This window comes from Massilia sp. DJPM01 (assembly GCF_030348125.1).
Classification (GTDB): Bacteria; Pseudomonadota; Gammaproteobacteria; order Burkholderiales; family Burkholderiaceae_D; genus Telluria_A; species Telluria_A frigida.
In genome coordinates, this window is the sequence record NZ_JAQOZV010000030.1 from 1 (window position 1) to 90669 (window position 90669).

Genomic DNA, 90669 nt, shown 5'->3' on the forward strand with positions numbered 1-90669 from the left:
ACGGGGGCATGGCACGTCAGATCAGTTCGTTGCCGGGTGTAAATTAATGTGTCCCAATTTAGTGGCGCTTTGTAAAAGTCTGTTATATTCAGAGTAACTATTCATCTGCACTGGTAGGACTCCACCTACAACACGTTTTTACGTTCGACACGCCACCATGAGAATTGCCGTCCTAGACAATGACCGCAGCCAGGCAGACCTGATATGTCAGGTCCTTACCTCCGCTGGACACGTCTGCCAGTCGTTTGACAGTGGGAAGGATTTGCTGGGACAGCTACGTAAAGACAGCGTCGACATGCTCATTCTCGACTGGCAGGTGGCCGACATGAGCGGCACCGAAGTGCTGCGCCGGGCCAAGGAAAAGCTGCCAGCCAGCACGCCGATGATGTTCCTCACCAGCAGCTCGGCCGAGGATGACATCGTGGCCGGCATCAGCGCCGGGGCCGACGATTACATGGTCAAGCCGCTGCGCCGCGGCGAACTGGTGGCGCGCGTGCAGGCGCTGCTGCGGCGCGCCTATCCGGCCCAGAACGGGGCCGAACAACTGCAGTTCGGACCGTATATTTTCGAGACCCGGCCGGGGCGCCTGCTCATGGACGGCACCGTGATCGAGGTCACGCACAAGGAATTTTACCTGGCACTGTTGTTTTTTCGGAATATCGGCCGGCCGCTGTCGCGCGCGTATATTCATGAAGCGGTGTGGATCCGGGAAACAGCGGTGCCCTCGCGCACCATGGATACCCATGTGTCGCGCGTAAGAAACAAATTGCAGTTGCGGCCGGAGAATGGCTTCCGGCTGGTGCCGGTGTACAGCTATGGGTACCGGCTGGAAAAACTGGGGGCGTGAAAAAATAGCCCTCAAGCGCGCGCCGGTGTATGTTGACAGCTGCTTGATTTTTGGGCACATGGTGCGATGATTTGATGGCTAGGAATGTCCTCTCCCAGCCACCCTTACTGGTGATGACACTAGGATTTAGGCCCCAGTTCCCTGGGGCCACCCCAATTCCCGACAAACCCGCCCTCCGGCGGGTTTGTTATTTTTAGACCAATATCGTCGCGAATAGTTCAGTTAGCGCCCTCATGAACACCCGGCAACAAGCCCCCGGGGTCCCGCTTCGGCGCCCGCCATCGTTGCCGCCCTGCACCAAAAAACCCTCCTTTCGGTAGGCCATTGACACATCACGGTATAATGACGGCATAAACCGTACCCTATAAAGCCATGCAACTGCTCGCCGTCGGCCTCAATCACACCACCGCACCGGTCTCGCTTCGCGAGCAGCTGGCGCTTGCGCCTGACCAGCTCGGCCAGGCGGTGCAGGCGGCGCGTGGCTGGTTTGCCCGCATCGATGCGCGTGGCGGCGACGAAGCGGCGATCCTCTCGACCTGCAACCGCACCGAGATGTACGCCGCCAGCGACATCGCCAATCCGCTCGACGCCAGCGCCCACTTCCTGGCCGATTACCACAAGCTCAACTTCGCCGAACTGCGCCCGCACCTGTACATGCTGCCGCACGATGCCGCCGTGCGCCATGCATTCCGGGTCGCGTCAGGGCTCGACTCCATGGTGCTGGGCGAACCGCAGATTCTCGGCCAGATGAAAGACGCGATGCGCCTGGCCGACGAAGCCGGCGGCCTGGGCACCTATCTGCACCAGCTGTTCCAGCGCAGCTTTTCGGTGGCCAAGGAAGTGCGCAGCACCACCGAAATCGGCGCCCACAGCGTATCGATGGCGGCCGCCGCGGTGCGCCTGTCGCAGCGCATCTTCGACAAGATCTCCGACCAGAACGTGCTGTTCATCGGCGCCGGCGAAATGATCGAGTTGTGCGCCACCCACTTCGCGGCCCAGAACCCGAAAAACATCACCATCGCCAACCGCACCATGGAGCGCGGCGAAACGCTGGCGCACCGCTTCAACGGCAAGGCGATCCGCCTGGCCGCGCTGCCCGAGCAGCTGGCGCAGTTCGATATCGTCATCTCGTGCACCGCCTCCTCGCTGCCGCTGATCGGCCTGGGCCTGGTCGAGCGCGCGATCAAGGCACGCCGCCACAAGCCCATGTTCATGGTCGACCTGGCCGTGCCGCGCGATATCGAGCCCGAAGTCGGCCGCCTCGACGACGTGTTCCTGTACACCGTCGACGACCTTGGCCAGGTGGTCCAGACCGGGTTGGAGAGCCGCCAGGCCGCCGTGGCCCAGGCCGAGGCCATCATCGAAACGCGCGTGCAGTCGTTCATGCACTGGATCGATGACCGCGCCATGGTGCCGGTGATCCAGGACCTGCAGGAAAACAGCGAAGCGATGCGCCTGTTCGAACTCGAACGCGCCAGGAAAATGCTGGCGCGCGGCGACGATGTCGAGGCCGTGCTCGACGCCCTGTCCAAGGGCCTGACCGCCAAGTTCCTGCACGGCCCGCAGCAGGCGCTGCACCGCGCCCAGGGCGACGAGCGCGCCCGCCTCGCGACCTTGCTGCCGCAATTGTTCCGCGGCCGCCGTTAGCGCCCCAGCCATCGCCGTGTGTGCCGCGCCGCAGCCGCGCGGCCGTTCTTTTTACCCTACCCGAGCACCCTATGAAACCATCGATGCTGGCCAAGCTGGATCAACTGGCCAACCGTCTTGTCGAACTTGACGAATTGCTCATGAGCGAAGGCGCGACCTCGAACATGGACGCCTACCGCAAGATGACGCGCGAGCACGCCGAAATCGGTCCGCTGGTGGCGCTGTTCAAGCAGTACCAGCAGGCCCAGAACGATATCGCCGAAGCGCAGGACATGCTGGCCGACCCGGACATGAAGGACTTCGCGCAGGAAGAAATCGAAGGCGCCAAGGGGCGCGTGGCGCAGCTCGAGCAGGACCTGCAAAAGATGCTGCTGCCGAAAGACGTCAACGACGAGCGCAACATCTTCCTCGAAATCCGCGCCGGCACCGGCGGCGACGAGTCGGCCCTGTTCGCGGGCGACCTGCTGCGCATGTACGTGCGCTTCGCCGAGCGCAATCGCTGGCAGGTCGAGACGGTATCGGAATCGGTCTCCGACCTGGGCGGCTACCGCGAAGTGATCGTGCGCCTGATCGGCAACGGCGCCTACTCCAAGCTCAAGTTCGAGTCGGGCGGCCACCGCGTGCAGCGCGTGCCGGCCACCGAAACCCAGGGCCGCATCCACACTTCCGCCTGCACCGTGGCGGTGATGCCGGAAGCGGACGAAGTCGAAGACGTCAACATCAACCCGGCCGACCTGCGCATCGATACCTACCGCGCCTCGGGCGCCGGCGGGCAGCACATCAACAAGACCGATTCGGCGGTGCGCATCACCCACCTGCCGACCGGGATCGTGGTCGAATGCCAGGACGACCGCAGCCAGCACAAGAACAAGGCGTCGGCGCTGAAGGTGCTGGCCGCGCGCATCAAGGACGTGCAGCTGCGCGAGCAGCAATCGAAGGAAGCGGCCACCCGCAAAAGCCTGATCGGCTCGGGCGACCGCAGCGAGCGGATTCGCACCTATAATTTCCCGCAGGGCCGCATGACCGACCACCGCATCAACCTGACCTTGTATAAACTCGACTTCATCATGGATGGAGAATTGACCGAACTGACCAACGCGCTGGCCGCCGAACACCAGGCCGAATTGCTGGCGGCGCTGGGCGATTAAGCAGTTGGTAAGCTGTCCGTTGTAGACTGCGCATGCGGCGTACCCACGCCGCATGTCAAGAGACGCCAATAAAAACACTTCTAGGACTTATCCGATGCCAAATAACCGCACGATCCTGATGTCACTCTCCGCCATCTGCTTCGCCCTGCTTGGCGCGGCGCTGTACCTGCAACACTACAAGAACATGCTGCCATGCCCGCTGTGCGTGATCCAGCGCTACGCCTTCTTCTTCTGTGGACTGATCTGCCTGGCGGCGGCATCGGCCAGGCAGTTCAAGCTGTGGAGCTTCTTCGGGCTGGCCGGTTCGCTGACCGGCCTGTTCTACGCCGGCAAGCAGCTGTGGGTGCTGGCCCATCCGGGCAGCTCGTGCGGCATCGATCCGCTGCAGACCATGCTCAATAAAGTCCCGACCGCGATTTACCTGCCATGGATCTTCGAGGCCGACGGCTTGTGCGAAGATGCGGTCGACACCCTGCTTGGCCTGACCATCCCGCAATGGTCGGCGCTGTGGCTGGCCATCATCAGCGCCTCGCTGCTGTTCGTACTGGCACGCCGCAGCAACCGCTGATGGCGCTGACGATCAGCGCCGGCACCCGGGTCGGCGCGCTGCAGGCACTGCTGCCGCTCGACCCGCTGGAAAACCGCATCCTGGCCTGCCATGCGCTGGGCATCACGCGCATCGGCCTGATCACCCAGTCCGAACGCGTGCTCACCGCACCCGAGGCGGCCACCTTGGGCGCGCTGGTCGAACGGCGCCTGCAAGGCGAGCCGATTGCCTACATCGTCGGCCGGCGCGAATTCTACGGCCTTGATTTTGCGGTCAGCGAGGCGGTGCTGATTCCCCGTCCCGACACGGAACTGCTGGTCGAACTGGCGCTCGAACGCCTGCCCGTGCGCGGCCGCATGCTCGACATGGGCACCGGCAGCGGCGCCATCGCGGTGGCCGTGGCCCACACCCGGCCCGATGCCGGCGTCACCGCGCTCGACGTCAGCGCCGCCGCGCTCGAGGTGGCGCGCGCCAATGCTGGCGCCAACCGCGCCGCCGTGCGCTTCGTGCACAGCGACTGGTTCGCCGCCATCGAGGGCGAATCGTTCGACCTGATCGTCTCCAATCCTCCCTACATCGCCGACGGCGACGTCCACCTGGGCCAGGGCGATTTGCGCTTCGAGCCGGTGGGCGCGCTGACCGACCATGCCGATGGCCTGTCGGCCCTGCGCACCATCGTGGCCGGCGCGCCGCGCCATCTGGCGCCGCAAGGCTGGCTGCTGATGGAGCACGGCTACGACCAGGCGGCCCAGGTGCGCGCCCTGCTGGCCGGCGGCGGCTACACCGGGGTCCAGAGCTGGCGCGACCTGAGCGGCATCGAAAGAGTCAGCGGTGGCAAGGCGGCAGGACAAGGGCACGCCGCCTGAATTCTGCCGTGCCGCGTGCGTACCAGCGCCTTTGCTAAAATGACCCGATGCGCAAACTGATCGCCATCTGTGTCCTGATGCTTGCCCCGCTGGCCGCCGCTGCCGGCCCCGCCGTCACGCCCGAGCGCCTCACGCCGGACCAGCAGGCGCGCGCCCTGTTCGACAGCGACTGGCAGTGGCGCCTGCAAAACCAGCCCGAATACGCCACCACCGTGGGCGACTACCGCTACGACGCCACCCTGAGCGACACCACCCTGGCCGCCAGCCGGGCCGCCAATGCGCACCAGCGCAAGATGCTCGAACAGGCCAGGCAGATCGAACGCGACAAACTCACCGCCCAGCAGCAGCTGTCCTACGACCTGTTCGTGTGGGAGAAGGAGCAGGCGGTCAAGGCGGCCGCGCTGTACCCGTTCCAGGCGCAGCCAATCAGTTCCTGGGCCGGCATCCACCTCACGCTGGCGCAACTGGCCGCGCAGATGCCGTTCGCCACCGAGACCGACTACCGCAACTACCTGGCGCGCCTGGACGCGGTGCCGGCTCACGTGTCCGGCCTGATCGAACAATTGCGCGAAGGGATGCGCACCGGCTGGGTCGCGCCGAAGGTGGCGGTGCGCGGCGTGCCGTCCATCCTCAGGCAACTGCGCGAGAACGCGGCCGAGGGCGCGCTGGGCCTGCCGTTCCGCCAGATCCCGGCCAGCATTGACAAGCCGGTGCGCGACGCCCTGGCGCTGGCCGGTCCGGCGGCGCTGCGCAACCGCGTGGCGCCGGCGCTGCAGGAGCTGGAAGAATTCCTCCGCAACGAGTATCTGCCGGCCGCGCGCGAGTCGATCGCGGCCAGCGCGCTGCCGTCCGGGCGCGATTACTACCTGCTGGCGGTGATGCGCCAGACCACCATCGAGATGGCCCCGGCCGACATCCACGCGCTCGGCCTGAAGGAAGTGGCGCGCCTGCGCACCGAGATGGCGGCGGCCATCGCGCGCACCGGTTTTGCCGGCAGCTTCGCCCAGTTCATCGTGTTCGCCAATACCGACCCGCGCCTGTTCTACACCAGTGCCGACCCGCTGCTGGCGCGCTACCGGCGCATCATCGCGCGCGCCGGCGCGGCCATGCCGAGGCTGTTCGCGGCCGTGCCCACGCAGGAAGTGCTGGTCAAGGCGGCCTCCGGAGCGGGTGCCGACAAACAGGGCGCGGCCTGGTACGAGGCCGGCAACGCCGAACGCCCGGCGGCCTTCGTGGTCAACACCGCGCTGCTGGAAACGCGCCCGATGTGGGAGATGGAAACGCTGGCCCTGCACGAAGCGCTGCCCGGCCACCACCTGCAGGTGGCGCGCGCCACCGACCTGGCCGACCTGCCGGCCTTTCGCCGCCATGGCTGGCACGCCGCCTACGGCGAAGGCTGGGCCCTGTATGCGGAGTCGCTCGGGCCGGAGCTGGGTTTTTTCAAGGAGGCGTTTTCGGCCTTCGGCCACCTCAACGCCGACATGTTCCGCGCGGTGCGGCTGGTGGTCGATACCGGCATCCACACCCAGGGCTGGACGCGCCAGCAGGCGATCGACTACATGAACGCCAACACCGCCAACGCGCCGTCCGACAACGAGCTGGAAGTGGACCGCTATATCGCCTGGCCGGGACAGGCGCTCGGCTACAAGATCGGACAGCTGAAAATCCGCGCCCTGCGCGACAAGGCGCAGGCGGCGCTGGGCGACAAATTCGATATCCGGCGCTTTCACAGCGTGGTGCTCGATAACGGACCACTCACCCTGGCGCTGCTCGAACAGCAGGTCGACGCATGGATCGCGGCGGCCAGAAAACCGGCGTCGTAGGCGCCTGATGCGCCCCCGCGCGTCGCCCCTGCATTGCATATAAAATAAGCCTTGTCGGAAAAATCACGTCCCATCCCAGCAGAATTGGCGCCGCAAACCGGCGCCTCAGGCGCGCTCGCCGGATTTCGGTTAATCTCGCAGCACTTACCTATTTGGCAGTACAAGAAAGGATTCACCGTGTCGAACCAACTGACCCGCCGCCTGGCCCTGCTCGACGATGATGAACACCGCGCCCTGCTGGGCCAGGGCCTGCGCGGCATCGAGCGCGAAACGCTGCGCGTGGACCGCGCCGGACGCCTGGCGCGCACCCCGCACCCGCAAGCGCTGGGCGCCGCACTGACCCACCCGCAGATCACCACCGACTACGCCGAAGCCCTGCTCGAATTCATCACGCCGGCGGAAAACGACATCGGCACCACCCTGCACAAGCTCGACGCCATCCACCGCTACGCCTACACCAAGCTGGGTGACGAAATGCTGTGGAGCGAATCGATGCCATGCGAGCTGCCCGACGAAGCCGACATCGACATTGCCTGGTACGGCACCTCGAACATCGGCATGCTGAAACACGTGTACCGGCGCGGCCTGGCGCTGCGCTACGGGAAAGCCATGCAGTGCATCGCCGGCATCCACTACAACTACTCGCTGCCCGAGCAGATGTTCCAGCTGTTTTCAAACGGCGAAGGCGTGCCCGCGGAACGGCGCTGCGCCGTGCGCGACTTCCAGTCCGAAAGCTACATCGCCCTGATCCGCAACTTCCGCCGCTACAGCTGGCTGCTGATGTACCTGTTCGGAGCCTCGCCGGCGCTGTCCACGGGCTTTTTGCGCGGCCGCGAACACCAGCTCGAAACCCTGTCTGGCGACACCCTGTACCTGCCGTATGCGACCAGCCTGCGCATGAGCGACCTCGGTTACCAGAACGATGCGCAATCGGGCCTGACGCCGCACGAGAACTCGCTGGAAAGCTACGTCACCACGCTGATGGACGCGGTGAACCGTCCGTACAAACCGTACGAGGCGCTCGGCACCAAGCGCGATGGCGAGTGGATCCAGCTGTCGACCAACGTGCTGCAGATCGAGAACGAATACTATTCGACGATCCGGCCGAAACGCGTGATCCGCACCGGCGAGCGCCCGGTGCAGGCGCTATGCCAGCGCGGCGTGCAGTACATCGAAGTGCGCTGCCTGGACGTCGATCCGTTCGAGGCGATCGGCATCAGCGTCGAAACGGGGCGCTTCATGGATGCCTTCCTGCTGTTCTGCGCCCTCGACGACAGCCCCTTGATCAACCAGATGGAAAGCCAGGTCCACGCCCGCAATTTCGCGCGCACCGTCAAGGAAGGACGCCGCCCCGGCCTGACCCTGACGCGCCATGGCGACGAGATTGCGCTGAAGGACTGGGCCAATGAACTGATCGAGCGCATCGCCCCGGTCGCGGCGCTGCTCGACAGCCAGCACAACGAAGATGGCGTGCATGCGGCCTCGCTGGCCGCGCAGCGCGCCAAGATCGCCAATCCGGCGCTCACGCCATCGGCGCGCGTGCTCGATGAAGTGCGCGCCCTCGGGTCCTCGGCCGCCTTCGGCCTGCGCCAGAGCGAGCTGCATGCGGCGGCATTCCGCGACAGCCCGCTGATGCCGGCCGAAGCGGCGCTGTTCGACGAGATGGCGGCCGCCTCGCTGGCCGAGCAGCTCATCATCGAGCAGACCCGGAGCGGCAGCTTCGACGCCTTTGTCGCCGCCTACAACAGCAGCACATTGTGTGGCGACTGAGACGGTGACCGAACGTGCTGACCTTCTATAACGAGCACCATGCCCAGCACCGCGGGCGCTACGAAATGTTCCGTGGCGCGCTGGTGCCGTGCTTCGAAAAACCGGAGCGGGTCGACATGGTGCTGGCCGAATTCGAGCGGCGCGGCCTGGGCAAGGTGGTCACGCCGCACGGCGTGTCGCTGGTCTCGCTGGAACGCATCCACACGCCGCGCTACCTGCATTTCTTGCGCAACGCCTGGAGCGAGTGGGTCGCGCTCGACGAAGCCAACGCCGACAAGGATGCGTTTCCGTCGGTGTGGCCGATTCGCGGCATGCGCACCGATATCGAGCCCGATAACTTTGCCGCGCGCATGGGCCTGTATTCGATGGACAGCGGCACCCCGCTCACCGCCGGCACCTGGATCGCGGCCAAGACCGGGGCCGACTGCGCGGTCAACGCCGCCCATGCGCTGCGCCTGGGCGAACGCGGCACCTTCGCGCTGACCCGCCCTCCAGGCCACCACGCGGGCGCCGATTTTTTCGGCGGCTACTGCTTCCTGAACAATGCCGCGCTGGCGGCCCAGCACCTGCTCGACGACGGCGCCAGGAAAGTCGCGATCCTCGATATCGACTACCACCACGGCAACGGTACCCAGAGCATTTTTTATGGCCGCAACGATGTGCTGTTCATCTCGATCCACGCCGATCCGCGCGCCGAGTACCCGTTCTACCTGGGGCACGCCAGCGAGACCGGCGACGCCGAGGGCAAGGGCTACAACATGAACCTGCCGCTGGCGGCCGGATCGACGCCGGCGCAGTGGTTCCTGGCGCTGGAATCGGCCTGCGTCAAGCTGGCCAGCTTCGCGCCGGATGCGCTGGTGGTGTCGCTCGGCGTCGATACCTTCGCGGGCGATCCGCTGTCGTCCTTCGCGCTGCACAGCGGCGATTTTTTGCGCATCGGCGAACGCATCGCGCGTACCGGCCTGCCGACCGCATTCGTGTTCGAGGGCGGCTATGCGGTGAACGAGATCGGCATCAATGTGGTGAATGTGCTCGAAGGTTTTGAAACCGCTAACTAGAACGATGAAAGAGACTCCATGACCCAACACCCGCAGGCCGCACCGGATGCAGCCTTGATGAAAGCGCCCGTCGTTTGGGAATGGCGCCACTTCGACGCGCTGTCCGGCGCCGATCTGTACGCGGTGATGGCCAGCCGCCAGGATGTGTTCATCCTCGAACAAACCTGCCTGTATCCGGACCTCGATGGCTACGACCAGCACGCGTACCACCTGCTCGGCTGGCACACGGTCGACGGCGCGCGCGTGCTGGCGGCGTATCTGCGCTGCCTCGCCCCCGGCGTGAAGTACGATGAGATGTCGCTCGGGCGCGTGCTCACCACCAAGGGCGCGCGCGGCGGCGGCAGCGGACGCGCACTGCTGGCCGAAGGCATCGCCTGCGCCGAGCGCCAGCATCCGGGCCAGCGTATCCGCATCGGCGCCCAGCAGCACCTGGAAGCGTTCTACGCCAGCTTCGGCTTTGCGACAGTGGGCGCGCCCTACGATGAAGACGGCATCATGCACATCGACATGCTGCGCTGAGGCGCGCGCGGCGCCAGCCGGCCATGCCCCAGGCCGGCCATCGGCATGGCTCAGGCGCCCGGTTCGGGCACCGGCGCCGGTTGCAGCAGCAAGCCACCGCAACCCTCGCTGTCGTGGCAGCCGTAGGCGGCGATCTGGCCCAGGTCGTTGATGCCGACGGCGCTGTACACGGTCCAGCCGAGCGCCGGGTCGATCAGGGTGTTCAGGTCGCTCATGCGGCCGTTGGCGTAGATAAACGCAAAGAAAGGCACTTGCAGCGCCCCGCCCAGGTTGCCCACCACCTCGCCCCGGTTGTTGAGCCCGGTGCCCCAGGCCGCCAGGCCATACATGCTTCCCAGCACTTGCGTCATGCCATGGGTGTACAGGTAGGCGGCCTCGGGTCCATGCCAGTCGGTCCCGGTGATCTGGCCACGCTGGTTGACAGCGTTGGCGCTGCTGATGCCCGAGGATGAATAGTTAAGGGCGCGCATGACACCCTTTTCGTAGATGAACGCCGTCTGCGGCGGATGGACGTCGCCCTGCCCCAGCGCGCTGCCGACCACGCGCCCGGCGTTGTTGATGCCCGTAGCCCAGATGCTGGCGCCACCGAGATTGCCGATGTCGCGCAGTTGTCCGCCTTCCCGTACAAAAGCGCCCCAGCCAGTGCCGGGCGCATGAAAATCGCCCGCCACCTGGCCCAGGTCGTTGATCGCCGTGCCGCGCGACACCTTGCCGCCGCCGACGGTGCCGAGGTCGGTCATCACGCCCTTGCTGTAGATAAATGCGTGTTCTTCGCCATTGGCCGTGAGCGCGCCGCCGGTCACCTCGCCGAAGCGGTTGAGCGCGGTGCCGGTACTGCTGGCGCCACCCAGGGTGCCGAGGTCGGTGCCGCCGCCGGGCGACCACAGGTAGGCGTGGTCGTGGCGGGTGCCGACGATCTGGCCGGCATTGTTGATGCCGGCCGGACTCATGGCGTCAGGCAAGACGGTCAGGGTGTAGACCGGTATGGCGGCGCTGGCGGAGGCCGATAGCAGCAGCGCGAGTGCAAAGGCAGGAAGGGAAGTCGGCATGGCGGATTCCTCGACAGTGGACAAGCTGCCATCGTGCGCGCCACGGCGCCGCGCACCCTGTGTTATGTCATGCGCCCGGTGCGCAAGCGGCACCAGCCGAGCACGCCCAATCCGGCCAGCAACATGGCCCAGGTGGCCGCTTCGGGTGCCGGCCCCGGTTGCAGCAGCAGGCCGCCGCACTCGCTACCGCCGTTGCGGCAACCGTAGGCGGCGATCTGGCCGCGGTCGTTGATGCCGGTGGCGTTGAGCACGGTGTAGCCGAGCGCCGGATCGATCAGGGTATTGATGTCGATCAGCCCGGCGCCCTCGTACAAAAAGGCGAGCGAGCCGGCGTCGCCAGGACTGTCGGAGCGGCCCACCACCTGGCCGCCCAGGTTGACCGCATTGGCGTAGCTGCGCCGCCCGCCCAGGGTGCCCAGGTCGGTCATCTTGCCCTTGGCGTACACGAAGGCATGCTCGCTACCCTGCACCCAGGCATTGCCGACCACGGTACCGGCATCGTTGATGCCGGCGGCGGCGCTGTAGCTGCCGCCCAGGGTGCCGAGGTCGCTCATCTTGCCGTTCGCGTACAGAAAGGCATGCGCCAGGTATGGCGAGCTCTGGTCCAGCGCCGCCACACCGACCACCTGGCCGCCGTTGTTGATGCCGGCCGCGTAGGCGAAGCCGCCGCCCAGGGTGCCGAGGTCGGTGCTGGCCGCGCCGCTGTACAGGAAAGCCCGGTAGGCCGGCGTGCCGGTCTGGTACTGCCCGGCCACCAGTCCGGCATCGTTGATGGCGGCGCCGAGGCTGTCGGTGCTGGCGGGAATGGCCAGTGCGGCCAGCTTGCCGCCGGCGTAGCGAAAGGCGCGCGCTTCCCCGCCCGGCAGGCTGGCGTGGCCGGTGGCCTGGCCGTGCTGGTTGATGGCCGCCGCCGAGCTGTCGGGGCCGCCGAAGGTGCCGATCGCGGCCAGGGTGCCGCCCGACCAGACGAAGCCGCGCCGGCCGCCCTCGCTGGCATGGTCGCCGACGATCTGGCCGGCATTATTGATGCCGAGGGGATTGGTATTGGGAGGCAGCGGCGTGAGCGCATAGCGCGACGCGGCAACGCTGGCAAGCGGCGCCAGCGCGAAGGCAAACAGGAAGGCAGGGGCAAACATGGCGTGATCCTTTCAGGCTCTGAAAGGATCAAGCATCGGCCGACTTTGCGCGCTTTATTTGAGGCGCATCAGTCGCGCGCCGATGCGCTCAGCACCGGCGCGGCGCACGCCACACTGCACACTTACTTGACGCCGACCAGTTCGATGTCGAACACCAGGCCGGCGTTGCCTGGAATGGTGCCCTTGCCGTTCGGACCGTACGCCAGGGACGATGGAATCGACAGGGTGCGCTTACCGCCCACTTTCATGCCCGGGATGCCCTGGACCCAGCCTTCGATCAAGCTGCCCGTGGCCAGGGCAAACTCCACCGGCGCCTTGGAAGTCTCGAAGTTCGCGCCTTTATTGTCGGGCTTGCTCGAATCGTAGAGGTAGCCACTGTAGTTCACGGTGACTTTCTTGCCGACCGCGGCTTCGGCGCCGGTGCCGACCACCGTATCCTTGCTGACCAGGGTGGCTGGATTGGTGACGACCGTGATCGGCGGCACCTGGACCGGGCTGTCATCGGAACTGCCGCAAGCGGTCAGGGCAAGGGTGGCAACGAAGGCGGCGGTCAGGGTAAGCTTGAGTTTCATGGAATCCTTGTAGCGGTGACGGAAAAAGTTGCCAAAGTTTAGCAGTAGTTGCCCGTCACCGCAGCATTCGTCTCGCATCAAAAGTGTGGCGTTTATGTATTGAGTTGTCTCAGATTTCGACCTGGGTACCCAGTTCGATCACCCGGTTGGGAGGAATCTGATAGTAGTCGGCGGCGCCGCGGGCATTGCGCGACATGGTCACGAACAGGTGCTCGCGCCATGGCGTCATGCCGCCGCCCGGCGCCGAAATGACGGTCTGGCGCGCGATGAAGAAGGAGGTTTCCATCATCTCGAACGGCAAGCCGAGCTCGGCGCACTGGAGCAGCACCTTGGGGATGTCCGGTTCATCCTTGAAGCCGTAGTACACATTGATCTGGAAGCAATTGTGTCCCAGGTCGGTGACCTTGGCCTGCTCGGCCGCCGGCACCCACGGTTCTTCCATCATGTGCACGGTGAGGAATACCACGCGCTCGTGCAGCACCTTGTTGTGCGACAGGTTGTGCAGCAGCGCGTGCGGCACGCCGTCGCTTTCGCCGCGCAGGAAAATCGCGGTGCCGTACACGCGGGTGGGCGGCGCCACGAACAGCGACTGCAGGAACTCGTCGAGCGGAATGGCGTGCGATTGCAGGTTCTCGAACACCAGCTGGCGGCCGCGCTTCCAGGTCATCATGCCGGTAAACAGGATCGCGCCCAGCAGCAGCGGGAACCAGCCGCCATGGAACAGTTTCAAGGTGCTCGACGAGAACAGCATGATGTCCATGATGATGAAAAAGCCGGTCGCGCCGAAGCACAGCGCCAGCGGCAAGTGCCAGCGGTAGCGCGTGACGAAGAAGGTCAGCACGGTGGTGCACAGCATGGTGGCGGTGACCGCGATGCCGTAGGCGCCGGCCATGTCGTCGGAGGACTGGAAAATCAGCACGCCGATCAGCACCACCACCAGTTGCAGCCAGTTCACGGCCGGGATGTAGATCTGGCCGATTTCGCTTTCCGAGGTGTGCAGCACGCGCATGCGCGGCATCAGGCCGAGCGCGATGGCTTGCTTGGTCATCGAGAAGGTGCCGGAAATGGTCGCTTGCGAGGCGATCACGGCGGCCATGGTCGAGAGCAGCACCAGCGGGTAAATGCTCCAGCTGCCGAGCTGGTTGTAGAAGGGGTTGCTCACGTGCTCGGGATGCATGATCAGCAGCGCGCCCTGGCCCATGTAGTTCAGCGCCAGCGCCGGAAAGGCGATCAGGAACCAGGCCGCGCGGATCGGCTTCTTGCCGAAGTGGCCCATGTCGGCGTACAGCGCCTCGGCGCCTGTCAGCGACAGCACCACCGCGCCCAGCGCGATGAAGGCGGTGTACTTGTTTTCCAGCATGAAGCGGAAAGCGTGCAGCGGATTGAGGGCGGCCAGGATCTGGGGCGCCTCGATGATATTGACCACGCCCATGGCCGCCAGGGCGGCGAACCAGAGCACCATGACCGGCCCGAACCAGCGCCCGATGCCGGCCGTGCCGCGCCGCTGCACCGAATACAGGCACACCAGCACGATGGTGGTAATGAGCAGCACCACCCAGTTGGGAATCCCGGGAATGGCGACCTCAAGGCCTTCGATCGCGCCGAGCACCGAAATGGCGGGGGTAATCACGCTGTCGCCATAGAACATGGTAGCGCCGAACACGCCCAGCACCATCAGCGGGAAATACCATTTGGACGCCTTGGTCACCGAGTTCAGCGCCAGCGCCATCAGCGCCATGATGCCGCCCTCGCCGCGGTTGTCGGCACGCAGGATCAGCGCGACATACTTGAGCGAGACGATCAGGGTCAGCCCCCAGAAGATCAGGGAAATGATGCCAAGGATATTCGGGGTGTTCAGGACCAGGCCATGGTCCTCGTGGAACACGGCTTTGAGGGTATACAAGGGACTGGTACCGATATCGCCGTAGACGATACCAATGGCGGCCAGGGTCAGGGCCGCCAGGCTGCTCTTCTTGTGTTGCGCTGTCAAGATTGCACCGTATTCTTGTTTTGGTGCATTGCACAATAGAAGATGATCAGGCAAAAAGCAAGGACAATTCGTTGCATCATTCATACCCCCGGTTACCGCAAGAATTTCTCTTGCTTTGGAGATGAGATGATAAACGAGCCCGGCGCCGGCGCGCGTTCGCGATGGCAAAAAGGTATCGGCGGCGAATCGGCGCTGGCCGGCAAGCTTCCTTTATCTGCGAGATAATGTTGATCCAATGAATCTCTGATTGTCACTCATGCGTACCGGCATCCTGTCCGCCGCCCTGGCCTTCCTGTGCTGGGGCCTGTTTCCCTTGTATTTCCATGCCCTCAAGGAAGTGCCGCCGGCCCAGATCATGGGCCACCGCGTGCTGTGGTCGCTGATGTTCCTGCTGATCGTACTGAGCTTCCGCCAGCAGTGGAAATGGGTGGGGGCGCTGCGCCAGCAACCGCGCGTGGTGGCCAGCTTCGCCCTGAGCGCGCTGCTGCTCAGTTTTAACTGGCTGCTGTACATCTGGGCCGTCAACAGCGGCCATGTGATCGAAGCGAGCCTGGGCTACTTCATCAATCCCCTGTTCAATGTGATGCTGGGCTACCTGGTGCTCAAGGAAAGGCTGCGCATCGGCCAGTGGACGGCGATCGCGCTGGCCGCCTGCGGCGTGCTGTGGCTGACCTGGCAGGCCGGGCGCATGCCCTGGATCGCGCTGCTGCTGGCGGCCTCCTTCGGCGCTTACGGCTTGCTGCGCAAGACCGCCTCGCTGGGCGCGCTGGAAGGCTTGTCGTTCGAAACCATGCTGCTGTTCCCGTTCGCGCTGGGCTTCGTGATCTGGCTGACCATGAGCGGCGACAACGCGTTCTTGAACAGCCCCTCGAACAGCACCCGCTGGCTGCTGGTCGCCTCCGGGCCGATCACCGCCATTCCGCTGCTGCTGTTTGCCAGCGGCGCGCGCAAGATTCCCCTGTCGGTGCTGGGATTGCTGCAATACATCGGGCCGACCATCCAGCTCAGTCTGGGCATCTATCTGTTCCACGAAGCCTTCACCCAGGAGCGCATGATCGGCTTTGCGATCATCTGGGGCGCGCTGGCCTTGTATGCGGCCGAGGGATTGCTCAAGCGCAAATAAGCAGGCGCCGAGCGGACAAAAAAATAGCGGCCCAGGGCCGCTATTTTTCATTCCAGCATCGTGCTTACGCTGCTTTTTTGCGCTTGGCGACAGCCAGGCCGGCCAGGCCCAGGCCCAGCAGCGCCAGGCTGCCTGGTTCAGGCACGCCGACCGGATCGGCGGCGAAGGTGCCGCCCTGGATGAAGACGCCCGAATCGAGGTTGGCATCACCGCGGTCCTGGATCAGGAATTCGAAGGTGTTCACGCCAACCAGGCCGAACGCCTTGGCGGTCAGGACCGTGGTCAAGCCATCGTAGCCGGTGTCGACGGTCTGGTTGGCATTGTCGCGGTAGTAAGCGGAATTGAATTTGTTGTTCACGTTATTGATCGACACGACGCCGTTCGCGCCCGGGACCAGGGCAATGTTCACGCCGTTGAGCTTGAGTTCGAACAGATCGTTGAACTCGGTGCCGACGAATTCGTTGTATTCCTCGGAAGCGAAGACATAGTTGAAGAACACATTGCCGGTGGTGCTGGTGAAATTGAATTTCAGCGAGGTGGTGGTGCCGTCGCCCGAGCAGCTCTCGCCGTTATTGCCGCCGACCGCGCAAGCGGTGCGGCCGGTGGTCAGCAGCACGCCCTGGCCGAAACCGATGTTGCCGCCGTCGGTGAAGGTGCCGCTGGCGGCCGAGGTGGCGCTGGCCAGGCTGGCGTTGGTGATGCTCACGCCGGTGCCGCCCAGGGCATTGGCCAGGGTCGTTGCGTTGGTGGTGTTCGTTACAACCAGTGCATGTGCCGAGCTGGTGGCCAAAATGAGAGCTGCGGCCGACATCACGCTGCGGATCAAAGGAAATGTCATCGTTGGGGTCTTTTCAGGTGAGAGTTGGAAATTTGTTGTTATCAGAGCGTACTGCCCGATAATTAAGCAATTTCCATACCTGAAATAAAAGATGCACAAAATCAATGACTTGAAGAAACATTGCATCGAAGCCTATGTGCAAGTGTAAAAGAATCCGACACCTGCAAGCAAGAATACTTGCAGCATGCATAAATTGGACGGCGATCCCGCGCACGCCTTGCGGGCCGGCGCAGGAAAGGACCAATCCGGGTGCGACTTATTGTATCCTGTTGACCTTCCGTCCCCATTTCAAGAAACTCAATGGCCAATTACGTCTATACCATGAATCGCGTGGGCAAAATCGTCCCGCCCAAACGCCAGATCCTCAAGGATATTTCCCTGTCGTTCTTCCCCGGCGCCAAGATCGGCGTGCTGGGCCTGAACGGCTCCGGCAAGTCGACCTTGCTGAAAATCATGGCGGGCATCGATACCGACATCCAGGGCGAAGCCGTGCCGATGCCGGGCCTGAACATCGGCTACCTGCCGCAGGAACCGGTGCTCGATCCCGAGCAGACGGTGCGCCAGGTGGTCGAATCGGGCCTGGGCGAAGTGTTCGAGGCGCAAGGCAAGCTGGAAGCGGTGTACGCGGCGTATGCCGACGAAGATGCCGACTTCGACGCGCTGGCGACCGAACAGGCGCGCCTGGAAGCGATCATCTCGACCTCCGACGGCGGCAACCTGAACCTGCAGCTGGAAATGGCCGCCGATGCGCTGCGCCTGCCGCCGTGGGACGCCAAGATCGGCATCCTGTCGGGTGGTGAAAAGCGCCGCGTGGCGCTGTGCCGCCTGCTGCTGTCGAAACCCGACATGCTGCTGCTCGACGAACCAACCAATCACCTCGATGCCGAATCGGTCGACTGGCTCGAACAATTCCTGCTGCGCTTCCCGGGCACCGTGGTCGGCATCACCCACGATCGCTACTTCCTCGACAACGCCGCCGAGTGGATTCTCGAACTCGACCGCGGCCACGGGATTCCGTGGAAAGGCAACTACAGCTCGTGGCTGGAGCAAAAGAGCAACCGCCTCAAGCAGGAAGAAGCGACCGAGTCCTCGCGCCAGAAAACCATCGCCAAGGAACTCGAATGGGTGCGCCAGAATCCGAAAGGCCGCCAGGCCAAGAGCAAGGCCCGCCTGGCGCGCTTTAACGAGCTGTCCGAGCACGAATACCAGAAGCGCAACGAGACGTCCGAGATCTTCATTCCCGTGGCCGAGCGCCTGGGCAATGACGTGATCGAATTCAAGAACGTCTCGAAGTCCTTCGGCGACCGCATGCTGATCGAGAACCTCTCGTTCATCGTGCCGCCGGGCGCCATCGTCGGCATCATCGGCCCCAACGGCGCCGGCAAGTCGACCCTGTTCAAGATGATCACCGGCAAAGAGCAGCCCGACAGCGGCGAAGTGGCCATCGGCCAGACCGCGCGCGTGTCCATCGTCGACCAGAACCGTGACGACCTGGCCAATACCAAGACCGTGTTCGACGACGTGGCCGGCGGCGCCGACACGCTCACCGTGGGCCGTTTCGACATGCCGTCGCGCGCCTACCTGGGCCGCTTCAACTTCAAGGGCTCGGATCAGCAAAAGATCGTCGGCAACCTGTCGGGCGGGGAACGCGGCCGTCTGCACCTGGCCAAGACCCTGCTGCAAGGCGGCAACGTCCTGCTGCTCGATGAACCGTCCAACGATCTGGATGTGGAAACCCTGCGCGCGCTGGAAGATGCCTTGCTGGAATTTGCCGGCAGCGTCATGGTCATTTCCCACGATCGCTGGTTCCTGGACCGCATCGCGACCCACATCCTGGCGTTCGAAGGCAACTCGCAAGTCACTTTCTTCGACGGTAACTATCAGGAATATGAAGCCGACAAGAAGAAGCGCCTGGGCGAAGAAGGCGCCAAGCCGAAGCGGATCCGCTACAAGCCGCTGACGGTGTAACACCTGTCCCATCGCGCGCCAGCACGGCGCGCGATGGCGCAAGGCCTTTTTGCAGCACAGAGCGTTTCAGAAGTCCCTCACGTTTGCGCTAATCGACCATCAAGCACGCCGAGCCCGGCACACTGGACAGATGAATGACTATCGCGCCAACCGGGTCGCCGGGCACAGTTACTTCTTCACGGTCCGCCTGTCCGAGCGCGGCAGCACTTTACTGACCGACCATATCGCCGCCTTCGGCGAGGCCATTCGCCAGGCGCGCAGCCGCAAGCCGTTTCATGTCGATGCCTGGGTTGCCCTGCCCGACCATGCGCACGCCATCTGGACCTTGCCGCCCGGCGACGAGGATTGCGCCGCGCGCTGGCGCGCCGTCAAGATTGCGTTTTCCAAATCCCTGAGCAAATCGCGCGCGACGCGCGGCACCGAGATCATCTGGGAACCGCACTACCAGCAGCATCCGGTCGCGGCCGGCGAGTATGCCGGCCTGGTCGACTATATCCACCACAATCCCTTGCGCCACGGCCTGTGCGGCGCGCCGCAAGAGTGGCAATGGTCATCGCTGCACCGCTTCATCGCGGCCGGGATGGTGACGTAGTGAGGGGTGACATCCGGCCCGCGCTCCGGTCTGTAAACAGACAAAGCGCCTCCCGATGGATACAGCAAGCGGAGGGGGCGCTTGCTGCACACACTGGAAGGCGCCGTGCCTGTTCCGGTCTGCCCTTCTGTCAGGAGCGGCCCAGGCTGTGCGTCAGGCGCACCAGCCGGGCGCTGGATCAGAAGCTGTAACGAGCACCGACGGTGATGGCGTCTGCCTTGGCACCGAAGTCCTTGCTCTTGCCGTAGCGCTCGTATTCCAGCGTCAGGGCGACCTGCTTGCTCAGGTTGTACTGGCCACCAATGCCGGCATACACGCCTGTCTTGCTTTCCTTGTAGCTCATGTCAGGCGAACTGCCGTCCACCTTGGTGTAACCGGCGCCGAGCTTGCCGTAGACCGAAAACATCTCGTTGACGGGCATGGTGGCCTTGCCGGCGATGTAGGCGCGCTTGCCGTCGACACTGCCGCTGCGGGTGGCATTGCCGATCTTATAGTTGTAATCGGCCGTGGTCAGGTCGGTGTAACCGGCTTCCACGCCCCACATCGGGGTGATATCGAGGCCGCCGAAGACTTTCAGCGATGGCTTGTAGCCGTCGCCATCGTCGCTGCCGCCAAGTTTGAAGCTGTGATCGGACGATGCGACGCCCACACCAACGTAAGGGACCGGGCGTTGCGCCTGGGCAGCGGTCATCGCGGTGACGCCAGCGATCAATGCAAAAATGAGCTTTTTCATGCGGAATCCTTTGTGTAAAACAGTCTGTTCCGCAATTCCCAATGAATTGCGAGGTAACCAAGATAGCATTACCGAATCGGCGCATGAAGTGGCATTCCGTAAGACTTGTAAGGAGATGTAACGCATGAAAACGCGTCGCACTGAAATAACTGACTATTCGTTCATCTATATGTATTTTGTAATTATGCGCATTTAAGCGTAAATTAAAAGATGAAGCGGAAAGTTAGGTTCACGCGCGGGCCGATGGGGCGCGTCGACTTGTTAATTCCGTGCAGCCAGTGCTTTTGTGTATTGCCCGACATCACTAGTAAAGTACCGTCTTTTAAGACTAGCTTAAGTCTCTGTTTCGTCTGTTTGTGGCGCAGGATGAAGGTTCTTTCGGCTCCGAAACTGAGCGAGGCGATGACTGGCTGTGGGCCGAGCTCGGCTTCGTCATCGCTGTGCATGCCCATGCTGTCGCGTTCGTTGCGATAGAAATTGAGCAGCACGCTGTTGAAGCGCTGGCCGCAGGCGGCCTCGACAGCGTGTTTCAGGGCCAGCTGCAGCGGCGTGAAGGGCAGCGGTTCCAGGCGCAGGCCGGAATAGGCATAGGCCGCCTCGCCATGCCAGGCGGTCAGGCGCGGCTGGAGATGCTGCTTGCCCCACAGGGTGAGCGATTCGGCGCGCCAGTCGGTCTCGGCGATCAGGCGGGCCAGCACCTCGGCGTTACTTAAGTGAAAAGGCAGCTGCGGCAGCACCGCGAGCGTGCCATCGTCGAGCGGAAAAGGGCTTAACTGGTTTTGCTGAAACAGGTCCATGAGGGGCGGGATGGCGATATGATGGCAGGATGACACGCCAGACGAGGTATTCTCGCATGAACAAACGCCATTTCCTGGCGCCGCCGTGAGCGTGGCCACCCTTCCCGCCCTCGCTTCGGCGGCGCCGGCCAGGCTGACGCCGGGACCGGCCCTGCTGACCCTCACCGGCGAGCTGGCGCACAGCAACCGCGGCCCGTTCGACCCGGTGCGCGACCAGATGATGCGCAAGCAAAAGATCAGCTTCGACAAGGCCTTCAGCCTCGACTTCGGCGCGCTGCTGGCGCTGCCGGCGGTTGGCATCCGCCCCACCCTGGAATACGACGGCAAGCCGCATGCGCTGCGCGGCCCGCTGCTGCTCGATGTGGTGGCGGCAAGCGGCACCCGCCTGCGCGACGATGGCAAGCTGCTGCTGCGCGCCGTGGACGGCTATGCGGTCGCGCTGCCGGTGGCGCAGGCGCGCGCGCAGCGCTTCATCGTCGCCACCCATCTCGACGGCAAGCCGATGGCGCTGGGCGGACTGGGACCCTTGTGGGCCGTGTACGATGCGGATGCATTCCCGGAGATGGCCGCCAGGCCGGTGGCGGAACGCTTCGGCGCCTGCCCGTGGGCCCTGTATCACATCGAGGTCACGGGATAAGGCGACGGCGGCGATGGCTCAGGAATAGGCTTCGGCCAGCGACATCACGCGCGGCGCGACGGTGATGCCGACGTTGCCGAACAGGCTATCGATGGCTTTCAGATTGGCCTCGCACTCTTCGGTTTTCCAGCCCTTGAAGATGTCGGTGCCATCTTTTTGAAAGTGCAGGTCGAGTACCTTGCCGCGATCCTTGTGGGTGTAGGCCTCGCTATGGGTATTCTGGAAGCCCAGCTCGGCGAGGCCGGCGAGGATCGAATTCGGTGGATTGTCGGGGTCGGTTGCGAGAAAGACGCCGAAGGTCTTGCCGGGGGGCTTGGCGGCGATATCGACTTCATAAATGCCGGGCGCCTTTGTCACAGACGTACTTTTCAAAAATAGCATGCTGGTCTCCCTGGTCGACGTAAGCAGCGGCATGAAGAACCCTGCCGTTTTGGCAAGTCTCCCGCAAGATCACCGTAACGGTCTAGCTTATTGCGATTTTTTGCGTTTGTCGATGCATGGTTGCATCTTTTCGCATTAATGCATCAGCCGCGTTGCATAAGCCGCGGCCCTGGTTTCTTAACCGGGGTCTGACCCCGGTTAAGAAACTTTGCGCGTTTTGCGCCGCGCCAGGACCTGCGTGGGCGCCACCAGCGCCGCGTACAAGGCCCCGGTCGGCCCGTCCCACGCGCCCAGCGCCGCCTGCTGGCGTGCCACTGTCTCCATGTCGCCGCGCGCAATCGGCCCGCTCAGCGCCGCCGCCGCGCCCAGGCGGAACACATTGGCCATGCTTTCCGACGCCAGCGGCTGCGCCATGGCGCGCGCCACCGGCTCGGGCACGCCCGCCGCCTGGTAGGCGCGCAGCGCGGCGTCGAGCACCGTCACCAGGTAATTCGAGGCGAACACCGAAGCGGCGTGATACACCGTCTTGGCTGCGGCGTCGATGGCCACCGGCTGCGCGCCAATCGCCGCCAGCGCCGGCGTGAGCACGGCCAGCGCGCCGGCGTTGCCCTCGGTCCCGCAAAAGGTGCCGTCGAAGCCGCGCGCCACCAGCGCCGGATCGGCAAAGCTGCGGATCGGATGCACGGATGCCGCCAGCGCCCCGGCGGCGGTGGCCGCCGCCAGCTCCGCCGACGACTTGGCGCCGCTGCAGTGAAACACGATGGCGCCGGTGAGCGCCTGCGCACCCGCCAGTTGCGCGCACACGGCGCCGATCTGGTCGTCGCCGACGGCCAGCATCCACACATCGGCCGGCCGCATGGATGCCAGGTCGGCCACGGCGCGCCCGGCGCCGATAAAACCGACGGCGTCAAGCGCACTGGCGTGCGAGCGCGTCAGCACGTCCTGCACGGCGAAGCTGCCGCGCGCGCCGAACAGGCGCCCCAGCACCCGTCCCACATGGCCGGCGCCGATGATGTTGAGCGTGCGCGCCACCTAGAAGCCCGACCCCGGCTGCTTGAGATAATCGATTTCGTCAAGCGTCGAGGCACGTCCCAGGATCGCATTCCGGTGCGGGAAGCGGCCGAAACGCGCGATCACGCCGCGATGGCGGTGCGCGTAATCGAGCGCACCCTCGAACGCCCCGCCGTACTGCGCCAGGCCGGCCAACAGCTCGACCGCGCGCTCCTGCATGCGCGCGTCCTCGGCGTGCTCGAACGGCATGTAGACGAACCAGCGCTGCAAGGGGGTCAGCGTTTGATCGACGCCGCTGTCGACCAGGCGCAGCGCCGCCGCCAGCGCCAGCGCGTCGCCGGAAAACGAGGCCGGCTGGCCGCGCCAGGCGTTGCGCGTGAGCTGGTCGAGCAGCACGATGCGCGCCAGCGCGCCTTGCGCTCCTTCGTCGTCCCAATCGCGCAGGCCGCCGGCGACCGCGTGTTCGAGCAGGGGACCGAAACGCTCGGCCACCTCGGCGTCGAAGGCGTCGCTCTTGCGGAACCAGACGTCGCGCGCCTTGCCGTGGTCCGGATGGTGCGCCGGGAGGAACCAGAAATCGAGTATGTCTTGTGCCGTCATGAGCACTCCTTAATTACGGGCGTGGGAGATTTGAAAACTGTCGATCCCGTCGAACTGCGCCAGTTCGGCCGCCAGTTCGGACAGCGGCGCGCCGCTTTTCTTGGACAGCGCCAGCGCCACGAAGCGCCATTCCTGCATGCTGTTCTCGCTGCCGATGGTGAGCGAGCCGCCGGCGATCGCATAGCCGCGTTCGAGCGCGATGCGGCGCAGCGCATCTTCGCGCGGCACGAAGTCGTGCTTGAAGCGCATCATCACCGCCACCGCATGGCGCGAGGGCAGCCAGGCTTCGACCTTGGACAGGTAGATCATGATCATCGCCGAAAAAAAGGCCAGCCCCATCGCCGCCAGGTAAAACCCGACGCCGACCAGGATGCCGATCACCGACGAGGTCCAGATCGAGGCGGCGGTGGTCAGGCCGCTGATGTTGAAGCCTTCGCGCATGATGACGCCCGCGCCCAAAAAGCCGATGCCGGTGACGATGCCCTGGATCACGCGCGTGGGGTCGACCGCGGCCAGCAGCGAGGAGCCATGGCCGCCGAACCAGAAACCGGGATAGCCGCCGACGATGGTCAGCGCGGCCGAGGCCATGCACACCAGGCCATAGGTGCGCATGCCGGCGGCGCGCCCGTGGTACGAGCGCTCGTAGCCGACCAGCAGCCCGAGTATCAGGGCCCCCAGCAGATTAAGCAGAATCAGGCCGTTGGTGGCGATTTCGGGTTGCGACCAGTAGGCCGAGAGCAGATCCTTGGTGGGCATGCGGTTTCCTTGGTCGGATCTAGGATGCTGGCTTTTTCTTCACCAGCTGCTTTTCAAAGGCGACATCGAGCTTGCTGACACGCCGCGCCACTTGCGGTCCGAGCTTGTTGACAAAGGCGACGAAGTCGTCGAGGTCGAGCGGGGCGCACAGGGGCGGCTCGCCCGGCGCTTCCGACAGGAAGAACAGGCCTTCGCCGGTGCGGGCCATCGAGTAGCCGGGATTTCCGCTGCGGGCCTTGAGGCGGTCGACGGCGGCGCTGGCCCGGGTTGAACGTGCGGTCGACATCAGATCTCCTGTGTGCGTTGGTCAAGCCAGGCGGCGGCCGCGCCGCTCACATGCGGCGCCAGGCGCGCGCGCACGGTGGCATGGTAGTCGTTGATCCAGGCGATTTCGTCGGCGCGCAGCAGCGGCAGGTGCAGGCAGCGCGTGTCGATCGGGCACAGGGTCAAGGTCTCGAAGCGCAGCCAGTCGCCAAATTCGGTGGCATCAAGCGCCACGTTCAGCACCAGGTTCTCGATCCGGATGCCCCAGCGGCCGGGCCGGTAGATGCCCGGTTCGACGGATGTGATCATGCCCTCTTCCATGGCGGTGTGCGGCTCCGGCATGCTGCTTGCGGAAATCGACTGCGGTCCCTCGTGCACGTTCAGGAAGAAGCCGACGCCGTGGCCGGTGCCGTGGCCGTAATCGATGCCGGCCGCCCAGATCGGAGCGCGCGCCAGCGCATCGAGCATCGGCGAGCGGGTGCCGCGCGGGAAGCGCGCCGACGACAGTGCGATCACGCCCTTGAGCACCAGCGTGAAGTCGCTGCGCTGCGCTTCGCTGGTGGCGCCCACCGGCACCACGCGCGTGATGTCGGTGGTGCCGCCCAGGTACTGGCCGCCTGAGTCGATCAGCAGCAGGCCGTCGCCTTCGATGACGGCGTGCGCGGCGTCGCTGGCGCGGTAGTGGATGACGGCGCCGTTGGCGTTGAAGCCGGCGATGGTGCCGAAACTGGGGCTGACAAAGCCGGGCCGGCGCGCGCGCGCAGCCGTGATGTGGCGGTCGATGGCCACTTCGGTGAGCGGGGCGCGCGCCGGGTTGGCCAGTTCGGCCTCCAGCCAGGCGAAGAATTCGCACAGGGCCGCGCCGTCCTGCTCCATGGTGGCGCGCACGTGGGCGGCCTCGAAGGCGGACTTTCTCGACTTGGCGAACGTGCTCGGGTTGATCGCTTCGATCACCTTCACAGCGGGCGCGATGGCCTCGCGCATGCCGGCCGTGATGCGGCGCGGATCGATCAGCAGCGCGGCATCGACGGGCAGCGCGGCCAGCGCGCCGGCGGCGTCGGCATAGGGAGCAAGGGTCACGCCGTCAAGCAGCAGGCGTGCGCGCAGTTCGGCCGCGACCTTGGCTTCGGCCACGAACAGGGTCGCGCCATCGGGCGCCACCAGCGCATGCGCCAGGAACACCGGGTTGTAGCTCATGTCGGCGCCGCGCAGGTTGAACAGCCAGGCGATATCGTCGAGGGTGGAAATGAAGTGGTGCCCGGCGCCCAGTTTGGCCATGGCGGCGCGGGTGGCGGCCAGCTTGCCGGCGCGGCTGGTCGACGCGAACGGCGCGGCGTGCTCGAATACCGGGGCCGGTGGCAGCGCCGGGCGCTCGCTCCAGACCGCGTCGAGCAGGTCGATATCGGTGCGCAGATTGACGCCGCGCGCTTTCAAGGCATCCGCCAGCAGGCGCGCCGTGGACAGGCCGAGCACGCGCGCATCCACCGCCACCGTCTGGCCCGGGGCCAGGTTGGCTGCCAGCCAGTCGATGTGCAGCAGGCTGGCGCCGGACGGGATTTTCATCAGCTGCACGCTGCTGCCGGCCAGTTCGGTCGCGGCCTGGGTCCAGTAGCGGGCATCGGTCCAGCAGCCGGCAAAGTCACTGGTGGCGATGAAGGTGCCGACCGAGCCGGTGAAACCGGTCAGCCATTCGCGCCCCTGCCAGCGGCCAGGCAGGTATTCGGACAGGTGCGGATCGGATGACGGGATGATGCAGGCGTCGACCTGCGCGCGCAGCATGGCGGCGCGCAGCTGCGCGAGGCGCTGGTCGCGCGCGGTGGTGGTGGTGGGCATGGGCAGCGTTGAATCGGGTGATGTCATTGTGTCTTATGATACCTCTATCGCGCCCGGCCAGGGCGCCGGGCGTGTGCATGCGTGCGTCCGCGCATCATGCCTGGAAGTGGCGCAGCCCTTCCAGGTCGAGCACCCGGATGCCGCCGTAATCGAGGCGCAGCAAGCCTTCCTTCTCCAGCAGTTGCAAGGCCTGGTTGGCGCGCTGGCGCGAGGCGCCCGACAGGTAGCCGATTTCTTCCTGCGAAATCTGCACCAGCTTTTCCAGTCCCGGATACAAATGCGAGTTGAACATGGCGGCCAGGCAGCGCGCCACGCGCGTATCGATATCGAGCATGCGGTCATTTTCGACCAGGCCGATGAACTGGCCGAGGCGTTCATTCAGCTGCATCAGCAAAAAGCGCGTGAACGGCAGGCTCACTTCCAGCAGCCACTCGAAGGTGTCGCGCGGCATGCGCGCCACGCGCGTGTCGCGCAGCGCCATCACATCGTATTTGCGGGTCTGGTCCTTGAGCAGCGAGCCTTCGCCGAACCAGCCGCCGGTGGGCACGCCGGCAAACGTCACGTTTTTACCGGACGGCGAAAAATTGTTGATCTTGACCAGGCCGTCGATGATCCCCACCCAATTGTCCAGCGACTCACCCTTGCGGCATACGAAGCCGCCCTTGGGCACGAATTGCTCGAAGCAGTCGGCTTCGACCCGGATCATCTCGGCGCTGGTGAGGGTGCGAGCCCATATGGTCGAGCGCAGGTGATCTATTAGTGTCTGTGTCTGGTTTGTCATTGTGCGCCGCAACATCGAAAATCGCGAATTAGAGGGCGAATTGTCATCCAAAAGACAACCTGCCCGGCCAACGCGAGCTAATATCATCACACAAAAAGCGCGCCACCCCCGCATTTGCGGTCGCGGGAGGGGCCGGACAAACAAAAGGGGACGCAGGTGGACACATCCGATGGCTCGCAATTGCAGACTTTCCCGCGGCGCTTGCTGGCGCACGCCCAGACTCGCCCGCAGCGCCCCGCCTTCCGCGAAAAGCACCTGGGCATCTGGCAGACCTGGAGCTGGCTGGAGGTAAACGCCGAGGTGCGCGCCCTGGCCTGCGGCCTGGCATCGCTCGGATTCACGCGCGGGATGAACCTGGCCATCATCGGCGACAACCGCCCGCGCCTGTACTGGGCCATGCTGGCCGCGCAATGCCTGGGCGGGGTGCCGGTGCCGCTGTACCAGGATGCCCCGGCGGCCGACATGGCCTACGTCCTGAACGACGCCGGGATCGGCTTTGCCATCGTCGAAGACCAGGAGCAGGTCGACAAGCTGCTCGAACTGCAAGTCCTGTGCCCGCAGGTGCGTCACATCGCTTTCGACGATGAACGCGGCATGCGCCACTACAAGCAGGCCGGCCTGAGTTCCTTCGCGGCGCTACAGGCGCTGGGCCGCGCATGGGACCAGGCCCATCCCGGCGCGTTCGACGCGGCGGTTGCCGCCGGCAGCGGCAGCGACATTGCGATCATCCTGTACACCTCCGGCACCACCGGCAAACCGAAGGGCGTATGCCAGTCGCATGCCGCGCTGATGGCGGCCGGCGTGGGCGGGGTCGGCTTCGACAAGCTGACCGACCGCGAAGACATCCTGTCCTACCTGCCGATGGCGTGGGTGGGCGACTGCCTGTTCTCGCTGGCGCAGGCGATGGTGGCCGGTTTCACGGTCAACTGCCCGGAGTCGGGCGACACGGTGCTGACCGACCTGCGCGAGATCGGCCCGACCTACTACTTCGCGCCGCCGCGCGTGTTCGAGAACATGCTCACCACCGTCATGATCCGGATGGAAGACGCGGGCTCGGTCAAGCGCAGCATGTTCCACCACTTCATGGCGGTGGCCAAACGCTGCGGCGCCGATATCCTGGACGGCAAACCGGTGCCGGCGCTTGATCGCGCCGCGTATGCGCTCGGCCACCTGCTGGTATACGGGCCGCTCAAGAACGTGCTTGGACTGTCGCGCGTGCGCGTGGCCTACACCGCCGGCGCGGCGATCGGGCCGGACCTGTTCCGCTTCTACCGCTCGATCGGCGTCAATCTCAAGCAGCTGTACGGCTCCACCGAAACCTGCGCCTATGTGTGCCTGCAGCCGGACGGGAACATCAAGTTCGACAGCGTGGGCTTGCCCGCACCCGGCGTCGAGGTGCGTATCGCCGCCAGCGGCGAGGTGCTGGTCAAGTCGGCAGCGACCATGGCGGGCTACTTCAAGCGCGACGACGCGACCGCCGAAGTGATCGACGCCGACGGCTACTTTCACACGGGCGACGCCGGGATTTTCGACAGCGAAGGCCACCTGAAAATCATCGACCGCGCGGCCGACGTGGGCAAGATGAACTGCGGCGCGATCTTCGCGCCCAACTACATCGAGAACAAGCTCAAGTTTTTCCCGTTTATCAAGGAGGCGGTCGCTTTCGGCAATGCGCGCAGCCAGGTGTGCGCCTTCATCAATATCGACATGGAAGCGGTCGGCAACTGGGCCGAACGGCGCAATATCGCCTACGCCGGCTACACCGACCTGGCCGCGCACGGTACCACTTACGACCTGATACGCGACTGCGTGGAGAAGGTCAACGCCGACCTGGCCGGCGAAGCGCTGATGGGCGCGACCCAGATTCACCGCTTCCTGATCTTGCACAAGGAGCTGGACCCCGACGACGACGAACTGACACGCACGCGCAAGGTGCGGCGCAAGTTCATCGCCGACAAATACGCGGTGCTGATCGACGCACTGTACACCGACAAGGCCAGTCAGTTCATCAGCACCCAGGTCAAGTTTGAAGATGGCCGCGTGGGATTGGCCAGCGCCGATTTGCGCATCTGCGGGGCCACCACCTATCCCGCCATGGAAAAGGCTGCGTGAGGAGCGCGTTGCGATGAACATGAATGAACTCAATGAACCAGCGGACAATGAACCAGGGACGAAGGGATCGACGCGCAAGATCGGACCGGTGATCCTTGACCTGAACAACATCTCGCTGTCGTTCGGCGGGGTCAAGGCGCTGACCGACATCTCCTTCAACGTCAGGCGGCACGAAATTCGCGCGATTATCGGGCCGAATGGCGCGGGAAAAAGCTCGATGCTGAACGTGATCAATGGCGTGTACCGCCCGCAGCAGGGCGAGATCGTGCTGCGCGGGGAGCACCGCAAGAACATGGATTGCTACAGCGCGGCCAAGGCGGGCATTGCGCGCACCTTCCAGAACATCGCGCTGTTCAAGGGGATGACGGTACTGGACAACATCATGACGGGCCGGAACCTGAAGATGAAGTCGAATTTCCTGATGCAGGCCCTGTACTGGGGTCCGGCGCGGCGCGAGGAAATGGCGCACCGCGAAAAGGCGGAGGAGATCATCGATTTCCTGGAGATCCAGGCGATCCGCAAGACGCCGGTCGGACGGCTGCCATACGGGCTGCAAAAGCGCGTGGAGCTGGGCCGGGCGCTGGCGGCGGAACCGGATATCTTGCTGCTCGACGAACCGATGGCGGGAATGAACGTGGAGGAGAAGCAGGACATGTGCCGCTTCATCCTGGATGTGAACGACCAGTTCGGGACCACCATCGTGCTGATCGAGCATGACATGGGCGTGGTGATGGATATTTCGGACCGCGTGGTGGTGCTCGATTACGGCAAGAAGATCGGGGATGGGACGCCGGATGAGGTGCGCAGCAATCAGGATGTGATTAATGCGTATTTGGGGGTGGCGCATTGAGGCCGCCTTACACCGCAAGCCTTCCCGTCGTTCCCGCGCCTTGGCGCGGGAACGACGGTTTTAAGGTAAGTGGCGAAAAGAGCTTCCGCGAGTTAGACCGGTTTACGGACAGATTGAAGGTCGCACCATGAATTTTTTCTTTGAAGTCCTGATCGGCGGCCTGCTCTCCGGCGTCATGTACGCGCTGGTGGCGATCGGTTTCGTCCTGATCTACAAAGCCTCCGGCGTATTCAATTTCGCCCAGGGCGCGATGGTGTTCTTCGCCGCCCTTACCTGCGTCGGCATCATCGACAAATTCGGCGTCTCGATCTGGCTCGCCATCCCGCTCACCATCGTGGTGATGATCGCGCTTGGCCTGGCGATCGAACGGATCGTCCTGCGCCCTTTGGTCAACCAGCCCGAAATCACCCTCTTCATGGCCACCATCGGCCTGGCGTTCTTCATCGAAGGCCTGGCCCAGCTGCTGTGGGGCTCGCAGGTGCACAAGCTGGACCTGCCGATCGAGGACGTGCCGATCCCCTTCCTGCTCGATAACTACAACATCATCGTCTCGCAGTTCGACGTGACCGCCGCCGGCATCTGCGCGGTGCTGGTCACCGCGCTTGCGCTGCTGTTCTCGAAAACCAAAGTCGGCCGCGCCCTGCGCGCCGTCGCCGACGACCATCAGGCCGCACTTGCCGTCGGCATTCCGCTGCAGCAGATCTGGGCCGTGGTGTGGGCCGTGGCCGGACTGGTGGCGCTGGTGGCGGGCCTGTTGTGGGGCGCGCGCAACGGCGTGCAGTTCGCGCTGACCTTCATCGCCTTGAAGGCGCTGCCGGTGCTGATCCTGGGCGGATTTACCTCGGTGCCGGGCGCCATCGTCGGTGGCCTGATCATCGGCGCCTCCGAAAAACTGGCCGAGGTTTACATCGGTCCGATGGTCGGCGGCGGCATCGAGGGCTGGTTCCCGTACGTGCTGGCCCTGCTGTTCCTGCTGGTGCGGCCGGAAGGCTTGTTCGGCGAAAAAATCATCCGGAGAATCTGATATGTTTTACCGTGAAGCCGGACAATTCAAGACCACCTACGAGTCGGACGGACAGATCTTCCCGATCCGCCAGGACCGCATCGCGCTGGCCGGCCTGCTGTTGCTGGCACTCGCCATCGTGCCGGTGTTCGCCTCGCCCTACATGCTGTCGGCGATCCTGATTCCGTTCCTGATCTTTTCGCTGGCCGCGCTGGGCCTGAACATCCTCACCGGCTATTGCGGCCAGCTCTCGCTCGGCACCGCCGCCTTCATGGCGGTGGGCGCGTTCGCCTCGTTTAACTTCATCGCGCGCCTGCCCGGCATTCCGATGCTGCTCGCCTTCGTGCTGGGCGGCCTGTGCGCGGCCATGGTGGGCATCGCCTTCGGCCTGCCATCGCTGCGCATCCGCGGCTTCTACCTGGCCGCGTCGACCCTGGCCACCCAGTTCTTCGTGGTCTGGTGCCTGACCAAGATCCCCTACCTGACCAATTACAGCAGCTCGGGCGTGATCACGGCGCAAAAGATCGTCATCTTCGGCTACCAGTTCGATACGCCGGCCAGCAAATACGTGCTGGTGCTGGGAATCGTGGCGCTCATGGCGCTGCTGGCCAAGAACATGATCCGCTCGAACGTGGGCCGCTCGTGGATGGCGGTGCGCGACATGGACGTGGCGGCCGAAGTCATCGGCTTTCGCCCGATGCGCACCAAGCTGCTGGCGTTCGCGGTCAGTTCGTTCTACTGCGGCGTGGCCGGCGCGCTGTACGCCTACGCCTATCTGGGCACGGTCGAACCGGAGGCGTACAACCTCGATCTGTCGTTCCGCATCCTGTTCATGATCATCATCGGCGGGGTCGGCTCGGTGCTCGGCTCCTTCCTCGGCGCGGCCTTCATCGTGCTGCTGCCGGTATTTTTGAACATCCTGGCGCACAGCCTGTCGCTGCCAACCTCGGTGGCGTCGAACCTGGAGTTGATGGTATTCGGCGCGCTGATTATCTTTTTTCTGATCGTGGAGCCGCATGGCCTTGCGCGCCTGTGGCAAGTAGGTAAAGAAAAACTGCGGCTTTGGCCGTTCCCGCACTAACGCATTCTTCCGGAGACCACAATGAATCACGTAAAACATAAGATGAAGAGCCCTGTATTCAAGAACCTGCTGCTGTGCGCCACCCTGATCGGCGCATTCAACCAGGTACAGGCGGCCGACCAGTTCATCGCGCTGCCGTCCTACCGCGTCGGCCCGTACGCGGCCGGCGGTTCGGGCTTTTACGGCGGCGCCATCGATTACTTCAACCTGGTCAACGCCAACGGCGGCGTCAACGGCGTGAAAATCCAGTGGGAAGAATGCGAGACCGAGTACAACCCGTCGCGCGGCATCGAGTGCTACGAACGGCTGAAAACCAAGAACGGCGGCGCCAGCATGGTCGAACCGCTGTCGACCGGCATTGCCTACGGCGTGCTCGATCGCCTGGTGCAGGACAAGATCCCGATGACGACCCTCGGCTACGGCCGCTCGGACGCGGCCAACGGCAAGGTGTTCCCGTACGTGTTCCCGCTCATTACCAGCTACTGGAACCAGGCGGCGGCGATGATCAAGTACCTGGCCGACAAGAACGGCGGCTACGACAAGCTGAAAGGCAAAAAAATCGTCCACCTGTACCACGACTCGGCCTTCGGCAAGGAACCGCTGCCGGTGCTGGAAGCGCAGGCCAAGCAGTACGGCTTCGAATTGATCAAGATCGCGGTGGCGCCGCCGGGCAGCGAGCAGCAGTCGCAGTGGCTGCAGATCCGCCAGGCCAAGCCGGACCACGTGATCCTGTGGGGCTGGGGCGTGATGAATTCAGTCGCCATCAAGACCGCGCAGCGCAACGGTTTCCCGCGCGAGAAGATGCTGGGCGTGTGGTGGGCAGGTTCCGAAGAAGACACGATTCCGTCGGGCGATGCGGCCAAGGGCTACACCTCGATGACCTTCAACACGCCGGGTAACTATCCGCTGATCGACGAGATCCGCAAGAAGGTCTACGCATCCGGCAAGGGCAACCTGGCCGACCAGGCGCGTATCGGTTCGGTGTACCACATGCGCGGCCTGACCGCCGGCATCTTGTGGGTCGAAGCGATCCGCGTGGCGCAGGACAAATTCGGCAAGGGCAAGACCATGACCGGCGAGCAGATTCGCTGGGGCCTGGAAAACCTGAACGTCGATGAAGCGCGCCAGAAAGCGCTGGGTGCCTTCGGCATGTTCCCGACCGTGAAAACCAGCTGCGACGACCACGAAGGTTCGGGCGCGGTCAAGGTCCAGCAGTGGGACGGCAAGAAGTGGATCGCCATCACGCCGAACTGGGTGGTGGGCGACAAGGCCCTCACGCGCAAGCTGGTCGAGGAATCGTCGAACGCCTACGCGGCCGAGAAAAAGATCACGCCCACCTGCCTGAAGTAAGGGCAGGAAGTAACCGTTCCCTTGCCCTCGCACCAGAGCAGCGGCGCGAGGGATTTTTATACCGCGCGAAGAACCTATGACCACCATCACTGCCAGCCAGCCCTACCTGTCGGTCAATAACATCGAGGTCATTTACGACCATGTGATCCTGGTGTTGAAAGGCGTATCGCTGCAAGTCCCGAAGGGCAAGATCGTGGCCCTGCTGGGCGCCAACGGGGCCGGCAAATCGACCACCCTGAAAACCATCTCGACCCTGCTGCGCGGCGAACGTGGCGACGTGACCAAGGGCGAGGTGCAGTTCAAGGGCGAACGGGTCGACCATCTGACCCCGAATGAGCTGGTCAAGCGCGGCCTGTCGCAGGTGATGGAGGGGCGCCACTGTTTCGGCCACCTGACCATCGAAGAAAACCTGCTGACCGGCGCCTACACGCGCAATATCTCGCGCGCCGAACTGAAAGCGGCGCTGGAAGCGGTGTACCAGTATTTTCCGCGCCTGAAAGAGCGGCGCGGCAGCCAGGCCGGCTACACCTCCGGCGGCGAACAGCAGATGTGCGCGATCGGACGCGCGCTGATGGCCAAGCCGTCGATGATTTTGCTCGACGAACCGTCGATGGGCATCGCGCCGCAGATCGTCGAAGAGATCTTCGACATCGTCAAGGACCTGAACCAGAAGGAAGGCGTGTCGTTCCTGCTGGCCGAGCAGAACACCACGGTGGCGCTGCGCTACGCCGACTTTGGCTACATCCTCGAAAACGGGCGTGTGGTGATGGAAGGCGAGGCCAAGGAACTGGCCAGCAATGAAGACGTCAAGGAGTTCTACCTTGGCGTGGCTGGCGCGGAGCGCAAGAGTTTTCGGGACATGAAATTTTACCGCCGCCGCAAACGCTGGCTGGCTTGAAGGATCATCATGGATTTTGAAGCCGCAAAAGCCCTGTGCCGCACCTTCCCCGGCGCGACCGAAGACCGCAAATGGGAAACGCGGGCGGTGTATTCGGTGGGCGAGAAGATGTTTGCGATGTCCGATTACGCGGTGCCGGCCACGGGTATCTGCTTCAAGGTGGAGGACGACCGCTTCCTGGAGCTGACCGACCGTCCCGGCATCATTCCCGCACCTTACCTGGCGCGGGCGAAGTGGGTGTACGTGGAGAACGCAAAGGCGCTCAGCGACGCGCAAGCCGCGGCGCTGCTGCGGCGCGCCTACGAACTGATTTTCGCCAAACTGACCCGCAAGCTGCAACGCCAGATCGGAGAACAAGCATGAAGGTGGACACGCTCGACACGCTCGATGCGTTGGAGACGCGCGACCCGCAGGAGCGCGAGCGCGACCTGATGGCGCGCTTGCCGCAACTGATCGAGCGCGCCCGCAGCGCGCCGGGCTGGGCGCGCATCCTGGCGGGCGTGGACGGCGCTACTATCAACAGCCGCGCCGCGCTGGCATCGCTGCCGATCACGCGCAAGGCCGACCTGAAAGCGCTGCAGAAGGCCTCGATGCCGTTCGGCGGGCTGACGGTGACGCCGGTGGGCGCACTGTCGCGGGTGTACGTGTCGCCGGGGCCGATCTTCGATCCGGAAGGGCGCGGCGAGGACTGGTGGCGCTTTGCGCGGCCGATGTACGCGGCCGGCGTGCGGCCGGGCGGGCTGCTGCAGAACTGTTTTTCGTATCATTTCACGCCGGCCGCCTTCATGGTGGAAGGCGGCGCGGCGCGCATCGGCTGCGCGGTGATTCCGGCTGGTGCCGGCCAGACCGAGATGCAGGTGCAGGCGATTGCCGACCTGCGTCCGGATACGTACGTGGGCACGCCGTCCTTCCTGCGCATCATCATCGAGAAAGCACGCGAGATGGGGGCCGATATCAGCAGCATGCAGCGCGCGCTGATGGGCGCGGAGGCGCTGCCGGAGTCCTTGCGCACCTGGTTTCGCGAGAATGGCGTGCCGCATGTGTTCCAGACCTATGCGTCGGCCGATATCGGCAGCATGGCGTACGAAACGGCGACCGGCGGGGTGCTCAATCCGGGCATGGTGCTCGATGAGGATGTGGTGCTCGAAATCGTGCGGCCCGGCAGTGGCGAGCCGGTGGCGCCGGGCGATATCGGCGAGATCGTGGTGACCTTGTTTAATGCGGACTATCCGCTGATCCGGTTTGCGACGGGGGATATGTCGGCGCTGCTGGTGGACACGGAGCCGTCGCGCTGCGGACGCACCAACAGCCGGATTCGCGGCTGGCTGGGACGGGCCGACCAGACTACCAAGGTGCGCGCGATGTTCGTGCATCCGTCGCAGGTGAATAATATCGTGCGGCGCCATCCGGGGATCTTGAAGGCGCGCTTGGTGGTGACCGGCAGGATGGCCAATGACGTGATGACCTTGCACTGCGAGGTCGCGAACGCGCCGGACGCGCAGCAGGCGGCGGCGATTGTGGAGTCGATTCGCGAGGTGACCAAGCTGCGCGGGGAGGTCAGGTTCGAGTCGCCGGGGACCCTGGCTGATGATGGGAAGGTGATTGAGGATTTAAGGGATTACAGCTGAATGGTCCTCTGCCGTTCCTGGCAGTGCCAGGAACGACGGAGGTGGTGGCGCAAAGGGCGGCAGCCTTGGCCAAGCATCCCTTGTCGCACAAATCCAACGATCCCCATTGTGCAGTGCACTTTGCAGGATAATTGCCTGGTGTCCTTTATGAGCTAATCACCATGCAAGAATTCCACGCTGAACGTGCACGCGCCCTTCTCGACAATGCGGAGGAAATTTTCGACGCCGCCGCCGTCCAGGCCGCCGTGCGCCAGGTTGCCGACAAGCTCAACTCGCGCTTCGACCAGCCCGACAATGACGCCTTCCCCCTCGTGCTCGGCGTGATGGGCGGCGCGGTGGTGTTCACCGGCTGCCTGCTCCCGCAACTGCGTTTCCCCCTCGAATTCGACTATATCCACGTCAGCCGCTACGGCGACGACGACCAGGGCGGCAACGTCGTGTGGAAAGTCATCCCGCGCCCGAGCGTGGCCGGCCGTATCATCATCGTGCTCGACGATATCCTCGACGAGGGCGAAACCCTGGCCCACGTCAAGCAGCGCTTGCTCGACATGGGCGCGGCCGAAGTCGTCATTGCGGTGTTCGCCGACAAGGCCATCAAACGCAGCAAACCCATCAAAGCCGATATCATCGGCCTGTCCATTCCCGACAAGTTCGTGGTCGGTTTTGGCATGGATGTGTATGGCTACTGGCGCAACTTGCCTGGGCTGTGGGCAATACGCGCGAAAGACCTCAAGCCACGCTGATACGCCAGCAATTCGTGCCCAGCACGAAAAAAGCGCCGCGACCGCTCGCGGCGCCGCTAATACCAATCTAAACGGGTATTAAAGCGGTATTGTACATATTGTGTACAATTTGATATCTCTCTGTCATCCCGCCTTTCTCAGCTTCCACATTTGACTATTCACTTCCCGTATATGCATCCTCGATAAGTGGATACCTTGCCTGAGCGAGAGTTTCTTTCGTCCATCAAACTGGTATTTCATTTTAGTCAACCCGCCAAAACCACTTGACTACCAATTCTCCGGGACTCACTCTGGCTCACCGTTTTTCCGATTGATCGGCGCAGTTCCGATTGCAGAAGATCGTAAAACGGACACCAATCGACCAAGGAGAGAACATGGAATACCCAACTAAAAGCGGCCTGCTGATCGCTCTCATCGGCAGCATGCTCGCCGCATGCGGCGGCAGCGGCGGCGAGAAATCCGACATTCAAGGCAGCATGACCAAAACGTCAGCGGCCGTCGTGACCTGCGCCACCTGGAATGCGGCCACGGTCTATACCGTCGGTAATTGCGTGGTCTACCAAGGCAAGGTGTACAAAGCCAAGTGGTGGACCCAGAACAATGTTCCGGGCACTGAAGAATGGGGCCCATGGGCGCTGACGACCGATACCCCGACGCCGACACCGACCCCGACGCCACCCACCCCAACGCCGACCCCGCCGACGCCAACGCCGCCGACGCCAACGCCACCAACACCGACCCCCACCCCGGTCGGCGGACGTGAAATCGGTTCCTACTTCGCCCAGTGGGGCGTGTACGGCCGCAGCTATGAAGTGGCCGACATCCATACCACCAAGACACCAGTCAACGGCGTGCCGACCAGCGTGGCCGACCAGCTGACCTTCATCAACTACGCCTTCGGCAATGTGTACGCCAAAAACGGCGGCTACGAGTGCGACATGGTGACCAAGGCCGAAACCGGCAACACCACGCCCCCACCAGCCGACGCCGGCACCGGTGGCGACGCCTACGCCGATTACCAGCGTTCTCCTGCGCGCACGGTCGACGGCAAGGTCATCCCATGGGATGCCAAGCTGACCGGCAACTTCGCCCAGCTCAAACTGCTGAAACAGGCCCACCCGAACCTGAAAGTGTTCATTTCGCTGGGCGGCTGGAGCTGGTCGCGCTACTTCTCGGCGGCTGCCAAGACCGACGCCTTGCGCAAGCAGCTGGCCAGGTCGTGCATCAAGCAATTCATCGCCGGTGACTTGCCGGTGCAGGATGGACGTGGCGGTCCGGGCGCGGCCAAGGGCGTGTTCGACGGCATCGATATCGACTGGGAATACCCGGGCGGTGGCGGTCAGCCGTACAACACGGTCGACACGGTCAACGACAAGCGCAACTTCACCTTGCTGATGGCCGAGTTCCGGGCCCAGCTCGACGCCCAGGGCAAGCTCGACGGCAAACGTTATCCACTGACGGCCGCCATCGGCGCCGGCGGCGAGAAGATTGCCCAGACTGAACCTGCGCTGTATAGTCAGTACATGGACTGGGTCAACGTGATGACGTACGACTTCCACGGCGGATGGGAAAACACTACCAACTTCCACGCGCCGCTGTACCGAGATCCCGCCGACCCGGCGACCGGCAACCTGGTCAAGTACAACACCGACGACGCGATCAAGACCCTGGTCGCAGCCGGCATGCCGAAAAACAAAATCCTGCTGGGCGTGCCGTTCTACGGCCGTGGCTGGAAAGGCGTGAGCCCCGGCCCGCGCGGCGACGGTTTGTACCAGGCAGCGAGCGGTGCGGCAGCCGGCCAGTACGAAGCCGGCATCGACGACTACAAGGTTCTCATGAACAAGGCCGGCACCCGCTGGACCCATCCTGTGACCAAGCAGTTGTACCTGCTGACGACCAACAGCGAATGGTGGAGCTACGACGATCCGGCCACCATCGGTGTGAAGATGCAGTACATGCGTGACCAGGGCCTGCGCGGCGCGTTCTCATGGGAACTCGACGGCGACGCCAACGGTGCCCTGACCAGCGCAGTATGGAAGGGCCGCTAAGCGGCTAAGCGGAGGTGCCGGCGGCCCGTCACCAGGGCGGCCGGCATCTCCATGCCCGCAACCTCCTGGAGAAACCTCTTGAAAATTCAATCGAACGTGCAACCGACCCTGCAGGTCAACGACGACTGGCGCCGCTGGATCGGCGAAAACCTGATGCTCGGTACCTCCCCCGAGGCGATTGCCGCCATCCTGGTCAAATCGAACGTGTCCCCGGCGCATGCCCGGACCGAAATCGACGCGGCACTGCGCAGCCCGTATCTGCAGGCTGCGCGCAGGCTGGCCAACCGGGTCAACAAGCGCGACTGGGTGCTGAATATCCAGTCGCAGTTGAACCGGCTGTACGAGGAGGGGATTGAACGACGCGAGCGGCTCTCCGGCGAGGACTTCCTGCAAGAGTATTACCGCACCAACCGGCCGGTGATCATCACCGGCATGCTGGAGCATTTCCCGGCACGCCAGAAATGGCATCTCGACTATTTTGCGCAGCGCTTCGGCGAGCGCGTGGTCGAGGTGCAGTTCGGACGCGAAGCCGATCCGCAATATGAGCTCAACAGCATTGCCCACAAGCGCAAGATGCCTTTCGGCGAGTATGTGGAGATGGTCCGCACCAGCGGGCGCACCAATGACTTCTACATGACCGCCAACAACGATTCGCTCAACAGTGTAGCGTTGAAGGAATTGTTCGACGATGTAGGCACCCTGCCCGAGTACCTGACCGACGATCCGGCGCGGCGCGGCTTTTTCTGGTTCGGCCCGGCTGGCACGGTCACCCCGTTCCACCATGACCTGACCAATAACTTCATGGCCCAGATCATCGGGCGCAAGAAGATCAAGCTGATGGCGCCGTGCGATACGCCAAGGGTCTACAACCACCGGCACTGCTTCACCGAGGTGGACGCCCGCAACATCGACCTGGCGCGCTTTCCCTCCATGGCCGAGGTGCAGGTCCTCGAATGCGTGCTGGAACCGGGCGAAATCCTGTTCCTGCCGGTCGGCTGGTGGCACTACGTGGAAGGGCTCGATATTTCGGTGACGCTGTCGGCGACCAATTTCCGATGGCCGAACGACTTCTACAGTAACTATCCCCCCAATCACGATTTCTGAGGGGGAACACAATGAATAACGGAGATAATAAGAATGATGATCAATCGTTTGATGGGCGCCCTTCTCGGCAGCGCCCTGGTAGCCTGCGGAGGCGGCAGCGCGCCTGACGCCACGTCCGGCAAAGGCGGCGAATCGAAGCGCCAGCTGGCGCAAGTGGTGGTGTGCAGCGCATGGTCCGCCACCCAGGTGTACACGGTTGGCGCCTGCGTCAGCCACCTGGGCAAAACCTACACGGCGAAGTGGTGGACACAGAACAACGTGCCCGGCACCGAGGAATGGGGACCATGGGCGCTGTCGACGACACCGACGCCTACCCCGACACCAACACCGACGCCGACGCCGACGCCAACGCCGACGCCGACACCAACACCAACGCCGACACCAACGCCGACACCAACACCAACACCAACGCCGACACCGACGCCGACGCCAACACCGACGCCAACGGTCGCCTGCCGTCCTGACGGCCTGACCTCCAAGGTCACCAACGTGCCGTACTGCGGCGTGTACGATGCCAATGGCCGCGAAGTGCTCGCGCACGGGCTGAATCGCCGCATCGTCGGCTACTTCACCAGCTGGCGCACGGGCAAGGATGGCACGCCTTCCTACCTCGTCAACAACATCCCGTGGGACAAGATCACCCACGTGAACTACGCCTTCGCCGCGGTCGACCCCGCCACGTCCAGGCTGCTGCTCGGCAGCGGCGCGGCCAACCCGGACACCGGCCTGACCTGGCCCGACAATCCGGCCGCCGCGATGGACCCGTCCCTGCCGTACAAAGGCCACTTCAACCTGCTGGCGCAATACAAGCGCAAGCACCCCGACGTGAAGATCATGCTGTCGGTCGGCGGCTGGGCGGGCAGCGGCGGCTTCTACACGGCCACCACCAATGCCGACGGCTCGCTCAACAGCGCCGGCATCGACACCCTGGCCGACTCGATGGTGGCGTTCCTGCGCCAGTACCGCTTCTTCGACGGCATCGACATCGACTACGAGCACCCGACCACCAACAACGAGGCCGGCAACCCGCTCGATTTCGGCAAGTCGAAACCACGCCTGGCCGGGCTGATGAAGAGCTACAACGTGCTGCTGGAACGGGTACGCACCAAGCTCGACACGGCAGCGGTAGCCGACAAGAAATACTACATGCTGACCATCGCCGGTTCCGCATCGGCCTGGATTTTGCGCGGCGAAGAAAACCTCTCCAGCCTGAAGTATCTCGACTACGCCAGCCTGATGAGCTACGACCTGCACGGCGGCTGGAACCAGTACGTCGGTCCCAACGCGGCCCTGTTCGATGACGGCAACGATGCCGAACTGCGTGCCGGCAACGCCTACCAGTTCGCCAACATCGGCTACCTGAACGTCGACTGGTCCTACCGCTACTACCGCGGCGCGCTGCAAGCCGGGCGCATCAACCTGGGCGTGCCGTACTACACGCGCGGCTGGAAGAACGTGAACGGCGGCACCAACGGCCTGTGGGGCACCACCGCGCTGGTCAGCTCGACCGTGACCTGCGCCGGCGTCAAGACGTGCGGCGAAGGCGCGGTCGGCATCGACAACCTGTGGCACGACCTCGACGTCAACGGCCAGCCGATCCCCGGCGGCGGCAATCCGCTGTGGCACGCGCTGAACCTGGAAAAAGCGATCCTGCCGGACTATCTCGACGCCTACAAGGTGACCGACAAGACCCTGCGCGGCACCTACCAGCCGAACTACAGCGCGACCATGGCCGCGCCGTGGCTGTGGAACCCGACCACGAAAGTGTTCCTCTCGACCGAGACCGCGCAATCGATGGCTGCCAAGGCGCGCTACATCGTCGACAACAACGTCGGCGGCATCATGATCTGGGAAATGGCGGGCGATTACGCGTGGGATGCCAGCAAGAACGGCGGCAAGGGCCAGTACGTCATGGGCAACACCCTGACCACCAACACCTTCAACACCTTCAAGACGGCGGGGCCGTACGGCAACAAGCGTGCTGAAACGGCCGTGCCTGCCAGCAGCGCGAAGGTCAGCATTGAAGTGGGTGGCTGGAAACTGGGCGACAGCAACTATCCGATCAACCCGGTGATGACGGTGACCAACAAATCGGCCACCACCATTCCGGGCGGCAGCGTGGTCGAGTTCTCGTATCCGGTGGCGGCGCCGGCCAACATGAGCGACCAGTCGGGGTATGGGCTGAAAGTGATTGCGGCCGGGTACAACGGGCCGAACAACATCGGCGGCTTCAAGGCGACCTTCAACCGCGCGCAGTTCACGATTCCAGCGTGGCAAGCGCTGGCACCGGGCGCATCGGTGTCGCTGACGCTGAACTACCAGTTGCCGATCTCGGGGCCGTCGGCCTACGTGATCACGGTCGGCGGCAAGCGCTACGCGCTGGCGGACGAGTATCCGGAACTGCCGGTCGCACTGCCGTAACTAGTTGATCTTTCAAGGTAAAGGACCCGGGAACGCCAGTGCGCGTTGCCGGGTTTTTTCTGCCCGGTATCCATTTTCCTGGAGTATGAATATGAAACAACAATTATCGATGCTGGCAGCAGGACTGCTGGCGGGCATGCTGGCCGGCTGCGGCGGCAGCAGCGGCGGTGGCGGCGAATCCACAGGGTCGGAGAGCGCGACGCGTTCGATGGTCAAGGCGAGTGCCACGTGCCCGGTGTGGAGCCCGAGCGCGGTGTTTACAGTCGGAATGTGCGCGAGTTATCAGGGCAAGGTGTACAAGGCCAAGTGGTGGACGCAAGGTAATGTGCCGGGCGCGGAACAGTGGGGACCGTGGGAATTGAGTGCGGTGACGCCGACTCCAACGCCAACACCGACACCGACGCCTACTCCTACGCCGACACCGACTCCTACGCCGACACCTACTCCGACGCCTACCCCGGGTGGCGTTCCGACCAAGGCGCAGGCCGAGGCACGCGAAGCGCAGCTGACCGACAATGCCTTCTTCCGCAGCGTCAAGGCGTCGATCCGCACGCTGGACAATGGGGCAGTCGAGCAGGTCGTGCCGGGGCGCAGCGACAATCCAATCAATGTGAAGCGTGTCGAGCGGCTGCTGCCGGCGACCAAATGGGACCATTTCTTCGCGGTGCGCGAGCCGAGCTATACCTACCAACGTTTCCTGCAGGCGGTAGCCAAGTTTCCAGCCATCTGCGACAACTACAGCGACGGGCGCGATGCCGACGGCATCTGCCGGCATTCGCTGGCGACCATGTTCGCGCACTTCGCGCAAGAAACCGGCGAGCATCATGCGAGCAGCACGATTCCCGAATGGCGCCAGGGCTTGAAATACCTGCGCGAGCTGGGCTGCGACGACACCGGCGCCGGCTGCGGCTACAACGCCGAGTGCGCCGATCCCGTGTTCAACGGGGTCTGGACGTGCGGGAAAAATGCGGACGGCAGCTTCAAGAAGTATTTCGGACGCGGCGCCAAGCAACTGTCGTACAACTACAACTACGGGCCGTTCTCGCAGATCATGTTCAAGGGCGACCAATCGGTGCTGCTGCGCGAGCCGGACCGGGTGGCGTCGACGTGGCTGAATCTGGCATCGGCGACGTTTTTCTTTGCGTATCCGCAGCCGCCCAAGCCATCGATGCTGCATGTGATCGACGGCACCTGGGTACCGAACGCGGCCGACCGCGCGGCGGGGGCTGGCAACAACTTCGCCACCACGATCATGATCATCAATGCCGAGTGTGGCCAGGGGACGGAAAAGGCGGCGGCGCAGAACCGCATCAATTACTACAAGCAGTTTGCGGGCGAGTTGGGCTGGAATGTGGGGGCGGAACAGTTATCGTGCGCCACGATGCAACGCTTCGGGCCGTCGAGTTCGGCGTCGTACAGCATCTACTGGGAAAAGAACTGGAATGAAGGCGGGCAGAACCAGTGCCAGCTGGTCAGCTACCAGACGCCGTACAGCGCGCTGATTGCGGATAACTACGTCAAGTGCGTGCAGGATAACTGGAAGGTCAAACTTCAATAATACGCAACCGGCGACCGCTATCCTAAAAACCGTCGTTCCCGCGCAGTGCCGGGAAGTCGTTTCCGGCAGTGCCGGAAACGACGGAATTTAAGCTATCGTTATTTGCGGGCGCCGGCTCTGCGATTTAAAGCGCCAGCCGCGCGCGCGCGGCGTCGTATTCCTGCTTCAAGCGCGCCACCATCTCGGCCACCGTCGGCACGTCATTCATCATCCCCACGCCCTGCCCCGCGCCCCAGATATCGCGCCAGGCCTTGGCGCTGCCCGAACCGAAACTCATCTTCGATTTGTCCGATTCCGGCAAGGCATCCGGATCGAGACCGGCATTGAGAATCGATTTTTTCAGGTAGTTACCGTGCACGCCGGTGAACAGGTTGGTGTAAATAATATCCGCCGCCGCCGATTCCACGATCGCGTCGCGGTACTCATCCGTCACGTTCGATTCCTTGGTCGCCAGCCAGCGCGAGCCGATATACGCAAAATCGGCCCCCATCGCTTGCGCCGCCAGGATCGCGTCGCCCGTGGCGATCGAGCCCGACAGGGCCAGCGGGCCATGGAAGAATTTACGCACTTCGCCCACCAGCGCGAACGGCGACAATGGCCCGGCATGCCCGCCAGCGCCAGCAGCCACCAGGATCAAGCCATCCACCCCGGCTTCCAGCGCCTTTTCGGCATGCCGGATCGATACCACATCGTGCAGTACGATGCCGCCGTAGCTGTGGATGGCGTCCAGCATTTCTTTCGGCGGCGCGCGCAGCGAGGAGATGATGATCGGCACCTGGTGCTTGACGCACATCGCCACGTCGTGTTCCAGACGGTCATTGGACTGGTGCACGATCTGGTTGACGGCAATCGGCCCGACCTTGGCGCCCGGGTTGGCGGCTTGATAGTCGGACAACTCTTTCTTGAGATCGGTCAGCCAGGTGTCGAGCAGCTCGGCCGGACGGGCGTTGAGCGCCGGGAAGGAACCGACGATCCCCGCCTTGCACTGCGCCGCCACCAGCGCGGGCCCGCTGGCGATGAACATCGGCGATCCAATGACGGGAAGGGTGAGGTTTTGCAGCGCGGCGGGCAATGCCATGTCGGTCTCGCAATCGAAAAAAGTGGATGGAAGCAATTATCACCCATTATAGTGCGGAAAAAGAACGATCGTGCTTGAAAATCCGCCGCGCCGTGTTTACAGGTCGCTGTTGACCAGATCCTCGCCGTCGCGCTTGGCCGCCCCAGCCCGCACCAGCGATTGCACGGCCCAGTCGGCCATCTGGGCGGACGTGTCGAAACGCTGCAGCGCACGCCGGCGCACGCCTTCGAGCACGGGAATGGTGGCGAACATGCCCGCCACGTCAGCCAGGCCGATGCGCTGGCGTTCGAGCAGCAGGAACTTGAGGATGACCTTGACCGCGTTTTCGGCATTGCGCAGCGGATCGGCTTCGAGGAAGTTCAAGCGCGTAAACGCCCGCTTCAGCGCCTGCTGGACGTCGGTAAACATGGCGCCGTGGCCGGGAATGACCAGGCGGGCCTCGAGGCTGTCGATCAGGTCGAGCGTGGCGCGCGCTTCGAGGAAGCCCGATTCGCCGTCGAGCTCGGGAAAAATCACGCCGAAGCCGTTGCGCCACAGGGCGTCGGCCGACATCACGATGCCTTCGCTGGGGCAAAAGAAGATCAGCGAATGCGGATGGTGCCCAGGCGCGCCCAGCGCTTGCCACAGCTTGCCGCCCAGTTCCAGCTCGTCGCCGGGGGACACCGTGAAGTCGGCGCCAAACGGGTCGCACTGCTGGCCGGTGGCCTTGAAGCTGAGCGCGTCCTCGTCCCAGGCGGCAACGCTGGCCGCTTCCGCCACCGGAATGCCGATGCGGCAGCCGTAGCGCGCCTTCAGCGCCGCGTTGCCGCCGCAGTGGTCCGAATGCAGGTGGGTATTGATGACGCGCGCCAGCGGCCGCTCGCCGAGCGCGTGGCCGACCAGCGCCAGCGTCTGCGGCACGTGGGTCTTGTAGCCGCTGTCGATCAGGGTGGTGTCGCCGGGTCCGGTAAACAGCACATTATTGGACGACAACCAGCCGCGCTCGAACACCTGCATCGACGCCGGCAGCCGCGCCGGGTCGGGATTGAATATTGCATTCATGGGAAACTCATTTTTTCATCTGGAACGCGAGCGAGATCTTGGCGAACTCGATCAGGACGGCTTGCGAGCCGCCATTGAAGGTCATAAAGGCATTGCCAGTACGCACAACCATGCGCGGCGGGAACAGCCAGGAAGCGTAGGGAATGCCGATCATCTTGGCGCCGCGCACGTCGCGCCATTCAATTTGCTTGTCGTACAGCCAGGTCTGGCGGATGCCGCTGGCGTCGATGGTGATGGTGGCGCGCAGGAACCAGTAATAGCTCACGCCCAGCATCACGCCGGCGCCCAGCAGCAGCGCCTTGACGCCGAGGCCGAACGACATCAGCGGAAAGCGCCACGCCACGCTGGCGCCGTACAGCACCAGCACCAGGGTGACGACGGTGGCGAAGACCTTGAAGCCGGTCCCGTAGGCCGGGCCGGTGACCGCTTGCTGCGGCTGGTAAAAGTTCATTTAGTCAAAGTCCAGTTCGGCTTCGCGGCGGCGGATCTCGGCCCAGACCGCGCGTTTGTACGCATCCGGGGCATTGCCCCAGGCGACGATTTCATCGAGGGTGCGCAGGCAGCCCCGGCACAGGCCCTTGGCGGACGCGGTATCGGGCGCCATCTCGCACAGGCTGATGCAGGGGGACGGCACCGGCGTCTGCAGTTCGGGATTCATGCGCCCCCCGCGCCGGCGGCGGCCTTGGCGGCCACCTTGGCATTGAAGCGGACCGGATCGATCACGTGACGCTCATGGGTGCCTTCGCAGATGCGCTCGACGCCATCCCAGGCCTCGACCCGGAAGCGCACGCGCCGGCCCTCGACTTCGAGCACTTCGCCTTTGACTGCCAGCGTCAGGCCGGGCGGAGTCGGTGCAAAATGCGAAAAATGCACCATGGTGCCCACGCTTTGTTCGCGCGGCCAGTCCATGAACGGCATCATGCCGTGCAGGCAGGCCAGTTCCATCATGCCGACCATGTAGCCGGTGGCGAGCACGTCGGGCATGTCGCGGCAGAAACCGGTGTCGTGGTACAGCTGCGGCACGGTGGCGCGCGCCGGGACGGTATAGCTCCACTCGAAACGGAAGCCGGGTTGCAGGTCGGGACTCATGCTCGGATTATGCCTTCTTTTAACGTTGCTCGATGAGCTCGACCTTGTTCCCAAAGGGATCGTCGACGCTGGCGCGCTGCAGGCCCGCCACCATGTCTTCCACCTGCACCGGGACGCCAGCGTCAGCCAACGCACCGACAAAGGCGGCGAAACCGTCAACGATGAGGGCTGGATGGGCTTTGCGGGCGCACTGGAAGGCGCTGTCGGCCCCCAGGTGCAGCTGGGCGGCGCCGCACTGGAACCAGGCTCCGCCGCGCACGGCCAGATGGGCCGGCTTGGGCACTTCGGGCAGGCCCAGCACGCCGCTGTAAAAAGCGCGCGCCTGCGCTTCGCCGCCGACCGGCATGGCTACCTGCACATGGTCGATTCCTGTGATGCTTGCCATCGTTCCTCCGCTGTGACGGGATTGATACATAAAAACGCCATTATCGCATTCGGACGAATCGCGCTTGACGGAGGACCCAAGAAGGGTAGACTACCATCCATACAGATGGCGTACGGATGCCACGAAGATGTTATTGGAGACGTATGCATGCCCGGGACCTGAAAACCAAACCCGCCGAATCGGAAAAAATCACCATCAACCTGGGTCTGATCGACCTGGGCCAGATCGACCTGCTGGTCAGCGAAGGTTTTTACTCGAACCGCACCGACCTGATACGCACGGCGATCCGGAACCAGTTGAACACCCATGCCGACGTGGTGCGGCAAACGGTGGCGCGCAAGAGCCTGGTGCTGGGAATGCATCACTATTCCCGCGCCGACCTCGAAGCGGCGCTGGAAGCGGGCGAACGCTTGCAGATCCAGGTACTGGGCATGGCCAGCATTGCCAGCGACGTCTCGGTGGAGCTGGCGCTGGCAACCATCGAATCCATCTTTGTGCTTGGCGCCCTGCATGCGAGCAGCGTGATCAAGACAGCACTGGCGGGCCGCATCCTGTGATGCGCTTACATAAGGAAAGCCAATGAAACTCAATGAGAAACTGTTCGCGAACATGCGAGCGGCAACCAAGACCCTGATGAGCCAGGGACCGAAGGCTGCCACCAACGTCATTCATGAAGCCCTCAAGGTCTTGACGCCCCACAAGGTGGCGGCGAAGCAGGCGGCGGCGCCATCGGCAGCGCGCGACGCCGCCCCGGCGATGCGCGACCTGAATGCGGCGCCGGAACACGCCAGGCCGGCTGCGCGCGAGAGCGTGCTGCCACCTGGCGCGCCGCCGCCAGCGGGGGCGGGGGCGCAAGCGGAGTCGGCGCCAGAGGCGGCGCAGCAAGCAGCGCCGCAAGCGGGGGCGCAGCCACAGGCCGCAGCCGCGTCGGCGCAAGAGCAATACGTCAAGAATGCGGTGCAGGAAGCAACTGCGGCATTCAACAAGCTGATGCCCGACCTGCTGGCCAAGCTCGACCGTGCGGGAACGAGCGGGCATGCCGCGTTCAAGATGCCGCATTTCGACCTGCCCGGCATGCACGGCGGCGCCTCGGCTACCCCGGCCCAGGCCCTGCCCGGCAAATTTACCGACGGCAGCTTCACGAATGCGGCCGGCACCCGGACCTACAAGTTGTACGAGCCGAGCAGCTATAACGGACAGCCGATGCCGCTGGTGGTCATGTTGCACGGTTGCACCCAAGACCCGGACGACTTCGCCACGGGCACGCAGATGAACGCGCTGGCCGAGGAAATGCAGTGCATGGTCGTGTATCCGGCGCAATCGGTGCAAGCCAATTCCTCGCGCTGCTGGAACTGGTTCAGCGCGGTCGATCAGCAGCGCGGCCAGGGCGAGCCATCGATTATTGCCGGCATTACCGAGGCAGTGATGCACAAGCACGCGGTCGACAGGAGCCAGGTGTATGTGGCCGGGCTGTCGGCCGGCGGGGCGATGGCGACCATCATGGGCACCCTGTATCCGGAACTGTACGCGGCCGTGGGCGTGCACTCGGGGCTGCCGTTCGCCTCGGCCCACGATTTGCCGTCGGCGCTGGCGGCGATGAAAGGCAATGTCGGGCCGCAAAAGGCCAGCGGCAAGTCGATTCCCATCATCGTGTTCCATGGCGACAAGGATACGACCGTGCATCCGGTCAATGGCGACGAGCTGATCAAGCGCGGCGCGCATCACGAGTCGAAGGGCTTCGTCACCGAGCCGGGCCGGGTGCCGGACGGGCATGCCTACACGCGCACCGTGCACCAGCGCGCCGATGGTACGCCGCAGGCGGAACAGTGGCTGATCCACGGCGCCGGCCATGCCTGGTCGGGCGGCAACGCGCGCGGCAGCTATACCGATGGCAAGGGACCGGACGCCAGCCGGGAAATGATGCGCTTTTTCCAGACCAAGCGCTAAGGCGGCTGTCGACGGGATGACACTCCCGTCGATGGCGCGACTGGCCCGGCCGACGGCGCCGCGCTCTATTGATGAGGCAAATGCAGTCTGGAAGCCTTAATCCGGCAAAAAATGCTCAGCGAGCACCTGGACCAGCGTCCACGGGCACCTTCGCGGGAATCCGTCCAGTTCCATGTTTCCGCCCGCAATGCCCAGAGCATCCTTCCAGGCATCGTCGAGCCAATCGATATCGATCAAGGCCGACTGCAAACTGGGCATCTTGCGCAAGACGCGCCCGATGCTCACGCGCTGGTCGCCTATACTCCTTAGCAATCCACTGTCGCGCCGCTCAGGATGCAGCTTCCATTCCAGCAATTGCGCAAACAAGGCCGACATGCGCCGCCCCAGCTCGCGCTTTTCAGCCTTGGCCACGCCTTCGATTTCTTCGGCGATATTCTCAAAGTCGAGCGCCGACCACTGCCGCGCCCGCAATAAAGCGGCCTGCTGGTATGCCCAGGCCACCACGTCGGTGTCGTACAAATCTGCCATTGACCGCTCCTGTTGAAAGCCAACCCAGTCTCCGTATGGTAAGCCCAAGCGAGCCCGGCACGACTAAAAATGCCTGCTCCATGACAAGATAGTGGCGCGGGTAACGACGATGTGCAGCCAGCGGCTGGCGGCAATCCGGCTTCTTGGTGCAGGCGCGCAACATGCTACTCTGCAACATTTATCGGATACACAAAACAGGAAATGACATGGGACTTGCGATCGCACTCGGTATGCTGGCGGAACTCACTAAAGACGGTGAGGATCAGGCCGATGTGTTGCGTGCCGGGCTGGAAGCCGTCAACGCTTGCCTTGCGTCCATGGGCGCGCCAGCGCACACGGAGCCTGCGAGCATGGATAAGCTCGACAACAGATCCCACATGCGGGGTTTTCCCTATTCGTTCATCCATTTTCTGCGCCGTGCATACGCCCATCGGATGTCCGATGCCGCCTGGATCGCCACACCATTGCCTGCGGATGCGGATCCCACTGCCGACCCGGCGCTGGAGGCGCGACTGGACCAGCTGGAAAGCCACCTGGTCTGCCACTCCGATGCGGAAGGTTTCTATGTTCCTGTCGCGTTTAGCGACCCGGCTTTTCACGCCGAGCTGCCCGGCGGCATATTAGGTTCGTCCTATCGCTTGCTTGAGGAACTGATCGTGGTGGCTCCCGCTATCGGTGTCGAGCTGGCCAACAGGGCCCTGACAGACGGGGAAGCCGCGCGTATCAAGCAACTCGTCAGCAGCGAGCATGGCTTGTACCGGGAACTGTGCGCCTGGCTTGCACTGTACGAAGCAGCCCGATTGAGCATCGAACATAAGACGGCGATCGTTTTTTGTTAGCCATGCAGTGACGCATGGTGCGTCGTCATGCAATGACGGTGCGATGTTTATTCGTTCAAGCCGGCAGAAACGCCGGGTCCTGTATCTGCGCGCTGGTCCATATGGGCATGTCCGGAAACTCATGCAGGCCGGTGTCCTTGATGGCAAGCACCAGCGCATCGTCCCAACTATCTTTCAGACTATCCTCTTCGTTAAGCGCGCTCTTGAGACTTGGGACCTTGCCCAGCTTGCGAGCGATCAAGGCGCGCTGCACCTTCATCGTTTTGAGCCAGCTTTTGCTGCGCAATTGCGGCTGGAACTGCCACTTGAGCAGATGGGCAATCGGCACGGCCATCCGGCTACCCAGTTCGTGCCGCACGCTATTGCCCACGTCCTCGATCTCCTCGGCAAGATTCTCAATATCCAGCGCGGACCACCGGCGTTCGCGCAACAGCGCTGCCTGTTCGATCGACCAGGCAAGCACGTCCATTTCATACAGTCCAGCCATGATTGACTCCTTGGTACTGACAGAATTTTAGGCAGATAATCCCATCAACCTTCGACGCGCCTCAATCGTGCGCTAGCGGGAAGGGGGAACTTGAACGCGTTCGTGTGGTCCTAAAAAATTCGACCGATGCGGAGGCCCCATGTTTGCATTCCTGACGACTATTTCCGAAGAAGACCTACGACGTGTTGTGGCAAAACTGTCCAGCAAGGCCGTGACCACATCACCGCTCTCTCCACGCAGCCAGGAAATCCTCAAATCGGTGCGCTTTACCTCGCACGAGATGAAACAGGCAGGAATCATCGCCAGCGTGAAGATCGCTGCGAGAAGTAAATGACGCAAGTTGACGGCATCAACCGAGAAGGTGGTCGGCCTCCGCGCCCCCCCCCCCCCACGCAAGCCGGCGTTGGGAGAGCCCGTCTCCACGCCGTCCGCGCCTCAGGAACGGGAGTAGCAATCGGGCGCAGGCTGATCCATGGAATCTTTCCGGGCCTCGATATGGGCCTTGAGGCAAGCCGGGCACCAGCAAGCGGCCGCGCCACCCTCGACCGGCACCGCCACCACCGGCGGCATTTCCGTGCACCAGCACGGCCCCGGAGTGCCATCGGCCATGGCGCAGCCGAACTGCGCCCCACAGCGGCTACAGCTACTCATGGCGCGCCGCTTTCCGGCGCGCTCGGCCACAATGGAAGAAGACAAGGTCGGGCGCTGCCATTCATGGGCATGTTTCCTGATCAATTGATGCGCCGCCAGCGGCGCCGCAAAAGGGGGCGAAAGGGTGGATGGGATTCATTTAAGCCCAGCCTAACGGATCAAAAATGAAAATACAACAAGATAGCCCTATAATGCCCACAAGCTTCTCCCAGTTGCCTGTAAAATCCCGCAAAATTTCATTTCCCGGACCCGCCATGACCGCTCCTTTGCCCAAACTGAAGACCGACCATCAAGACGACCTGACCGCGGTTTCCCCGCAGATCAAGGCGCAGATCCTGGCCGAGGCACTGCCGTATATCCGCAATTTCCATGGCAAGACCATTGTCATCAAATACGGCGGCAATGCGATGACCGACGAGCGCCTCAAGCATGGCTTCGCGCGCGACGTCATCCTGCTCAAGCTGGTCGGCATGAACCCGGTCGTGGTGCACGGCGGCGGTCCGCAGATCGACAACGCCCTGAAAAAAATCGGCAAGCAAGGCAGCTTCGTGCAAGGCATGCGCATCACCGATGAAGAAACCATGGAAGTGGTCGAATGGGTGCTCGGCGGCGAAGTCCAGCAAGATATCGTGATGCTGATTAACCACTACGGCGGCCAGGCTGTCGGCCTGACCGGCAAAGACGGCGGCCTGATCCGCGCGCGCAAGATGGCCATGCCCGACAAGGAAAACCCGGGCGAGTTCCTCGACATCGGTTTTGTCGGCGAAATCGACGCCATCAACCCGGCCGTGGTCAAGGCGCTGCAGGACGATGCCTTCATTCCGATCATTTCGCCGATCGGCTTCGGCCAGGATGGCCAGGCCTACAACATCAATGCCGACGTCGTCGCAGGCAAGATCGCGGAAATCCTGAAAGCCGAAAAGCTGATCATGATGACCAACATCGCCGGCGTGCAAGATAAAAAAGGCAACCTCGTGACCGACCTGTCGGCGCGCGAGATCGAGGAGATGTTCGCCGACGGCACCATTTCCGGTGGCATGCTGCCTAAAATTTCATCGGCACTGGACGCGGCCAAGTCGGGCGTGAACACCGTTCACATCATCGATGGACGAATTGAGCACTCTTTGCTGCTCGAAGTCTTGACCGAACAGGCTTTTGGCACTATGATCCGGTCGCACTAAAATTTTTGTGGCGGCATCAGCCGCCAACAGTTCCGCCCTTTTAGCTCAGTGGTAGAGCACTCCCTTGGTAAGGGAGAGGCCACGTGTTCAATCCACGTAAAGGGCACCATCCTTCTTCGCAGCACTCTCCCCCATCAGTACACCCGCTCGACCCGCAGTCCGCGCGCGCCCAGCAATGCCGGTACGCTGTTCTTGCCGATCAGATGCAAGACCCCGATTGCCGCCACGCTCTTGTCCTGTTTCACCAGCAAAGCCGCCAGCTTGTCCGCCAGCGGGCCGTTGCGTTCGTCCAACAGAATTTTTTGCATGAATTTGCCGGACACGCTGGTGTCGCTCTCCACCTTGGCCGCCACCGCATCGAGCCCGGCCTTGTCCGCCGAACCCCAGGCATCGACGATCTGGCGCATTTCGGCGCGCTGCTTGCCGGACTCCATCATGTCCACGCTCTCTTCCAGGAACTTCCACTGTTCCTCCACGCCCAGCCGGTCGAACATCGCGAACTGGGCGCTGATCGATTCGAGCTCGATCACCGGCACCTTGCTCGCGCGCGCCATCTGCGCCAGCTTGAGGTCGACCGCCAGCTCGGCCTGGTAACCCTCGGAGGCGTACTCGGCCAGGGTCAGGGTGGTCGCCACCAGCCATGGCTTGAAGCGCGCCACGGCGGCCGGATCGATCTTCGCCTTTTTCAGGGCCTGTTCCACGCGCTTGCGAAAGGCCGGCGAGCGATCCTGGAAACCGGGCTTGCCGGGTGCGAGCAAGGCATGCGCCTGCATCGCCGCACCCAGCCTGGCCGGGTCCTGCAACAGGTCCACTTCCAGCGCCAGCGCCGAGGCCTCCTTCACGGCGGTGGCGATGCGCGGCTCAAGCGGATAGAACTCCGGCAAGCCCACATGCATGGTGCCGAACAAATACATCGTATGGCCGCTGCCGCTGATCTTGAACAGCGCGCCGCGCTCGGCGCCCCAGGCCGCCGGCAGGGCCAGCATGAGCAAACTCAGGAACACCACTATAATCGGACGTCTCATGCCTTATTTCCTTGTTGGTTCGCTCTCGCGTTTTTAATCAGGTCCCCTGTGTCCAATCTTACCCGCTCCGCCCCGCTCTGGTTGTTTGATCTCGACAATACCCTGCACAACGCCTCGCACGCGATTTTCCCCACCATCACCGCCAACATGAACGTGTTCATCGCGCGCGTGCTGGGCGATGGCGTCACGCCCGCCAGCGCGGACGTGGTCAACGCCGCCCGCCTCGACTACTGGAAACGCTACGGCGCCACCCTGCTCGGGATGATCAAGCACCACCAGGTCAGCGCCGCCGACTTCCTGCACCAAACCCACCACATCGAGCGGCTGGAAGACATGATCCGCTACGAACGCGGGCTGGCGCGCCTGCTCAGGCGCCTGCCCGGGCAAAAAATCCTGCTGACCAACGCGCCGATCCGCTACTCGACCGACGTGATGCGCCATCTGGGATTGCGGCGCCACTTCAGCCACCACATCGCCATCGAGAACATGCATGTGCACGGCCAGCTGCGGCCCAAGCCGTCCAAGCTGATGCTGCGCCGCCTGCTGCGCAAGCATGGCGTGGCCGCGCAGCGCTGCATCCTGGTGGAAGACACCCTGGCCAATCTGCGCACCGCCAAACAGGTGGGCATGCGCACCGCCTGGGTCACCCAATACCTGCGCATGACGGACCCGATCGGTGTTGCGCCGTTGCCAAAAAAGTTAAAACGCCCCGCTTATGTCGATGTCAAAGTAAAATCCGTGCTTCAGTTGCCGAGATGCATGAATCGACTGCGCTGACATCGTCAACCCACCTCATCGAGAACACATGGCAAGCACCAAGCCGGGCCAGCGCAAGCTGCAAATCCTCCAGGCTCTGGCCACCATGCTGGAGCAGCCCAAAGGCGAGAAAATCACCACGGCGGCACTGGCAGCACGGCTGGACGTATCCGAAGCGGCGCTGTACCGCCACTTCGCCAGCAAGGCCCAGATGTTCGAAGGCCTGATCGACTTCATCGAATCGAGCGTCTTCGGCCTGATTAACCAGATCGCCGAAAACGAACCGGGCGGCGTCGACCAGGCGCACGCCGTGCTGCAGATGCTGCTCGGCTTCGCGGTCAACAATCCCGGCATGACGCGCGTGCTGATCGGCGACGCCCTGGTCAACGAAGACGAGCGCCTGCAACTGCGCATGAACCAGTTCTACGACAAGGTCGAACTGGCGTGCAAGCAGTCGCTGCGCCTGGCCGTCACCCAGGGACACGGCAAGGAAGCCGACGTCGCCGCGCGCGCCAGCCTGCTGGTAAGCTACGTGGTCGGGCGCTGGCACCGCTACGCCAAGAGCGGCTTCCGCCACAATCCGACCGAGGGCACGGCCCTGCAGATTTCCCTGCTGCTGGCGCCCTGAGCGCCTCTACGCCGATGAATGCCGTGGACTGCTTTGCCCTGCTCGACGACGCCACCGGCGCCGGCTCGCGCCTGTACACAGGCCATGCGGGCGAGCTGCGCTGCGACGACGCCAGCGCCTGGCCGGACCTGCTGGCGCAGTTGCAGGCGGCGCTCGGACGCGGCCTGCACGCGGTGGCGGTCCTTCGGTATGAACTGGGCGGGCAGCTGCTCGGGATCGGCACGCACCCGGCCAGCGGGGCGCTGGCGCAGCTGCTGCTGTTCGATACCTGCACCCGCCTGTCGTCAAGCGAGGTGACGGCCTGGCTGGCCGCGCAGGCGGCGGCCCGGGATGGCCCGGCCGGCATCGGCAAGGTGCACGCCAACGTCGACCAGGGCGCGTTCAGCGACGCGCTGGCGCGCATCCACGACTACATCGCCGCCGGCGACACCTATCAGGTCAACTACACCTACCGCCTGCACTTCGACGCCTTCGGTTCGCCCCAGGCGCTGTATGCCCGCCTGCGCGCGCGCCAGCCAGTGCCCTACGGCGCCCTGATCACCCTGCCCGACGGCGGCGCCGTGCTCTCGCTCTCGCCCGAACTGTTCGTGCGCCACCAGGACGGTGAGCTGCTGGCGCGCCCGATGAAAGGCACCGCCCCCGCCAGCGACGACGATACCGAGAATGCGCGCCGCGCCAGCGCGCTGGCGGCCGACGCCAAGAACCGCGCCGAAAACCTGATGATCGTCGACCTGCTGCGCAACGACCTCGGACGCATCGCCGTCACCGGCAGCGTCGAGGTGCCGGCGCTGTTCGACGTGCAGCGCTTCGCCAGCGTGCTGCAGATGACGTCCACCGTGCGCGCGCGCCTGCGCACGGACGCCACGCTGGCCGACATCGTCGCGGCGCTGTACCCGTGCGGCTCGATCACCGGCGCGCCCAAGCGGCGCGCGATGGAAATCATCCGCGAGCTCGAACCGGCCGCGCGCGGCGTCTACACCGGCGCCATCGGCTGGTTCGAGCCCTGCGCCACGCCGGGGGCGATCGGCGAGTTTTGCCTGTCGGTGCCGATCCGCACCCTGACCTTGCAGGCGGAACACGGCGGCACACGGCGCGGCGAGATGGGCGTGGGCGCCGGCATCGTGTACGACAGCGACGCCGCCGACGAATATGCCGAGTGCCAGCTCAAGGCACGCTTCCTGACCGGCCTGCAAAATGACATCGAGGTCTTCGAAACCCTGCACGCCACGCGCGAAGATGGCTGCCGCCACCGCACGCAGCACCTGGCGCGCATGGCGGGGTCGGCGCGCTACTTCGGCTTCGCCTTCGATGAAGCCGCAGCCCACGCTGCGCTGGACGGCGCCTGCGCCGCGCTGGCGCCCGGGGTGGCGTCGCGCATGCGGCTCGCGCTTGGCCCGTCCGGCGCCTTCAGCGTGCAAAGCGGCGCGCTGGCCGCGCTGGCGCAACCGGTGCGCGTACTGCTGGCAGACGACGCGACGCATGCGGACGACCTGTTCCTGCGCCACAAAACCAGCGTGCGCACGCGCTACGACGCGGCCTGGCGTGCGGCCGAGGCGCAAGGCGCGTTCGATATGCTGTTCTTCAACGAGCGCGGCGAACTGACCGAGGGAGGCCGCAGCAATGTGTTCGTGCAGGTCGACGGCCGCTGGCGCACCCCTGCCCTGGGCTGCGGCCTGCTGCCCGGGATCATGCGCGCGCTGGTGCTGGCCGACGCGCGCTGGGATGCCGAGGAAGGCATCGTCACGCGCGCGATGCTGGCGCGCGCCACCGGCCTGATGGTCTGCAATGCGCTGCGCGGGCCGATGATGGCGGTGCTGGCCTAGCAGGCCAGCCAGACGCGCAAATCCTGTTCGCCGGTATCGCTGAAGGCGACCACGCGCGAGTCGAGCGAGCGTCTGGCCCGGCCGATTTCCTCGAAGCGTGCCAGCAGCGCGTCGCCCAGTGCCCCGGCCAGGTGATGGCGCCGCTCGCTCCAGTCAAGACAGGTGCGGCAAAAGGCGCGCCGCGTGCCGGCCGCCGCTGCCGGGTCGACGCCGATCGCCTCGATCATGGCGCTGCCGGCGTCGCTCAGGTGCAGGCCATCCGCATCGGCAATGAAGGCGCCGTGCGCCAGCAGGCGCTCATACACCAGCACACCGAGTTCGCCGGCCAGATGGTCGTAGCACACGCGCGCCTTGCGCAAGGCCGGCTCGCGCGGGCTGGAACGCAGGCGCAGCGCGCCGGTGCGAAAGGCGACGTTCATGAGCGACTCGAGCAGTTGCGCCACATCGTCGTCGGCCAGGCGGAAGTAGCGGTGACGGCCCTGCGCTTGCACCGCGAGCAGGCCGGCGTCGACCAGTTTGGCCAGGTGCGCGCTGATGGTCTGCTTGGTGACGCCGGCGATGTCGGCCAGTTCGGTGGCGGTGAGGGCCATGCCCGACATGAGCGCGGTCAGCACTTCCGCGCGCGCGTGATCGCCGATCAGGGCGGCAATGCCGATAATGTTGGGGCCGTCTTTCATGGTTCGATGGTAGCCGAACCGTGCAGGCCGCGCAAGCTTGTATAGTAGCCGTATCGACCAACGAGAGAGCGGCCATGGAACTGATCCGATACCTGAGCGATGGCTTCTTCACGGAGCAACAGCTGCTGGCGGTGTCCGGCATCGACGCCGGCGAGCTGGCGGCGCTGCAGCAGCGCGCGATGATGCCGCGTCCCTCCTATCGGCTGCGCCTTAACGTGAGCTGCGAGTCCTTCTTCGGCATGCACCAGGAACATACGCAGCTCGACTATTACGCCAAGGGCTACGCCTCGTGGATCGGGCTGTTGCACTCGCTGGGCGGCGAGGGCGAAGCCTTTCGCGTGTTCGCCGAGCGCTACCGCGCCCGCCTTGCGCAACTCAAGGCCGCCGGCCTGTGCACCGACAACCCCAAGCTGGGCGCGGGCCTGGACCAGCACCTGCGCGAAGAGTGGCGCCACTTCCTCGACGGCACCTATGGCTTGTGCACCAAAACCGGCTTACCGGAGGAAATCGCATCGAAGGAACTGGCGACGATGATCATCCGCGAGATCATCGGCAAGCCCCTGGAGCAGGGGCTGTCGACCCGCGACCGGATCTGCCTGACCCTGGCGGTCGACCTGCTCGACACCGCCAGCAGCCAGTTCGCGCCCCATGAAAAGGAGCGCAGTTCGCGCCATGTGCTGATCGATGAAGTGCGAAAGGCGTATCAATTGTGAGCGCCGCCGCCGGTGCAATCCGGCGGGCTGGCGGTTCAGCCGCCGAGGGCTTGCTCGATCTTGCCCACGAGCTGCTTGTCTTCCGGCGTGACCTTGCTCGGATAATGTTCGATGACCTTGCCGTTACGGTCGATCAGGTACTTGGTGAAGTTCCATTTCGGCTCCTTGCCGGTGGCCTTGATCAACTCCGCATGCAGGGGATTGGCGGCCGCGCCCGTGACGGAGCTCTTGGCGAACATGGGGAACTTGACCCCGTAGGTGTTGTAGCAGAAATCGGCGATTTCCTTGGCATTGCCCGGCTCCTGCTTGCCGAAGTCGTTCGATGGAAAGCCCAGCACCACCAGGCCCTTGGCGCCGTATTTGGCGTACAGCTTTTCCAGCCCCTCGTACTGCGTGGTGTAGCCGCAGTAACTGGCGGTGTTGACGACGAGTACGACCTTGCCGGCGTACTGGCACAAGTCCTGCGGGGCCTCGTCCTGCAAGCGCTTGAAGCTGTGTTTGAGCAAGGCCGGGCAGCTTGCTGCCGGCGCAGCGGCGGGGGCGGAGACACTGGCAGCCGGTGTTTGGGCCCGGGCCGCTGCGCTCGTCAGTACAACCGCCGACAGGCTGGCCAGGAGAAGTGCCGAAATCTTGATCATTGTCGTTTCCATGCGATGGGGAAGAGGGAGTTCATTCTATGCCAATTCGGGCGCCTTCGCCCGGCGCGGGCGCGGCACTGGACAAGGGCTGCACGCATGATAAAGCGGCCATCTTGCCTGAAAAAACAGCAAATATTTGATACTGAATGTAATTCCATGTGGCAATACTTGCTATCATGTGTTCATCTTTTGGAGAGCCCCATGCAACGCGCCAGCCTGAGCACCAGCGTCAACCAGCACTACCTGAACAAATTGATGAGCCTGACCGAGGTGATGGATGTCGCCGCCAGCGAAGACATCATCGATATCCGGGGCATGAAGCTGGTGGCCAAGGGCGCCAGGCTGACCCGCGCCCAGCAGGACACCCTGGGTGCCCACAAGCTGAAAAAGACCCTGGAGTCGTCACTGAGCGCGGAAGGAGGCGCCGACACCGGCCTGATCGTCGAGATGGCTACCCGCATCCTCGACAGCAGCGTACCGATCAGGCGCATCCTCGGCAGCAGCGCCGGCCGCGGCGCCTCGCCGCTGGCGCTGCTGGCGAACATGAAGTTCGGCCATGCCATGCGCATGATGCTGACCCTGACCGACCGCGACGGACCGCAGGCGCTCGAACACAGCGTCACCGTCAGCCTGCTGTCGATCGGCATGGCGAAAAAGCTGGCGCTGTCGAACGACGAGCAGCTGGCGGCGGCGGTGGCCGGCATGCTGCACGATATCGGCGAACTGTATATCGATCCGGCCTACCTGGAGCCGGGCAAGCGCCTGCTGCCGCACGAGTGGGCCCATCTGGTGGTGCATCCGCGCATCGGCCAAATGCTGATCACTGAACTGGAAGCGTATCCACCGTCGGTCGCGCGGGCGGTGTCGGAACACCACGAACGGCTCGACGGCACCGGCTATCCGCGCCAGTCGGCAGGCGGCCTGATCAGTGGGGCGGGGCTGGCCGTGTCGGTGGCGGAAATGATCGCCGGCGTGCTGCACAAGGATTATCCGCTCGAACGCGCCGAACTGGCGCTGAAGATCATTCCGGGCGAACATCCGCACCATTTGCTGTCGGCCATTTCAGGCGCCTTGCGCAACCAGCCGGCCAACCACCCGGTCACGCCGCCCAAGCCCGAAGAGAGCGACGACGCCGCCATCGCGCAGCTGTGGCAGCGCATCGGCGCGTCCTTGCAGGCGGGCGAGCAGCTACTGCACGGCAAAAACCCAAGTTCGGCGCGCGCCACGGCCCTGGTCGAACGCGCGCTGGCGCGCATCCGCACCATCGAGCGCGCCTTCTTCAGCACCGGGCTGGACGCCTACATGCAAAACAACCACGGCTTGCACGACCAGGGCGATGGCGCGCTGGAGTTTGAAAAGGTCGTCGCCACGCGCGAAATCACTTGGCGCCTGCGCGATATCGCGCGCGACCTGGCGCTCAACACGGCCGACGCGCCGGGCGAGCGCGACCAGCTGGCGGCCCTGATCGGCATGCTCGACAACGGCATCGGCGGCGCCGCCGTGGCCCCGGCACCGCAGCCGTTGATGCCAGCGTTGCAGCCGCCGTTGCGGATCGTGCGCGCGGTCTGAGCGGACTTACTCGACCTTCAGTTTCGACAGGCGCGGATCGGTGTCGGGGAAGCTCAGTTCCAGCGATTCCATGACTTCGAGCAGCAGGCTGGCGATCAGCAGGTTGCGGTGGGTCTTGGAGTCGGCCGGGATGATGTACCACGGCGCGTGGTCGGCATCGGTGGCGCCGATCGCCCTTTCGTAGGCGTCGCGATAGTCATCCCAGCGCTTGCGCTGGACCAGATCGTTTTCGTCGAACTTCCATTGCTTTTCCGGGTCGTCCAGGCGCGCCTGCAGGCGCCGGCGCTGCTCATCCTTCGAGATATGCAGGAACACCTTGACGATCACCGTACCGGTTTCGGCCAGCATGCGTTCGAAATCGGCGATGTGGGCGTAGCGGCGCTTGCATTCCTTCTCGTCGATCAGCTTTTGCACGCGGGTGACCAGCACGTCTTCGTAATGGCTGCGGTTGAAGATGGCGATCTCGCCGGCGCCCGGCACATGCGGATGAACGCGCCACAGGAAATCGTGCGCCGCTTCGTCCAGGCTGGGCGCCTTGAACTGGGTCGCATTCAAGCCCATCGGGTTGATGCGGCTGAACAGCACGCGCACCGTGCCATCCTTGCCCGAGGTATCCATGCCCTGCAGTACCAAGAGCACTTTTTGCTTGCGCTGCGAATACAGCATCTGCTGGTGCAGCGCGATCTTCGCGGTCAGCGCTTCGGTCAGGGCCCGTTCGTGGGCCTTGATCTGCTCCTTCGATCTGGGATGCTTGCCGCCGGACTCGCGCAGCGGCGTGGCGCCGGCATCGTCCTCGCGCAACTTCAGGCCGGCCGGCGCGCGGAAGCGGGTGCGCGCCTTCATGCCGCGGCGGCGCTGCGCGCGTGCTCGATTTTCATGCAATGGTCCATCACCACGTCGAGCCCGGCCGCCGCGGCCAGGTCGGCCGCTTCCTGGTTGACCACGCCGAGCTGCATCCACAGGCAGCGCGCGCCAGCGTCGATGGCTTCGCGCGCGAGCTCGAGCATGGCCTCGGAAGTGCGGAAGCAATCGACGATATCGATCGGGCCGTCCAGGGCGGCGGCGGCCTGCGCCAGGCTGGCGTAGACCGGCACACCAAGGATTTGCTGGCCGGCATAAGCAGGATTGACACCCAGGATGCGGTAGCCTTGCCGCTGCAGGTAGGCGGCCACGCCATGGCTGGCGCGCTCGGGCCGGTTCGACAAGCCGACCACGGCAATCGTCTTGCTGTCTTTCAGAATATCGGGGATGGAGGTCATTGTGCTCGCCAAGTTAGATGTCAGGCCAGCGTAGCAGATTTGCCGCATCCGGGGGTGGCCGCATGCGTCAGTCAGGGCGCGCCGACGCGCTCGTTGATCAGCTCCGAACCCTGGCTGTGGACCACCACATGGCTTACTTCCCCCTTGGCATTGCGCGCGAACACGATGGTGGTCAGCGAATCGGGCATGAAGAAGCCATCGTTGGCGTATGGGGTCAGGGTGATCGGCTCGCGGTTGCTGCGCTGCATGACCAGCTTGCCATTGTCGCGCTTGAAGCTGCGCGTGGCGTTGGCGTCGATGCGATAGGTGCCGGCATAGGCGTCGAGCAGGGCATCGCCGATCTTCACGGCCTTGAAATCGGGGAAGGGATTGCCGATGGCGATGGCTGCGGCCTTGCTGGCGACCATTTCGGGCTGGATTTTGGCGTCGTCGCTATTGGTCAGGACCGCGACGTAGATTTTTTGCTGCGGCAAGCGCAGCGCATAGGTGGAAAAGCCATTGATGCCGCCGCCATGCGACACCATCGGCACGCCGCGCAGCTTGCCGATCTGCCAGCCGTAGCCATAGTTGGTCGGTTTGCCGTCGGCCAGCACATAGCCGGTGGTCGCCTTTTGCCAGGTGGCCGGCTTGAGCAGCTTGCCGGCGGTAATGGCCGCATCCCAGCGCGCCAGATCGTCCACGGTCGACACCAGCGAGCCGGCCGCGTAAGGCTGCGACATGCTGAGCGGCTTGGATGAGGTGACGCCGAACCAGCCTTTGGTGTGGCCGGCCGCGCGCGGGCCGGGATTGCGTTCATGGCCTTCGTAGGCGCTGTGCTGCATGTCGAGCGGCTTGAAGATGCGCTCTTCGACAAATTTGGCGTAGGGCTGGCCGGAGATTTTTTCGATCACCGCGCCGAGCAGGAAGTAGCCGGAATTGTTGTAGGAAAAGCGCGTGCCGGGCTCGAAATCGAGCGGATCGTTCTTGAAGGTATCGATCATGCCCGACACGCTCATGTGGTTGGTGGAATTGCGCTCAAAGCCAGCCCGGCTGGTATAGCTGACGATGCCCGAGGTATGCGTGAGCAAATGCTCGATGGTGATGCGCTTGGCGCGCGTGGGGTACTCCGGCAGGAATTTGGTGATGTCGTCATCGAGCGCCAGCTTGCCTTCATCGAGCAACATCAGGATGCCAACGGCGGTGAACTGCTTGGTGATGGAACCGAGCCGCAGGGCCGTGTCGGGGGTCATGGCCTTGCCCTTGGCGACGTCGGCCATGCCGTAGGCCTTGCGCAGCACGGTCTTGCCATCTTGCGTGACGATGATGGTCGCGCCGGGCGCATCGGCTTTGTAGTAGGGGGCGATGGCGGCGTCGATGCGGCTGGCCAGCGCTTGCTCGCTGGCGGGACGCGCGGCGTCCTGCGCCAAGGCGGCGGGCGCGTGCAGTGCAACAAGGGTGGCGAAGCAAAGGGCGGAAAGCTTGAACATGCGCAAAAGTCCTATGGTCTGGGTTGATCGGCAGCGGCAGACCAGACTATAGGCGCGGCGCGCCCGCCTGGGTGCGCCGCTGCGACGAACTGCAAAATAACAATCTCAAACGGTGCATCCGCCCGACGGCCGGCGCGCGGCGCTGCCGCCGCGCGCGCCTGTTCGCTTCAGCGGTCGGTGAACACGTCGTTCCAGCTGGCCCGTTCCGGCGCGGTCTGGGTTTGCAGATAGCCGACGTTGGCGACCTGGATGCGGGCGATTTCGTTGAGCGCTTCTTCCGAAAAGCCGGCGCGCTTGACGCCGCGGTCCTGCATCGATAGCGAGTGCAGGTACTGGTGCAGGTGGCGCGGTTCGGTGCAGAACAGGCAGATGCGTTCCCACACGTGCGGATACAAGGTTTTCAGCGCGCCCTGCGGTGCCATGGCGGCCAGCGCTTCGAGCGTCAGGGTAGTGGCCGCGCGCGGCTGGATGATGGTGTCGACCACCGGAACCGCATCGGTGTGCTCGTGCTCGCCCAGGTGCGAGGACGGACCACCCTCCTTGGCCATGTTTTCAGCCGAATAGTCGGCCAGCGCGCGCAGGGTCTGGTCGGTCGACGGCAGGTTATCCCTGGGCCAGCTGAAGCGGCGGATGCCGGCGCTGGCCATCAGGGCCGCAATCGGGATGATATCCGGATTGGCGCCCGGCGCCGGCGGCACGGTCAGTTCGATCACGAACAGCAAATGCAGGCGGGCGTCGAAGACGGCATAGTCGACCCGCCGTCCACTCAGGTGGTGCTGGTGGCTGCTCTTGATCTTGGGATCCGGATTGCTCGGGATCATCAATTTGCTCAGCGGGATGTCGGGAAAAATGTAGCACTTCGGCAAGGCGCGGCGCAGACGGCCGTAAAACGCTTTTTGCTCAGTGCCGAAAAAGCGCCGCTTCGTAAACGAAGGGACAGCCTCGGGAGGTTTCTTTAACAGGCGGTTCAACATGGCGACAACGGCCCTGATCGTGGTTCAAGTCAGTAGTGTGTATTTAATAATCCTAATGCACAAGAAGAAAGCCGGGGAAAGTGAAAATATAACATGTCCGCGCGGAAATATCGTCCTTGCCGGGATATGCATGGCGGGTATGTCCAGCGCGTACTTACGCCGGTTTCAACGTGTTGACAGCCGAAATATGCCAAGACGATCCTTTATGCAGCCTGCATACTTGCCATTTTTATAATGACGGAGACGTGAATGAGTTTCATTAAAGCAAGTGTCAGGGTAGCGGCCGGCATGGCGCTGTCGCTGGCGGCGGTAACTTCCCAGGCGGCCATTCCCTACCAGGGCCATACCTACGAATTCCGCCAGCCGGGCGGCGAAAAGCTGAAAATCCGCCTCGACGGCAACGATTACTACGCCGAACAGCGCACCGAAGATGGTTCGCTGGTCGTTTATGATAATGCGAAACGCGGTTTTTGCTACGCACACGTGAACGCCACCGGCGACCAGCTGGTCTCGAGCGGGGTGCTGGCCACCAACGTCAAGCGGCGCACCGTCAGCATCGCGGCGGACAAGAGCGAGCCGGGCCTGAGCACGGCGGCCAAGGCGCGCCTGGCGCAGCAGCGCTACCAGCAAATGCACGGGCGCCCGCTGGAACTGGCGCAGCGCACGACTGCCGCGATGATGGCGCCGACCGCCTCGGCCAGCGCCGCCGTGAGCGGGCAGATGCGCGGCCTGACCGTGATCATCGATTTCTCCGACGCCCCCGGCACGATCACCAAGCCGCAAGTCGAATCCTTCCTCAACGACCCGGCCTACACCGGCTTCGGCAATGCGCAATCGGTGCGCGGCTACTTCCTGGCCGTCTCGGGCAACAAGCTCGACTACAGCAATACGGTCACGCGCTACTACCGCGCCAAGCGTCCCAAGAGCTACTACGCCGACGCCAGCCTCGATAGCGGCACGCGCTCGCAGGAATTGATCATGGAAGCGCTGAACTGGGTCAAGAGCAGCGAAAGCTTCGATTTTTCCACGCTCAGCCGCGACAGCACGGGCCACATCCTGGGCTTGAATTTCTTCTATTCGGGCGAAGCGGACAGCCCGTGGTCGAAAGGCTTGTGGCCGCACATGGGCTGGCTGGGCGAGCGCTTCTGCAGCAACGGCGCCTGCACCGGCAGCTACCAGATCACCAACATGGGCAAGCAGCTGGCGATCGGCACCTTCGTGCATGAATCGGGCCACTTGATCATGGGCTGGCCCGACCTGTACGACTACGATGGCAGCTCGCACGGCTCGGTGGCCAACTTTTGCGTGATGGGCTTCGGCGGCGTGGGCTACGAAAGCCAGTTCCGTCCGACCCGGCCGGCCGGTTTCCTGCGCTACCTGGCCGGCTGGGACAGCGTGACCGAACTCAATCCGGCGATCAACCGCAATGCGCCGACCGGACGCCTGAGCCAGAACGCCAGCGGCCATGCGCTGTACCGCTGGAGCAACCCGGCCAACGCGGCCGAAGCGTTTTACGTGGAAGCCATCCACAAGAGCGCACAGAACCTGTACCAGCCCGACCAGGGCCTGGCCGTGTTCCACATCGATCCGGCCGGCACCAACACCAACGAATGGCATCCCTACATCCAGCTGGAGCATGCGGACGGCAGGCGCGATCCGGAAAACAATGTGAACCGGGGCGATGGCGGCGACCTGTTCGACGGCGTGGCCACGCGCGCGTTCAACAACAGCGTGCCGAACGCGCTGGCGTCCAGGGGCACCAATTCGCGCTGGTGGAATGGCTATGCATCGGGCTTTGCGCTGTCCAACATCAGCGCGCCGGGCACGACGGTGTCGTTCGATGTCGGCGTCACCGTGCCGGCTGCGGATGTCTACAACGGCACCCTGGCCAACCAGGCCGAAGCGATCCATCCCAACCCATGGTTCGAGTACAAGGGCGGCACCCTGGGCGCGCTGCTGGCCGGTCCGGCCGGCACCGACTTCGACCTGCGCATCGAAAAATGGAATAACACGGCGTGGGTCAAGGTGGCCGAATCGGCCGGCGAAACCTCGCAGGAAAAGCTCAGTTACGTGGCCGCGGCCGGCTATTACCGCATCATCGTCGCGTCCTACAGCGGCGCCGGCAACTACAAGCTCACCGTGACCAAGTAAGCGAGTGCTCACACTTGCCGGAGTTGGAAGCGCTGCCGGCGAAAAGTGTGGCTTTTTCGTCATCTCCCGCCGGCGCGCTGTGCCGGAATTGCCAGTGTCGGCGGGGAAATTGAACAAACCTGATTTTTGCGGCCATTGAGCCGCATTTACCCATATGCATCCGGGATAGTATCAGCACGCCTGATGGCTTGCAGCACGGTGGGAACCACCCCTTCCCACCTCATGACGCCTGCGCCGGCACACAATCTGGCCGGCGCAGCGTCAATCACCGATTGATAATTCCAAGGAGCGAGACAATGTTTGTAGAACGCAAAATCGTATTACTGGCCGGGCTGATCAGCGCCTGTTTCAGCAGTGTCACCTATGCAAAGCAAGCCGATGAAGGCCATACGCACCAAGCGCTGAAACAGGCGCAAATGCCGCATGCGCGCCAGACCCTGCCGCCAACCATGGAGCAGCAACGCTTCAACGTGGCGCCGACCGTCAAGCCGCGTACCGACCTGATGCCGAAGGCGCTCGAGACCGGCCGCATGAGCCTGTTCGCTGCCACGCCCGAGTGCAAGAACATGGATACCCTGACCAACTACAACGGCGCCGCGCTGGCCGATTACCTGGTCGCCATGCCCGATTACGAGTGTACCTATCCCCTGTTTTCGCTGACCCCGGCGCAAGCGGCCAAGGCCTATTCGTCCGCCAACATGAGTGCCATCGCTTCCCGTTTTGCGCGCGAAGCGAGCGCTTACAACGCCAGCGACCGCGCACTGGTCAACCTGGCGCTGTACCTGCGCGCCGGCTACTACCTCGGTGGCGGCGGCACCATCCCGACGCCATCGGCAGCCTTCACCGCTGCGCTGCGTGCCCCGATCAAGACCCTGGTCGAAGGCAGCGTGCTGTACAAGACCAATCCGGTCGCCGGCAGCACGGCGGCCGAGATCATCAAGCTGATCACCAACACGCATGATGAAGCCTACTTCGTGCCCTCGATGAAGAAGCTGGTGGTGCGCTACACCAATTCGGCGAGCAATCCGAACGCGGTCGACGCGCTCAAGCAATATGACGCCGCCGGCGGCATGACCTCGGCACTGACGGTGCTGTTCTACGCCCATTCGCGCCCGGACGCGCTGCCGCTGCTGCAAAGCGACACCAGCTACGCGGTCGCGCTGAACAACTTCGTGGTGCAGAACAAGGCCGCGCTGTTGAATACGTCAACGGCCTACATGCTGACCGATGCCGCCAACGAAGCTTTCCGCTTCATGCAGTACCCGGCGCAAAAAGCCACCGTCAAGCCGATGGTGCAAAGCATGCTGTCGAACAGCAGCATGACCGGCACCGACAGCGCGCTGTGGCTGGCGGCCGCCTCGGCCGTCAAATACTATGACAACGCCAACTGCACCCAGTACGGCACTTGCGGCTACGAGCAAAAACTGGCCGACGCCGTGCTCAAGGTCAGCTACACCTGCAGCCCGACCCTGCGCATCCGCGCCCAGGAAATGACGACCGCCCAACTGCAGTCATCGTGCGCCATCTTGCAGAAAGAAGAAGGCTACTTCCACGACATGCTGCTCACCAAGCGCACGCCGGTGGCCGGCGACAAGAATACCTCGCTGGAACTGGTGATCTTCAACGACTACGCCAATTACGGTAAATATGCGTCGGTTATCTACGATATCCCGACCAACAACGGCGGCATGTACCTGGAAGGCAACCCGGAGTCGTCCACCAACCAGGCGCGCTTCATCGCGCACGAAGCATCGTGGCTGCCGGCGTTCGCGGTGTGGAACCTGGAACATGAATACGTGCACTACCTCGATGGCCGCTTCAACATGAAGGGCGACTTTACCGCCGGCGTGGCCAAGCCGACCATCTGGTGGGTGGAAGGCATCGGCGAATATCTGTCGCTGCGCAACAATAATCAGCAATCGATCGATAAGGCACGCACCGGCACCTACAAGCTGAGCCAGATTTTCGGCAATACCTACGAGATGAGCGACTACACCGACCGCGCGTATCGCTGGGGCTACATGGCAACCCGCTTCATGGTGGAAAAGCACCGTAGCGATGTCGATGCGGTGCTGGGCAAGTTCCGGGTCGGCGATTACGATGGCTACCAGAACTACATGAACTATATCGGCACCCGTTACGACAACGAGTTCGCGTCCTGGGTGAAGACCGCCACCACGGCCGGCGAGCCGCCGCTGCCGACGGTCAGCCTGCCGCCATGCGCCAACAGCACCCAGCTGGGCAAGAACTGCTCGATCGGCGGCTTCGGTTCGTCGAGCGAACGCTACGCCTACATCTCGCTGCCGACCGGCGCCAAGAACCTGCGCCTGTTCACCAGCGGCGGCACGGGTGACGTCGACCTGTACGTGGGACGCGCCCACTATCCGACGACCAACTGGTATGACGCGGCATCGGCCACGCCAGGCAACCGCGAGAGCGTCACGTTCAGCACGCCGACCAACAATCAGTGGTATTACATCATGCTCAAGGCCAAGCAGAGCTTTGACGGCGTGACCCTCAACGCAACGTACGATTAAGTTGCCGGCAAGGCCGCGGCGTCCGCGGCCCGACCAAGAAACGCCGTCTTCGTGACGGCGTTTTTTTTTGAACGCAGCGGAGCTGGGCGATCCTGCGCCGATCGCGCCCCGGCCAGGACAGTCGGTGAATGCGGCCACGGCAGCAGGAGGTGCAATCGAGTGCGCCCGAGGCGATCATTTTGAAGCCCTTGATCGTGCCTTTCAGCGAAACGTATTTGCCTGGGGAACCGGTAAACACTTCAGCAACGTGGAAAGGCTGCGGCAGGAAACGCTGCAACTTACGTGCGCGCGAGACCATCAGTTTGTCTTCCGGGGCCAGCTCGTCCATGCCCAGAATCGCGATAGAGTCGGGTAATTTCTTTGTAGCGCTGCGGGGTGCCCGGCACGGGGCGCGCGGTTTCTTCGTGTTCCTGGCCGACGACCAGCGGGTCCAGTTTGGCGCGAAGTCGAGTCGAGCGGATCGACCGAAGGGTAGATACCCAAGAAAGCGATGTCACGCGACAGGGCAACGGTCGAATCCGGGTGGCAAAGGTGGTTGCCGGCGATGGACCGATCGAATTTATTGACTGAGCCGGGCTTTCTTGCCTCAAAAAATTCCGGGTAAAATCATGAATAGATATGCTTGATCCAGCTGACCAGCTGCAAAAATGGCAAACTTGTCTCATCCAAGAGCTTTTCCTTGACAGCAGACTCCATTCCACGCCCGGGAAACTCTTGCAACGCCAGCCAAGTTGCCACCTCAGCCTTTATCTGATGTAGTGCCTTGAATTTCGGGGCGGCTAATTTATCAATTATTTTTTCTACATCTTGCATGAGTTGGGTTTCGCCCGGAACTATTGATGCTTTTATCCAATGTTCGAGCATACCTTCATCTCGGTTATTGGGCATTATCCACAAACCAATATCATGCAAACCGTCTGAATTTTGAAATAACAACCCGTTTATATTGGGACGACGGATGGGAGAAAAACCAAAATGGGAAACTATATTGGTAACTCTTTCATAAGTCCGGACGAAACCCAGTCCATGCTCGCTTGCGAAGTCGGCATCGACCACTAAAGCGAGCCGCGCAAGGCTGCCATCGGCGAGCTGGTTTAACATCGATGGTAACAAGGAAAAGACACCTTCTTTGTTGTTTGCGCGGCCGCCAAGCGCCTTCGGTGGCGCGACTTTGATCGAGGCTTTAATCGCCAACGAGCTACATAGTTCAGTGTAAAACGCCTCGTCCGATTTTCCTTCTACCACGAGAATAGATGTCGAGTTCATCAACGTACCTCGACGTCGGCCTGGGTTATTCCGTACAGCTGGTCCTCATCGAAAACCGTTGCAATTATCCGGCCGCGGTCACTATCCCGTACACTTTTTCCAACTCGGAACAGCACCCCATCTACATCCGATTTTGCTACGGCGACTTTTGAAAAACTCTCTATGCAATCCCAACTGTGCGTTGTAGCAAAAATTTGAATGTCAAGTTTTACTGCGATATCGAACAGGAGTTCCCATACTTTTTCTTGGACAGTATAGTGAAGACCGTTTTCAAACTCGTCGATAAGCAAGATCCCTCCGGTTGCGGGAAATGCCTTGAGCACCAATTGAAGCACCCGAACCATTCCGTCGCCCATACTGTTAAGAGGAACTGGAAAGTCGATTGACGACAAACGCACCTTTCCAATGCGTTTTGGCTCTCGACGTAATGACGATGGCGTTTCCAGGTCACGAACGAATGCTAAGTCTTGAAACTCAGGGGAAATGATGTTCAACGCTTGCCGGACAATCGTCTCGTTTTCAGTCAATACAATTTCATCCCATCCTTGTGCCAATTCCTCCATTGTTACAAATTGAGTTGGAACTACGCTGCAAGGAAGAACCTCGGACAATTCGGCAAATGAAGTTCTGATACGCTGAGCCGTAAGATCAAGCCAAATTCTGAAGAATTTTTCATTTTTTGAAACAAAGAGCGATTGGATAATTGAACCATCACTCTCATTGGTGATAGCGGAGCGTTCGATTTCCCGCCTGACGGTTCGAATAGTCTGTTCACCTTCCACGTCAACCGACTGTTGCGTTTCGATCAAGAATCCGTGGCGGATGCGCAAAGCGTCAGGATGATTTTCCGCTTCGCCGATCAATATGCTTGTCTCGCTATCTACTGGAAATCGCCGACCGGTAAAAAATGCCTCAAACAGTGCAGCTTGCGGCTGCCCGCGTTCCGGGCTATCTATTCTTGATTTCTCATCATGTTCATTTGCAACCTGCTCGAGAAGCTCCCTATTCGCATTTCCTGCATAGAGGCGCAGGGCCTCGAGCACAGTGCTTTTGCCTGAATTATTTTTGCCGACGATGAGATTTACCCGCCCCAGCCGTGGAACGTGAAAATCTTGCAAGGAGCGAAAGTTCTTTATTCGCAGGGAGTTAAGCATCTTACCCTCCAATGTGGTGCGATCAACTGCCAACTCATGGTTGTGCAAGTCGTTGAGATTTAGCGTCGACGTCATGCCTGGCATACTGTGCTTACGATGGCACCAAGCATGAATCAGCGCAGAAGCGTTAGCGCTATTGTAAGCGTAGCGCGTTACGCACCCACGTAAAAAAAGGCAGCCGAAGCTGCCTTTTTTCTGATGCATGGTCCGGCTTAACGCTTGCCGCGCAGCCTGGCAATTGCTGCCAGCTGGGCGATCGCCGCCGCCATTTCGGCTTGCGCCTTGGCGTAGTCGATCTTCGATTCTTTGTTGACCATTGCTTCTTCGGCCGCTTTTTTGGCGGCCAGTGCTTTTGCTTCGTCCAGGTCGCTACCGCGGATAGCGGTGTCTGCCAGCACGGTCACGCCGTTCGGCTGCACTTCCAGGATGCCGCCAGCGACGAAGACGAACTCTTCTTCGGCCTGGCCAGCCACCTTGATCCGTACCGCACCCGGCTTGATGCGCGTGATCAGCGGGGTGTGCTTGGGATAAATCCCCAGCTCGCCTGCTTCACCCGGCAACGCGACGAACTCGGCTTCGCCCGAAAAAATGCTGGCTTCGGCCGATACCACGTCAACGTGAAATGTGTTTGCCATGTGTGTCCTATCGGGTTCCGGCGCCACGCTGGTTGAGCGCGGCGCCCTCGCCTGTCTTAGTTGAGCTTCTTGGCTTTTTCGATTGCTTCTTCGATCGTGCCAACCATGTAGAACGCTTGCTCAGGCAGGTGATCCAGTTCGCCCGATGCGATCATCTTGAAGCCTTTGATCGTGTCTTTCAGCGAAACGTATTTGCCTGGAGCACCGGTAAACACTTCAGCAACGTGGAAAGGCTGCGACAGGAAACGCTGCATCTTACGTGCGCGCGCCACCAGCAGTTTGTCTTCCGGTGCCAGTTCGTCCATGCCCAGAATCGCGATAATGTCGCGCAATTCCTTGTAGCGCTGCAGGGTGCCCTGCACAGCGCGCGCGGTGTCGTAGTGTTCCTGGCCGACGACCAGCGGGTCCAGCTGGCGCGAGGTCGAGTCGAGCGGGTCGACCGCAGGGTAGATACCCAGCGAAGCGATGTCACGCGACAGGGCAACGGTCGAATCCAAGTGAGCAAAGGTGGTTGCTGGCGATGGATCGGTGTAATCATCCGCAGGGACGTACACGGCCTGGATCGAGGTGATCGAACCGGTCTTGGTCGAGGTGATGCGCTCTTGCAGACGGCCCATCTCTTCGGCCAGGGTAGGCTGGTAACCCACGGCCGATGGCATACGGCCCAGCAGTGCCGAGACTTCGGTACCGGCCAGGGTGAAGCGGTAGATGTTGTCCACGAAGAACAGAACGTCCTTGCCTTCGTCACGGAACGATTCAGCGATCGTCAGGCCGGTCAGCGCAACACGCAGACGGTTACCCGGCGGTTCATTCATCTGGCCGTAGACCATCGCCACTTTGGAGTTCTCTGGATTTTCCAGGTCGACCACTTTGGCATCGGCCATCTCGTGGTAGAAGTCATTACCCTCGCGAGTACGCTCACCCACGCCGGCAAACACGGAGACGCCCGAGTGTGCTTTTGCGATGTTGTTGATCAGTTCCATCATGTTCACGGTCTTGCCTACACCAGCACCGCCGAACAGACCGACTTTACCGCCTTTGGCGAACGGGCAGACAAGGTCAATCACCTTGATGCCGGTTTCCAGCAGGTCTTGCGATGGCGACAGTTCGTCGTACGCAGGCGCCACGCGGTGGATCGATGCGGTTTGCGCGTGCGAGACCGGACCGCACTCGTCGATCGGGTTGCCCAGCACGTCCATAATACGGCCCAGGGTCGCTTTACCGACCGGTACCATGATTGGCTTGCCGGTGTTCTGGATTACCATGCCGCGACGCAGACCGTCGGAGGTACCCAGTGCAATGGTACGGACAATGCCGTCGCCCAGCTGCTGTTGTACTTCCAGGGTCAGCTCGGAGCCTGCCATTTTCAGTGCGTCGAAAACCTTCGGCATTGCATTGCGTGGGAACTCAACGTCCACCACAGCGCCGATACACTGAACGATTTTGCCATCAGCCATGTTCGTTCCTTCAATAGTATTTAAATTCGGGTTTAGACCGCGGCCGCACCGGCGACGATCTCGGAGAGTTCTTTGGTAATCGCAGCCTGGCGGGTCTTGTTATAGATCAGCTTCAGATCGCCGATGACGCTGCCGGCGTTGTCGCTTGCCGCTTTCATCGCCACCATCCGCGCCGATTGCTCGGACGCGAGGTTTTCGGCCACTGACTGATACACCAGCGCTTCCACATACCGCACCAGCAGTTCGTCGATCACGGTCTGCGCTTCCGGCTCGTAGATGTAGTCCCATGCGTGACCACTCTTGTCGCCTTCCAGCTTGTCGGCGGTCAGCGGCAGCAGCTGCTCGACCATCGGGATTTGCTTCATCGTGTTTACGAACTTGGTGTAGCAGATATAGACTGCGTCCAGCTCACCTTCCTCGTAGCGGTCGAGCATGACCTTGATCGGCCCGATCAGCTTGTCGAGGTGGACCGTATCGCCGATCTGGATCGCATGCGACACGACCTTCACGCCAACGCGGTTCATAAAACCCAAACCTTTGTTGCCAATGGCAACCGCTTCAATCTTGTTGCCAGCCGTTTCCAGCTCGCGGGTCTTTTGCGTCAACAGACGCAGGATGTTGGTGTTCATGCCGCCGCACAGACCCTTGTCGGTCGTGATGACGATGAAACCAACCGCCTTCGCTTTCACGTTCTTGCCTTGCGCCATGAACGGATGCGTGTATTCCGGATTTGCCGTAGCCAGATGCGAGGTGATGTTACGAATCTTGTCACTGTAAGGGCGGGCGGCCCGCATCCGGTCCTGCGCCTTGCGCATTTTGGACGCGGCGACCATTTCCATCGCCTTCGTGATCTTCTTCGTATTCTCTACGCTCTTGATCTTGTTACGTATCTCTTTGCCTACTGCCATGAGTCCTTACTCCTTTTGATTCCAGCCGTTTAGCATGTTGAGGACCGACTTTCGCTACGCTCAAGTCCTTCCCACAACTTATTAAGTCTTGAGGACCGACCTGCGCTGCGCGCAGGTCCGTCCCACAAGGATTAATACGCGCCGGATTTCTTGAAGTCAGCAATGGCTGCGGCCATGGCGGCTTCGCCATCCTTGTCCAGTTGCTTGGTTTCTTCGATCTTGGCCAGGAGAGCAGCTTGCTTGGTCTTCATGTAGCCGTGCAGACCGGATTCGAATGCCAGTACTTTTTTCACTTCCACGTCATCGAAGTAACCTTTGTTCACTGCGAACAGGGTCACGGCCATGATCGAGATCGACATTGGCGAATACTGGGCCTGCTTGAGCAATTCGGTGACGCGAGCGCCACGGTCGAGCTGCTTGCGGGTCGATTCGTCCAGGTCGGAAGCGAACTGCGCGAACGCAGCCAGTTCACGGTACTGCGCCAAGTCGGTACGGATACCGCCGGACAGGTTTTTGATGACCTTGGTCTGGGCGGCGCCACCGACGCGCGATACCGAAATACCGGCGTTAATCGCAGGACGGATACCCGAGTTGAACAGCGAGGTGTCCAGGAAGATCTGGCCGTCGGTAATCGAAATCACGTTGGTTGGAACGAACGCGGAAACGTCGCCAGCCTGGGTTTCGATGATCGGCAGTGCGGTCAGCGAACCGGTCTTGCCTTTGACGGCGCCACCGGTGAAGTCTTCCACGTATTTTGCGTTCACGCGTGCCGCGCGCTCGAGCAGACGGCTGTGCAGGTAGAACACGTCGCCAGGATAGGCTTCGCGGCCTGGTGGACGGCGCAGCAGCAGCGAGATCTGACGGTAAGCAACAGCTTGCTTGGACAGGTCATCGTAGACGATCAGTGCGTCTTCGCCGCGGTCACGGAAGTATTCGCCCATGGCGCAACCGGAGTATGCGGAAATGTATTGCATGGCAGCCGACTCGGAAGCCGATGCTGCGACGACGATGGTGTATTCCATCGCGCCGTGCGTCTCGAGCGAGCGCACGATGTTCTTGATGGTCGATGCCTTCTGGCCGATCGCGACGTAGATACACGTCATGTTCTGGCCCTTCTGGTTGATGATCGCATCGATCGCGACAGCCGATTTACCGGTCTGGCGGTCACCAATGATCAGCTCGCGCTGGCCACGGCCGATCGGTACCATCGAGTCGATCGACTTCAAACCGGTCTGCATTGGCTGCGAGACGGATTCGCGGGCGATCACGCCCGGTGCGATTTTTTCGATCGCGGCGGTCAGCTTGGCGTTGACAGGACCCTTGCCGTCGATCGGCTGGCCCAGGGCGTTGACAACACGGCCCTTGAGTTCAGGACCGATTGGCACTTCCAGGATGCGGCCGGTGGTCTTCACGGTGTCGCCTTCGGAAATGTGCTCGTAAGCACCCAGAATCACGGCGCCGACGGAGTCGCGCTCGAGGTTCATCGCCAGGCCAAACGTGTTGCCCGGGAATTCCAGCATCTCGCCCTGCATCACGTCCGACAGGCCATGGATACGGCAGATACCGTCGGCTACGGAGATTACCGTGCCCTGATTGCGAATATCAGCCGAACCTTCGAGGCCTTGGATCCGGCTTTTGATCAGTTCGCTGATTTCAGATGAATTAAGTTGCATGCTAACTCCTAATAGTTTCTTGATGCGTAAGGCAAGGGCGTAGACGCCGGCGCAGTGCGGGTCGTGACGACAGGCGCGTTACGTCGTCAGCGCAACATGCATCTGTTGCAGCTTGGCGCGTACCGAGGTATCGAGCACTTCATCGCCGACGACCACGCGCACACCACCGATCAGCGAGGGATCCACTGTCACCGTTGGGTTGAGCTTGCGGCCAAATTTCTTTTCCAGCGTCGCGACCAGTTGCGCAACCTGCGGCTGGGCAATCTCGAAGGCGCTGGTGATGTTGGCGTCCGCGGCACCGGCATTCGTGTTCTTGAGCACCTGGAACTGGGCGTAGATTTCCGGCAACAGCGACACGCGGTGGTTTTCGACCAGCATGGCAACGAAGTTGTTCACTTCCGCGGTGAGCGGCGACTTCAGCAGCGACACTACGGTCGCGGCAACGTCGGCGGCGACCACGTTCGGGTTGGCCGCGAAGGCCAGCACATCGTGGTGAGCGCCGAGCTGGGCCAGCTCGGACAACACTTCGGACCAAGCCGCCACGTCGCCTTGCTGGGCAACACGGTACAGGGCTTCGGCGTAAGGACGGGCGACGGTTGCGATTTCGGCCATGATTACAGCTCGACCGACAACTGCGTCAGCAGGTCGGCGTGGGCCGCTGCGTTCACTTCGCGCTTGAGGATCTGCTCGGCGCCTTTGACGGCGAGGGCAGCGACCTGGCCACGCAGTTCTTCGCGCGCACGGTTAACCTGTTGCTCGGCATCTGCCTTGGCGGATGCGATGATGCGGGCCGCTTCTTCAGCAGCTGCTTTCTTGGCATCGTCGAGGATCATGGCGGCGCGCTTGTCGGCGGCGCTGATACGCTTTTGACCTTCGTCACGGGCAGCGGCCAGGTCTTTCTGGACTTGCTCGTGGGCTTTCTGCATTTCTTCCTTGCCGCGGTCAGCTGCGGCCAGGCCGTTCGAGATCCTCTGGATGCGCTCGTCGAGCGCTTTCATCAGTGGGGGCCACACGAATTTCATCGTGAAACCAGCCAGGATGAAGAAGACCACGAACTGGGCAAACAGGGTTGCGTTTAAGTTCACGGTGTTTTCCTTCTTACAAAAACGGATGCCGAACCCGGAAGGTTCGGCAATTCATAACCAGCGAAGTGCCGAACGAAAATTACTTCGGAACGAATGGGTTGGCGAATGCGAACAGCATTGCGATACCAACACCGATCAGGAACGCCGCATCGATCAGACCAGCCAGCAGGAACATTTTGGTTTGCAGGGTGTTCATCAGTTCAGGCTGACGAGCCGAAGCTTCGAGGTATTTGCCGCCCATGATAGCGATACCGATACAAGCGCCGATAGCGCCCAGACCGATGATCAAACCGCAAGCCAGAGCAACAAAAGAAAGGTCAGTCATGAGAGTTCCTTCAAAAAGTAAATTAAAAACTAGATTAAAAATTACAAACTTTGCCAACTACTACTATGTTTCGATTCTGTTCGAGCTGTGCCGATCAGTGACCTTCATGCGCCTGGCCCAGGTACACCAGGGTCAGCATCATGAAAATGAACGCCTGCAGGAACACGATCAGGATGTGGAAAATAGCCCAGACCGAACCGGCGATGACGTGGCCGACAAAGCCAAACGTCGTAGCCATCGCACCCAACAAAGCGATCAACAGGAACAGCAGTTCGCCAGCAAACATGTTGCCGAACAGTCGCATGCCGAGCGACACGGTTTTTGCTGCGTACTCGATGATGTTCAACAGCAGGTTGAACGGCGCCATGGCAATGCCGAATGGCGCGGAAAACAGTTCGTGAATCCAGCCGCCGAAACCCTTGATCTTGATGCTGTAGTAGATCATCAGTGCGAACACGCCCAGGGCGATGCCCAGCGAGCCGTTCAGGTCGGCGGTCGGAACCACACGGTGATACGGGAAGATATGTTCGATGCCCAGCAGCTTGAACAGGCCGGAGAACAGGTCGACCGGCAGGAAGTCCAGCGAATTCATCAGTGCAACCCAGACGAACACCGTCAGTGCCAGCGGCGCGATGAAGCTGCGGTCGCCATGCACGATGCCCTTGGCCTGGTTGTCGACCATCTCGAACACCATTTCAACGGCCGCCTGGAAGCGGGTCGGCACGCCGGAGGTGGCCTTGCGGGCCGCCATCCACATGATCAGGCAGCCAAGAATGCCCATGGCGATCGACCAAAACATGGTGTCCATATTGATAATGGAGAAATCGACCACATTTTCCTGATGCTTGGTCGAAAAGTGACCCAGGTGGTGCTTGATGTATTCTGATGCGGTCGGCGCGTGTGCTGCGCCGGCTTCAAGTGTTGGACTCGTCATGTCAGTGCCTAAATATTAAGAATATGTAACTTTTCAGCGCCACGATGAAGCCGCCAATCATGGCGAACACATTCAAGTCGCGGTACAGCGAGAAGGTCGCGGCAATCAGCGCCACCGTCAAAGCAATCTTTATGAATTCCCAGATAAAAAACGATATCGGGTCGGCCCCACCTGGTTTCTTCGTATTGGCGAACAGGCGCAACGCGAAAACGGCATTGGGCAAGACACAACACAATCCGCCGAACACCGCCGACAACATCGCAGCCCATCCCCCCAGAAGCGCGGCGATAAGGCCAGCAGCGACTGTTACCATCAATTGCAGGGAGACTAAGCGCAACATGTTGTATTCCTTGCGCCAGCCATATAAGTGCCGTGTTCCGGTGTCTGAATTATGTGAATCAGCGGGATTATAAGTGCTTATGCTTGCGTGCGTCAAACGTTGCTGCACTGTGAATGAACGCGATTGTGTCCAAAAACCACGCATTTTTCTGCAATCTGCACTAAACGGGGGCGAACTGGTCCTCCTTGTTAAAAGTTAACTAGAAGCAACGTCTTGCGTGATAATGGTCGCGCGGGCGGGTGGTGGGGCGGCTTGCCGGCTGCTGGCGCGGGGTACGGTTATATCGTAGGCGCGTGGTGGGGAGGGGGCAATTACCTGGGAGGTTATGGCCCGTCGTTCCTGGCATTGCCAGAAACGACTTCCCGCGCAGGCGGCACTCGGCGCGGGAACGACGAGGGTGGAGGTGGGAACAACGATGTTGGGGTAACTTACGCCCGCAAACGCGCCAGTACGCCGTCCAGGATATCGAGATCGGCGAAATCGATGATCATCTGTCCCCTGCCCTTCGCCCCCATCTTGAACAAGACCGGCGTGGCCAGCTTGTCGGACAGCTCTTCTTCCAGCCGGGTGATATCGCCCGATTTTTCCTTCTGGCGCACAGTGGCTGGATTGTTCTGCTCTTCCAACTCCCTGGCCACCAGCTTTTCGGTTTCGCGTACCGACAGGCGCTTGGCCACCACCTGGTTGGCCAGGCTGATCTGGCTGGCCGGGTCGACCGCCAGCAGCGCGCGCGCGTGACCCATGTCCACGTCGCCCGCCATCAGCAGGGTTTGCACCGGTGCCGCCAGGTTCATCAGACGCAGCAGGTTCGATACCGCGCTGCGCGAGCGCCCCACCGCCGTCGCCGCCTGCTCGTGCGTGAAATTGAAGTCCGAGATCAGGCGATGAATTCCCTGCGCTTCTTCCAGGGGATTGAGATCCTCGCGCTGGATGTTCTCGATCAGCGCCATCGCGGCGGCGGCCTGGTCGTCCACATCGCGCACCAGCACCGGGATGTCGTTCAGCCCGGCCAGTTGGGCCGCGCGGAAGCGCCGTTCGCCGGCGATGATCTCGTAGCGCACCGCGCCAGTCAGGGTGTCCTGCCCGATCGGGCGCACCAGCACCGGCTGCATGATGCCCTGGGTTTTGATCGACGCCGCCAGTTCGTTCAGCGCACCTTCATCCATGCGCGTGCGCGGCTGGTATTTACCGGCCTGCATCTGGTGCACCGCCAGCGTGGACGGCGTATCGGGCTTGGCGCCCTCGCCATCGCCGCCCAGCAGCGCGTCGAGCCCGCGACCGAGCCCTTTGAGTTTTTTGGTTGCCATAATTCTTGAATGCCTTCGTTTACATTGTTTTGATGCGTTCGACCATCTCGGCGCCAAAGGCGATGTAGGCCTGCGCCCCTTTCGAGGACGGATCGAACACCACGCCCGGCACGCCGTACGACGGCGCTTCGGCCAGGCGCACATTGCGCGGGATGATGGTGTTGAAGACCTTGTCGCCGAAGTGCTGCTCCAGCTGGGCCGATACCTGCTGCGACAAGGTCATGCGCGGATCGAACATCACGCGCAACAGGCCAATGATCTTCAGGTCGGTGTTCAGGTTGGCGTGCACCTTCTTGATGGTGTTGACCAGATCCGACAAGCCTTCCAGCGCGTAGTACTCGCATTGCATCGGGATGATGACGCCGTGTGCGGCGCACAAGCCGTTCAGGGTCAGCATCGACAGGGCTGGCGGGCAGTCGATCAGGATGAAGTCGTATTCCTTGTCGACCGACGCCAACGCATCCTTCAGGCGGCGCTCGCGGTTTTCCAGTTCGACCATTTCAACTTCGGCGCCGGCCAGCTCGCGGTTCGAGGGCAGCACGTCGAAGCGCCCCGCTTCCGAACGCGTACGCGCCGTGCTCACGTCGGCCTCGCCCAGCAGCACTTCATAGGTCGATGCCTTCAGGCCCGCCTTGTTGATGCCGGCGCCCATGGTCGCGTTGCCCTGCGGGTCCAGGTCGACGAGCAGCACGCGCTGGTCCAGTTTGGCCAGGCCCGCTGACAGGTTGACGCTGGTGGTGGTCTTGCCTACGCCGCCCTTTTGATTTGCAACGCAAAATATTTTCGCCATGTATGCTCTTATGATAGTTTTGATGCAAACGATTTATACTGTTTTAATCGTATAAACCGTTTATTCGATTTATATAGTTTGCTTAATATAAATCGTTTATTTGATTTATACTGTTTATTGGTTCTTCTCGATAAATACGAGATGCCGCTCCGCCTGCAGTCCTGGAACCTGGATAGGCCGTAATTCGCTCACTTTCCAGTCGCCCGGCAGCCGTTCCTGTTCGTCCGCCGGCGCCGTGCCTTTGAGGGCGATGAATTTGCCGCCCTCGGCCAGCAGGTGTCCCGACCAGTTGACGAAGTCGGACAGGTCGGCAAAAGCGCGCGAGGTGATGACGTCGAATTTGTGCGGCACCTGCAACTGCTCCACGCGCGCCGTGTGCACAGTGACATTGGCCAGGCCCAGTTCGGCTTTGACTTGGGTGAGGAAGGCTGTCTTCTTGTGCACGGTATCGATCAGGGCTACTTTCATGTCCGGCCGCGCGATGGCGAGCACGATGCCAGGCAAGCCGCCCCCCGCGCCCACGTCCAGCACGCTGACGGCGCCCGCAAAGGCGGATACCGCAGCCAGCGAATCGAGCGCATGGTGCGTCACCATCTGCATGGGATCGCGCACCGAGGTCAGGTTGTACACCGAGTTCCACTTGGCCAACAGCGCCAGATAGTCGAGCAGTTGCCCGTGCTGCTGTTCGTTCAGGTCGAGCTTGAGTTCCTTGATGCCATTGGCCAGCACCGGCGCAATGGCGTTACGGTCGAAAAACTTCATCCTGCCAACTCCTCGTTGAGGGTGGCAAAGCCTTTGGCGCCACGTTTTTTCAAATGCACCAGCAGCAGCGAGATCGCCGCCGGCGTCACGCCCGAGATGCGCGATGCCTGCCCCAGCGTTTCAGGACGCTGCTTGTCGAGCTTCTGACGCACCTCGATCGACAGCGCGCTGATGTCGAGATAGTCGAATCCAGCCGGCAACTTGAGGTTTTCGTAGTGGTCGTGACGCTCCACTTCCTTGGCCTGGCGGTCGATATAACCCGCGTATTTGAGCTGGATTTCGACCTGTTCCTTGACTGCGGGATCGTCAACGCCCGGACCGGCCAGCACCTGGCCATCCACGCCGGACAGGCCCATCAGCTTTTCATAGTCCACGCCCGGACGGCGCAGCAGGTCGGCCAGCGAGTATTCGCGCTCGATGGCTTGTCCGATCACGCGCTCCGATTCGGCGCTGGCGAGGATGCGCGGGTTGACCCAGGTCGTGCGCAGGCGTTCCAGTTCGACAGCGACAGCTTCGCGCTTGCGCTCGAATGCCTCCCACTGGGCATCGCCCACACAGCCGAGTTTGCGGCCGATGTCAGTCAGGCGCATGTCGGCATTGTCTTCACGCAGGCTCAGGCGGAACTCGGCGCGGCTGGTGAACATGCGGTACGGCTCGGCCACGCCCTGGGTGGTGAGGTCGTCGACCAGCACGCCAAGGTAGGCTTCGGAACGGCCCGGAACCCAGGCCTCGCTGCCCTTGGTCAGCAGCGCCGCGTTGATTCCGGCCAGCATGCCCTGCGCTGCCGCTTCTTCGTAACCGGTGGTGCCGTTGATCTGGCCGGCAAAGAACAAGCCCTGTACGGCCTTGGTTTCGAGCGAGGTTTTCAGGCCGCGCGGGTCGAAATAATCGTATTCGATGGCATAGCCCGGACGCAGGATGAAGGCGTTTTCCATGCCCTTCATCGAGCGCACCAGGGCGATCTGCACGTCGAACGGCAGGCTGGTCGAGATACCGTTTGGATAGAATTCGTTGGTCGTCAAGCCTTCCGGCTCCAGGAAAATCTGGTGCGATTCCTTGCCGGAGAAGCGGTGGATCTTGTCTTCGATCGACGGGCAGTAGCGCGGGCCGACGCCCTCGATCACGCCGGTATACATCGGGCTGCGGTCCAGGCCGGCACGGATGATGTCGTGCGTCTGCGCATTGGTATGCGTCACCCAGCACGGGACCTGGCGCGGGTGCATGGCGGTGTTGCCCATGACCGAGAACACCGGCACCGGATCGAGGTCGCCCGGCTGCTCGGACATTTGCGAAAAGTCGATGCTGCGGCCATCGATGCGCGGCGGCGTGCCAGTCTTGAGGCGCCCTTGCGGCAGCTTCATTTCCTTCAGGCGCGCCGACAGCGAGATCGCAGGCGGATCGCCAGCGCGGCCGGCGGAGTAATTTTGCAGGCCGACGTGGATCTTCCCATCGAGGAAAGTGCCGGCCGTCAGCACCACCGCTCGGGCGCGGAACTTGATGCCGATCTGGGTGACAGCGCCGACCACGCGGTCGCCTTCGAGCATCAGGTCGTCGACCGCCTGCTGGAACAGCCACAGGTTCGGCTGGTTTTCCAGGCGCGAACGGATGGCTTGCTTGTACAGGATGCGGTCCGCTTGCGCGCGGGTAGCGCGTACGGCCGGGCCCTTGGACGAGTTAAGGATACGAAACTGGATACCGGATTCGTCCGTGGCAATCGCCATGGCGCCGCCCATGGCGTCGACTTCCTTGACCAGTTGCCCCTTGCCAATGCCGCCGATAGACGGGTTGCAAGACATCTGGCCGAGCGTTTCGATGTTGTGGGTGAGCAGCAGTGTCTTCTGGCCCATGCGGGCAGAAGCGAGCGCAGCCTCGGTGCCGGCATGGCCGCCGCCGACGACGATGACGTCGAATTCAGTTGGAAATAGCATGATGGAGTGTAGAGCGAGGGATATGAGGCCCGATTATAGAGTCTTTTCGGCCCCCCGGGTCTTTTGCACCCAGAATCACCGTTTTTTACACAACGGATTGTTTCACGTGGAACGTCGCGTTTGACGAACGCGGATTGTTTCACGTGGAACGTCGGTCAGCTCACCACGGCTGTTCCACGTGGAACATCTACCACTTCACGATGGCGTCGTAGCTGGTCTTCACAATCAGCAAGCTCACCACCACCAGGAATAGCTTGCGCACGAACGCGCTGCCGTGCTTGATCGCCAGCCTGGTGCCGACCAGGGAACCTGCAACCTGGCACACCGCCATCAGCAGGCCCAGCTGCCAAAGGATATGTCCGCTGTAGCCGAACCACATCAGCGCAGACAGATTGCACGCCACGTTGACCACTTTGGCGGCAGCAGACGCGCTGAGGAAATCGAATCCGAAAAAGCGCACGTACAGAAACAGCAGGAAGCTGCCGGTACCGGGGCCGAAGAAGCCGTCGTAGAAACCAATCGCGGCACCGATGCCCAGCGCCACCCAGCGCTCGGTCGATCCGCTGTGCAGCGGCGCGTGGACGCTGCCGAAATCCTTCTTGCGGAAAGTGTAGACCGCCACCGCGACCAGCACGAACGGCAGCAGGGTGCGCACGAAATCGGCCGGCACTTTGGTCACGGTGTACGCGCCGGCAAACGACAGCAGCAAGGCCGACACCGCCGCCGGTGCCGCAGCGCTCCACGCCACCCTCACCTTGCGTGCGTAATTGACCGCCGCTGCGCCAGTGCCGAAGATGCCCGCGAACTTGCTCGTGCCCAGCAAGGTCGCCGGGATTTCACGTGGAAACACCGAGAACAGCACAGGCACCTGGATCAATCCACCTCCGCCCACCACCGCATCGACCAGGCCGGCAAGAAATGCCGCGCATCCGAGTAACGCAAAATCGATCATGTTTTCCTTGGGAAGTGGACTCAACAACAGAGTCAGATATTGTACGTAAGAAATCTCTCCCGCGTTTCCGACGGCCATTTTCATGACGGTGAAGAAGATGGTGTAAACTTTTGGGATCCCCCACCGACTTTGCAGGTGCACAATGACCCACTCCGCCGAGTTCAGTTTCAGTACCGTTCCCCATCTGGTATCGGCCCCCGGCGCAGCCAGCCGGCTGGGGTCGATGGTCGCCAGCCACTTCCCTGCCGCCCGCCGCGCCCTGATCGTCACCGACCCCGGCTTCCTTGCCACCGGGCTGGTGGACGCGCCGCGCCGCTCGCTGGAACAGGCTGGCCTTGCCGTGCAGGTCTGGTCGGACGTGGTGGCCGATCCGCCGGAATCGGTGGTGCTGCAAGCGGTGGACGTGGCGCGCCAGCTTGGGGCCGACCTCGTCATCGGCCTCGGTGGTGGCAGCTCGATGGATGTAGCCAAGCTGATCGCCGTGCTGGCCGGCAGCGACCAGCCGCTCAGCCAGATCTATGGCATCGGCAATGTGCGCGGCACGCGCCTGCCGCTGGTGCAGGTTCCGACCACGGCCGGCACCGGATCGGAGGTGACCAACATCGCCATTGTCACCACCGGCGCGACCACCAAGATGGGCGTGGTGGCGCCCCAGCTGTATGCGGACCTGGCGATCCTGGATGCGCAACTGACGCTCGGCCTGCCGCCCATGGTGACGGCCGCGACCGGTATCGATGCGATGGTGCATGCCATCGAGGCATACACCAGCAAGCACAAGAAGAACCCGCTGTCGGATAACCTGGCGCGCGAGGCGCTGTCGCTACTGTCGCGCAACCTGCTGCGCGCGTGCGAACACGGCAGCGATCTGGAGGCGCGCCAGGCCATGCTGCTCGGCGCCTGTTTCGCCGGCCAGGCATTTTCCAACGCGCCGGTGGCGGCAGTGCACGCCCTCGCCTATCCCATCGGCGGCATATTTCACGTGCCACATGGCCTGTCCAACTCGCTCGTGCTGCCGCATGTGCTGCGCTTTAACCTCTCGCACGCCAGCGCGCATTACGCCGAGCTGGCCGGCATCATCGTTCCAAGCCTGAGCGGCAGCGAGGAGGCGCGCGCCCATGCGCTGATCGGCGCCATGGAAAGCATCGCGGCCAAGACCGGCATCCAGACCATGCTGCGCCAGGTCGGCGTTGGGGCAGGCGACATCGACCGCCTGGCCGATGACGCGATGCTGCAAACCCGCCTGCTCGGCAACAACCCGCGCGAGCTCACCCGCGACGATATCCACGCCATCTACTGCGCCGCGTACTGAGCGAGCCGGCCCGCTTTACGCGTCCGGATGCTGGTAGCGGCATTCCTGCGTCTTGCCGCCATACCCGTAGGCCGTGGCGCGCACATCGTCGACGTAGATGTAGCTCTCGTCGTGCAGGGGGCCGAGCAAGGCGGCGAAGCCGGCGAACACCTCGGCAATATAGAGCGCCTTTTCATCCTTGGTATTGGTTTCGTCGGTGACCTTGATGTCGACGTAGACGCTGTGTTTGCGTTGCTCGCGCAAAGACAGCCCGGCCACGATCCAGCTGTCGGGATCGACAAAATCGATGGCGATGGAGGTAAGCTGGCGCTTCTTCCTCAGGATGCGGGTGGTCTTGTCGAGCAGCAGATCGGCAATCTGCCGGATCAGTTCGGGGGTTTTCACTGCGCTGACTTTCACGTTCAGGATCGGCATATCACTTCCTTTTAATTAGCTATGCAACTACTTAGGTAAAAGAATCAGGCGACGGCGGAGCGCGCCTGCTTGAGCGCGCCGACAATGGCGGCAAACTGTTCGGGTTCCAGCAGCTGTTTCAACCTGGCGGTAACGGCACCGCTGGCGGCGTTGAGTTCGTCGTGAATGGCGCGCGCGGCAGGCTCCGGAAAGACCGCGCATTCGCGCCCATCCCCGCCCGTGGCGCGACGGCCGATCAGCTGCAACTTCTGCAAGCCATCGAGCGAACGGGTTGCGGTCGGGCGGCTGATCACCAATTCCCTGGCCAGCTCGCTTTGCAGCAAGCCGGGACGGGCCAGCACCGCGCGCAGCATGAAGGCCTGCGAAGGCGTCAGTCCGAACGGCTTGAACGCGCGCGTCCACTCGCGCTCGAGAACGCGCGCCAGGGCAGTGGTGTTGAAATAGAGGCAGTGATCAAACATGACTCCACTGTAGCCCAAGATAGTTCGCTATGCAATCACATTGTGGAAATTGTTTCACGTGAAGCAATTTGGGCAGTTTGCAGCGTGCGAAGCAGGCCAGCAGGTGCTGGTTGACTGCCCCGGCAATGCCGCGCAGCTGGAATACCAGCACGTAATAGCCCTTGAGCAGCTGTAGCGGCCCGCCGGCGGTGTATGCTGCCTTGGCGCCCACCGAGAGCGCTACAAAGCGCTCCACGCGCCCTGGCGCGACCATGCAGACGTTCCAGCCAATCACCGCTCCCCAATCGCGGCCACCAGCAAAACCCGCTCGATCTCCAGCGCATCGAACAAGCCGATCACGTCCGCCCGCAACTGCGTTATCGCGTAGGCGTGTTTCCTGGCGGGCGCCTCGATTTTGCCAAAGCCGCGCAGGGGTTCTGTCGCGTTGTTGATCAAACGGCGGAATTTTCCGGGAACGGCCAGTGCCCCTTAAACTGGACGGACCATTCCTGCTGTGAATTTTCGGCGTTAAGGAGCCATTTCGTTGTCGGCGTTAAGGCGCCACCAAATCGTCGCCGTAATGGCGCCACAAGATCGGCGGCGTAAAGGCGCCACTTCATCGTCGGCGTAATAGTGCCGCTCGATCGTCGGCGTTAAGGCGCCACCGTTCACGGGCTCAAACTTTCATTGATCGGCTAGACTCCCCGGCATTTCGCCTGGAGAAGCCGTGACTAAACGGAGGTTCGAGATGTATCAATACCGTCATATCTTGACGCGCATGCGTCAGGGAGATTCAGACCGGGAGATAGCCCGGTCGAAGACCATGGGGCGCAAGAAGATCGCCCAGGTTCGCGAGTTGGCGAGCGCGCGTGGCTGGCTTGCACCCGGCACGGCATTGCCGGACGACGCAGTTCTGGCATCGGCGCTCGTGCGCAAGGAGCCGCTGCCGAGCACTTGCATATCCACGTTGGAACCGTGGCGTGCGCAGATCTGCAACTGGTACGCCGCCGGCATTCAAGGGACCATCATTCACGCCACGCTGGTGCGCAATCATGGCTACACCGGCAGCTACTCGGCAGTGTACCGGTTCCTGCACCAGTTGGTCGTCGACGAGGTGGCCGAAGTGCCGCTGCGGTTGGAGTTCAAACCGGGTGAAGCGGTTCAAGTCGATTTCGGCGCCGGCCCGCCCATCACCGACGTGCATACCGGGGAAATCTTCAAGACCTGGTTCTTCGTGATGACGCTGGCGTGGTCACGCCACCAGTACGCCGAATTCGTGCGCGACCAGACCGTGGCCACCTGGCTCGGTTGCCACCGCCGTGCCTTCGAGTGGTTCGGTGGCGTTGTCGAACGCGTCACGATCGACAACGCTAAATGCGCGATCACGCGGGCCTGCGTGTATGAGCCGGAGGTGCAGCGTTCGTACGGCCAGTGCGCCGAAGGATATGGGTTCAAGATCGATCCATGCCCGCCTAGAGATCCGCAAAAGAAGGGAATCGTGGAGTCCGGCGTCAAGTACATCAAGGGCAGCTTCCTGCCGCTGCGCGAGTTCCGCGACCTGGCGGACGCCAACCGGCAACTCCACGAGTGGGTACTGGGACAAGCGGGCAACCGCATTCACGGAACGACCCGCACGGCCCCTCTGAAGCGCTTCGCGGACGTCGAGAAGAGCTTGCTCAAACCCTTGCCCGATGTGCCGCCCCAGCTGGCCACCTGGGTCAAGGTCAAGGTGCACCGCGATACCCATGTGCAGTTCGAGTACAACTACTCCGTGCCGTTCCGCTTAGTCGGCCAAGCCCTGTGGCTCAAGGCCAGCGACACCGTCGTGACGATGTACCTCGAGCATGAACCGGTCGCCACACATGTCCGATTGAAGCATCGGGGTGAACGCAAGACCGTCCCCGACCACATGCCGCCGGAGGCACAGGCCTGGCTGCTCAAGGACACAAAGTGGTGCATGGCCGAAGCCGAACGGGTGGGGCCGGCATGCATGGCCATGATCCGTGCGATGTTCGGCGATAAGGTGCTGATCCGCATGCGCGCCGTGCAGGGCGTGCTTGGGCTGCAGAAGAAATACGGCGCCGTGAGGCTGGAAGCGGCCTGCTCGCGCGCCAACCACTATGGCACGCCCGGTCTCAACGTCGTCAAGCGCATCCTCGAGAAAGGCCTCGACCAGCAAGACCTGCTGGCGGCGTTCGACGCGCTAGCCAGCACCTACACCGAGGGCGGCCGTTTCTACCGCGCCACCAACACTATCCTTCAATAAGAACGACCATGCATCCAATTCCAGAACTGACTTCCCTGCTCAAACAACTGCGCCTGTCCGGCATCCTCGACTCGCTGGAGGCGCGCAACCGCGAAGCCATCGACCGCAAGCTGTCCTTCACCGAGTTCCTGAGTCTGCTCATTCATGACGAGGTCGCCCGCCGCGACCAGAAGAAGCTGGCGCAACGCATGCGCCGGGCGAACTTCCGCAACCAGAAGACGCTCGACGGGTTCGACTTCAACCGCTTGCCAGGCTTGAACCGCGCCGCCGTCCATGACCTGGCCACCTGCCGCTTCATTGACGAGAAGGTGGCCGTGCTCATCGCGGGCCCCTGCGGGACAGGCAAGAGCCACCTGGCGCAGTCGCTAGGGCACGCCGCAGCGCGCCAGGGCTACGACGTGCTGTTCATCACCCAGACCCAGCTGATGGTCAGTCTGCGCACCGCACAGGCGATGGGAACGTATGAGCGGCGTCTGCAGTACCTCAGCAAGGTGGCGCTGCTTATAGTCGATGACTTTGGCCTGAAGCCGCTCCGTCCGCCCGAGGACGAGGATTTCCATGACCTGATTGCTGAACGATACGAGAGAACGGCGACGATCCTGACATCGAACCTCCACTTCGACGAATGGGGCGCCGCCTTCGCGGCTAACAAGATGATCGGCGCGGCGACCTTGGATCGTTTACGCCATGGCGCTTACAAGCTCGTGCTCGATGGGGATAGCTATCGTGCCTTGCCACCGGCCTCAGAAGCGTCCAAACCACCAACCGAAAAGGGGCGGAAGGTAGAGACGCAATGAGCGTTTTGTTCAATATAAATCGTTTATATTGTTAATGGATTTTAGGGGGATTCGTTCCGGACCATGCCGGCGTGAGTACCCTCTCTTTACCTTGGCCGGCCTCCAGGCTGGTTTCCGAAGCGCGACTTCAGACAATCTGGGGCGCTGCCGGCAACTCTTGGCAATGACCGCTGTCGCCCCACAGCTGACCTCGCGCCGTAATAGCGTGGTTGCCGTGATGATGGGCGCCAAAGGGTTGCGCAATTCGTGGCCGAGCATACCCGCTGAGCTACCGGCACCTCGAAGAGATGATGGAAGAGCGGGGGTGTCGGTCGACCATTCGTCGATCAACCGTTGGGCGATTCGCTTCCTGCCGCTCATCGAGAAGATGGCCCGGAAACACAAGTGCGCGGTCGGCGTCAGT

General features: G+C 62.7%; 91 protein-coding genes, 1 tRNA gene and 2 pseudogenes. 43 read left to right on the top strand and 51 right to left on the bottom strand.

Features of this window, described 5'->3' with window-relative positions; all coding sequences use genetic code 11:
- The first annotated feature begins 157 nt into the window (after window positions 1-157).
- The 9 genes from PO883_RS19070 to PO883_RS19110 all read left to right on the top strand — a co-directional run bounded on the left by PO883_RS19070 (window position 158) and on the right by PO883_RS19110 (window position 10225).
- Window positions 158-847, top strand: a complete 690-nt coding sequence (locus PO883_RS19070) for a response regulator transcription factor (RefSeq protein ID WP_289311156.1) — start codon at window positions 158-160, stop codon at window positions 845-847.
- A 372-nt stretch (window positions 848-1219) separates the two neighbouring features.
- Window positions 1220-2494: a glutamyl-tRNA reductase gene (hemA, locus tag PO883_RS19075; protein WP_289311157.1), complete on the top strand. Its 1275-nt coding sequence runs from the start codon at window positions 1220-1222 to the stop codon at window positions 2492-2494.
- A 71-nt stretch (window positions 2495-2565) separates the two neighbouring features.
- Entirely contained in the window at window positions 2566-3642 is a 1077-nt protein-coding gene (prfA, locus tag PO883_RS19080; protein ID WP_167084526.1) for a peptide chain release factor 1, read from the top strand.
- 94 nt (window positions 3643-3736) lie between these two features.
- Complete coding sequence (locus PO883_RS19085; RefSeq protein ID WP_167084528.1) at window positions 3737-4210, top strand: disulfide bond formation protein B; 474 nt, start codon at window positions 3737-3739, stop codon at window positions 4208-4210.
- The gene (gene prmC, locus PO883_RS19090) at window positions 4210-5055 is read left to right on the top strand and encodes a peptide chain release factor N(5)-glutamine methyltransferase (RefSeq protein ID WP_289311158.1); all 846 of its coding nucleotides are present in this window, start codon (window positions 4210-4212) and stop codon (window positions 5053-5055) included. Before PO883_RS19085 ends, prmC begins: the two co-directional genes overlap by 1 nt.
- A 47-nt stretch (window positions 5056-5102) precedes the next feature.
- Window positions 5103-6878: a DUF885 family protein gene (locus PO883_RS19095; protein ID WP_289311159.1), complete on the top strand. Its 1776-nt coding sequence runs from the start codon at window positions 5103-5105 to the stop codon at window positions 6876-6878.
- 177 nt (window positions 6879-7055) lie between these two features.
- Window positions 7056-8648 carry a glutamate--cysteine ligase gene (gene gshA / locus PO883_RS19100; protein ID WP_289311160.1) on the top strand — a complete coding sequence of 531 codons (1593 nt, stop codon included), beginning with the start codon at window positions 7056-7058 and terminating at the stop codon, window positions 8646-8648.
- A 14-nt stretch (window positions 8649-8662) separates the two neighbouring features.
- Entirely contained in the window at window positions 8663-9706 is a 1044-nt protein-coding gene (locus PO883_RS19105; protein WP_289311161.1) for a histone deacetylase family protein, read from the top strand.
- A 57-nt stretch (window positions 9707-9763) separates the two neighbouring features.
- Complete coding sequence (locus PO883_RS19110; RefSeq protein ID WP_373890085.1) at window positions 9764-10225, top strand: GNAT family N-acetyltransferase; 462 nt, start codon at window positions 9764-9766, stop codon at window positions 10223-10225.
- Between the two features lie 50 nt (window positions 10226-10275).
- On the opposite strand, the gene PO883_RS19115 is transcribed toward PO883_RS19110, so the two are convergent.
- The 4 genes from PO883_RS19115 to PO883_RS19130 all read right to left on the bottom strand — a co-directional run bounded on the left by PO883_RS19115 (window position 10276) and on the right by PO883_RS19130 (window position 14972).
- Window positions 10276-11274 carry a hypothetical protein gene (locus PO883_RS19115; protein WP_289311163.1) on the bottom strand — a complete coding sequence of 333 codons (999 nt, stop codon included), beginning with the start codon at window positions 11272-11274 and terminating at the stop codon, window positions 10276-10278.
- Between the two features lie 62 nt (window positions 11275-11336).
- A complete protein-coding gene (locus PO883_RS19120) occupies window positions 11337-12410 on the bottom strand; it encodes a PEP-CTERM sorting domain-containing protein (protein ID WP_289311164.1) in 1074 nt (357 codons plus the stop codon).
- A gap of 122 nt (window positions 12411-12532) precedes the next feature.
- On the bottom strand, window positions 12533-12982 hold the full coding sequence (locus tag PO883_RS19125) for an FKBP-type peptidyl-prolyl cis-trans isomerase (RefSeq protein WP_289311165.1): 450 nt from the start codon (window positions 12980-12982) through the stop codon (window positions 12533-12535).
- Window positions 12983-13091: 109 nt separating this feature from the next.
- Window positions 13092-14972, bottom strand: a complete 1881-nt coding sequence (locus PO883_RS19130; RefSeq protein ID WP_289311166.1) for a potassium transporter Kup — start codon at window positions 14970-14972, stop codon at window positions 13092-13094.
- A 256-nt stretch (window positions 14973-15228) separates the two neighbouring features.
- Here PO883_RS19130 and rarD point away from each other — a divergent pair, with 256 nt between their 5' ends.
- Entirely contained in the window at window positions 15229-16095 is an 867-nt protein-coding gene (gene rarD / locus PO883_RS19135; RefSeq protein ID WP_289311226.1) for an EamA family transporter RarD, read from the top strand.
- 64 nt (window positions 16096-16159) lie between these two features.
- Here the strand turns inward: rarD and PO883_RS19140 are convergent, their stop codons facing one another.
- The gene (locus PO883_RS19140; RefSeq protein ID WP_289311167.1) at window positions 16160-16933 is read right to left on the bottom strand and encodes a choice-of-anchor L family PEP-CTERM protein; all 774 of its coding nucleotides are present in this window, start codon (window positions 16931-16933) and stop codon (window positions 16160-16162) included.
- A 300-nt stretch (window positions 16934-17233) separates the two neighbouring features.
- Here PO883_RS19140 and ettA point away from each other — a divergent pair, with 300 nt between their 5' ends.
- Both ettA and PO883_RS19150 read left to right on the top strand, forming a co-directional pair.
- On the top strand, window positions 17234-18901 hold the full coding sequence (gene ettA / locus PO883_RS19145) for an energy-dependent translational throttle protein EttA (protein WP_054265535.1): 1668 nt from the start codon (window positions 17234-17236) through the stop codon (window positions 18899-18901).
- Window positions 18902-19031: 130 nt separating this feature from the next.
- Window positions 19032-19493: a transposase gene (locus PO883_RS19150; protein WP_289311168.1), complete on the top strand. Its 462-nt coding sequence runs from the start codon at window positions 19032-19034 to the stop codon at window positions 19491-19493.
- A gap of 178 nt (window positions 19494-19671) precedes the next feature.
- On the opposite strand, the gene PO883_RS19155 is transcribed toward PO883_RS19150, so the two are convergent.
- Together PO883_RS19155 and PO883_RS19160 are read right to left on the bottom strand one after the other, a co-directional pair.
- Window positions 19672-20226, bottom strand: coding sequence for a porin family protein (locus PO883_RS19155; protein ID WP_289311169.1), 555 nt, complete (start codon window positions 20224-20226; stop codon window positions 19672-19674).
- Window positions 20227-20429: 203 nt separating this feature from the next.
- Complete coding sequence (locus PO883_RS19160; RefSeq protein WP_289311170.1) at window positions 20430-21023, bottom strand: alpha-ketoglutarate-dependent dioxygenase AlkB; 594 nt, start codon at window positions 21021-21023, stop codon at window positions 20430-20432.
- A gap of 85 nt (window positions 21024-21108) precedes the next feature.
- Here PO883_RS19160 and PO883_RS19165 point away from each other — a divergent pair, with 85 nt between their 5' ends.
- Window positions 21109-21660 carry a molybdopterin-dependent oxidoreductase gene (locus tag PO883_RS19165; protein ID WP_289311171.1) on the top strand — a complete coding sequence of 184 codons (552 nt, stop codon included), beginning with the start codon at window positions 21109-21111 and terminating at the stop codon, window positions 21658-21660.
- Between the two features lie 18 nt (window positions 21661-21678).
- On the opposite strand, the gene PO883_RS19170 is transcribed toward PO883_RS19165, so the two are convergent.
- The 7 genes from PO883_RS19170 to PO883_RS19200 all read right to left on the bottom strand — a co-directional run bounded on the left by PO883_RS19170 (window position 21679) and on the right by PO883_RS19200 (window position 27286).
- Entirely contained in the window at window positions 21679-22017 is a 339-nt protein-coding gene (locus PO883_RS19170) for a hypothetical protein (protein WP_289311172.1), read from the bottom strand.
- 222 nt (window positions 22018-22239) lie between these two features.
- Window positions 22240-23073 carry a Rossmann-like and DUF2520 domain-containing protein gene (locus tag PO883_RS19175; RefSeq protein WP_289311173.1) on the bottom strand — a complete coding sequence of 278 codons (834 nt, stop codon included), beginning with the start codon at window positions 23071-23073 and terminating at the stop codon, window positions 22240-22242.
- Window positions 23074-23652: a DUF924 family protein gene (locus PO883_RS19180; protein ID WP_289311174.1), complete on the bottom strand. Its 579-nt coding sequence runs from the start codon at window positions 23650-23652 to the stop codon at window positions 23074-23076.
- 9 nt (window positions 23653-23661) lie between these two features.
- Window positions 23662-24408 carry an MgtC/SapB family protein gene (locus PO883_RS19185; protein WP_289311175.1) on the bottom strand — a complete coding sequence of 249 codons (747 nt, stop codon included), beginning with the start codon at window positions 24406-24408 and terminating at the stop codon, window positions 23662-23664.
- 19 nt (window positions 24409-24427) lie between these two features.
- Entirely contained in the window at window positions 24428-24694 is a 267-nt protein-coding gene (locus tag PO883_RS19190) for a hypothetical protein (RefSeq protein WP_167084563.1), read from the bottom strand.
- Window positions 24694-26505, bottom strand: a complete 1812-nt coding sequence (locus PO883_RS19195; RefSeq protein WP_289311176.1) for an aminopeptidase P family protein — start codon at window positions 26503-26505, stop codon at window positions 24694-24696. Before PO883_RS19195 ends, PO883_RS19190 begins: the two co-directional genes overlap by 1 nt.
- Before the next feature lie 94 nt (window positions 26506-26599).
- A complete protein-coding gene (locus PO883_RS19200; RefSeq protein WP_289311177.1) occupies window positions 26600-27286 on the bottom strand; it encodes a Crp/Fnr family transcriptional regulator in 687 nt (228 codons plus the stop codon).
- 156 nt (window positions 27287-27442) lie between these two features.
- On the opposite strand from PO883_RS19200, the gene PO883_RS19205 reads away from it, so the two are divergent.
- The 13 genes from PO883_RS19205 (at window position 27443) to PO883_RS19265 (ending at window position 44082) form a co-directional block, all read left to right on the top strand.
- Window positions 27443-29398: an AMP-binding protein gene (locus PO883_RS19205; protein WP_289311178.1), complete on the top strand. Its 1956-nt coding sequence runs from the start codon at window positions 27443-27445 to the stop codon at window positions 29396-29398.
- 19 nt (window positions 29399-29417) lie between these two features.
- Window positions 29418-30248, top strand: a complete 831-nt coding sequence (locus PO883_RS19210; protein WP_373890086.1) for an ABC transporter ATP-binding protein — start codon at window positions 29418-29420, stop codon at window positions 30246-30248.
- Window positions 30249-30375: 127 nt separating this feature from the next.
- On the top strand, window positions 30376-31272 hold the full coding sequence (locus tag PO883_RS19215) for a branched-chain amino acid ABC transporter permease (protein ID WP_167084571.1): 897 nt from the start codon (window positions 30376-30378) through the stop codon (window positions 31270-31272).
- Between the two features lies 1 nt (window position 31273).
- Window positions 31274-32332, top strand: coding sequence for a branched-chain amino acid ABC transporter permease (locus tag PO883_RS19220; RefSeq protein ID WP_167084573.1), 1059 nt, complete (start codon window positions 31274-31276; stop codon window positions 32330-32332).
- A gap of 21 nt (window positions 32333-32353) precedes the next feature.
- Window positions 32354-33682 carry an ABC transporter substrate-binding protein gene (locus PO883_RS19225; RefSeq protein WP_289311180.1) on the top strand — a complete coding sequence of 443 codons (1329 nt, stop codon included), beginning with the start codon at window positions 32354-32356 and terminating at the stop codon, window positions 33680-33682.
- A 76-nt stretch (window positions 33683-33758) separates the two neighbouring features.
- Complete coding sequence (locus tag PO883_RS19230) at window positions 33759-34580, top strand: ABC transporter ATP-binding protein (RefSeq protein WP_167084575.1); 822 nt, start codon at window positions 33759-33761, stop codon at window positions 34578-34580.
- Window positions 34581-34589: 9 nt separating this feature from the next.
- On the top strand, window positions 34590-34943 hold the full coding sequence (locus PO883_RS19235) for an MmcQ/YjbR family DNA-binding protein (protein ID WP_289311181.1): 354 nt from the start codon (window positions 34590-34592) through the stop codon (window positions 34941-34943).
- Window positions 34940-36208 carry a phenylacetate--CoA ligase family protein gene (locus PO883_RS19240; RefSeq protein WP_289311182.1) on the top strand — a complete coding sequence of 423 codons (1269 nt, stop codon included), beginning with the start codon at window positions 34940-34942 and terminating at the stop codon, window positions 36206-36208. The genes PO883_RS19235 and PO883_RS19240 overlap by 4 nt, the downstream gene beginning before the upstream one ends.
- A 161-nt stretch (window positions 36209-36369) precedes the next feature.
- The gene (locus PO883_RS19245) at window positions 36370-36951 is read left to right on the top strand and encodes a hypoxanthine-guanine phosphoribosyltransferase (RefSeq protein WP_289311183.1); all 582 of its coding nucleotides are present in this window, start codon (window positions 36370-36372) and stop codon (window positions 36949-36951) included.
- Window positions 36952-37325: 374 nt separating this feature from the next.
- Window positions 37326-38999, top strand: a complete 1674-nt coding sequence (locus PO883_RS19250; protein WP_289311184.1) for a glycosyl hydrolase family 18 protein — start codon at window positions 37326-37328, stop codon at window positions 38997-38999.
- A 78-nt stretch (window positions 39000-39077) separates the two neighbouring features.
- Window positions 39078-40103 (top strand): cupin-like domain-containing protein, encoded by a 1026-nt coding sequence (locus tag PO883_RS19255; protein WP_289311185.1) that lies wholly within the window; start codon window positions 39078-39080, stop codon window positions 40101-40103.
- Window positions 40104-40136: 33 nt separating this feature from the next.
- Entirely contained in the window at window positions 40137-42524 is a 2388-nt protein-coding gene (locus tag PO883_RS19260; protein WP_289311186.1) for a chitinase C-terminal domain-containing protein, read from the top strand.
- Between the two features lie 91 nt (window positions 42525-42615).
- Window positions 42616-44082, top strand: coding sequence for a glycoside hydrolase family 19 protein (locus tag PO883_RS19265; RefSeq protein WP_289311187.1), 1467 nt, complete (start codon window positions 42616-42618; stop codon window positions 44080-44082).
- A gap of 124 nt (window positions 44083-44206) precedes the next feature.
- Here the strand turns inward: PO883_RS19265 and PO883_RS19270 are convergent, their stop codons facing one another.
- The 6 genes from PO883_RS19270 to PO883_RS19295 form a co-directional block, all read right to left on the bottom strand.
- A complete protein-coding gene (locus PO883_RS19270) occupies window positions 44207-45160 on the bottom strand; it encodes a nitronate monooxygenase family protein (protein WP_167084589.1) in 954 nt (317 codons plus the stop codon).
- 96 nt (window positions 45161-45256) lie between these two features.
- Complete coding sequence (locus PO883_RS19275; protein WP_289311188.1) at window positions 45257-46201, bottom strand: MBL fold metallo-hydrolase; 945 nt, start codon at window positions 46199-46201, stop codon at window positions 45257-45259.
- 7 nt (window positions 46202-46208) lie between these two features.
- Window positions 46209-46652 (bottom strand): hypothetical protein, encoded by a 444-nt coding sequence (locus PO883_RS19280; RefSeq protein ID WP_289311189.1) that lies wholly within the window; start codon window positions 46650-46652, stop codon window positions 46209-46211.
- Entirely contained in the window at window positions 46653-46859 is a 207-nt protein-coding gene (locus PO883_RS19285; RefSeq protein ID WP_167084593.1) for a DUF1289 domain-containing protein, read from the bottom strand.
- Window positions 46856-47290, bottom strand: a complete 435-nt coding sequence (locus PO883_RS19290; RefSeq protein ID WP_289311190.1) for a thioesterase family protein — start codon at window positions 47288-47290, stop codon at window positions 46856-46858. Before PO883_RS19290 ends, PO883_RS19285 begins: the two co-directional genes overlap by 4 nt.
- 19 nt (window positions 47291-47309) lie before the next feature.
- Window positions 47310-47675 carry a VOC family protein gene (locus tag PO883_RS19295; RefSeq protein WP_289311191.1) on the bottom strand — a complete coding sequence of 122 codons (366 nt, stop codon included), beginning with the start codon at window positions 47673-47675 and terminating at the stop codon, window positions 47310-47312.
- A gap of 143 nt (window positions 47676-47818) precedes the next feature.
- Here PO883_RS19295 and PO883_RS19300 point away from each other — a divergent pair, with 143 nt between their 5' ends.
- Both PO883_RS19300 and PO883_RS19305 read left to right on the top strand, forming a co-directional pair.
- A complete protein-coding gene (locus PO883_RS19300; RefSeq protein ID WP_167084599.1) occupies window positions 47819-48232 on the top strand; it encodes a CopG family transcriptional regulator in 414 nt (137 codons plus the stop codon).
- A gap of 22 nt (window positions 48233-48254) precedes the next feature.
- The gene (locus tag PO883_RS19305) at window positions 48255-49622 is read left to right on the top strand and encodes a PHB depolymerase family esterase (protein WP_308605952.1); all 1368 of its coding nucleotides are present in this window, start codon (window positions 48255-48257) and stop codon (window positions 49620-49622) included.
- Between the two features lie 96 nt (window positions 49623-49718).
- Here the strand turns inward: PO883_RS19305 and PO883_RS19310 are convergent, their stop codons facing one another.
- Window positions 49719-50150 carry a DUF29 domain-containing protein gene (locus tag PO883_RS19310; protein ID WP_289311192.1) on the bottom strand — a complete coding sequence of 144 codons (432 nt, stop codon included), beginning with the start codon at window positions 50148-50150 and terminating at the stop codon, window positions 49719-49721.
- A 206-nt stretch (window positions 50151-50356) separates the two neighbouring features.
- Here PO883_RS19310 and PO883_RS19315 point away from each other — a divergent pair, with 206 nt between their 5' ends.
- Entirely contained in the window at window positions 50357-50989 is a 633-nt protein-coding gene (locus PO883_RS19315; protein WP_289311193.1) for a hypothetical protein, read from the top strand.
- Between the two features lie 55 nt (window positions 50990-51044).
- Here PO883_RS19315 and PO883_RS19320 read toward each other — a convergent pair whose 3' ends face one another.
- On the bottom strand, window positions 51045-51476 hold the full coding sequence (locus tag PO883_RS19320) for a DUF29 domain-containing protein (protein ID WP_289311194.1): 432 nt from the start codon (window positions 51474-51476) through the stop codon (window positions 51045-51047).
- Between the two features lie 139 nt (window positions 51477-51615).
- Here PO883_RS19320 and PO883_RS19325 point away from each other — a divergent pair, with 139 nt between their 5' ends.
- Window positions 51616-51810 (top strand): hypothetical protein, encoded by a 195-nt coding sequence (locus tag PO883_RS19325; RefSeq protein WP_289311195.1) that lies wholly within the window; start codon window positions 51616-51618, stop codon window positions 51808-51810.
- A gap of 101 nt (window positions 51811-51911) precedes the next feature.
- On the opposite strand, the gene PO883_RS19330 is transcribed toward PO883_RS19325, so the two are convergent.
- On the bottom strand, window positions 51912-52127 hold the full coding sequence (locus tag PO883_RS19330; protein WP_308605953.1) for a cysteine-rich CWC family protein: 216 nt from the start codon (window positions 52125-52127) through the stop codon (window positions 51912-51914).
- Between the two features lie 254 nt (window positions 52128-52381).
- On the opposite strand from PO883_RS19330, the gene argB reads away from it, so the two are divergent.
- Window positions 52382-53308 (top strand): acetylglutamate kinase, encoded by a 927-nt coding sequence (gene argB / locus PO883_RS19335; RefSeq protein ID WP_289311196.1) that lies wholly within the window; start codon window positions 52382-52384, stop codon window positions 53306-53308.
- 34 nt (window positions 53309-53342) lie between these two features.
- Window positions 53343-53417: transfer RNA gene (locus PO883_RS19340), tRNA-Thr, on the top strand.
- 25 nt (window positions 53418-53442) lie between these two features.
- Here the strand turns inward: PO883_RS19340 and PO883_RS19345 are convergent.
- Window positions 53443-54333: a TraB/GumN family protein gene (locus PO883_RS19345; protein WP_289311197.1), complete on the bottom strand. Its 891-nt coding sequence runs from the start codon at window positions 54331-54333 to the stop codon at window positions 53443-53445.
- A 48-nt stretch (window positions 54334-54381) separates the two neighbouring features.
- Here PO883_RS19345 and PO883_RS19350 point away from each other — a divergent pair, with 48 nt between their 5' ends.
- From PO883_RS19350 to pabB, 3 genes are read left to right on the top strand one after another with little or no spacing between them, the layout of a single operon-like run.
- Window positions 54382-55110 carry a pyrimidine 5'-nucleotidase gene (locus tag PO883_RS19350; RefSeq protein ID WP_289311198.1) on the top strand — a complete coding sequence of 243 codons (729 nt, stop codon included), beginning with the start codon at window positions 54382-54384 and terminating at the stop codon, window positions 55108-55110.
- 28 nt (window positions 55111-55138) lie between these two features.
- Complete coding sequence (slmA, locus tag PO883_RS19355; protein ID WP_289311199.1) at window positions 55139-55717, top strand: nucleoid occlusion factor SlmA; 579 nt, start codon at window positions 55139-55141, stop codon at window positions 55715-55717.
- Between the two features lie 14 nt (window positions 55718-55731).
- Window positions 55732-57540: an aminodeoxychorismate synthase component I gene (pabB, locus tag PO883_RS19360; protein WP_289311200.1), complete on the top strand. Its 1809-nt coding sequence runs from the start codon at window positions 55732-55734 to the stop codon at window positions 57538-57540.
- Here the strand turns inward: pabB and PO883_RS19365 are convergent.
- Window positions 57537-58217 (bottom strand): helix-turn-helix transcriptional regulator, encoded by a 681-nt coding sequence (locus tag PO883_RS19365; RefSeq protein WP_289311201.1) that lies wholly within the window; start codon window positions 58215-58217, stop codon window positions 57537-57539. The genes pabB and PO883_RS19365 overlap by 4 nt on opposite strands.
- Before the next feature lie 74 nt (window positions 58218-58291).
- Here PO883_RS19365 and PO883_RS19370 point away from each other — a divergent pair, with 74 nt between their 5' ends.
- Complete coding sequence (locus tag PO883_RS19370; RefSeq protein WP_289311202.1) at window positions 58292-58930, top strand: DUF6058 family natural product biosynthesis protein; 639 nt, start codon at window positions 58292-58294, stop codon at window positions 58928-58930.
- Between the two features lie 35 nt (window positions 58931-58965).
- On the opposite strand, the gene PO883_RS19375 is transcribed toward PO883_RS19370, so the two are convergent.
- Entirely contained in the window at window positions 58966-59568 is a 603-nt protein-coding gene (locus tag PO883_RS19375; RefSeq protein ID WP_289311203.1) for a glutathione peroxidase, read from the bottom strand.
- Between the two features lie 201 nt (window positions 59569-59769).
- Here PO883_RS19375 and PO883_RS19380 point away from each other — a divergent pair, with 201 nt between their 5' ends.
- On the top strand, window positions 59770-61137 hold the full coding sequence (locus PO883_RS19380) for an HD-GYP domain-containing protein (RefSeq protein WP_289311204.1): 1368 nt from the start codon (window positions 59770-59772) through the stop codon (window positions 61135-61137).
- A gap of 6 nt (window positions 61138-61143) precedes the next feature.
- Here PO883_RS19380 and PO883_RS19385 read toward each other — a convergent pair whose 3' ends face one another.
- From PO883_RS19385 to PO883_RS19400, 4 genes are all read right to left on the bottom strand, one after another.
- On the bottom strand, window positions 61144-61980 hold the full coding sequence (locus PO883_RS19385) for a PPK2 family polyphosphate kinase (protein ID WP_289311205.1): 837 nt from the start codon (window positions 61978-61980) through the stop codon (window positions 61144-61146).
- Window positions 61977-62396, bottom strand: coding sequence for a CoA-binding protein (locus PO883_RS19390; protein WP_289311206.1), 420 nt, complete (start codon window positions 62394-62396; stop codon window positions 61977-61979). Before PO883_RS19390 ends, PO883_RS19385 begins: the two co-directional genes overlap by 4 nt.
- Window positions 62397-62467: 71 nt before the next feature.
- Window positions 62468-63862 carry a serine hydrolase gene (locus PO883_RS19395; RefSeq protein WP_289311207.1) on the bottom strand — a complete coding sequence of 465 codons (1395 nt, stop codon included), beginning with the start codon at window positions 63860-63862 and terminating at the stop codon, window positions 62468-62470.
- A 167-nt stretch (window positions 63863-64029) separates the two neighbouring features.
- Complete coding sequence (locus tag PO883_RS19400; protein ID WP_289311208.1) at window positions 64030-64683, bottom strand: hypothetical protein; 654 nt, start codon at window positions 64681-64683, stop codon at window positions 64030-64032.
- A gap of 402 nt (window positions 64684-65085) precedes the next feature.
- On the opposite strand from PO883_RS19400, the gene PO883_RS19405 reads away from it, so the two are divergent.
- Complete coding sequence (locus PO883_RS19405; protein WP_289311209.1) at window positions 65086-66987, top strand: M6 family metalloprotease domain-containing protein; 1902 nt, start codon at window positions 65086-65088, stop codon at window positions 66985-66987.
- A gap of 296 nt (window positions 66988-67283) precedes the next feature.
- Window positions 67284-69524, top strand: coding sequence for a M9 family metallopeptidase (locus tag PO883_RS19410; RefSeq protein ID WP_289311210.1), 2241 nt, complete (start codon window positions 67284-67286; stop codon window positions 69522-69524).
- Window positions 69525-69678: 154 nt separating this feature from the next.
- Here the strand turns inward: PO883_RS19410 and PO883_RS19415 are convergent.
- The 17 genes and pseudogenes from PO883_RS19415 to PO883_RS19495 all read right to left on the bottom strand — a co-directional run.
- Window positions 69679-70072: pseudogene (locus PO883_RS19415) on the bottom strand (F0F1 ATP synthase subunit beta); the annotation flags it as partial.
- 58 nt (window positions 70073-70130) lie between these two features.
- Window positions 70131-70790 carry a DUF3226 domain-containing protein gene (locus PO883_RS19420; RefSeq protein ID WP_289311211.1) on the bottom strand — a complete coding sequence of 220 codons (660 nt, stop codon included), beginning with the start codon at window positions 70788-70790 and terminating at the stop codon, window positions 70131-70133.
- Window positions 70790-72148, bottom strand: a complete 1359-nt coding sequence (locus PO883_RS19425; RefSeq protein ID WP_289311212.1) for an ATP/GTP-binding protein — start codon at window positions 72146-72148, stop codon at window positions 70790-70792. Before PO883_RS19425 ends, PO883_RS19420 begins: the two co-directional genes overlap by 1 nt.
- Window positions 72149-72156: 8 nt before the next feature.
- Entirely contained in the window at window positions 72157-72579 is a 423-nt protein-coding gene (locus PO883_RS19430) for a F0F1 ATP synthase subunit epsilon (RefSeq protein ID WP_289311213.1), read from the bottom strand.
- Between the two features lie 56 nt (window positions 72580-72635).
- Window positions 72636-74036, bottom strand: coding sequence for a F0F1 ATP synthase subunit beta (gene atpD / locus PO883_RS19435; RefSeq protein ID WP_054265482.1), 1401 nt, complete (start codon window positions 74034-74036; stop codon window positions 72636-72638).
- Window positions 74037-74068: 32 nt separating this feature from the next.
- On the bottom strand, window positions 74069-74944 hold the full coding sequence (atpG, locus tag PO883_RS19440) for a F0F1 ATP synthase subunit gamma (protein ID WP_167091251.1): 876 nt from the start codon (window positions 74942-74944) through the stop codon (window positions 74069-74071).
- 131 nt (window positions 74945-75075) lie between these two features.
- Window positions 75076-76617: a F0F1 ATP synthase subunit alpha gene (gene atpA / locus PO883_RS19445; protein WP_167091249.1), complete on the bottom strand. Its 1542-nt coding sequence runs from the start codon at window positions 76615-76617 to the stop codon at window positions 75076-75078.
- Window positions 76618-76695: 78 nt separating this feature from the next.
- Window positions 76696-77229, bottom strand: a complete 534-nt coding sequence (locus PO883_RS19450; protein ID WP_167091246.1) for a F0F1 ATP synthase subunit delta — start codon at window positions 77227-77229, stop codon at window positions 76696-76698.
- Between the two features lie 2 nt (window positions 77230-77231).
- Complete coding sequence (locus tag PO883_RS19455; RefSeq protein ID WP_289311214.1) at window positions 77232-77702, bottom strand: F0F1 ATP synthase subunit B; 471 nt, start codon at window positions 77700-77702, stop codon at window positions 77232-77234.
- A 79-nt stretch (window positions 77703-77781) separates the two neighbouring features.
- Complete coding sequence (gene atpE / locus PO883_RS19460) at window positions 77782-78027, bottom strand: F0F1 ATP synthase subunit C (RefSeq protein WP_038494309.1); 246 nt, start codon at window positions 78025-78027, stop codon at window positions 77782-77784.
- Window positions 78028-78121: 94 nt separating this feature from the next.
- Complete coding sequence (gene atpB / locus PO883_RS19465) at window positions 78122-78961, bottom strand: F0F1 ATP synthase subunit A (RefSeq protein WP_289311215.1); 840 nt, start codon at window positions 78959-78961, stop codon at window positions 78122-78124.
- 1 nt (window position 78962) lies between these two features.
- Window positions 78963-79301, bottom strand: a complete 339-nt coding sequence (locus tag PO883_RS19470) for an ATP synthase subunit I (protein ID WP_099873359.1) — start codon at window positions 79299-79301, stop codon at window positions 78963-78965.
- Window positions 79302-79729: 428 nt separating this feature from the next.
- Window positions 79730-80608 carry a ParB/RepB/Spo0J family partition protein gene (locus PO883_RS19475; protein ID WP_167091242.1) on the bottom strand — a complete coding sequence of 293 codons (879 nt, stop codon included), beginning with the start codon at window positions 80606-80608 and terminating at the stop codon, window positions 79730-79732.
- Window positions 80609-80627: 19 nt separating this feature from the next.
- Window positions 80628-81398: a ParA family protein gene (locus PO883_RS19480; protein ID WP_289311216.1), complete on the bottom strand. Its 771-nt coding sequence runs from the start codon at window positions 81396-81398 to the stop codon at window positions 80628-80630.
- 114 nt (window positions 81399-81512) lie between these two features.
- Window positions 81513-82160: a 16S rRNA (guanine(527)-N(7))-methyltransferase RsmG gene (gene rsmG / locus PO883_RS19485; RefSeq protein ID WP_289311217.1), complete on the bottom strand. Its 648-nt coding sequence runs from the start codon at window positions 82158-82160 to the stop codon at window positions 81513-81515.
- On the bottom strand, window positions 82157-84088 hold the full coding sequence (gene mnmG / locus PO883_RS19490; protein WP_289311218.1) for a tRNA uridine-5-carboxymethylaminomethyl(34) synthesis enzyme MnmG: 1932 nt from the start codon (window positions 84086-84088) through the stop codon (window positions 82157-82159). Before mnmG ends, rsmG begins: the two co-directional genes overlap by 4 nt.
- A 187-nt stretch (window positions 84089-84275) precedes the next feature.
- Complete coding sequence (locus tag PO883_RS19495; RefSeq protein WP_167091234.1) at window positions 84276-85040, bottom strand: TSUP family transporter; 765 nt, start codon at window positions 85038-85040, stop codon at window positions 84276-84278.
- A gap of 142 nt (window positions 85041-85182) precedes the next feature.
- Here PO883_RS19495 and PO883_RS19500 point away from each other — a divergent pair, with 142 nt between their 5' ends.
- Window positions 85183-86349 carry an iron-containing alcohol dehydrogenase gene (locus tag PO883_RS19500; protein WP_289311219.1) on the top strand — a complete coding sequence of 389 codons (1167 nt, stop codon included), beginning with the start codon at window positions 85183-85185 and terminating at the stop codon, window positions 86347-86349.
- Window positions 86350-86364: 15 nt separating this feature from the next.
- Here PO883_RS19500 and PO883_RS19505 read toward each other — a convergent pair whose 3' ends face one another.
- From PO883_RS19505 to PO883_RS19520, 4 genes are read right to left on the bottom strand one after another with little or no spacing between them, the layout of a single operon-like run.
- Entirely contained in the window at window positions 86365-86763 is a 399-nt protein-coding gene (locus PO883_RS19505) for a 4-oxalocrotonate tautomerase (RefSeq protein ID WP_289311220.1), read from the bottom strand.
- Between the two features lie 44 nt (window positions 86764-86807).
- Entirely contained in the window at window positions 86808-87224 is a 417-nt protein-coding gene (locus PO883_RS19510; RefSeq protein ID WP_289311221.1) for a MarR family winged helix-turn-helix transcriptional regulator, read from the bottom strand.
- On the bottom strand, window positions 87217-87477 hold the full coding sequence (locus PO883_RS19515) for a hypothetical protein (RefSeq protein WP_289311222.1): 261 nt from the start codon (window positions 87475-87477) through the stop codon (window positions 87217-87219). Before PO883_RS19515 ends, PO883_RS19510 begins: the two co-directional genes overlap by 8 nt.
- 17 nt (window positions 87478-87494) lie before the next feature.
- A complete protein-coding gene (locus PO883_RS19520; protein ID WP_289311223.1) occupies window positions 87495-87659 on the bottom strand; it encodes a hypothetical protein in 165 nt (54 codons plus the stop codon).
- Window positions 87660-87951: 292 nt separating this feature from the next.
- Here PO883_RS19520 and istA point away from each other — a divergent pair, with 292 nt between their 5' ends.
- The 3 genes and pseudogenes from istA to PO883_RS19535 all read left to right on the top strand — a co-directional run.
- Complete coding sequence (gene istA / locus PO883_RS19525; protein ID WP_289311224.1) at window positions 87952-89469, top strand: IS21 family transposase; 1518 nt, start codon at window positions 87952-87954, stop codon at window positions 89467-89469.
- A gap of 8 nt (window positions 89470-89477) precedes the next feature.
- Window positions 89478-90266 carry an IS21-like element helper ATPase IstB gene (istB, locus tag PO883_RS19530; RefSeq protein WP_289311225.1) on the top strand — a complete coding sequence of 263 codons (789 nt, stop codon included), beginning with the start codon at window positions 89478-89480 and terminating at the stop codon, window positions 90264-90266.
- A 254-nt stretch (window positions 90267-90520) separates the two neighbouring features.
- Window positions 90521-90669 (top strand): annotated as a pseudogene (locus tag PO883_RS19535) (IS6 family transposase); the annotation flags it as partial.

Bases quoted from the DNA above. Each gene is read 5' to 3' on its own strand.
- PO883_RS19070 (WP_289311156.1), top strand. From the start codon at position 158: ATGAGAATTGCCGTCCTAGACAATGACCGCAGCCAGGCAGACCTGATA.
- hemA (WP_289311157.1), top strand. From the start codon at position 1,220: ATGCAACTGCTCGCCGTCGGCCTCAATCACACCACCGCACCGGTCTCG.
- prfA (WP_167084526.1), top strand. From the start codon at position 2,566: ATGAAACCATCGATGCTGGCCAAGCTGGATCAACTGGCCAACCGTCTT.
- PO883_RS19085 (WP_167084528.1), top strand. From the start codon at position 3,737: ATGCCAAATAACCGCACGATCCTGATGTCACTCTCCGCCATCTGCTTC.
- prmC (WP_289311158.1), top strand. From the start codon at position 4,210: ATGGCGCTGACGATCAGCGCCGGCACCCGGGTCGGCGCGCTGCAGGCA.
- PO883_RS19095 (WP_289311159.1), top strand. From the start codon at position 5,103: ATGCGCAAACTGATCGCCATCTGTGTCCTGATGCTTGCCCCGCTGGCC.
- PO883_RS19110 (WP_373890085.1), top strand. From the start codon at position 9,764: ATGAAAGCGCCCGTCGTTTGGGAATGGCGCCACTTCGACGCGCTGTCC.
- PO883_RS19115 (WP_289311163.1), bottom strand. From the start codon at position 11,274: ATGCCGACTTCCCTTCCTGCCTTTGCACTCGCGCTGCTGCTATCGGCC.
- PO883_RS19120 (WP_289311164.1), bottom strand. From the start codon at position 12,410: ATGTTTGCCCCTGCCTTCCTGTTTGCCTTCGCGCTGGCGCCGCTTGCC.
- PO883_RS19125 (WP_289311165.1), bottom strand. From the start codon at position 12,982: ATGAAACTCAAGCTTACCCTGACCGCCGCCTTCGTTGCCACCCTTGCC.
- rarD (WP_289311226.1), top strand. From the start codon at position 15,229: ATGCGTACCGGCATCCTGTCCGCCGCCCTGGCCTTCCTGTGCTGGGGC.
- PO883_RS19140 (WP_289311167.1), bottom strand. From the start codon at position 16,933: ATGACATTTCCTTTGATCCGCAGCGTGATGTCGGCCGCAGCTCTCATT.
- ettA (WP_054265535.1), top strand. From the start codon at position 17,234: ATGGCCAATTACGTCTATACCATGAATCGCGTGGGCAAAATCGTCCCG.
- PO883_RS19150 (WP_289311168.1), top strand. From the start codon at position 19,032: ATGAATGACTATCGCGCCAACCGGGTCGCCGGGCACAGTTACTTCTTC.
- PO883_RS19155 (WP_289311169.1), bottom strand. From the start codon at position 20,226: ATGAAAAAGCTCATTTTTGCATTGATCGCTGGCGTCACCGCGATGACC.
- PO883_RS19160 (WP_289311170.1), bottom strand. From the start codon at position 21,023: ATGGACCTGTTTCAGCAAAACCAGTTAAGCCCTTTTCCGCTCGACGAT.
- PO883_RS19180 (WP_289311174.1), bottom strand. From the start codon at position 23,652: ATGACGGCACAAGACATACTCGATTTCTGGTTCCTCCCGGCGCACCAT.
- PO883_RS19185 (WP_289311175.1), bottom strand. From the start codon at position 24,408: ATGCCCACCAAGGATCTGCTCTCGGCCTACTGGTCGCAACCCGAAATC.
- PO883_RS19190 (WP_167084563.1), bottom strand. From the start codon at position 24,694: ATGTCGACCGCACGTTCAACCCGGGCCAGCGCCGCCGTCGACCGCCTC.
- PO883_RS19195 (WP_289311176.1), bottom strand. From the start codon at position 26,505: ATGCCCACCACCACCACCGCGCGCGACCAGCGCCTCGCGCAGCTGCGC.
- PO883_RS19200 (WP_289311177.1), bottom strand. From the start codon at position 27,286: ATGACAAACCAGACACAGACACTAATAGATCACCTGCGCTCGACCATA.
- PO883_RS19210 (WP_373890086.1), top strand. From the start codon at position 29,418: ATGAATGAACTCAATGAACCAGCGGACAATGAACCAGGGACGAAGGGA.
- PO883_RS19215 (WP_167084571.1), top strand. From the start codon at position 30,376: ATGAATTTTTTCTTTGAAGTCCTGATCGGCGGCCTGCTCTCCGGCGTC.
- PO883_RS19220 (WP_167084573.1), top strand. From the start codon at position 31,274: ATGTTTTACCGTGAAGCCGGACAATTCAAGACCACCTACGAGTCGGAC.
- PO883_RS19225 (WP_289311180.1), top strand. From the start codon at position 32,354: ATGAATCACGTAAAACATAAGATGAAGAGCCCTGTATTCAAGAACCTG.
- PO883_RS19230 (WP_167084575.1), top strand. From the start codon at position 33,759: ATGACCACCATCACTGCCAGCCAGCCCTACCTGTCGGTCAATAACATC.
- PO883_RS19235 (WP_289311181.1), top strand. From the start codon at position 34,590: ATGGATTTTGAAGCCGCAAAAGCCCTGTGCCGCACCTTCCCCGGCGCG.
- PO883_RS19240 (WP_289311182.1), top strand. From the start codon at position 34,940: ATGAAGGTGGACACGCTCGACACGCTCGATGCGTTGGAGACGCGCGAC.
- PO883_RS19245 (WP_289311183.1), top strand. From the start codon at position 36,370: ATGCAAGAATTCCACGCTGAACGTGCACGCGCCCTTCTCGACAATGCG.
- PO883_RS19250 (WP_289311184.1), top strand. From the start codon at position 37,326: ATGGAATACCCAACTAAAAGCGGCCTGCTGATCGCTCTCATCGGCAGC.
- PO883_RS19260 (WP_289311186.1), top strand. From the start codon at position 40,137: ATGATGATCAATCGTTTGATGGGCGCCCTTCTCGGCAGCGCCCTGGTA.
- PO883_RS19265 (WP_289311187.1), top strand. From the start codon at position 42,616: ATGAAACAACAATTATCGATGCTGGCAGCAGGACTGCTGGCGGGCATG.
- PO883_RS19270 (WP_167084589.1), bottom strand. From the start codon at position 45,160: ATGGCATTGCCCGCCGCGCTGCAAAACCTCACCCTTCCCGTCATTGGA.
- PO883_RS19275 (WP_289311188.1), bottom strand. From the start codon at position 46,201: ATGAATGCAATATTCAATCCCGACCCGGCGCGGCTGCCGGCGTCGATG.
- PO883_RS19280 (WP_289311189.1), bottom strand. From the start codon at position 46,652: ATGAACTTTTACCAGCCGCAGCAAGCGGTCACCGGCCCGGCCTACGGG.
- PO883_RS19285 (WP_167084593.1), bottom strand. From the start codon at position 46,859: ATGAATCCCGAACTGCAGACGCCGGTGCCGTCCCCCTGCATCAGCCTG.
- PO883_RS19290 (WP_289311190.1), bottom strand. From the start codon at position 47,290: ATGAGTCCCGACCTGCAACCCGGCTTCCGTTTCGAGTGGAGCTATACC.
- PO883_RS19295 (WP_289311191.1), bottom strand. From the start codon at position 47,675: ATGGCAAGCATCACAGGAATCGACCATGTGCAGGTAGCCATGCCGGTC.
- PO883_RS19300 (WP_167084599.1), top strand. From the start codon at position 47,819: ATGCATGCCCGGGACCTGAAAACCAAACCCGCCGAATCGGAAAAAATC.
- PO883_RS19305 (WP_308605952.1), top strand. From the start codon at position 48,255: ATGAAACTCAATGAGAAACTGTTCGCGAACATGCGAGCGGCAACCAAG.
- PO883_RS19310 (WP_289311192.1), bottom strand. From the start codon at position 50,150: ATGGCAGATTTGTACGACACCGACGTGGTGGCCTGGGCATACCAGCAG.
- PO883_RS19315 (WP_289311193.1), top strand. From the start codon at position 50,357: ATGGGACTTGCGATCGCACTCGGTATGCTGGCGGAACTCACTAAAGAC.
- PO883_RS19320 (WP_289311194.1), bottom strand. From the start codon at position 51,476: ATGGCTGGACTGTATGAAATGGACGTGCTTGCCTGGTCGATCGAACAG.
- PO883_RS19325 (WP_289311195.1), top strand. From the start codon at position 51,616: ATGTTTGCATTCCTGACGACTATTTCCGAAGAAGACCTACGACGTGTT.
- PO883_RS19330 (WP_308605953.1), bottom strand. From the start codon at position 52,127: ATGAGTAGCTGTAGCCGCTGTGGGGCGCAGTTCGGCTGCGCCATGGCC.
- argB (WP_289311196.1), top strand. From the start codon at position 52,382: ATGACCGCTCCTTTGCCCAAACTGAAGACCGACCATCAAGACGACCTG.
- PO883_RS19345 (WP_289311197.1), bottom strand. From the start codon at position 54,333: ATGAGACGTCCGATTATAGTGGTGTTCCTGAGTTTGCTCATGCTGGCC.
- slmA (WP_289311199.1), top strand. From the start codon at position 55,139: ATGGCAAGCACCAAGCCGGGCCAGCGCAAGCTGCAAATCCTCCAGGCT.
- pabB (WP_289311200.1), top strand. From the start codon at position 55,732: ATGAATGCCGTGGACTGCTTTGCCCTGCTCGACGACGCCACCGGCGCC.
- PO883_RS19365 (WP_289311201.1), bottom strand. From the start codon at position 58,217: ATGAAAGACGGCCCCAACATTATCGGCATTGCCGCCCTGATCGGCGAT.
- PO883_RS19370 (WP_289311202.1), top strand. From the start codon at position 58,292: ATGGAACTGATCCGATACCTGAGCGATGGCTTCTTCACGGAGCAACAG.
- PO883_RS19375 (WP_289311203.1), bottom strand. From the start codon at position 59,568: ATGATCAAGATTTCGGCACTTCTCCTGGCCAGCCTGTCGGCGGTTGTA.
- PO883_RS19380 (WP_289311204.1), top strand. From the start codon at position 59,770: ATGCAACGCGCCAGCCTGAGCACCAGCGTCAACCAGCACTACCTGAAC.
- PO883_RS19385 (WP_289311205.1), bottom strand. From the start codon at position 61,980: ATGAAGGCGCGCACCCGCTTCCGCGCGCCGGCCGGCCTGAAGTTGCGC.
- PO883_RS19390 (WP_289311206.1), bottom strand. From the start codon at position 62,396: ATGACCTCCATCCCCGATATTCTGAAAGACAGCAAGACGATTGCCGTG.
- PO883_RS19395 (WP_289311207.1), bottom strand. From the start codon at position 63,862: ATGTTCAAGCTTTCCGCCCTTTGCTTCGCCACCCTTGTTGCACTGCAC.
- PO883_RS19400 (WP_289311208.1), bottom strand. From the start codon at position 64,683: ATGATCCCGAGCAATCCGGATCCCAAGATCAAGAGCAGCCACCAGCAC.
- PO883_RS19405 (WP_289311209.1), top strand. From the start codon at position 65,086: ATGAGTTTCATTAAAGCAAGTGTCAGGGTAGCGGCCGGCATGGCGCTG.
- PO883_RS19410 (WP_289311210.1), top strand. From the start codon at position 67,284: ATGTTTGTAGAACGCAAAATCGTATTACTGGCCGGGCTGATCAGCGCC.
- PO883_RS19420 (WP_289311211.1), bottom strand. From the start codon at position 70,790: ATGAACTCGACATCTATTCTCGTGGTAGAAGGAAAATCGGACGAGGCG.
- PO883_RS19425 (WP_289311212.1), bottom strand. From the start codon at position 72,148: ATGCATCAGAAAAAAGGCAGCTTCGGCTGCCTTTTTTTACGTGGGTGC.
- PO883_RS19430 (WP_289311213.1), bottom strand. From the start codon at position 72,579: ATGGCAAACACATTTCACGTTGACGTGGTATCGGCCGAAGCCAGCATT.
- atpD (WP_054265482.1), bottom strand. From the start codon at position 74,036: ATGGCTGATGGCAAAATCGTTCAGTGTATCGGCGCTGTGGTGGACGTT.
- atpG (WP_167091251.1), bottom strand. From the start codon at position 74,944: ATGGCAGTAGGCAAAGAGATACGTAACAAGATCAAGAGCGTAGAGAAT.
- atpA (WP_167091249.1), bottom strand. From the start codon at position 76,617: ATGCAACTTAATTCATCTGAAATCAGCGAACTGATCAAAAGCCGGATC.
- PO883_RS19450 (WP_167091246.1), bottom strand. From the start codon at position 77,229: ATGGCCGAAATCGCAACCGTCGCCCGTCCTTACGCCGAAGCCCTGTAC.
- atpE (WP_038494309.1), bottom strand. From the start codon at position 78,027: ATGACTGACCTTTCTTTTGTTGCTCTGGCTTGCGGTTTGATCATCGGT.
- atpB (WP_289311215.1), bottom strand. From the start codon at position 78,961: ATGACGAGTCCAACACTTGAAGCCGGCGCAGCACACGCGCCGACCGCA.
- PO883_RS19470 (WP_099873359.1), bottom strand. From the start codon at position 79,301: ATGTTGCGCTTAGTCTCCCTGCAATTGATGGTAACAGTCGCTGCTGGC.
- PO883_RS19475 (WP_167091242.1), bottom strand. From the start codon at position 80,608: ATGGCAACCAAAAAACTCAAAGGGCTCGGTCGCGGGCTCGACGCGCTG.
- PO883_RS19480 (WP_289311216.1), bottom strand. From the start codon at position 81,398: ATGGCGAAAATATTTTGCGTTGCAAATCAAAAGGGCGGCGTAGGCAAG.
- rsmG (WP_289311217.1), bottom strand. From the start codon at position 82,160: ATGAAGTTTTTCGACCGTAACGCCATTGCGCCGGTGCTGGCCAATGGC.
- mnmG (WP_289311218.1), bottom strand. From the start codon at position 84,088: ATGCTATTTCCAACTGAATTCGACGTCATCGTCGTCGGCGGCGGCCAT.
- PO883_RS19495 (WP_167091234.1), bottom strand. From the start codon at position 85,040: ATGATCGATTTTGCGTTACTCGGATGCGCGGCATTTCTTGCCGGCCTG.
- PO883_RS19500 (WP_289311219.1), top strand. From the start codon at position 85,183: ATGACCCACTCCGCCGAGTTCAGTTTCAGTACCGTTCCCCATCTGGTA.
- PO883_RS19505 (WP_289311220.1), bottom strand. From the start codon at position 86,763: ATGCCGATCCTGAACGTGAAAGTCAGCGCAGTGAAAACCCCCGAACTG.
- PO883_RS19510 (WP_289311221.1), bottom strand. From the start codon at position 87,224: ATGTTTGATCACTGCCTCTATTTCAACACCACTGCCCTGGCGCGCGTT.
- PO883_RS19515 (WP_289311222.1), bottom strand. From the start codon at position 87,477: ATGGTCGCGCCAGGGCGCGTGGAGCGCTTTGTAGCGCTCTCGGTGGGC.
- istA (WP_289311224.1), top strand. From the start codon at position 87,952: ATGTATCAATACCGTCATATCTTGACGCGCATGCGTCAGGGAGATTCA.
- istB (WP_289311225.1), top strand. From the start codon at position 89,478: ATGCATCCAATTCCAGAACTGACTTCCCTGCTCAAACAACTGCGCCTG.